At 70.2% G+C, this 111,899-nt stretch carries 107 protein-coding genes and 4 pseudogenes (2 of these 111 running past the window's edge); 71 read left to right on the plus strand and 40 right to left on the minus strand.

The window, feature by feature from the left end:
* A protein-coding gene (locus PGN25_06500; protein MEH3117251.1) for a replication initiator protein A crosses the window boundary here: on the plus strand, positions 1 to 41 show its final stretch. Its footprint begins 1,129 nt before the window's first position; 41 of the gene's 1,170 nt are visible here — the last part of the coding sequence; its start codon lies off the left edge, out of view; its stop codon occupies positions 39 to 41.
* A gap of 244 nt (positions 42 to 285) precedes the next feature.
* Here the strand turns inward: PGN25_06500 and PGN25_06505 are convergent, their stop codons facing one another.
* The gene (locus PGN25_06505) at positions 286 to 1,332 is read right to left on the minus strand and encodes an IS110 family transposase (GenBank protein ID MEH3117252.1); all 1,047 of its coding nucleotides are present in this window, start codon (positions 1,330 to 1,332) and stop codon (positions 286 to 288) included.
* Between the two features lie 197 nt (positions 1,333 to 1,529).
* Between PGN25_06505 and PGN25_06510 the strand changes: the two genes are divergently transcribed.
* The 9 genes and pseudogenes from PGN25_06510 to PGN25_06550 all read left to right on the plus strand — a co-directional run bounded on the left by PGN25_06510 (position 1,530) and on the right by PGN25_06550 (position 10,292).
* Entirely contained in the window at positions 1,530 to 2,693 is a 1,164-nt protein-coding gene (locus PGN25_06510) for a DNA cytosine methyltransferase (protein MEH3117253.1), read from the plus strand.
* Positions 2,690 to 3,208, plus strand: coding sequence for a DUF2840 domain-containing protein (locus tag PGN25_06515; GenBank protein ID MEH3117254.1), 519 nt, complete (start codon positions 2,690 to 2,692; stop codon positions 3,206 to 3,208). The genes PGN25_06510 and PGN25_06515 overlap by 4 nt, the downstream gene beginning before the upstream one ends.
* Positions 3,205 to 3,750, plus strand: coding sequence for a S26 family signal peptidase (locus PGN25_06520; GenBank protein ID MEH3117255.1), 546 nt, complete (start codon positions 3,205 to 3,207; stop codon positions 3,748 to 3,750). The genes PGN25_06515 and PGN25_06520 overlap by 4 nt, the downstream gene beginning before the upstream one ends.
* Before the next feature lie 44 nt (positions 3,751 to 3,794).
* A complete protein-coding gene (locus tag PGN25_06525; protein ID MEH3117256.1) occupies positions 3,795 to 4,130 on the plus strand; it encodes a DUF736 domain-containing protein in 336 nt (111 codons plus the stop codon).
* 4 nt (positions 4,131 to 4,134) lie between these two features.
* Entirely contained in the window at positions 4,135 to 4,830 is a 696-nt protein-coding gene (locus PGN25_06530) for a lytic transglycosylase domain-containing protein (protein MEH3117257.1), read from the plus strand.
* 280 nt (positions 4,831 to 5,110) lie between these two features.
* Entirely contained in the window at positions 5,111 to 7,162 is a 2,052-nt protein-coding gene (locus PGN25_06535; GenBank protein MEH3117258.1) for a DUF3363 domain-containing protein, read from the plus strand.
* 1,861 nt (positions 7,163 to 9,023) lie between these two features.
* Positions 9,024 to 9,341, plus strand: coding sequence for an antibiotic biosynthesis monooxygenase (locus tag PGN25_06540; GenBank protein MEH3117259.1), 318 nt, complete (start codon positions 9,024 to 9,026; stop codon positions 9,339 to 9,341).
* Positions 9,342 to 9,353: 12 nt separating this feature from the next.
* Positions 9,354 to 9,578, plus strand: a pseudogene (locus tag PGN25_06545) (LysR family transcriptional regulator).
* 18 nt (positions 9,579 to 9,596) lie between these two features.
* A complete protein-coding gene (locus tag PGN25_06550; protein MEH3117260.1) occupies positions 9,597 to 10,292 on the plus strand; it encodes a LysR family substrate-binding domain-containing protein in 696 nt (231 codons plus the stop codon).
* On the opposite strand, the gene PGN25_06555 is transcribed toward PGN25_06550, so the two are convergent.
* On the minus strand, positions 10,284 to 10,496 hold the full coding sequence (locus PGN25_06555; protein ID MEH3117261.1) for a helix-turn-helix transcriptional regulator: 213 nt from the start codon (positions 10,494 to 10,496) through the stop codon (positions 10,284 to 10,286). The two genes, PGN25_06550 and PGN25_06555, sit on opposite strands and share 9 nt — an antisense overlap.
* A gap of 107 nt (positions 10,497 to 10,603) precedes the next feature.
* On the opposite strand from PGN25_06555, the gene PGN25_06560 reads away from it, so the two are divergent.
* The 19 genes from PGN25_06560 (at position 10,604) to PGN25_06650 (ending at position 26,539) form a co-directional block, all read left to right on the plus strand.
* The gene (locus PGN25_06560) at positions 10,604 to 10,897 is read left to right on the plus strand and encodes a DUF2285 domain-containing protein (protein ID MEH3117262.1); all 294 of its coding nucleotides are present in this window, start codon (positions 10,604 to 10,606) and stop codon (positions 10,895 to 10,897) included.
* Positions 10,898 to 11,005: 108 nt separating this feature from the next.
* On the plus strand, positions 11,006 to 12,997 hold the full coding sequence (locus tag PGN25_06565; GenBank protein MEH3117263.1) for a conjugal transfer protein TraG: 1,992 nt from the start codon (positions 11,006 to 11,008) through the stop codon (positions 12,995 to 12,997).
* A 12-nt stretch (positions 12,998 to 13,009) separates the two neighbouring features.
* Positions 13,010 to 13,444 carry a ribbon-helix-helix domain-containing protein gene (locus tag PGN25_06570; GenBank protein ID MEH3117264.1) on the plus strand — a complete coding sequence of 145 codons (435 nt, stop codon included), beginning with the start codon at positions 13,010 to 13,012 and terminating at the stop codon, positions 13,442 to 13,444.
* A 168-nt stretch (positions 13,445 to 13,612) separates the two neighbouring features.
* Complete coding sequence (gene trbB, locus PGN25_06575; GenBank protein MEH3117265.1) at positions 13,613 to 14,617, plus strand: P-type conjugative transfer ATPase TrbB; 1,005 nt, start codon at positions 13,613 to 13,615, stop codon at positions 14,615 to 14,617.
* Positions 14,614 to 14,946 (plus strand): TrbC/VirB2 family protein, encoded by a 333-nt coding sequence (locus PGN25_06580; protein ID MEH3117266.1) that lies wholly within the window; start codon positions 14,614 to 14,616, stop codon positions 14,944 to 14,946. Before trbB ends, PGN25_06580 begins: the two co-directional genes overlap by 4 nt.
* Positions 14,946 to 15,221, plus strand: coding sequence for a VirB3 family type IV secretion system protein (locus PGN25_06585; GenBank protein MEH3117267.1), 276 nt, complete (start codon positions 14,946 to 14,948; stop codon positions 15,219 to 15,221). The genes PGN25_06580 and PGN25_06585 overlap by 1 nt, the downstream gene beginning before the upstream one ends.
* 12 nt (positions 15,222 to 15,233) lie before the next feature.
* Positions 15,234 to 17,672, plus strand: a complete 2,439-nt coding sequence (gene trbE, locus PGN25_06590; protein MEH3117268.1) for a conjugal transfer protein TrbE — start codon at positions 15,234 to 15,236, stop codon at positions 17,670 to 17,672.
* A complete protein-coding gene (gene trbJ, locus PGN25_06595; protein MEH3117269.1) occupies positions 17,669 to 18,430 on the plus strand; it encodes a P-type conjugative transfer protein TrbJ in 762 nt (253 codons plus the stop codon). The genes trbE and trbJ overlap by 4 nt, the downstream gene beginning before the upstream one ends.
* Positions 18,431 to 18,438: 8 nt before the next feature.
* Positions 18,439 to 18,708, plus strand: coding sequence for a putative entry exclusion protein TrbK-alt (trbK-alt, locus tag PGN25_06600; GenBank protein MEH3117270.1), 270 nt, complete (start codon positions 18,439 to 18,441; stop codon positions 18,706 to 18,708).
* Positions 18,709 to 18,710: 2 nt separating this feature from the next.
* A complete protein-coding gene (trbL, locus tag PGN25_06605) occupies positions 18,711 to 20,045 on the plus strand; it encodes a P-type conjugative transfer protein TrbL (GenBank protein MEH3117271.1) in 1,335 nt (444 codons plus the stop codon).
* Positions 20,046 to 20,047: 2 nt separating this feature from the next.
* Positions 20,048 to 20,731: a conjugal transfer protein TrbF gene (gene trbF, locus PGN25_06610; protein MEH3117272.1), complete on the plus strand. Its 684-nt coding sequence runs from the start codon at positions 20,048 to 20,050 to the stop codon at positions 20,729 to 20,731.
* The gene (gene trbG / locus PGN25_06615) at positions 20,728 to 21,687 is read left to right on the plus strand and encodes a P-type conjugative transfer protein TrbG (protein ID MEH3117273.1); all 960 of its coding nucleotides are present in this window, start codon (positions 20,728 to 20,730) and stop codon (positions 21,685 to 21,687) included. The genes trbF and trbG overlap by 4 nt, the downstream gene beginning before the upstream one ends.
* Positions 21,684 to 22,937 carry a TrbI/VirB10 family protein gene (locus tag PGN25_06620; protein ID MEH3117274.1) on the plus strand — a complete coding sequence of 418 codons (1,254 nt, stop codon included), beginning with the start codon at positions 21,684 to 21,686 and terminating at the stop codon, positions 22,935 to 22,937. The genes trbG and PGN25_06620 overlap by 4 nt, the downstream gene beginning before the upstream one ends.
* Positions 22,934 to 23,176: a DUF2274 domain-containing protein gene (locus PGN25_06625; protein MEH3117275.1), complete on the plus strand. Its 243-nt coding sequence runs from the start codon at positions 22,934 to 22,936 to the stop codon at positions 23,174 to 23,176. The genes PGN25_06620 and PGN25_06625 overlap by 4 nt, the downstream gene beginning before the upstream one ends.
* Before the next feature lie 160 nt (positions 23,177 to 23,336).
* On the plus strand, positions 23,337 to 23,534 hold the full coding sequence (locus PGN25_06630) for a hypothetical protein (GenBank protein ID MEH3117276.1): 198 nt from the start codon (positions 23,337 to 23,339) through the stop codon (positions 23,532 to 23,534).
* Between the two features lie 140 nt (positions 23,535 to 23,674).
* Positions 23,675 to 24,061 carry a MarR family transcriptional regulator gene (locus PGN25_06635; protein ID MEH3117277.1) on the plus strand — a complete coding sequence of 129 codons (387 nt, stop codon included), beginning with the start codon at positions 23,675 to 23,677 and terminating at the stop codon, positions 24,059 to 24,061.
* Positions 24,058 to 25,728: a recombinase family protein gene (locus tag PGN25_06640; GenBank protein ID MEH3117278.1), complete on the plus strand. Its 1,671-nt coding sequence runs from the start codon at positions 24,058 to 24,060 to the stop codon at positions 25,726 to 25,728. Before PGN25_06635 ends, PGN25_06640 begins: the two co-directional genes overlap by 4 nt.
* 190 nt (positions 25,729 to 25,918) lie before the next feature.
* Positions 25,919 to 26,158 carry a hypothetical protein gene (locus tag PGN25_06645; protein ID MEH3117279.1) on the plus strand — a complete coding sequence of 80 codons (240 nt, stop codon included), beginning with the start codon at positions 25,919 to 25,921 and terminating at the stop codon, positions 26,156 to 26,158.
* A 9-nt stretch (positions 26,159 to 26,167) separates the two neighbouring features.
* A complete protein-coding gene (locus PGN25_06650) occupies positions 26,168 to 26,539 on the plus strand; it encodes an MmcQ/YjbR family DNA-binding protein (protein ID MEH3117280.1) in 372 nt (123 codons plus the stop codon).
* Here the strand turns inward: PGN25_06650 and PGN25_06655 are convergent.
* Positions 26,529 to 28,151 carry an ABC-F family ATP-binding cassette domain-containing protein gene (locus PGN25_06655; protein ID MEH3117281.1) on the minus strand — a complete coding sequence of 541 codons (1,623 nt, stop codon included), beginning with the start codon at positions 28,149 to 28,151 and terminating at the stop codon, positions 26,529 to 26,531. The two genes, PGN25_06650 and PGN25_06655, sit on opposite strands and share 11 nt — an antisense overlap.
* Before the next feature lie 291 nt (positions 28,152 to 28,442).
* On the minus strand, positions 28,443 to 28,664 hold the full coding sequence (locus PGN25_06660) for a hypothetical protein (protein ID MEH3117282.1): 222 nt from the start codon (positions 28,662 to 28,664) through the stop codon (positions 28,443 to 28,445).
* Positions 28,665 to 29,242: 578 nt separating this feature from the next.
* Here PGN25_06660 and PGN25_06665 point away from each other — a divergent pair.
* On the plus strand, positions 29,243 to 29,503 hold the full coding sequence (locus tag PGN25_06665; protein ID MEH3117283.1) for a hypothetical protein: 261 nt from the start codon (positions 29,243 to 29,245) through the stop codon (positions 29,501 to 29,503).
* Positions 29,504 to 29,509: 6 nt separating this feature from the next.
* On the opposite strand, the gene PGN25_06670 is transcribed toward PGN25_06665, so the two are convergent.
* Positions 29,510 to 30,133 (minus strand): DNA-3-methyladenine glycosylase 2 family protein, encoded by a 624-nt coding sequence (locus PGN25_06670; protein MEH3117284.1) that lies wholly within the window; start codon positions 30,131 to 30,133, stop codon positions 29,510 to 29,512.
* Positions 30,134 to 30,565: 432 nt separating this feature from the next.
* On the opposite strand from PGN25_06670, the gene PGN25_06675 reads away from it, so the two are divergent.
* The 3 genes from PGN25_06675 (at position 30,566) to PGN25_06685 (ending at position 34,584) form a co-directional block, all read left to right on the plus strand.
* Positions 30,566 to 31,675, plus strand: coding sequence for a helix-turn-helix domain-containing protein (locus PGN25_06675; protein MEH3117285.1), 1,110 nt, complete (start codon positions 30,566 to 30,568; stop codon positions 31,673 to 31,675).
* Positions 31,676 to 32,339: 664 nt separating this feature from the next.
* Positions 32,340 to 33,608, plus strand: coding sequence for an arsenic transporter (locus tag PGN25_06680; protein ID MEH3117286.1), 1,269 nt, complete (start codon positions 32,340 to 32,342; stop codon positions 33,606 to 33,608).
* A gap of 34 nt (positions 33,609 to 33,642) precedes the next feature.
* Complete coding sequence (locus PGN25_06685) at positions 33,643 to 34,584, plus strand: DMT family transporter (protein MEH3117287.1); 942 nt, start codon at positions 33,643 to 33,645, stop codon at positions 34,582 to 34,584.
* Positions 34,585 to 34,715: 131 nt separating this feature from the next.
* On the opposite strand, the gene PGN25_06690 is transcribed toward PGN25_06685, so the two are convergent.
* The 4 genes from PGN25_06690 to PGN25_06705 all read right to left on the minus strand — a co-directional run bounded on the left by PGN25_06690 (position 34,716) and on the right by PGN25_06705 (position 40,088).
* Positions 34,716 to 36,212, minus strand: a complete 1,497-nt coding sequence (locus tag PGN25_06690) for a carbohydrate porin (GenBank protein MEH3117288.1) — start codon at positions 36,210 to 36,212, stop codon at positions 34,716 to 34,718.
* A gap of 308 nt (positions 36,213 to 36,520) precedes the next feature.
* Positions 36,521 to 37,459, minus strand: a complete 939-nt coding sequence (locus PGN25_06695; protein MEH3117289.1) for a Gfo/Idh/MocA family oxidoreductase — start codon at positions 37,457 to 37,459, stop codon at positions 36,521 to 36,523.
* 2 nt (positions 37,460 to 37,461) lie between these two features.
* Entirely contained in the window at positions 37,462 to 38,442 is a 981-nt protein-coding gene (gguC, locus tag PGN25_06700) for a GguC family protein (protein ID MEH3117290.1), read from the minus strand.
* Between the two features lie 59 nt (positions 38,443 to 38,501).
* Entirely contained in the window at positions 38,502 to 40,088 is a 1,587-nt protein-coding gene (locus PGN25_06705; protein MEH3117291.1) for an aldehyde dehydrogenase (NADP(+)), read from the minus strand.
* Between the two features lie 548 nt (positions 40,089 to 40,636).
* Here PGN25_06705 and PGN25_06710 point away from each other — a divergent pair.
* On the plus strand, positions 40,637 to 41,377 hold the full coding sequence (locus PGN25_06710; protein MEH3117292.1) for a FadR/GntR family transcriptional regulator: 741 nt from the start codon (positions 40,637 to 40,639) through the stop codon (positions 41,375 to 41,377).
* Between the two features lie 61 nt (positions 41,378 to 41,438).
* Here PGN25_06710 and PGN25_06715 read toward each other — a convergent pair whose 3' ends face one another.
* The gene (locus PGN25_06715; GenBank protein MEH3117293.1) at positions 41,439 to 43,238 is read right to left on the minus strand and encodes a dihydroxy-acid dehydratase family protein; all 1,800 of its coding nucleotides are present in this window, start codon (positions 43,236 to 43,238) and stop codon (positions 41,439 to 41,441) included.
* Positions 43,235 to 44,344, minus strand: coding sequence for a galactose mutarotase (locus PGN25_06720; protein ID MEH3117294.1), 1,110 nt, complete (start codon positions 44,342 to 44,344; stop codon positions 43,235 to 43,237). The genes PGN25_06715 and PGN25_06720 overlap by 4 nt, the downstream gene beginning before the upstream one ends.
* Before the next feature lie 308 nt (positions 44,345 to 44,652).
* Here PGN25_06720 and PGN25_06725 point away from each other — a divergent pair, with 308 nt between their 5' ends.
* The 4 genes from PGN25_06725 to PGN25_06740 all read left to right on the plus strand — a co-directional run bounded on the left by PGN25_06725 (position 44,653) and on the right by PGN25_06740 (position 48,380).
* Positions 44,653 to 45,885 carry a sugar MFS transporter gene (locus tag PGN25_06725; GenBank protein ID MEH3117295.1) on the plus strand — a complete coding sequence of 411 codons (1,233 nt, stop codon included), beginning with the start codon at positions 44,653 to 44,655 and terminating at the stop codon, positions 45,883 to 45,885.
* 71 nt (positions 45,886 to 45,956) lie between these two features.
* Positions 45,957 to 46,832 carry an SMP-30/gluconolactonase/LRE family protein gene (locus PGN25_06730; protein ID MEH3117296.1) on the plus strand — a complete coding sequence of 292 codons (876 nt, stop codon included), beginning with the start codon at positions 45,957 to 45,959 and terminating at the stop codon, positions 46,830 to 46,832.
* 4 nt (positions 46,833 to 46,836) lie between these two features.
* On the plus strand, positions 46,837 to 47,745 hold the full coding sequence (locus tag PGN25_06735; GenBank protein MEH3117297.1) for a 2-dehydro-3-deoxygalactonokinase: 909 nt from the start codon (positions 46,837 to 46,839) through the stop codon (positions 47,743 to 47,745).
* Positions 47,742 to 48,380 carry a 2-dehydro-3-deoxy-6-phosphogalactonate aldolase gene (locus PGN25_06740; protein MEH3117298.1) on the plus strand — a complete coding sequence of 213 codons (639 nt, stop codon included), beginning with the start codon at positions 47,742 to 47,744 and terminating at the stop codon, positions 48,378 to 48,380. The genes PGN25_06735 and PGN25_06740 overlap by 4 nt, the downstream gene beginning before the upstream one ends.
* A gap of 49 nt (positions 48,381 to 48,429) precedes the next feature.
* Here PGN25_06740 and PGN25_06745 read toward each other — a convergent pair whose 3' ends face one another.
* Complete coding sequence (locus PGN25_06745) at positions 48,430 to 50,655, minus strand: molybdopterin-dependent oxidoreductase (protein MEH3117299.1); 2,226 nt, start codon at positions 50,653 to 50,655, stop codon at positions 48,430 to 48,432.
* A 12-nt stretch (positions 50,656 to 50,667) separates the two neighbouring features.
* Positions 50,668 to 51,138 (minus strand): (2Fe-2S)-binding protein, encoded by a 471-nt coding sequence (locus PGN25_06750; GenBank protein MEH3117300.1) that lies wholly within the window; start codon positions 51,136 to 51,138, stop codon positions 50,668 to 50,670.
* A 216-nt stretch (positions 51,139 to 51,354) separates the two neighbouring features.
* Here PGN25_06750 and PGN25_06755 point away from each other — a divergent pair, with 216 nt between their 5' ends.
* Entirely contained in the window at positions 51,355 to 51,744 is a 390-nt protein-coding gene (locus PGN25_06755) for a hypothetical protein (protein ID MEH3117301.1), read from the plus strand.
* Between the two features lie 182 nt (positions 51,745 to 51,926).
* Positions 51,927 to 52,166, plus strand: coding sequence for a hypothetical protein (locus PGN25_06760; GenBank protein MEH3117302.1), 240 nt, complete (start codon positions 51,927 to 51,929; stop codon positions 52,164 to 52,166).
* A gap of 209 nt (positions 52,167 to 52,375) precedes the next feature.
* Here PGN25_06760 and PGN25_06765 read toward each other — a convergent pair.
* The 3 genes and pseudogenes from PGN25_06765 to PGN25_06775 all read right to left on the minus strand — a co-directional run bounded on the left by PGN25_06765 (position 52,376) and on the right by PGN25_06775 (position 54,990).
* Positions 52,376 to 52,483, minus strand: a pseudogene (locus PGN25_06765) (2-deoxy-D-gluconate 3-dehydrogenase).
* A gap of 68 nt (positions 52,484 to 52,551) precedes the next feature.
* Entirely contained in the window at positions 52,552 to 53,733 is a 1,182-nt protein-coding gene (locus tag PGN25_06770) for an acetyl-CoA C-acyltransferase family protein (protein ID MEH3117303.1), read from the minus strand.
* A 42-nt stretch (positions 53,734 to 53,775) separates the two neighbouring features.
* Complete coding sequence (locus PGN25_06775) at positions 53,776 to 54,990, minus strand: acyl-CoA dehydrogenase family protein (GenBank protein ID MEH3117304.1); 1,215 nt, start codon at positions 54,988 to 54,990, stop codon at positions 53,776 to 53,778.
* A gap of 134 nt (positions 54,991 to 55,124) precedes the next feature.
* Between PGN25_06775 and PGN25_06780 the strand changes: the two genes are divergently transcribed.
* Complete coding sequence (locus PGN25_06780; protein ID MEH3117305.1) at positions 55,125 to 55,814, plus strand: TetR/AcrR family transcriptional regulator; 690 nt, start codon at positions 55,125 to 55,127, stop codon at positions 55,812 to 55,814.
* A 428-nt stretch (positions 55,815 to 56,242) separates the two neighbouring features.
* On the opposite strand, the gene PGN25_06785 is transcribed toward PGN25_06780, so the two are convergent.
* Together PGN25_06785 and PGN25_06790 are read right to left on the minus strand one after the other, a co-directional pair.
* Entirely contained in the window at positions 56,243 to 57,364 is a 1,122-nt protein-coding gene (locus tag PGN25_06785) for a 2'-deoxycytidine 5'-triphosphate deaminase (GenBank protein ID MEH3117306.1), read from the minus strand.
* Complete coding sequence (locus PGN25_06790; protein ID MEH3117307.1) at positions 57,361 to 57,840, minus strand: hypothetical protein; 480 nt, start codon at positions 57,838 to 57,840, stop codon at positions 57,361 to 57,363. Before PGN25_06790 ends, PGN25_06785 begins: the two co-directional genes overlap by 4 nt.
* A gap of 124 nt (positions 57,841 to 57,964) precedes the next feature.
* Between PGN25_06790 and apaG the strand changes: the two genes are divergently transcribed.
* The 3 genes and pseudogenes from apaG (at position 57,965) to PGN25_06805 (ending at position 59,934) form a co-directional block, all read left to right on the plus strand.
* Complete coding sequence (apaG, locus tag PGN25_06795; protein MEH3117308.1) at positions 57,965 to 58,357, plus strand: Co2+/Mg2+ efflux protein ApaG; 393 nt, start codon at positions 57,965 to 57,967, stop codon at positions 58,355 to 58,357.
* Positions 58,354 to 59,529, plus strand: coding sequence for an acetylornithine deacetylase (gene argE, locus PGN25_06800; GenBank protein ID MEH3117309.1), 1,176 nt, complete (start codon positions 58,354 to 58,356; stop codon positions 59,527 to 59,529). Before apaG ends, argE begins: the two co-directional genes overlap by 4 nt.
* 3 nt (positions 59,530 to 59,532) lie before the next feature.
* Positions 59,533 to 59,934 (plus strand): annotated as a pseudogene (locus tag PGN25_06805) (bestrophin family ion channel).
* A gap of 3 nt (positions 59,935 to 59,937) precedes the next feature.
* Here PGN25_06805 and PGN25_06810 read toward each other — a convergent pair.
* Positions 59,938 to 60,789 (minus strand): formate/nitrite transporter family protein, encoded by an 852-nt coding sequence (locus tag PGN25_06810; GenBank protein ID MEH3117310.1) that lies wholly within the window; start codon positions 60,787 to 60,789, stop codon positions 59,938 to 59,940.
* A 142-nt stretch (positions 60,790 to 60,931) separates the two neighbouring features.
* Complete coding sequence (locus PGN25_06815) at positions 60,932 to 61,669, minus strand: molybdopterin-binding protein (GenBank protein ID MEH3117311.1); 738 nt, start codon at positions 61,667 to 61,669, stop codon at positions 60,932 to 60,934.
* An 89-nt stretch (positions 61,670 to 61,758) separates the two neighbouring features.
* Between PGN25_06815 and sfsA the strand changes: the two genes are divergently transcribed.
* Positions 61,759 to 62,517 (plus strand): DNA/RNA nuclease SfsA, encoded by a 759-nt coding sequence (sfsA, locus tag PGN25_06820; protein ID MEH3117312.1) that lies wholly within the window; start codon positions 61,759 to 61,761, stop codon positions 62,515 to 62,517.
* Here sfsA and PGN25_06825 read toward each other — a convergent pair.
* Positions 62,474 to 63,319 (minus strand): FkbM family methyltransferase, encoded by an 846-nt coding sequence (locus PGN25_06825; GenBank protein MEH3117313.1) that lies wholly within the window; start codon positions 63,317 to 63,319, stop codon positions 62,474 to 62,476. The two genes, sfsA and PGN25_06825, sit on opposite strands and share 44 nt — an antisense overlap.
* A 167-nt stretch (positions 63,320 to 63,486) precedes the next feature.
* On the opposite strand from PGN25_06825, the gene PGN25_06830 reads away from it, so the two are divergent.
* The gene (locus PGN25_06830; protein ID MEH3117314.1) at positions 63,487 to 64,251 is read left to right on the plus strand and encodes an alpha/beta hydrolase; all 765 of its coding nucleotides are present in this window, start codon (positions 63,487 to 63,489) and stop codon (positions 64,249 to 64,251) included.
* Positions 64,252 to 64,376: 125 nt separating this feature from the next.
* On the opposite strand, the gene PGN25_06835 is transcribed toward PGN25_06830, so the two are convergent.
* From PGN25_06835 to PGN25_06845, 3 genes are all read right to left on the minus strand, one after another.
* Positions 64,377 to 65,156, minus strand: a complete 780-nt coding sequence (locus PGN25_06835) for an ABC transporter permease (GenBank protein MEH3117315.1) — start codon at positions 65,154 to 65,156, stop codon at positions 64,377 to 64,379.
* Complete coding sequence (locus PGN25_06840; protein ID MEH3117316.1) at positions 65,153 to 66,079, minus strand: ABC transporter ATP-binding protein; 927 nt, start codon at positions 66,077 to 66,079, stop codon at positions 65,153 to 65,155. The genes PGN25_06835 and PGN25_06840 overlap by 4 nt, the downstream gene beginning before the upstream one ends.
* 287 nt (positions 66,080 to 66,366) lie before the next feature.
* Positions 66,367 to 66,999, minus strand: a complete 633-nt coding sequence (locus tag PGN25_06845; GenBank protein ID MEH3117317.1) for a YgjV family protein — start codon at positions 66,997 to 66,999, stop codon at positions 66,367 to 66,369.
* A gap of 315 nt (positions 67,000 to 67,314) precedes the next feature.
* On the opposite strand from PGN25_06845, the gene PGN25_06850 reads away from it, so the two are divergent.
* The 5 genes from PGN25_06850 to PGN25_06870 are packed head-to-tail and all read left to right on the plus strand — an operon-like array spanning position 67,315 to position 73,313.
* Complete coding sequence (locus PGN25_06850; protein MEH3117318.1) at positions 67,315 to 67,632, plus strand: hypothetical protein; 318 nt, start codon at positions 67,315 to 67,317, stop codon at positions 67,630 to 67,632.
* On the plus strand, positions 67,629 to 68,264 hold the full coding sequence (locus PGN25_06855; protein ID MEH3117319.1) for a TetR/AcrR family transcriptional regulator: 636 nt from the start codon (positions 67,629 to 67,631) through the stop codon (positions 68,262 to 68,264). The genes PGN25_06850 and PGN25_06855 overlap by 4 nt, the downstream gene beginning before the upstream one ends.
* Positions 68,261 to 69,502, plus strand: coding sequence for an efflux RND transporter periplasmic adaptor subunit (locus PGN25_06860; GenBank protein ID MEH3117320.1), 1,242 nt, complete (start codon positions 68,261 to 68,263; stop codon positions 69,500 to 69,502). The genes PGN25_06855 and PGN25_06860 overlap by 4 nt, the downstream gene beginning before the upstream one ends.
* A 60-nt stretch (positions 69,503 to 69,562) precedes the next feature.
* Complete coding sequence (locus PGN25_06865; protein MEH3117321.1) at positions 69,563 to 72,664, plus strand: efflux RND transporter permease subunit; 3,102 nt, start codon at positions 69,563 to 69,565, stop codon at positions 72,662 to 72,664.
* A gap of 52 nt (positions 72,665 to 72,716) precedes the next feature.
* The gene (locus PGN25_06870; GenBank protein MEH3117322.1) at positions 72,717 to 73,313 is read left to right on the plus strand and encodes a DUF2147 domain-containing protein; all 597 of its coding nucleotides are present in this window, start codon (positions 72,717 to 72,719) and stop codon (positions 73,311 to 73,313) included.
* Between the two features lie 149 nt (positions 73,314 to 73,462).
* Here the strand turns inward: PGN25_06870 and PGN25_06875 are convergent, their stop codons facing one another.
* Positions 73,463 to 74,398, minus strand: a complete 936-nt coding sequence (locus PGN25_06875) for a DMT family transporter (GenBank protein ID MEH3117323.1) — start codon at positions 74,396 to 74,398, stop codon at positions 73,463 to 73,465.
* Positions 74,399 to 74,646: 248 nt separating this feature from the next.
* A complete protein-coding gene (hrcA, locus tag PGN25_06880; protein ID MEH3117324.1) occupies positions 74,647 to 75,738 on the minus strand; it encodes a heat-inducible transcriptional repressor HrcA in 1,092 nt (363 codons plus the stop codon).
* Between the two features lie 244 nt (positions 75,739 to 75,982).
* Between hrcA and PGN25_06885 the strand changes: the two genes are divergently transcribed.
* From PGN25_06885 to hemW, 4 genes are all read left to right on the plus strand, one after another.
* A complete protein-coding gene (locus tag PGN25_06885; GenBank protein MEH3117325.1) occupies positions 75,983 to 76,246 on the plus strand; it encodes a hypothetical protein in 264 nt (87 codons plus the stop codon).
* A 128-nt stretch (positions 76,247 to 76,374) separates the two neighbouring features.
* The gene (gene rph / locus PGN25_06890) at positions 76,375 to 77,088 is read left to right on the plus strand and encodes a ribonuclease PH (GenBank protein ID MEH3117326.1); all 714 of its coding nucleotides are present in this window, start codon (positions 76,375 to 76,377) and stop codon (positions 77,086 to 77,088) included.
* Complete coding sequence (gene rdgB, locus PGN25_06895; GenBank protein MEH3117327.1) at positions 77,085 to 77,720, plus strand: RdgB/HAM1 family non-canonical purine NTP pyrophosphatase; 636 nt, start codon at positions 77,085 to 77,087, stop codon at positions 77,718 to 77,720. The genes rph and rdgB overlap by 4 nt, the downstream gene beginning before the upstream one ends.
* Before the next feature lie 168 nt (positions 77,721 to 77,888).
* Positions 77,889 to 79,067 carry a radical SAM family heme chaperone HemW gene (hemW, locus tag PGN25_06900; GenBank protein MEH3117328.1) on the plus strand — a complete coding sequence of 393 codons (1,179 nt, stop codon included), beginning with the start codon at positions 77,889 to 77,891 and terminating at the stop codon, positions 79,065 to 79,067.
* Positions 79,068 to 79,241: 174 nt separating this feature from the next.
* On the opposite strand, the gene PGN25_06905 is transcribed toward hemW, so the two are convergent.
* Positions 79,242 to 80,435 carry a penicillin-binding protein activator gene (locus PGN25_06905; GenBank protein MEH3117329.1) on the minus strand — a complete coding sequence of 398 codons (1,194 nt, stop codon included), beginning with the start codon at positions 80,433 to 80,435 and terminating at the stop codon, positions 79,242 to 79,244.
* A 122-nt stretch (positions 80,436 to 80,557) separates the two neighbouring features.
* Here PGN25_06905 and rsmI point away from each other — a divergent pair, with 122 nt between their 5' ends.
* A complete protein-coding gene (gene rsmI / locus PGN25_06910; GenBank protein ID MEH3117330.1) occupies positions 80,558 to 81,520 on the plus strand; it encodes a 16S rRNA (cytidine(1402)-2'-O)-methyltransferase in 963 nt (320 codons plus the stop codon).
* Entirely contained in the window at positions 81,504 to 81,890 is a 387-nt protein-coding gene (locus PGN25_06915) for a YraN family protein (GenBank protein MEH3117331.1), read from the plus strand. Before rsmI ends, PGN25_06915 begins: the two co-directional genes overlap by 17 nt.
* Positions 81,891 to 82,262: 372 nt before the next feature.
* On the opposite strand, the gene PGN25_06920 is transcribed toward PGN25_06915, so the two are convergent.
* Positions 82,263 to 82,652 carry a response regulator gene (locus PGN25_06920; GenBank protein ID MEH3117332.1) on the minus strand — a complete coding sequence of 130 codons (390 nt, stop codon included), beginning with the start codon at positions 82,650 to 82,652 and terminating at the stop codon, positions 82,263 to 82,265.
* Between the two features lie 323 nt (positions 82,653 to 82,975).
* On the opposite strand from PGN25_06920, the gene PGN25_06925 reads away from it, so the two are divergent.
* Genes PGN25_06925 through PGN25_06935 form a run of 3 tightly spaced genes read left to right on the plus strand, consistent with a single transcriptional unit; the run spans position 82,976 to position 85,706 of the window.
* Positions 82,976 to 83,854 carry an ABC transporter substrate-binding protein gene (locus PGN25_06925; protein ID MEH3117333.1) on the plus strand — a complete coding sequence of 293 codons (879 nt, stop codon included), beginning with the start codon at positions 82,976 to 82,978 and terminating at the stop codon, positions 83,852 to 83,854.
* Complete coding sequence (locus tag PGN25_06930; GenBank protein ID MEH3117334.1) at positions 83,851 to 84,993, plus strand: ABC transporter permease subunit; 1,143 nt, start codon at positions 83,851 to 83,853, stop codon at positions 84,991 to 84,993. Before PGN25_06925 ends, PGN25_06930 begins: the two co-directional genes overlap by 4 nt.
* Entirely contained in the window at positions 84,990 to 85,706 is a 717-nt protein-coding gene (locus PGN25_06935; GenBank protein ID MEH3117335.1) for an ABC transporter permease subunit, read from the plus strand. The genes PGN25_06930 and PGN25_06935 overlap by 4 nt, the downstream gene beginning before the upstream one ends.
* A gap of 8 nt (positions 85,707 to 85,714) precedes the next feature.
* On the opposite strand, the gene PGN25_06940 is transcribed toward PGN25_06935, so the two are convergent.
* Together PGN25_06940 and PGN25_06945 are read right to left on the minus strand one after the other, a co-directional pair.
* Positions 85,715 to 86,785 (minus strand): L,D-transpeptidase, encoded by a 1,071-nt coding sequence (locus PGN25_06940; GenBank protein ID MEH3117336.1) that lies wholly within the window; start codon positions 86,783 to 86,785, stop codon positions 85,715 to 85,717.
* A 99-nt stretch (positions 86,786 to 86,884) separates the two neighbouring features.
* Positions 86,885 to 87,834, minus strand: a pseudogene (locus tag PGN25_06945) (extensin family protein).
* Between the two features lie 202 nt (positions 87,835 to 88,036).
* On the opposite strand from PGN25_06945, the gene PGN25_06950 reads away from it, so the two are divergent.
* Positions 88,037 to 90,130, plus strand: coding sequence for a M3 family metallopeptidase (locus PGN25_06950; GenBank protein MEH3117337.1), 2,094 nt, complete (start codon positions 88,037 to 88,039; stop codon positions 90,128 to 90,130).
* Positions 90,131 to 90,308: 178 nt separating this feature from the next.
* Here the strand turns inward: PGN25_06950 and PGN25_06955 are convergent, their stop codons facing one another.
* Positions 90,309 to 91,982, minus strand: a complete 1,674-nt coding sequence (locus PGN25_06955) for a formate--tetrahydrofolate ligase (GenBank protein MEH3117338.1) — start codon at positions 91,980 to 91,982, stop codon at positions 90,309 to 90,311.
* Positions 91,983 to 92,184: 202 nt separating this feature from the next.
* A complete protein-coding gene (locus tag PGN25_06960) occupies positions 92,185 to 92,406 on the minus strand; it encodes a heavy-metal-associated domain-containing protein (protein MEH3117339.1) in 222 nt (73 codons plus the stop codon).
* A gap of 273 nt (positions 92,407 to 92,679) precedes the next feature.
* Here PGN25_06960 and PGN25_06965 point away from each other — a divergent pair, with 273 nt between their 5' ends.
* Positions 92,680 to 94,137, plus strand: a complete 1,458-nt coding sequence (locus tag PGN25_06965; protein ID MEH3117340.1) for an EAL domain-containing protein — start codon at positions 92,680 to 92,682, stop codon at positions 94,135 to 94,137.
* 10 nt (positions 94,138 to 94,147) lie between these two features.
* On the opposite strand, the gene PGN25_06970 is transcribed toward PGN25_06965, so the two are convergent.
* The 3 genes from PGN25_06970 to PGN25_06980 all read right to left on the minus strand — a co-directional run bounded on the left by PGN25_06970 (position 94,148) and on the right by PGN25_06980 (position 95,509).
* Positions 94,148 to 94,372, minus strand: a complete 225-nt coding sequence (locus PGN25_06970; protein ID MEH3117341.1) for a hypothetical protein — start codon at positions 94,370 to 94,372, stop codon at positions 94,148 to 94,150.
* A 129-nt stretch (positions 94,373 to 94,501) separates the two neighbouring features.
* Complete coding sequence (locus PGN25_06975; GenBank protein MEH3117342.1) at positions 94,502 to 95,038, minus strand: protein phosphatase CheZ; 537 nt, start codon at positions 95,036 to 95,038, stop codon at positions 94,502 to 94,504.
* 87 nt (positions 95,039 to 95,125) lie between these two features.
* On the minus strand, positions 95,126 to 95,509 hold the full coding sequence (locus tag PGN25_06980; protein ID MEH3117343.1) for a response regulator: 384 nt from the start codon (positions 95,507 to 95,509) through the stop codon (positions 95,126 to 95,128).
* 504 nt (positions 95,510 to 96,013) lie between these two features.
* Between PGN25_06980 and PGN25_06985 the strand changes: the two genes are divergently transcribed.
* The 3 genes from PGN25_06985 to PGN25_06995 all read left to right on the plus strand — a co-directional run bounded on the left by PGN25_06985 (position 96,014) and on the right by PGN25_06995 (position 97,910).
* Positions 96,014 to 97,024 carry a bifunctional riboflavin kinase/FAD synthetase gene (locus PGN25_06985; protein MEH3117344.1) on the plus strand — a complete coding sequence of 337 codons (1,011 nt, stop codon included), beginning with the start codon at positions 96,014 to 96,016 and terminating at the stop codon, positions 97,022 to 97,024.
* 282 nt (positions 97,025 to 97,306) lie between these two features.
* Positions 97,307 to 97,516 carry a DUF4160 domain-containing protein gene (locus PGN25_06990; GenBank protein ID MEH3117345.1) on the plus strand — a complete coding sequence of 70 codons (210 nt, stop codon included), beginning with the start codon at positions 97,307 to 97,309 and terminating at the stop codon, positions 97,514 to 97,516.
* Entirely contained in the window at positions 97,509 to 97,910 is a 402-nt protein-coding gene (locus tag PGN25_06995) for a DUF2442 domain-containing protein (GenBank protein MEH3117346.1), read from the plus strand. Before PGN25_06990 ends, PGN25_06995 begins: the two co-directional genes overlap by 8 nt.
* Before the next feature lie 329 nt (positions 97,911 to 98,239).
* Here PGN25_06995 and PGN25_07000 read toward each other — a convergent pair whose 3' ends face one another.
* Complete coding sequence (locus PGN25_07000; GenBank protein ID MEH3117347.1) at positions 98,240 to 99,244, minus strand: D-glycerate dehydrogenase; 1,005 nt, start codon at positions 99,242 to 99,244, stop codon at positions 98,240 to 98,242.
* A gap of 326 nt (positions 99,245 to 99,570) precedes the next feature.
* On the opposite strand from PGN25_07000, the gene PGN25_07005 reads away from it, so the two are divergent.
* Positions 99,571 to 100,164 (plus strand): SH3 domain-containing protein, encoded by a 594-nt coding sequence (locus PGN25_07005; GenBank protein ID MEH3117348.1) that lies wholly within the window; start codon positions 99,571 to 99,573, stop codon positions 100,162 to 100,164.
* Between the two features lie 56 nt (positions 100,165 to 100,220).
* Here the strand turns inward: PGN25_07005 and PGN25_07010 are convergent, their stop codons facing one another.
* Positions 100,221 to 100,724 (minus strand): Fur family transcriptional regulator, encoded by a 504-nt coding sequence (locus PGN25_07010; protein MEH3117349.1) that lies wholly within the window; start codon positions 100,722 to 100,724, stop codon positions 100,221 to 100,223.
* Positions 100,725 to 101,122: 398 nt separating this feature from the next.
* Between PGN25_07010 and fabA the strand changes: the two genes are divergently transcribed.
* The 5 genes from fabA (at position 101,123) to PGN25_07035 (ending at position 105,680) form a co-directional block, all read left to right on the plus strand.
* Positions 101,123 to 101,662, plus strand: a complete 540-nt coding sequence (gene fabA, locus PGN25_07015) for a 3-hydroxyacyl-[acyl-carrier-protein] dehydratase FabA (GenBank protein MEH3117350.1) — start codon at positions 101,123 to 101,125, stop codon at positions 101,660 to 101,662.
* Between the two features lie 158 nt (positions 101,663 to 101,820).
* Positions 101,821 to 103,047: a beta-ketoacyl-ACP synthase I gene (fabB, locus tag PGN25_07020; GenBank protein MEH3117351.1), complete on the plus strand. Its 1,227-nt coding sequence runs from the start codon at positions 101,821 to 101,823 to the stop codon at positions 103,045 to 103,047.
* A gap of 472 nt (positions 103,048 to 103,519) precedes the next feature.
* On the plus strand, positions 103,520 to 104,350 hold the full coding sequence (gene fabI, locus PGN25_07025; protein MEH3117352.1) for an enoyl-ACP reductase FabI: 831 nt from the start codon (positions 103,520 to 103,522) through the stop codon (positions 104,348 to 104,350).
* 116 nt (positions 104,351 to 104,466) lie between these two features.
* Positions 104,467 to 105,228: a flagellar type III secretion system pore protein FliP gene (gene fliP, locus PGN25_07030; protein ID MEH3117353.1), complete on the plus strand. Its 762-nt coding sequence runs from the start codon at positions 104,467 to 104,469 to the stop codon at positions 105,226 to 105,228.
* Between the two features lie 53 nt (positions 105,229 to 105,281).
* Entirely contained in the window at positions 105,282 to 105,680 is a 399-nt protein-coding gene (locus PGN25_07035) for a DoxX family protein (protein MEH3117354.1), read from the plus strand.
* A 307-nt stretch (positions 105,681 to 105,987) separates the two neighbouring features.
* Here the strand turns inward: PGN25_07035 and PGN25_07040 are convergent, their stop codons facing one another.
* From PGN25_07040 to PGN25_07050, 3 genes are all read right to left on the minus strand, one after another.
* Positions 105,988 to 109,305 (minus strand): hypothetical protein, encoded by a 3,318-nt coding sequence (locus PGN25_07040; protein ID MEH3117355.1) that lies wholly within the window; start codon positions 109,303 to 109,305, stop codon positions 105,988 to 105,990.
* A 113-nt stretch (positions 109,306 to 109,418) separates the two neighbouring features.
* Positions 109,419 to 109,844, minus strand: a complete 426-nt coding sequence (locus tag PGN25_07045) for a hypothetical protein (GenBank protein MEH3117356.1) — start codon at positions 109,842 to 109,844, stop codon at positions 109,419 to 109,421.
* A gap of 148 nt (positions 109,845 to 109,992) precedes the next feature.
* Positions 109,993 to 111,899: the 3' portion of a S9 family peptidase gene (locus tag PGN25_07050; GenBank protein MEH3117357.1), read on the minus strand. It continues 241 nt past the right edge of the window; 1,907 of the gene's 2,148 nt are visible here — the last part of the coding sequence; its start codon lies beyond the right edge, outside the window; its stop codon occupies positions 109,993 to 109,995.

Below are 111,899 nucleotides of genomic sequence, written 5' to 3' on the forward strand. Positions count from 1 at the left end.
GCCGCCGCTGCGGCCGTCCCCGTCCATCATCGTCACGCTGAGGTGCGGCTCATGTCTCTCCGAGGAGCACTCGCTAATATCCGTGGTCGGCATGATGTCCGCCACATTCCGGGATCTGGAGACCAGGCGGTCAGGCTAACAAGCGCCGTGCGATCAGGCCCGAAGGCCGCCGGCAACTCTAATTTCGATCTCGCCCGTGTCCCCGTCTCCTCAGGAGACGCCGCTCCGCCGTGGCGGAACCCGGTGACGCGCCGGAAGGGTCCGGCCGGATCGCCTACGCCGCCGTCACGCGCGGGCGATCCGGCCGCCCCGCAGGCCGACGCCGTATCGGAAGGTCGACCCGTCGACCCAGATCTTGTGCAGCAGCACGGCCAGGGCGCGCGCGACCGCCGTCGCGGCCTTCTTCAGCCCCTTCTTCTTCAGGAGCCGCAGCCCCCACAGCCGCAGCTTGAAGTTTTTGGGGATGCGCGTGAGGATGGCGATCGCCGCCTCGTAGAGCATAGCCCGCGTCAGGTCGTCGCCGCATTTGGAGATCCGCCCCGACCGGTCGGTCTCGCCCGACTGGTAGCGTCGCGGCGTCAGCCCGAAGTGGGCGCCGACGGTCATGGATTTCCGGAAGCGGCCGGGATCGTCGACGGTGGCCCGGAAGGTCAGCGCCACGATCGCGCCGACGCCCGGCACCGTCATCATCCGCCGCACCGCCGGATCGGCGCGCGCCGCCCCCAGCGCCAGCCGGTGCAGCCGGGCGAACTGGAGCCGCATGGCGGCGCGGGCGACCAGCAGCGGCTCGACGATCCGCTCGAGATCGTCCGCGCCGGCCAGCAGCTCGCGTACCCGCGCCTCGAAGCGCCCGGTCGAGACCGCCCCGACCTTCAGCCCGAACGGCCGGATCAGGCCGCGGATCATGTTCTCCATGTCGAGCACCTTGCCGAGCAGCGCCTTGCGCCCGCCGAGCAGCACGCGCAGCGCCTGCGCCTCGCGCGACTTGACATGCACCGCCCGGAACCAGCCCGTGCGCATGAGTTGCGCGATCCCGCGCGCATCGTTGCGGTCGGTCTTGTTGATCATCGCGGCCAGCGCCGCCTTGGTGTGGCGTGTCTCGATGCAGGTCACCGGCAGCCCCTTCTCGTCGAGCGCGGCATGCAGCCAGGCACTGAACGAGAAGGCCTCCAGGCCGACGCGCTTCAGTGCCACGCCCCACTCGGCCAGGAACAGCTCGATCGCGTCGGGATCGCTCGGCAGCTTCCCCTCCCGGACGACCTTGCCGTCGCCGTTCACCACGCACACGCTCGTCGCCTCCAGCGACACGTCCAGTCCCGCGTAGTAGTCCATTTCATGCCTCCGTCGCCGATCCCGGCGACGCACCGCGCACCGCCTCCTACGATCGCTTCCCAACGGCATCATCGCCACAGCCACCACCTTGGCGAGAGAGCACAGGTCAGTACCCCGGCTAACAAAGAAGCTAACTCGATTGCTGTCGCGCGCACGCGCGGGCGGCACGGTGCCGGTGCCGTCGAAGGGCGCGAACCATGATGCACGCGCTCGACCTGTTCAGCGCGGCGGCGGGCGGCTGGACGCTCGGCCTGCACCGCGCCGGCTTCCTCACCGTCGCCGCCTGCGAGATCGTCGAATGGCGCCGCATCCTCTACGCGGAAAACAATCCCCATGTCCGCCTCTACGAGGATATCCGCGACCTCGACGCAGCTCGACTTGTTTCCGACCTCGGATACCTGCCCGACATCGTCGTCGGCAGTCCGCCCTGCCAGGATATCTCGGTCGCCAACGTCAAGGGGCGCGGGATCGACGGCGAGCGGTCGCGGCTCTACCTCGAAGGCGTCCGGCTGGTCGGAGACTGCCGCCCTCGCTGGTTCGCTTTTGAGAACAGCGCTCATCTCAGAACTCGCGGCGCGGACCGACTGCTCGATGCGCTGGCGGCGCTCGGCTACGCCTGCGAACCATGCGTGGTGGGTGCTGGAGACCTCGGCGCCAATCACGAGCGCAAGCGATCCTGGCTCGTCGGCTTCGACCCCGACCAGCTCGTCGCCCGCGCTGCTGGCGACGCCGCGGCGTTCGGATGCGGACCGCGGTGGCCGGGGCGACGTGCTCAGCCAGATCATGGGCCATGCCAGCCGCCACGCCGGGATGCTGCCGACGCCGGTGAAGCCGAAAGGCGGTCGCCGGTTGAGCCGGCAGGAGATCGAAACCGGCAAGCGTTCGAACGGCGCGAAGGCGCAGATCGACACGCCGAACCTGCTCCGCCACGCGGCGGAGATGCTGCCGACGCCGACCAAGCGCGACCGGCGGATGGACGCATGGTCGCCGGCCTACGACCGTCGCAAGTCGCCGACGATGGACGCGGTGCTCGACGGCGCGATGACCGGCCGCGCGCCGGACCGATGGACCTACGCCCGGTCGATCGCGGCGTTGCTGAAGGACCACGGGCTGACTGGAGCCTCGCGGACCTTGCCCGTCACCTACGGCTGGATGATGGGCTATCCGCCGGGCTGGCTGACGCGCGCGTTAAGCTCGGCGATGGACGCCGGCCGGCTGCCGCCGGCCTGATCGTCGAGGCGTTCGGCGACGCCGTCCTGCCGCAGATTCCCGAAGCCATCGGCCGCGCCATCCTGCGCACCGAAGCCGCGCTCGCCGCGGTGCTGGCGCGCTACGTCCACCATCGAGCAGACCATTCATGACCGCCGCAGCGATGCGCGCGGGCACGTTCGCCGTGCCGTCCGCGCGCCCCACCGACAACCTCACCCATGTCGAGCTGACGCATATCGAGAAGCGGGTGGAGAACTGGATCAGGTTCGGCCGGCACTTCGGCGAGCGGATCGTCGACCGCCGCCGCCGTGTCCTGTCGTTCCGGCCGGGCAGCGTCTTCGCCTTCGTCCGCTGGGCCGCCAACGACTTCGGCACGGTCGCCTCGCGCATCCACATCGTGCGCGCGATCGAACCGGGCGAGCCGTACCAGACGCTGCCGTTCGTTCTCCCCGGCGGCGACATCCTGCTGCACATCGAAGGCTGGCCGAAGGTCGAGCGGGTGCTCCGGCACATCGACACGGTGGAAGCCGCCGGCATCGATCCGTGCGACGTAGCGCCCGATCACTGGCGGCACGTTCATAACCGCATCGCGACCGGCGAAGAGCCGCGCGCCTACACCGCCGAACGGCACCGGGCATGGCTCAAGCGCCGGGGGATCGAGCGATGAGCCGCCGCGGCTATGTCGTGACGGCTGCCGTCGCCAGCCTGTCGCTCGCCGTGATGGGCGCGGTCGAGGTGACGCCGCGCCTGCTGTGGAATGCCTCCGCCAGCGTGCCGGTCGGCCTCTATGCGCTGCGTCCGACCGGGCGGCTGGCGATCGGCGATCTGGTCGCGGTCACGCCGCCGACGCCGCTCGCCTGGTTCCTCGCCACGCGACACTATCTGCCGCTCGACACGCCGCTGATGAAGCGGGTGATGGGGCTTCCCGGCCAGCGCGTGTGTCGCGTCGGGAACACCGTCACCATCGACGCCGTGCCGCTCGGCGACGCGCTCGACCACGACCGGCGCGGTCGTCCGCTGCCGGTCTGGCGAAGCTGCCGGCGCATCGCCGCTGGCGAGGTCTTCCTGATGAACCCGTCCGTGCCGGACAGCCTCGACGGACGCTACTTCGGCCCGCTGCCCGTCGCCACGGTCATCGGTACGGCAACGCCGCTCTACACCGACGAGGCGGGCGACGGTCGCTTCGTCTGGCGCGCGGCGACACGCTGACCGTCGCCACTCAACCATCCCAGCAACGACCAGAGGGGTTTACCATGCCGCAGATCGGCACCTTCACGCGCACATCCACTGGCTTCGCCGGCCGCATCCGCACGCTGTCCTTCGACGCCGAGTTCGCCATCGTGCCGGCCGAGCCGACCGACGCCGAGAACGCGCCCGACTACCGCGTCCATCTCGGCGATGCGGACGGCCCGGAGGTCGGCGCCGGCTGGACCCGCACCTGCGAGCGTGCGGGCGAGTTCATCGCGATCGTGCTCGACGATCCCGTCTTCCTCGCGCCGATCCGGGCGCGGCTGTTCCGCGACGCCGATGACGATACGGCATGGTCGCTGCATTGGAACCGGCTGCCGCGCCGCGGCGAGCGGGACTGATCCGATGCGCACGATCGTCCTCAGCACCGCGGCTGCACTGCTCGCAGGCATCGCCACGGCAGCGCCGATCTTCCCGGCCGGCGCGCAGACTTCACGGCCCGTCCGCGCAACACCGGTCGATCCCTATGCTGGGCACATCGCGGAGGCGTCGCGGCGCTTCGGCATTCCGGCGGCATGGATCAGGGCGATCATGCGCGCAGAGAGCGCAGGCGATCCGCGAGCGGTATCGAACGCCGGGGCGATCGGTCTGATGCAGGTGATGCCGGCGACATGGGCAGACCTGCGCGTCCGTCACCGCCTCGGTGCCGACCCCTACGATCCGCGCGACAGCATCCTCGCCGGCACCGCCTATCTGCACGAGCTGCACGACCGCTACGGCAGCGTCGTCGCCATGCTCGCGGCCTACAATGCCGGTCCCGGTCGCTACGAGGCGTCGCTCGCCGGCCGTCCTTTGCCGAGTGAAACGCACGCCTACATCGCCGCCATCGCGCCGGACATCGACGGTGGCAAAGCGGCCGGACCTATCATTGTCGCAGCGGCCGATCCGTTGGCCTGGACGCGCGCTCCGCTGTTCGTTGCGCCATCGTCGCGCCCATCCGCTGTCGATCCGGCGACGGGCGGGAGCGATGATGCTGCCGTGCAAGCGTCGCGCGAAGAGAGCCTCTTCGTCGCATCGGCCGCGCAGGTGCCGAGGCCGTGACGGGCGGGATCGGCAGCGTCGCTGGCGCCTTGGGATTTGAGAGCCGGCAGGTGGAAACGGCAGAGAAAGGGGCAGGAAGGGGGAAGCAGGCAGAGGGCAAGATTAAACGAACCGGCACCCTATGGGTCCGGTTCTGGGGTCAAGCCCTTGTCTGCACACTGTTCGGAGCGGCACCGTCTCCGGGCCGTCATGGTGCCGCGGGGCGCGCCAAACCCAGCATCCGCGCCGTTTCTAGTGGCACCATGCGGCGAACCCGGCAGCGTCGGGCGGATCGGCGGTCATGAGCGATGACGACGATGGCCGCTTCCGCCCAAGACCCGGCCGCGTTCGCTCGGACGCGCCGAAGGTCGGTCGGGCGAAGAGCTTCCTCAGCCAGGTGCGCAAGGTCACGCGCCAGCAGCAGGCAGCATCCGGCCGAGGCCGATCGGCGAAGAGCGGCAGCTCCGGCCGCAGCCCCAACGGCAAGAACCTCGTCGCTTCCGGTCGAGGCGTCCAACGCGGGCGCGGTGCCGCCTTCGTCCGCGCCCGCAACCTGTCGAACGGCTGGAGTCATCGCCAGTCCGGCAGCCGCCGTGTCGTCGTGAAGGTGCGTCACGTCCGCCCCGCAGGGCGCAACGGCAAGGGCGCCGCGCACCTGCGCTACATCCAGCGCGACGGCACGTCCCGCGACGGCGAGCGCGGCCGGCTTTATTCGGCCGGCGACGATCGTGCCGATGGCGACGCCTTCCTTGATCGCGGCGCAGACGATCGTCACCAGTTCCGCTTCATCGTCTCGCCGGAGGACGCCGCCGACCTCGCCGACCTGACCGGCTACACCCGCGAGTTGATGGCGCAGGTCGAGGCCGATCTCGGCACGAAGCTGGACTGGGTCGCGGTGGACCATCACAACACCGGCCACCCGCATACCCATGTCATCGTCAACGGTCGCGACGAGCACGGGCAGGATCTAGTAGTCAACGGCGACTATCTATCGGCCGGCATCCGCGAACGGGCAAGTGAACTGGCGACGCTGGAACTTGGTCCTGTCACCGAGATCGAGCAGCGCCGCAAGCTGACCGCCGAGATCGACCAGGACCGGCTCACCCGCGTCGACCGCGCGATGATCGTGGAAAGCCAGGATCGCATCATCGACCTGCGCCATGAGCCACGAGACCTGCACGGCCAATCCGACCGCACCCTGCGCCTCCGGCGGCTTGGCAAGCTCGGCGACATGGGCCTCGCCACGGAGCAGGCGTCGGGCGTCTGGGAACTGAGTGAGCGGCTGGAGCCGACGCTGCGCGAGATGGGCGAGCGCGGCGATATTCTCCGCACCATGCAGAAGGCACTGCGGGCCGAGGGCGCCGAGCGCGATCCGCTGACCTTCGCAATCCACGACGCCGCACCTGCAACACCGATCGTCGGCCGCGTTCTCGACAAGCATCTCGCCGACGAGCTGGGCGAGAACCTGACGCTGGTGATCGACGGGATCGACGGGCGGGCGCACCACGTCTCCGGCATCGAACCAGCCCGCGTCGAGGACGCCCGCATCGGCAGCATCGTCGAGATCGGGCCGGTGGAGAACGCGGTCCGCCCGGCCGACCGCGCCATCGCCGGCATGGCCGAGGACGGCATCTACCGGCCGAGCCGCCATTTGGAGCAGGCGCGGTTCGATGGCCGCGTGCCGGGCGGCGACTACGAAGGCTTCGTCGACGCCCATGTTCGGCGGCTGGAGGCTTTGCGCCGTGCCGGGATCGTCGAGCGTCTCGACGTCGACCATTGGCGCATCCCCGGCGACTTCGAGGCGCGCGCCGCCGCCCACGATGCGAGCCGCAACGCCCGCGCCAACATCCGCATCTTCTCGACCTTCGACCTCGAACGGCAGATCGGCTCGGACGGCGCCACCTGGCTCGACCGGCGGCTGGTCGGCGCAGGCATGTCCGACCTGTCGCAGGCCGGGTTCGGCGATCAGGTGCGCCAGGCGATGGAGCGACGACGCGAAACCCTGATCGGGCGGGGCGACGCCACCTGCCAGCAGGACGGCGGAATGACCTACCGGCGAAACTTGATCGCCGTGCTTCAAGAACGGGAGGTAGCTGGCACGGGTGCGACGCTGGCCGCTAGGAAGGCGATGCCTTTCCGTGCCGTCGCCGATGGCGAGACGGTCAGCGGCACGTTCACCGGAACCGTCCAGCTATCGAGCGGCAAGTTCGCCATCGTGGAGAAGAGCCACGAGTTCACGCTCGTCCTGTGGCGCCCAGTCATTGATCGTCAGCTCGGGCGCGAGGTGTCTGGGATTGCGCAGGGCGGCTCGGTGTCGTGGCAGATTGGGCGGCAGCGGGGACTTGGAATTTGACGACAGCTGGTCTCGTAGCCGCCGCTGTTTCTCAACCTCGTGAATGCCCAGGATTTGCTCAGCAAGAAAGTCGATCAACAAACGGGCGCGAGCAATCTCAACCCGCTCTAGGACAATCAGCATCCTAAATTGAACGGATGGGCAGAGGCAATCCGTAAGAACAGCTTCACTCCTTCCATCGGGCGTTAGTCGTCGGTAATTCATTGCCACCAATCCGCCACCATAACGGGAGATCCTATGACAGTGCGGATCGAATATTTCGTACCGCGACTAAAGCGGCCTCTACATCCTGAGGAGCCGCTTTTTCAGAGAGTCTGCGGTTCCAGGGGATTCTCGCATCTGTCGCTTTCTTGTATACTTCAATACCTTTCAGAGTAGGTATAACGTGCGGCGCGCGTAGATGACGTGGGTTAGCCGCCATCTCCAAAAAACCAACATCTATTAGTTCATTTACAACTCGGCGTACCGATTGGCGCGATTGACCTAATGATCGTGCAATGTCTGCCATCGTAATACGGTCCTGTGTGTTCGCCACAGTGCCCAGGACTTGCCATCGTGCGCTCGTCAAGCCGAGCGGGCCTACCAACGAATCTCCTGCTGCGATGAGTCGGCCATGCAATCGCAATATCTCGAATATCAGCTCGCCTGTTTTTGATTCGTGCTCGTCCGCCATTCCATGTCGATACAGGATTGACAGCATACTGTCCATATTCATATTGGCAGCATGTTGTCAGATGGAATGGTTGGGACCGAATGCTGGGGTCGGTGCACATACGGGAATTCGAGCCGTGCCTTGGCTCATCATGGCGTAACAGGCGCAATGAAATTCTACCAAGGCTGAGCTCATTCAGCCACGCGCCTGGATGTATCTGGCAGGAAAACGGACTAACGGGCCGTGAGTTGGATGAAGCCATTCGACACTGGGTCAGGTTCGATTTTTCAGCATTTGAGCGCAGCTTGGCAGCCCTCGAACACTACACCGCTATAATATCCGAACAGAATATACACTTCGTACATGTCCGTAGTAACAAATCTAACGCCATACCCGTCCTGCTTCTCCATGGATGGCCCGGGTCGTTTCTCGATACTGCAAATATAGCAAATTCCTTGAGTGAATTGGATAGTGCAGCACTCGGCTTTGATTGCATATGCCCGTCACTCCCAGGATTTGCCTTCTCAACACCTCTACATAAGTCTCCGACGATAGGATTTATCACTGATATGCTGCTTGATCTAATGGCAGCTATTGGGCACGATCATTTTTACATTCATGGCGGGGATTGGGGCTCGGTGCTCGCACAGTCTCTAGCCGCCCGATCACCAGAACGCGTGCGAGGTATACACCTCACCTTTCTCCCTACGCCGCCCCCCGACTCGGTTACATTTAGCGGTGAAGACGAAGAAAGGGCAAAGCTTATGCGCTTTTACATGAAGCAACGCGCACCATATTGGCTCGTCCAATCGGACACTCCTGACAGCCTAGGATTAGCTCTAAACGACTCACCGGTTGGACTCCTTTCGTGGCTGGGAGACCGTTTTCTCCGTTGGAACGACGGGTACCTGCCGATACCTTTTCGGGCTCTTATTGAAACCGCCACACTTTACTGGTGCACTACCTGTGCCGGCACTTCGGCGCACATCTATCATGCAAACCGCAGGATGGATCGCTTATCGCTTCCGGCAACCCCGGTCGGCGTGGCCGTTATGCCGCGCGACCTTGTATTGCCCATCAGAGCCTTGGCTGAACGGCGCTTTAATATCCACAGGTGGACCGAATTCGAAAAAGGTGGCCACTTTCCTGGCTTCGAGGTTCCCCAGCTCACGGCCAATGACCTCAAAACCTTCATAGGGGATATAGAAAATGCTTGGTGACTACTTCATCCACCGGATCGATAAATTCAGAATTCCCGAAGAGAAACTCGAGAAGTTCGTTGCAGAGGTATCCGAAACACACCGCGCTATCGGCGCTATTGAGGGATGCGTTCGCAATGAAGTGCTGATCAAAGCGTCGGGCAATGGGCAGTACAACGTGGTAACTCATGTGGTCTGGCGAGACCAGGACTGCTTAAAATCCGCGATCCTACATATGAAAGGTTACCATGATCGCCACGGCGGAAAGCCGGCGTTGCCGATAGGCGCGGTCGAGGACCGTGCGGTCTACCGCTCAATTCCAGTATGATGCCGCAATGAAATGCGTCGAGCAAAGAAATTACAGGATAACGCTCGACATTGGCGCGGCCGAATATCGCTTACTTCCCTGATACAAACTTTGGCTGTCGCAGAGTTCCTAAATTTCCGTCACGCCGCTAACGCTCTGGGAGTTACACAGTCGAGCGTCAGTGCCCGCATTAAAGGGTTGGAAGACGTACTTGAAATCCCACTGTTCGAACGGCGCCATCGAGGTGTCCGGCTAACTGAGGCAGGGCGTAAATTCGTGGCCGAGGTGTCGGCCAGCATTGAGCAGCTAGACTATGCGGTGCGCACGGTCGGAGCGGTTTCGCACGGCGTCGAAGGAAGCATTGGTATCGGGCTTCACAGCCCTATTGTCAGCGGCTTCCTCGCTGACCTTCGACGACGCTTCCGAGCCAGCTATCCGATGATCGAGCAAGCGATCATAGAAGGCCGGTCGTCGGAAATTGTTGCGCTGGTTCGCGAGGGCAAGTTGGACGTGGCCTTCGTAGCCGGTGCGATACGGGCGCCTGATTGCCATACGCGACAGTTATGGAGCGAGCGGATGGTGATTGCTCTGCCGGCAGATCATCTTCTCTCCGGCAGGCAATCTCTTGTATGGCTTGACGTTGCGAACGAGAGGTTCCTCATCCGCCATGGTGGCATGGGACCTCAAATTTTCGACCATGTTGTGCGTCGGGTCAGCGAGTGCGATCAGCTCCCGCATATACGTCGCTGCGACGTTGGGCGAGATACGTTAATGGGTATGGTAGCGGCTGGTGACGGGATCACCCTCACAACCGAAGCGGTGACGCATATTCCGTTTCCAGGTATTGTTTTCCGTTTAATCGAAGATGAGACCGAGCCGGCACAGTTTAGCGCGGTGTGGTCCCCGCATAACCGCAGCCCTACGCTCAAACATCTGCTCGACATCGCTACGGAAATAGGCCGGTCAGCGTGACCTCGTAACAAGTTTGGCGGGCTCAACACTTAGCGCCTCTGCTATCTGCCCCAGCACTGTGACACTCGCCGACACGTCCGCGCGTTCGATCGCGCCGATGTAGCGCGCGCTCAGCCCAGCACGGTCCGCCAGCTCCTCCTGCGTCATCTCCCTGTCATGACGCATCCGACGCAGGTTGGTCGCCATGACCTCCTTGAGGTCCATGACCGGCGAGGAACCAGCGCAGGAACGATCGTTCTAGGAATGATCGTTCCGATTCGTAGCGATGTGCTATACACGGTCACTTCCGAGCGGTGGATGCGAGGTGGACTATGCGGGCGCGGCCCGAACTCGACCCGGATGTGGACGATCTGGCGCCGGCAGCGCCGGAGATCACGGATTATGACGAAGCCCATTTCGTCACCTACATGCGCCTGCTCGACGCCGAGGCGGATCGGGCCGACTGGATGGAGGTGGCGCGGGTCGTGTTGCATCGCGATCCGGCAGTCCCGACGACCCAGGCCTGTTGGGAAAGCCATCTCGCGCGGGCGCGGTGGATGACGCACACCGGCTACCGCCATCTGCTCGAACGTGCGGCCTTCGAAGCCCGATCCCGCCCGCATTGACCGTCCCTTTTCTTCGCTAAAGTATCCGGCAGCCCGATCGCCGGCGATTTCCGTTGCCCGTGCCGAAGACGTGCATTCTCTGATCGGCTCCCTTTCGACGGAGCCGGTATGCGCGGAGGCCAGATACTCTGGGGGCAGGTCGCCCTCGTTCTCGCGATCGTGGTCGCCACCACTTGGGGGGCGACGCAATGGACCGCTTGGCGCCTCGGTTTCCAGCCCCAGCTCGGAACGCCGTGGTTCGAAGTGGCAGGCTGGCAGGTCTATCATCCGCCGCTCTTCTTCTGGTGGTGGTACTTCTACGACGCCTATGCGCCCGCGATCTTCGTCGAAGGTGCGCTCATCGCCGCGTCTGGCGGCTTCGTCTCGATCGCGGTGGCGATCGGCCTGTCGATGTGGCGGGCGAAGGAGGCGAAGAACGTCGCCACCTACGGCTCCGCGCGTTGGGCATCCCCAGAGGAGGTGAAGGCGGCGGGGCTGCTCGGCTCGGACGGCGTGCTGCTGGGGCGACTCGACAGGGACTATCTTCGTCACGACGGCCCCGAGCATGTCCTGTGCTTCGCGCCGACCCGTAGCGGCAAGGGCGTCGGCCTCGTCGTGCCGACGCTGTTGACCTGGCCGGGCAGCGTCATCGTCCACGACATCAAGGGTGAGAACTGGACGCTGACCGCCGGCTTCCGCGCACAGCATGGCCGCGTGCTGCTGTTCGATCCCACCGACGCGGCGTCCTCGGCCTACAACCCGCTGCTGGAGGTGCGCCGCGGCGACATGGAGGTCCGCGACGTCCAGAACATCGCCGACATCCTCGTCGATCCCGAAGGCGCGCTCGACAAGCGTAACCATTGGGAAAAGACCAGCCACTCGCTGCTGGTCGGGGCGATCCTCCAAGTTCTCTATGCCGAGCCCGACAAGACGCTGGCCGGCGTCGCCAGCTTTCTCTCCGACCCGAAGCGCCCGGTCGAGGCGACGCTGCGCGCGATGATGTCGACACCGCACCTCGGCGAAGCCGGCGTCCATCCGGTCATCGCCTCGTCGGCACGCGAGCTGCTGAACAAGTCCGACAACGAGCGCTCGGGGGTGCTGTCGACCGCCATGTCGTTCCTCGGCCTCTACCGCGATCCGGTGGTGGCGAAGGTAACGGCGCGGTGTGACTGGCGCATCGCCGATCTAGTGGCGGGCAAGCGCCCGGTCAGCCTCTACCTCGTCGTGCCGCCGTCCGACATCGCCCGCACGAAGCCGCTGATCCGCCTGATCCTCAATCAGGTCGGCCGGCGGCTGACCGAGGAGCTGAACGGAGCGGCCAAGCGCCACCGCCTGCTGCTGATGCTCGACGAGTTTCCGGCGCTCGGCCGGCTCGACTTCTTCGAGAGCGCGCTGGCCTTCATGGCGGGTTACGGCATCAAGAGCTTCCTGATCGCGCAGAGCCTCAACCAGATCGAGAAGGCCTACGGCGCGAACAACAGCGTGCTCGACAACTGCCACGTCCGCGTCGCCTTCGCCACGAACGACGAGCGCACCGCCAAGCGCGTATCCGACGCGCTCGGCACCGCGACCGAGATGCGCGACTCCACGAACTACGCCGGCCACCGGCTGTCGCCGTGGCTGGGACATCTCATGGTGTCCCGGCAGGAGACGGCGCGACCACTGCTAACGCCCGGCGAGGTGATGCAGCTTCCGCCCGCGGACGAGCTGCTGCTGGTCGCGGGCGTGCCGCCGATCCGGGCGAAGAAGGCGCGCTACTACGAGGATGCCCGGTTTCGCGAACGGTTGCTGCCCCCGCCCAAGCCGGCGGAACCGAAGCGCCCGGCGGCGGCACCGGCAGACGACTGGTCGGCGCTGGCGATCCCGACGCCCGCAACAGGATCGGTGGAGAGCAGTGCCGATGGCAGCACCACCGATCCGGCCAATGCCGGCATCCGCCGCGAGCCGGAATTGCCGGAGCAGGAGGAGATCGCTCCGCCGGAGCGCCCGGCCGTCAACGAGTTCGACGTGCTCGACGACGACCCGGACGTGGACGCCGCCAAGGCGCGCAGTCCGCGCAGCCAGATCACGTCGGTCGCGCGGCAGGCGTCGATGGACCCGGCCGATGGCGTCGAGCTTTGAGGAGGAACGGCCATGCCGACCAAGACCCGCATGAACGTCTACTTCGACCCGGACTTGCTGAAGAAGGTCGAGGCGATGGCACTCCGCCGCAACGTATCGAAGTCAGCCGTCGTCGAAGCCGCCGTCGCCTCCTTCCTGTCGGCAGACGCATCGGAACGGCTGGAGGCGGTGTTCGCGCGCCGCATGGACCGGATCGGTCGCCAGATCGACGGCATGGACGAAGACCTCGCCATCGTCGGCGAGACGCTGTCGCTGTTCATCCGCTTCTGGCTGACCGTCACCCCGCCGCTGCCCGACAGCGCGCAGGCATCAGCGCGGGCGAAGGGCAGCGAGCGGTTCGAGGGCTTCCTGCAAACGCTCGGCCGGCGGCTGGCGACCGGCGATCGGTTCCTGAAGGAGCTGTCGCGCGACGTCGACTCGCGTCGCGACGGCACCGCTACCGAGTAGATACCGAACTGCACCGCACACCGGAGCACGATCGTTCCCGCCGATTACCGCCGTTTCTTCGCCATGCCCGCACGGCGTTCGATACCTGTTGAAACGGCCAAGTTTCAGGCTCTCTTACTCGACCCCGTTCGGGACCGCTGATGCTGCCCCGGCTGACACGGGGATCGAATGGCGGGGACGCAGCACAATCCGGAAGGTCTGGCACGCGGCGCGCGGATGCTGCGCACGGCGCTCGGCCCAGCCATCGCCCGGCTTCTGGAAGACCCCGCCGTCGTCGAGGTGATGCTGAACCCGGACGGGCGCATCTGGATCGACCGGCTGTCCGAGGGGATGGCCAACACAGGCGAGCGGTTGTCGCCGGCCGATGGCGAACGCATCGTCCGCCTCGTCGCCCACCATGTCGGCGCGGAGGTCCATGCCGGCGCGCCGCGTGTCTCGGCCGAGCTGCCCGAGACGGGGGAGCGGTTCGAGGGACTGCTGCCGCCCGTCGTCGCCGCGCCGGCCTTCGCCATCCGCAAGCCTGCGGTCGCCGTCTTCACGCTCGACGACTATGTCGCGGCCGGCATCATGTCCGCCGCGCAGGCCGAGGTGCTGCGCGAGGGCGTCGCGTTCCGTGCCAACATCCTCGTGGCGGGCGGCACTTCGACCGGCAAGACCACGCTGACCAACGCGCTGCTGGCCGAGGTCGCGAAGTCCGCCGACCGCGTCGTTATCATCGAGGACACGCGCGAGCTGCAATGCGCCGCGCCCAATCTCGTCGCCATGCGCACGAAGGACGGGGTCGCATCGCTCTCCGATCTCGTCCGCTCCAGCTTGCGCCTGCGCCCCGACCGCATCCCGATCGGCGAGGTGCGCGGCCCCGAGGCGCTCGCCCTCCTCAAGGCATGGGGCACCGGCCATCCCGGCGGCATCGGCACGATCCACGCCGGCAGCGCCATCGGCGCGCTGCGGCGGATGGAGCAGCTCATCCAGGAAGCCGTCGTCACCGTGCCCCGCGCGCTGATCGCCGAGACGATCGACCTCGTCGCCGTCCTCGCCGGACGTGGTTCGAAGCGCCGCCTCACTGAGCTCGCCCGCGTCGAAGGGCTCGGCTCCGACGGCGACTACCGCGTCGTCATCGCCGATCAACCGGCGGCCTCGCTTACCCTCACCAGCACAGGAGACCGACCATGACCTCTCGCCTTAGCCTTGCCCGCCACCGCTTCGAGACCGCGGTGGCCGTCGCCGTCATCACACTGATGACCGCGCCCGCCGCCCACGCCTCCGGCTCGTCGATGCCGTGGGAAGCGCCGCTCCAGTCGATCCTGAAGTCGATCGAAGGTCCGGTCGCCAAGATCGTCGCGGTCATCGTCATCATCTCGACGGGTCTCGCGCTGGCATTCGGCGACACGTCCGGCGGCTTCCGCCGTCTCATCCAGATCGTGTTCGGCCTGTCGATCGCGTTCGCGGCGTCGAGCTTCTTCCTGTCGTTCTTCTCGTTCGGCGGCGGAGCGCTGGTCTGATGGCCGGCGATCCTGCCGGCGAGGTGCCGGGCTTCGCCGTACCCGTCCACCGCGCGCTGACTGAGCATATCCTGCTCGGCGGCGCGCCGCGCGGTCTCGCCATCCTCAACGGCACGCTGGCGGCGGCGCTCGGCCTCGGGTTGCGGCTGTGGCTGGTCGGCCTCGCCGTTTGGGCGGTCGGGCATGTCGCCGCGATGTGGGCGGCGAAGCGCGACCCGATGTTCGTCGATGTCGTGCGCCGCCATCTGCGCATCCCCGGCCACCTGTCGGTCTGAGGGCGCACCACCATGATGCTCCTCACCGAATATCGCCGCACCGCCACGCGTCTCGCCGACTTCCTGCCGTGGGCGGCGCTGGTCGGCTTCGGTGTCGTCCTCAACAAGGACGGCAGCTTCCAGCGCACCGCGCGGTTTCGCGGTCCCGACCTCGACAGCGCCGTGCCCGCCGAGCTGGTCGCTGTCGCCGGTCGGCTCAACAACGCCTTCCGCCGGCTGGGGAGCGGCTGGGCGATCTTCGTCGAGGCGCAGCGCCATCCCGCAGCGACCTATCCGGCCAGCCTCTTCCCCGATCCCGCGTCCGCGCTGGTCGAGGCCGAGCGCAAGGCGAACTTCGAGGAGGCCGGCAGCCATTTCGAGTCCAGCTACTTCCTGACCTTCACCTTCCTGCCGCCCGCCGAGGATGCGGCGCGCGCCGAAGGCTGGCTCTACGAAGGCCGTGAACGCGCGGGCATCGACCCGCACGAGGTGGTCGCCGGGTTCGTCGACCGCACCGACCGCGTGCTGCGGCTGGTCGAGACCTTCATGCCGGCGTGCCGCTGGCTGGATGACGCGGAGACGCTCACCTACCTCCACGCCTGCGTGTCGACGCACCGGCACCGCGTCCGCGTGCCCGAGACGCCGATGTATCTCGACGCGCTGCTCGCCGACCAGCCGCTCACCGGCGGGCTGGAGCCGATGCTAGGCACTGCGCATCTGCGCGTCCTCACCATCACCGGCTTCCCGACCGCGACGACACCCGGACTGCTCGACGAACTGAACCGGCTGGCCTTCCCGTATCGCTGGTCCACCCGCGCGATCCTGCTCGACAAGACCGACGCGACCAGGCTGCTGACGAAGATCAGGCGGCAGTGGTTCGCCAAGCGCAAGTCGGTCGCCGCCATCCTCAAGGAGGTGATGACCAACGAGCAATCGGTGCTGGTCGACACCGATGCCTCGAACAAGGCGGCGGACGCTGACCTCGCCCTTCAGGAACTCGGCGCCGATTACGCCGGCATCGCCTACGTCACCGCGACCATCACAGTCTGGGACGCCGACCCGCGCGTGGCCGACGAGAAGCTGCGGCTGGTCGAGAAGGTCGTGCAGGGTCGCGACTTCACCGCGATGGCCGAGACGATCAACGCGGTGGATGCCTGGCTCGGCAGCCTGCCCGGGCACGTCTACGCCAACGTCCGGCAGCCGCCAGTCTCGACGCTCAACCTCGCGCACATGATCCCGCTGTCGGCGGTATGGGCGGGACCGGAGCGGGACGAGCATTTCGACGCGCCGCCCTTGCTCTACGGCCGGACCGAAGGCTCGACCCCGTTCCGGCTGTCGCTCCACGTCGGTGACGTCGGCCACACGCTCGTCGTCGGCCCGACCGGCGCTGGCAAGTCGGTGCTGCTCGCGCTCATGGCGTTGCAGTTCCGCCGGTATGCAGGCGCACAGGTGTTCGCCTTCGATTTCGGTGGGAGCATCCGTGCTGCCGCGCTGGCGATGGGTGGCGACTGGCACGATCTCGGCGGCGGGCTGACCGAGGGCAGCGACGCCAGCGTGTCGCTCCAGCCCCTCGCGCGCATCGAACAGACCGCAAAGCGCGCCTGGGCGGCCGACTGGCTCGTCGCGATCCTGACGCGCGAAGGCGTGCCGATCACGCCGGAGGTGAAGGAGCACATTTGGACGGCGCTGTCGTCGCTGGCATCGGCGCCGGTCGAGGAACGGACGATCACCGGCCTCGCCGTGCTGCTCCAGTCGAACGACCTCAAGCAGGCGCTGCGGCCCTATTGCGTCGGCGGCGCGTGGGGCCGGCTGCTCGACGCAGAAGCCGAGCATCTCGGCAGCGCGAGCGTCCAGGCATTCGAGACCGAGGGGCTGATCGGCGCCGACGCGGCTCCCGCCGTGCTCGCCTATCTCTTTCATCGCATCGAGGATCGGCTCGACGGATCGCCGACGCTCATCATCGTCGACGAAGGCTGGCTGGCGCTCGACGACGAAGGGTTCGCCGGGCAACTCCGCGAGTGGCTCAAGACGCTGCGCAAGAAGAACGCCAGCGTGGTGTTCGCTACGCAGTCGCTGAGCGACATCGACGGATCGGCCATCGCCCCCGCGATCATCGAGAGCTGCCAGACCCGGCTGCTCTTGCCGAACGAACGCGCGATCGAGCCGCAGATCACCGCCATCTACCGGCGGTTCGGGCTGAACGACCGTCAGATCGAAATCCTCGCACGGGCGACACCCAAGCGCGACTATTACTGCCAGTCGCGCCGCGGTAACCGGCTGTTCGAGCTGGGGCTGTCCGACGTGGCGCTGGCGCTATGCGCCGCCTCCTCGCGCACCGACCAGCAAGCCATCGCCGCGATCCTCGCCGAGCACGGCCGCGCAGGCTTCCTCGCCGAATGGCTGCGCCACCGTGGCGTCGGCTGGGCCGCCGACCTCATTCCCGACCTCACCAACCTGGAGACACCATCATGACCCTGCGCCGTCCGCGCGCGGCGCTCGTCGCCGCAACCATCCTGTCCGTGCCGCTCGCCCTCTCATCGATGCTGGCAACGCCCGCCGCGGCACAGTGGACCGTGTTCGATCCGTCCAACTACGCGCAGAACGTTCTCCAAGCGGCGCGCACGCTCCAGCAGGTCAACCAGCAGATCACCTCGCTCCAGAACGAGGCGACGATGCTGGTCAACCAGGCGCGCAACCTCGCCAGCCTGCCGTACTCCTCGCTTCAGCAGCTCCAGCAGAACGTCCGCCGGACGCAGGCGCTGCTCCAGCAGGCGCAGAACATCGCCTTCGACGTGCGGTCGATCGACCAGGCGTTCCAGCGCCAGTACGGCAACGTGTCGATGTCGGCGTCCGACCGGCAGCTCGTGACCGATGCGCGGAGCCGCTGGCAGAACACGGTCGGCGGGTTGCAGGACGCCATGCGCGTCCAGGCCGGCGTCGTCGGCAACATCGACAGCAACCGCGCGGAGATGGCGAACCTCGTCACCCGCAGCCAGGGCGCGACCGGCGCGCTTCAGGCGACGCAGGCCGGCAACCAGCTCCTCGCGCTCCAGGCGCAGCAGCTCGCCGACCTCACCGCGATGATGGCGGCGAACGGCCGCGCGCAGGCGCTGTCCGACGCCGAGCGCGCCGCGGCGGCCGAGCAGGGTCGCGAGCAGCGCCGCCGCTTCCTCGCGCCGGGCACCGGCTACCAGCCCGGCAACGCCCGCATGTTCAACCCCGGCAACTGAGGCACGTCATGGAGGGGAAGACGCTCGCCCGGATCGGTGCGGCGATGTTCGCCGGCATCGCCATCACCGCCGCCGCGATCGAGATGACGCGCGAGGAGAAGCCGGTCGTGCCGGTCACGGTCGAGGTGTCGACCGGGCCGGTTGACCCGTTGCGCGAGGCCTTGGCGCGCTGCCGGCTCATGGGTGAGGCGGCGACGCGCGACCCCGGATGCCTGAAGACGTGGGCCGATAACCGCGCCCGCTTTCTTGGCACGTCGCCCACTTCTGGAGCAGACTGACGATGGGCGGCACCGGCGTCATCGACAGCTTCCTCGGCGTCTTCACCCGCTACATCGACAGCGGTTTCGGCCTGCTGTCGGGCGAGGTCGCCTTCATCGCGACCACGCTGATCGTCATCGACGTGACGCTGGCCGCGCTGTTCTGGTCGTGGGGCGCCGACGACGACATCATCGCGCGGCTCATCAAGAAGACACTGTTCGTCGGCGTGTTCGCGTACATCATCGGCAACTGGAACAACCTAGCCCGGATCGTCTTCGACAGCTTCGCCGGCCTCGGGCTGAAGGCCTCGGGCACCGGCTTCTCCGCCGCCGACCTGATGCGTCCGGGCAAGGTCGCGCAGACCGGCCTCGACGCGGGGCGTCCGCTGCTCGACTCGATCTCCGGCCTGATGGGCTACTGGTCGTTCTTCGAGAACTTCATCCAGATCGCCTGCCTGCTCTTCGCCTGGGCGCTGATCCTGCTCGCTTTCTTCATCCTCGCCGTCCAGCTCTTCGTCACGCTGATCGAGTTCAAGCTGACGACGCTCGCCGGCTTCGTGCTCATCCCCTTCGGCCTGTTCGGCAAGACCGCCTTCATGGCCGAGCGCGTGCTCGGCAACGTCATCTCGTCCGGCATCAAGGTGCTGGTGCTCGCCGTCATCGTCGGGATCGGCTCGACCTTGTTCTCGCAGTTCACCGCCGGCTTCGGCGGCCGGACGCCGACGATCGACGACGCGATGGCGATCGTGCTCGCCGCGCTGTCGCTGCTCGGCCTCGGCATCTTCGGTCCCGGCATCGCCAACGGCCTCGTCTCCGGCGGCCCCCAGCTCGGCGCGGGCGCAGCGATCGGGACAGGCTTGGCAGCCGGCGGCATGGTCGCCGCCGGCGGTGCCGCCATTGGCGCCGTCGCCTCGGGCGGTGCTGCGCTGGCAGGCGGAGCCGCTGCCGCCGCGCGCGGTGGAGCCGCGCTCGCCGGTGGCGCGTCCACCGCCTATCAGGCCGGTGCCGCCGGACAGTCCGGCATCACCGGCGTCGCCTCCGGTCTCGGCAACATCGCCAGCGCGGGCGGAAAGGCGGCGGTCTCGCCGCTGAAGCGGGGCGCCGGTCGTGCGGCCGAAAGCCTCCGCTCCAGCTTCCAAGCCGGCAGTCGCGCCGTCAGCGGCGATGCCGCGCCGGATGGTGACGGCCCGGCTCCCGCAGCAGCGTCCGCCCCCGGCGGGCCGCCCGCATGGGCCAAGCGCATGAAGCGCTCTCAGCAGCTCACCCACGGCGTCCAGGCCGCAGCGCACGCCGTGCGATCCGGCGACGCGCATGGCGGCGGCTCTTCCATCTCCCTCGACCAAGGCGACCGCCCATGAGCATCTTCAAACGACCCGCCGCGCATTACGGCAAGACTCCGCAACCCGAGACCCCGTACCAGCGCGCGAGCCAAGTCTGGGACGACCGCATCGGCTCCGCCCGCGTGCAGGCGAGGAACTGGCGGCTGATGGCGTTCGGCTCGCTGGCACTCTCCGCCGGGCTGTCGGCTGCGCTGGTTTGGCAGTCGGCGAGCGGCTCGATCGTGCCGTGGGTGGTGCAGGTCGACCGGCTGGGACAGGCACAGGCGGTGGAGCCGGCGACCGCCGGCTATCGCCCGACCGATCCGCAGATCGCGTTCCACCTCGCGCGTTTCGTCGAGGAGGTCCGCAGCATCCCGGCCGACGCGATCGTCGTGCGGCAGAACTGGCTGCGCGCCTACGACTTCACCACCGCACAGGGCGCGCAGGCGCTCAACGACTATGCCCGCGCCAACGACCCGTTCGCCAAGGTCGGCAAGCAGCAGGTCGCCATCGACGTGTCGTCGGTCATCCGCGCCTCGCCCGACAGCTTCCGCGTCGCGTGGATCGAGCGGCGTTATCAAGACGGCAGCTTGGCCGAGACATCGCGCTGGACCGCGATCCTCACCGTCGTCGTCCAGCCGCCGCGCGACGCCGAGGCGCTGCGCAAGAACCCGCTCGGCATCTACGTCAACGCCATCAACTGGTCGAAGGAGCTGGGGCAATGAGCGCGCCTCTCCGCACGATCGCTGCTCCTGCCGTGCTGCTCGCCGCGACCATGCTCGCCGGTTGCGCCACGACGCAGAAGCCGCCCGAGATCACCTACGATGCCGAGGTGCCGCCGCTGCCGCCCGTTCCGGTGGTCGCCGCACCATCGCGGCCCAGACCGCTGCACGTCCCCCCGCCGTGGACGCCGGCGCGGGGCGGTTCGCCTGCCGGCACCTCGACCGCCCGCGTCGAGAACGCCAACGCCGCCGCCCGCATCCAGCCCCGCCGCGAAGGCTATTACAACGCCATCCAGGTCTATCCGTGGTCGGAAGGCGCGCTCTACCAGGTCTATGCCGCGGTCGGACAGATCACCGACATCGCGCTCGAACCCGGCGAGAGCCTCACCGGCGCCGGCCCGATCGCGGCCGGCGACACCGCGCGCTGGATCATCGGCGACACCGAGAGCGGATCGGGCGACACCCGCCGCGTCCACGTCCTCGTCAAGCCGACGCGGGCCGATCTAGCCACCAACCTCGTCATCACCACCGACCGCCGGCTTTACCTGATCGAGCTGCACGCGGGCGAGCGGCCCTACATGCCCTCCGTCGCGTGGAGCTATCCGGCCCCGCCGCCGTCGCAGCAGCCGGTGTCATCGGCGACGCCGGTCATCCCGGCAGCCGTCGAGCGAACCTATCGCTACGCCCTGACCGGCGACGCGCCGCCGTGGCGGCCCATGTCGGTCTACGACGACGGGCGCCGCGTCTACGTCGAGTTCCCGCGCGGTATCGTTCAGGGCGAGATGCCGCCGATCTTCGTCGTCGGCCGCGATGGCGAGCCGGAGATCGTCAACAGCCGCGTCCACGGCAACATCCTGATCGTCGACCGCCTGTTCGGCGCGGCTGAGCTGCGACTCGGCAAGGGCGACCGCCAGCAGACCGTCCGCATCCTCCGTACCGATGGAAGGCCTTCGTCATGAGCGGCATCGATCCCCAGCAGAACGCACCGAGCCAGCCGGACGCCGACGACGACGCCCGACAGCTGACCGGCGAGCCGGTCGCGCCGATGCGGCTGCGACCCGAGCCGCCGCGCGTCACCCGCCTGTCGCGCAAGGCGCTGGCGGTGCTCGGCAGCGTCGCCGGTGTCGGTCTCGGCGGTGCGCTGATCTACGCGCTCCAGGTTCAGCAGGGCGGCAAACCGGCTGAGGAGGTCTACGCCACCGATGGCCGCTCGACCCCGGACGGCCTCAACGCGCTGCCGAAGGACTACACCGGCCCGGTGCTCGGCCCGCCGCTCCCCGGCGATCTCGGCCGCCCCATCCTCGACGCGCAGAACCGCGGCCAGCCGGTTCCCACACCGGGCATAGACGCGCCTGCTGGACCCGCCGCGCCCGATCCCGAGGCCGAGCGCCGTCGCCAGGAACTGGAACGGCGTCGGCAGGAACTGGAGGCGGCACGCACCAGCCGTGTGTTCTTCCAGTCCGGTGCGGCCACTGGGACGACGAGCGACAGCGGACCGGGCGACGGGATGCCGAACCTCGCTGGCATGGGACCACCCGGCCAGACCGGCACGCCCTCGGCTCAGGACCGGCAGCTCGCCTTCCTCAACCAGCCAGTCGATCGGCGCACCGTCGCCCCCGATCGCGTCTCGCCGCCCCCATCGCCCTATGTCGTCCAGACCGGGGCGATGATCCCCGCCGCGCTCATCACCGGTATCCGCTCGGACCTGCCCGGCCAGATCGTCGCGCAGGTGACCGAGAACGTCTACGACAGCCCGACCGGACGCCTGCTGCTGATCCCGCAGGGTACGCGGCTGATCGGCCAGTACGACAGCGGTGTCGGTTTCGGCCAGCGGCGCGTTCTGCTCGCCTGGACCCGCCTTATCTTCCCCAACGGCCGCTCGATCGTGCTGGAGCGCCAGCCCGGTGCCGACGCGCAAGGCTATGCCGGGCTGGAGGACGGCGTCGACCATCACTGGTGGGATCTGGCCAAAGCCGCCGGCCTTTCGACGCTGCTGTCGGTCGGCGCACAGGCCGGCAGCTCCGGCGAGCAGGGCGATCTCGTCCGGGCGCTGCGTCAAGGCGCGTCGGACGGCATCTCACAGACCGGCCGGCAGGTGGTCGGCCGCCAGCTCGACATTGCGCCGACGCTGACCATCCGGCCGGGCTTTCCGGTCCGCGTGATCGTCGGGCGGGATTTGATCCTCGAACCCTATGGAGCCGCCCCATGACCAAGCTGAAGCTCGGCCCGATCGCCGACGACAAGCCCGTGAAGGTCACGCTGGAACTGCCGGCGGACCTGCACCGCGACCTGACCGCCTATGCCGACGTGCTCGCACGCGATACCGGCCAGCCGGCGGCCGAGCCCACGCGGCTGATCGCACCGATGCTGGAGCGGTTCATGGCGACCGATCGCGCGTTTGCGAAGGCGCGGCGGGCCGGTGGCACGTCCGGCGCTGCAATCGGCTGACGCGATCGAGGTATCGCACGATGCCCACTTCACCGCGAGGAACGAGGCGGCAGGATCGCGGGGGGGGGGACCGCGCCGCGACGAACCACAGGATACTTCATCAACCTCCGTGCCCGACCGTTACCCTCGCTCCACCCGCCGCGCAGGCGATGCCGCCGGCATCCTGCCCGACGATCTCTACGACTATTACACCGTCGAACCTGACCCGCGGGCGGGTTCGCCTCGCGCAGCCGGGAAAAAGTGGCTGGTCACCGACGATTGGCCCGAGCGCGTGCCGGTCACCGAGGCCGAGATCGAGGTGTTCGAGCGCTGGTTCGCCGACCTGTTCGACGAGCTGTTCGGACCGACCGGCCGATAACGGCGTGCGACGAGCGCCGGTTGCTCCCATCGTTTCCCTGGATGATGTTGTCTATTGGTGATAATGATCGTGGACAGCATCCGGCCTGCCTGACGTTCGCGCCCGGCCCGGCGGCTGCCAGGACAGGAGACATGCGCGCCGTGACAACGCTGACGATCGGCATCGCCGACACCGACGAAATGAAGGTCCGCGCCAGGCGCATCATGCGAGGCGAGGAGCAGCCGGCTCCCGGCGAACCGGCGGTCTGGTTCGGCTCGACCGAGTCCTTCGCCCGCATCCTCTCCGCCGCCAACCGCGACATGCTCCGCCTCATCGCCGAGCGCGAGCCGGACTCGCTCGATGCGCTGGTCGCACTGACCGGCCGTGCCAAGCCCAACCTCTCTCGCACGCTGAAAGCCATGATCGCCCACGGCATCGTCCGCATGGAGCGCAGCGGGCGCAAGCTCGCGCCCAAGGTCATCCCCGACCGGGTCGTGCTGGCGCTGGAACTGATCCCGACATCCGACAAGCAAGGAGAACGGCCGTGAACGCCGAGACGCCCGTCATCGCCCAGCGCGCCGCGCTGTACCTGCGCGTCTCTACCGTGCGGCAGGCCGAGCACGATGTCTCGATCCCCGACCAGAAGCGGCAGGGGGAGGCGTATTGCACCTCGCGCGGCTACCGGCTGGTCGACACCTTCGTCGAGGCCGGCGCCTCCGCCACCAACGACCGCCGGCCCGAGTTCCAACGAATGATCGAGGCCGGCACCTCGAAGCCCGCGCCGTTCGACGTGGTCGTGGTCCACTCGTTCAGCCGCTTCTTCCGCGATCACTTCGAACTGGAGTTCTATGTCAGGAAGCTGGCGAAGAACGGCGTCCGCCTCGTCTCGATCACGCAGGAGATGGGTGACGACCCGATGCACGTCATGATGCGGCAGATCATGGCGCTGTTCGATGAATACCAGTCGAAGGAGAACGCCAAGCACGTCCTGCGCGCGCTGAAGGAGAATGCCCGACAGGGCTTCTGGAACGGCTCGCTGCCGCCGATCGGCTACCGCACGGTCGCGGCCGAGCAGCGCGGCGCCAAAACCAAGAAGAAGCTGGAGATCGACCCGCTCCACGCCGACACGATCCGCCTGATCTACCGGCTCGCGCTCGGTGCCGAGGCCGATCACAGCCAGATGGGCGTGAAGGCGATCGTCAAGCACCTCAACGCCCGCGGCATCTTCACCCGCGACGGCGGTCGCTGGGGCATCGGCCAGGTCCACCGCATCCTGACGCGGCGCACCTATATCGGCGAGCACGAGTTCAACCGCCGCTCCAAGACCAAGGAGAAGAAGCCCGACGCCGAAGTCGTGACGGTGGCGATTCCGCCGCTGATCGAGCGCGCCACCTTCGACGCGGTGCAGGCGCTGATGAAGGCGCGCAACCAGAAGACCGCGCTGCCGCACCGCGTCGTCATCGGCCCGACGCTGCTCACCGGCATCTGCTTCTGCGGCAATTGCGGGGGTGCCATGACCATCCGCACCGGCAAGGGCGGGCGCTACCGCTACTACGCTTGCTCTATCAAGGCGCGGCAGGGCGAGACCGGCTGCAAGGGCCGCGCGATCCCGATGGAAAAGCTCGACGGCCTCGTCGCCCGCCACATCGAGGACCGCCTGCTCGACCCCGATCGGCTGGAGGAGCTGCTGGAGACCATCCTCGGCCGTCGCGAGGAACAGTCCGAGCGCCGCCGCGTCCATATCGCCGAGCTGAACCGCCGCGCTGCCGAGTCTGAGCTGCGCCTCAAGCGCCTCTACGATGCGATCGAGGCGGGCGTCGCCGACCTCGACGACCCGGCGCTGAAGGAGCGCATCGCCGGCCTCAAGGTCATCCGCGACCAGTCGCACGTCGACGTCGACCGGGCGCAGGCGATGCTGGAGAGCACCGGCGAGCGGGCGATCACCCCGGAGATGGTCGGGCGGCTGTCAGAGGCAGCGCGCGAGCGGCTGCGGATCGACGGGGGCGGCTATCGGCGGGATCACTTGCGTGCGCTCGCCCAGCGCGTCGAGGTCGGCGACGACGAGGTTCGCATCATGGGATCGAAGAGCGACCTGCTCAGGACGCTGGTCGCGGCGCAAGGAGGGAAATCGGCGGCTATCGGCGTGCCCGGTCGGGTACTGAAGTGGCGGAGCACGAGGGATTCGAACTACGCCTACGAGAGGGCTATAGCGTAGACGTAATTCTCATTATCGTCCGGCGCGGCGCGCCACCCTTCTGCACGCGTCGGCCGAGGGGATCTTCTCTCCGCTTCATCGTCTCGAAAAGCGTTCGACACGCAGCGTCATCCGTTGCCGTCGCAATGATCCGTTCCGTCGTGCGCGCGTTGACCGGATCTGTGCAGCGTGAGACGAGAGGAAGCGGTTCATGACGAAGCTGTTCATCGCGCGGGTGCGCGGCGCGGGCGGCGAGCGTCCGCTGGTGACTGTGCGGGCCGCGGCCGAGGGCGAGGCGCGGCTGTTCGTCGAGGCGGCCTACCCGGAGGACGCGGTGATCGAGATCGCCGAGCCCGGCGAGTGGGTGAGCGACAGCGATACCGGCACGAAGAACGGCGACGTGCGCGAGCATCCCGGCACCGCATGGCAGCCGCCGACGAGCCGGGCGTGAGCCGCCACGATGGCCTGCCTGCCTGAGGACGTGCGCGCCCTGGCGCTCATGCTGCCCGAGGCGGTCGAGGGCGCCCACCGGGGACACCCCGACTTCCGGGTCGGCGGGCGGGTCTTCGCCACACTCTGGGTTGACGAGGAGCGCGTCGTCGTCAGGCTGACGCCGGAGGCGCGGGCGCATTGGATGGAGACCGCGCCGGACGCGTTCGAGCCCGTGCCGGGTGCCTGGGGCACCCGCGGCTGGACCAGCCTCGATCTCCATGCGGCGGAGGACGGCATCCTGCGTCACACCCTGCTGACGGCGTGGCGTACGGTCGCGCCGCCGGGTCTGGCGGCCCGCTACGAAGGCCTCGCCACCGATCCCTCGCCGCTCAGTTCCTGAGGCCCGGCGCCTCCTGACCGGTGCTCGCGACGTATTCGGTGTAGCCGCCGCCGTACTGGCGGATGCCTTCCCCCGTCACTTCGAGCACCCGGTTCGACAGGGCCGCCAGGAAGTGCCGGTCGTGGCTCACGAACAGCATCGTCCCCTCGAACCCGGCGAGCGCATCGATCAGCATCGCCTTGGTGGCGATGTCGAGGTGGTTGGTCGGCTCGTCGAGAACGAGGAAGTTCGGCGGGTCGTACAGCATCTTGGCCATCACCAGCCGGGCCTTCTCGCCGCCCGAGAGCACCCGGCAGGGCTTCTCCACGTCGTCGCCCGAGAAGCCGAAGCAGCCGGCGAGCGCCCGGAGCGAGCCCTGCCCGGCCTGCGGGAAGCTGCTCTCCAGATCCTCGAACACCGTGAGGTCGCCGTCGAGCAGGTCCATGGCGTGCTGGGCGAAGTAGCCGAGCTTGACGCTGCCGCCGACCGTCACCGTGCCGGAATCGGGTTGCGCCGTGCCGGTGACGAGCTTGAGCAGCGTCGACTTGCCGGCGCCGTTGACGCCCATCACGCACCAGCGCTCCTTGCGCCGGATCGAGAAGTCGAGCCCCTCGTAGATGGTACGGCTGCCGTAGCGCTTGTGCACGCCCTTCAGCATCGCGACGTCGTCGCCGGAGCGCGGGGCGGGCTGGAACTCGAAGGCGACGGTCTGGCGCCGCCGCGGCGGCTCGACCCGCTCGATCTTGTCGAGCTTCTTCACCCGGCTCTGCACCTGGGCGGCGTGGCTCGCCCGCGCCTTGAAGCGCTCGATGAACTTGATCTCCTTGGCCAGCATCGCCTGCTGGCGCTCGAACTGCGCCTGCTGCTGGGCCTCGTTCAGCGCCCGCTGCTGCTCGTAGAAGGCGTAATCGCCCGAGAAGGTGGTGAGCGTGCCTCCATCGATCTCGATCACCTTCGAGACGATGCGGTTCATGAACTCGCGGTCGTGCGAGGTCATCAGCAGCGCGCCGTCGTAGCCCTTCAGGAAGGATTCGAGCCAGATCAGGCTTTCGAGGTCGAGGTGGTTGCTCGGCTCGTCGAGCAGCATCAGGTCGGGCCGCATCAGCAGGATGCGGGCGAGCGCCACGCGCATCTTCCAGCCGCCCGAGAGGCGGCCGACATCGCCGTCCATCATCTCCTGGGAGAAGCCGAGACCCGCCAGCACCTCGTAGGCGCGGCCCTCCAAGGCGTAGCCGTCGAGTTCCTCGAAGCGTGCCTGCACCTCGCCGTAGCGCTCGACCAACGCGTCCATCTCGTCGGCCCGGTCCGGGTCGGCGAGCGCCGCTTCCAGTTCCTTCAACGCGGCGGCGACGGCGCTGACCGGGCCGGCCCCGTCCATCACCTCGGCGACGACGGAGCGGCCGGCCATCTCGCCGACATCCTGGCTGAAATAGCCGATGGTGATGCCGCGCTCGGCCGAGACCTGCCCCTCGTCGGGCTGCTCCTGGCCGGTCATCATCCGGAACAACGTGGTCTTGCCGGCGCCGTTCGGGCCGACGAGGCCGGCCTTCTCGCCCTTCTGCAGGGCGGCCGAGGCCTCGATGAAGACGATCTGTCGACCGTTCTGCTTGCCGATCTTGTCGAGGCGAATCATGCGTCCGCGAGGCCTGGGCGAGGGTCGGATGGGAAAACCCCGAAGGGCTCGGCGCCGGACTTAAGCCAAGGACGTCGCGAGCGAAAGCAGAGCCGCCCCGCCGCGCCCGCCGGGCGTGCGAAGGGCCGGACGCCATGAAAAAACGAGGAGACGGGCCGCGGCCACGCCGATGCTGGCCGCGGCCTCCGAGCAGTCGCGGCAATCCGAGCACCTTCGGACGGAGGGGGTGCGCTTCCTCGTTCGGGCGAAGCCGGATGGCCTCTTGCCTGGAATCGGCAGCGCGCCGTCCGCCTATCCGGGCACCTTCTTGTGGGTCACGGCGGTGGCGACCTCGTCGGGACGTGCCTCGTCCGTGCCGGCCACGGCGCCGGAGAGTGCGGCGGCGTGCATCGCCAGCACGGGCACGAAGACGAGCGCCATCATCAGCGCCACCACGAGCACGACGCTGCCGTTGCGACCGGACTTCGCCGCGCGGGAGCGGGCACGCCGGGAAATGACGTTGGAGTCAGACATGGCTCACCTCTTGTCGGACCAGCCGCCAAAGGCCGGTCGCGAGTGAGCCGGATCGGACGATCAGGCGCGGATCACGCGGGCGGCCAGAGACGGCGTGGTCGATCGACTACTGTCGTCGGGCATGGGGGTCGGTGGTTCCTGTGGAGCCGCACATCGGTCGCACGGCGACGATGATGCAGACAACGCGCGCATGCCGGACTTGTTCGATCCCGTCAAGTCCGGTTCGCTTTCGCGCCAGGGCTGCGAACTCAGGTTGACGCGATGCGCTTCCCGGATGCGGCGTCTTTGCCACAGCATCGGACGCTCGTCATTCCGGGGCGCCGACAAGCGAACCCGAACCCGAGGGGCGCGCGCCGGAGGCGTGCCATCCACGACCGGCCGCGACGCCGGGCTTCGGCGACGCATCGCGGGTGGATTTCCGGGTTCCGCCGCGCGGCCCCGGAATGACGGCGGCGGTAAGGCACCGGAGAGGGGCTGTCGGAGCGTGAATCCGCGTTCGCAGCCCTGCTCTCGCGCGATGGGGGCGGCAGCGGACATGAGAGGCGAAACGCGAAGGCTGCGGCCCGCGTTGTCGGCCCATGTCGACGAGCACGATCACTTGGACCCGAGGCGGCCTCTCCGAGGTGCCGCTGCAGCGATTCTCCGGACGTGTCGGTGCGATCGAGGTCGGCATCGTCGAGTACGACGGGTCGAACCGTCTCTGGACATGGTGGAGCCCGCTCGCCGAGGACATCTGGGGCCACGCCCAGGACGCGGATGCCGCCAAGCAGGCCTGTGAAGTCTGGCTGCGCGGCTGGCTGGAAAACTTCCGGCCCTTCTTCGAGGCGGCCCCTCGCTGACGAGCCTCAGGCTGCCGCGGTGGCGGCGGCCGATGTGTCGCGGCTGCGCCACATGTAGCGGGCGAGGATCGAACGGTAGGGCGCGAAGCGCGCCGCGACCGTGATGGTATCCTCGATGTCCGTCAGCCGGCGCAGGACGCCGACGGCGGCGACATCGCCCGCGGGCCAGATGTCCGGGTCGAGGAAGTGGAAGATGCCGGCCATGTCCGCGGTCCAGGGGCCGACCCCGCGGATGCGGCACAGGACGGCGGAGCGTTCCGCGTGCGGCATCCGCGCCAGTTCCGGCCCGAGCAGGCCGGACGCTTCCGCGTCACGGATGGCGTGCAGCGCCCTGACCTTGTTCGCCGAGACACCGCAGCCGCGCAGCACCGCCTCGTGACCGGGCACGAACAGGTCGCGCGGCGCCACGACCCGAGCTGCGGCCGCAGCCTCGATCCGGCTCCAGATCGAGAAGGCGGCTTTGGTCGAGAGCTGCTGGTTGACGACTTCGACGAAGAGGCGCTCGGCGACGCTGGCATGGAGCGGCGGCGCGATCTCGATGAAGCCGACCGCGGCGATCGCGGCGTGAAGCGGCTTCGAGATCGTGGCGGCTGTCCGCAGCAGCCGGTCGTGGATGTCGGTGTCGAGCATGCTGTCGTTCCGTCAGAATCAGGTGACCGTCGGCGAAAGTGTGGCGCAAGACGGCATAGTTCGGCGTCGCCGCGCGCCTGTCACCCGGAATCGGCAGCGATGGTCGCCCCCGCATGTCTGCATGGCGCGCAGGGAGCCGGTGGCGGGGGGTCGAGACGCCTGGGCAAATCATTGTGCACCACTTTGGCCCACATCCGTCGCGCGATCGCCTAAATTCAACGCACGGCGATGCTTGGCGAGAGCACAGCAACGGCGATGCTCGACAAATCTAAGGGCTTCGTGTGATGAGTCAGGGCGTGTTCGCGACTGATGAGGCCGCCGGACCGACTGTCGGTTCATGGACAAAGGCAGGCCGGCCTCGTCGGCTGTGCCTCGGTCCCGCGATCCGTCGATATCGCTCTGTCGTCTTCCCGGAAGCAGGCCGATGACGGAATGGCGCCCGCAGTGAGCAACCCCGGAGTGAGAAACCCGGGCATGTCCAGGCATGGTCCGGGTGTTGCCGTCGATCAGTGCGCCTGCGAGCCGGCCCCAACGCTTCCCGTGCTGCGCTACAGCACGGCGGGCGAACCGCCCGAGCAGGCCGTCGAGACGTGGCGCCGGCTGATGAAGCTGATGTACAGCATCGACCCGGCCGAACGGAACGCCAACGGCCAAGCCCCGGGCGGCGGTATCGCCGTCTATCGGGTGGGCTCGCTGCTGGCGAACCGAACCGTCTGGCACGCGCAGTACGTCGCGCGGGACCGCCGCCTCGCCGATGCGACGCCCGACCACATCGCGTTCCAGCTCTGCCGCAGCGGCAGCTACCACGGGAACATCTCCGGCCGCACCGCCTCGCTCCTGCCCGGCACCGTCGCGGTGGCCAATCGGCGCCGGATGCTGGCCGGCAATCTCGCGGCCGACACGATGGGGCTGATCGTGCCGCGCCATCTCTTCGCCGGCGTCGATACCGACGCACTGGCCGTGCGCTTCGACGCCGCCCGCAACCGCCTCCTCGGAGCCCGCGTCGATCTTCTCTACCGGAGCCTGCCGCGCACGCGCTCCGAAGCGGTGCCGGCCCTCGAGACCGAATTGATCGGCTTCCTGCGCCGCCTGCTCGACCCGTCGCAGGCGAGCGACGTGCTGGAGGGGCCGGAACTCGATGTCGGGCAGTTTGCTCTCGCCGAACGCTTCGTCCTCAGCCGGCTCGGCGATCCGCATCTCGCGCCCGAACACATCGCGGCCGCACTCAAGATCTCCCGGGCGACCCTCTACCGGTTGTTCGCTCCGGTGGGTGGGGTCAGCGCCTACGTGCAGGACCAGCGCTTTCTCGCCTTTCGCGACGCACTGGCTGATCCGTTGGAGGCGCGAAGCCTGACGCGCCTGGCCGAGGTGCACGGCATCCGAAGCGCGGCCCATCTCAGCCGTAGCTTCCGCGCTCGCTTCGGCGCCTCGCCACGCGCTTGGCGTGAACGGCAGCGCACCGCGGCTCTGGCGGAACAGGGGGATGTGCTCGGCCCTGCACGCGCTTGGTGGAGCGGCTTCAGACCGCCGGGCCCGCGTTAGAGCCGCTCCCGAAGGACGTTTCCCTAGTAGGGTCGGCCTGGGCTCGAGGCCCCCGATCCGCCCGCCTTGACCGCCGCCGTCGAGGACGGCCGGCGACGGCGACGTCCGGGTCACCGGCCGCGAACCGCGCCATCTGGAAGCCGCGGACAAGGCGGCGGATGGCGGCGAGCGGCTGCTCCATGGCGATTTCGACGGCCGTATCCGCGAGCGACCGCTCCTCTGAACCCGCCCTCGCGCCCTCGGCGGCCGAACCGGGCCTGTTCCAGGCTGACGGAGGGGCGCGAGGGCGGGATAGTGAAGTCGATCCCTTGCGGCGCCAAGTCTTCCCGTCACGCCCGCCTGCAACCCGGACGACGTCGCGGCAGCGCCGTCCATCGGTCCGAAACGATCGCGGCTTCGTGATGAATTAGATCGGAACGTGATGATCGCAGACAACTTAAGCGGCGGCTGCCCACGAGGGGGCCGCGTCTTGCCGGGCCGCGACGGCATGCTGCGCCCGATCGCGAAGGGGATCGGCAGCGATGCGGGCGCCGTCGGGGCTGTGCCGGAGAAGGGTCTGCTCGAAACCCGGCTCAGCCCGAACCGGAACGGCCGGCAATGGCGAGCCGCGCCGCGCACCCGAACTCGTAACCCTCCCGGAGCCAGAGAAGGAAACTCGACGCCGATGGGCGCGTTCACCCTGACCCCGAACGTCGCGACCTGGAGCATCGCCGCGCTGGCGACCCTCGGCGTGATCCTGCGCCCCTTCGCCTGGCCCGAGGCGATCTGGGCGGCCCTGGGCGCCGTGCTCCTGGTCGTGCTCGGCCTGATGCCCTGGCCGGTCGCGCTGGAGGGCGCGGCCAAGGGGACCGATGTCTACCTGTTCCTCGTCGGCATGATGCTGCTCTCCGAGGTCGCCCGGAAGGAGGGTCTGTTCGACTGGCTCGCCGCCCACGCGGTGCGGGCCGCGCGGGGCTCGGCGACGCGGCTGTTTCTTCTCGTCTACCTCGTCGGCACGGTGGTGACGGTGTTCCTCTCGAACGACGCCTGCGCGGTCGTGCTGACGCCGGCCGTCTTCGCCGCCACGAGGGCCGCCGGGGTGAAGCGGCCGCTGCCCTACCTGTTCGTCTGCGCCTTCATCGCCAACGCGGCGAGCTTCGTCCTGCCGATCTCGAACCCGGCCAATCTCGTCGTCTTCGCCGAGCACATGCCGCCGCTGGGCCGATGGCTCGCGACCTTCACCCTGCCCTCCGTGCTCGCCATCGTCGCGACCTACGTCGCCCTGCGCCTGACCCAGAACGGCCGGCTGAAGGGCGAGACGGTCGCGACCGATGTCGAGACGCCCGGCCTCGGGTTCGGCGGCACGGTCGCCGGCCTCGGCATCGTCGCCACCGGCGCGGCCCTGATCGGCGCCTCGGCCGCCGGGATCGAACTCGGCCTGCCGACCTTCCTCGCCGGCCTCGCCACCACGCTCGTCGTGCTCCTGATCAACCGGGGCGGCCTCGTGGAGGTCGTCAGGGACGTGTCCTGGGGCGTGCTGCCGCTGGTCGCCGGGCTGTTCGTCCTGGTCGAGGCCCTGGAGAAGACCGGCGTGCTGGGGATGCTCGCCGACCTGCTGAAGCGCGCCGCGCAAGCCGATCCCGCCGCCACCGCCTGGGCCGGGGGCGCCCTCGTCGCGTTCGGTGCGAACCTCGTGAACAACCTGCCGGCGGGGCTGCTCGCCGGGGCGGCGGTGCAGGCCGCCCATGCCCAGGAGAAAGTCGCCGGCGCGATCCTGATCGGGGTCGATCTCGGGCCCAACCTCTCGGTCACGGGCTCGCTTGCCACGATCCTCTGGCTCACCGCGATCCGGCGCGAGGGCCAGGACGTGTCCGCCTGGAGCTTCCTCAAGCTCGGGCTGCTCGTGATGCCGCCGGCCCTCGTCCTGGCGCTCGGCGCCCTGATCCTCGTCTGATCCCCGACCTCGCCCGATCCGGAGACGCGCCCCCGTGACCGCCGCCCTGCTCTATCCCTTCATCATCGTGGCCGGCGCGCTCCAGGCGCTCGGCAATTCCATGAACGCGCAACTGCGCGGGCGCCTGGTCAACCCGTTCCTGGCGGCCGCCGTCTCGTTCCTGCCGATCGTCTTCGTCTTCGCGACGCTGTTCCTGGTGATGCCGACGCCCCTGCCGAGCCTCGACACGCTGGCGAAGATGCCCTGGTACGCGCCGCTCGGGGGCGTGGCCGGTGCGGTCGCGGTGTTCGGCGGCCTCGCCTTCGTCGACAAGGTCGGCGCCGGCCCGTTCAACGGCCTGACGCTGACCGCCAACATCCTGACCTCGCTGGCGATGGATTCCCTCGGCCTGTTCGGCCTGCCGGGCGGCGGCTTCAAGCCGATGCCCTGGCTCGGCGGCCTGCTGATGGCGGTCGGCGTGACCTTCATCGCCCGCGTCACGCCCGACAAGGGGGATGCGGGCGGCGAGACGAAGGATTCCGGCCACGGCCTCAACCCGCGCCTGCTCTACCCCTTCATCGTCGTCGCCGGCGCGCTCCAGGCGATCGGCGTGGTGTGGAACGCGCAGTTGCGCGGCGCCCTGGTCAATCCGTGGCTCGCGGCCCTGGTCTCGTTCCTGCCGGTGGTGTTCGTCTTCGTGCTGGTCTTCCTGCTGCGACCGAAGCCGCTGCCGCAGCGCACGGACATCGAAGGGGTGCGCTGGTGGATGCCGCTCGCAGGCCTCGCCGGTGCGGTGGCGGTGTTCGCGGGCCTGCTCCTCGTCGACAAGGTCGGCGCAGGCGCCTTCAACGGGCTCCTGATCACCGCCAACCTCCTGACCTCGGTGGCGCTGGACCATTTCGGCTGGGTCGGCATGAAGCAGGTGAGGGCCGGCGCATCGCGGTTGGGCGGAGCGGCCCTGATGGTGGCCGGGATCGTCCTGATCTCGCTGTTCTGACGGTAACAGGTCAAAGTGCATAACACGATCCAGGGCATCGTCCCGAAAGGGGGTCTCCGGCTTTCGGAAGAGGACGATGCAAAAGCAAGAACCGAGAGCATCGTCCTGGAGCCGATTCCCAGGACGATGCGCTAGAGGCTGCCCGGTCCCTTCGCCATGCCGGCGAGGGTGAAGAGATCGACCGAGAACTTCGCGCCGCCGACGAAGGCGTCCGGCGTGTTCTTCGTCCGGAAGGGGAAGCGGGTGTTGTCGGGGTTGATGATGTACTGAAGGTTCGGCGTCAGGCGGGCCGCCGGGGTGATCTGGATGCCGTAGTTGAGTTCCAGCATCACCTGCTGGGTCGCCACATCGCGCGGATCGAGGCCGAGCGAGGCGCGCGCCGCCCGGACGTTGGCGAGACCGTCCGAGGAGAACTTCTGGGTCGAGATCACGAAGCCCGCCGTGTCGTAGGGCCGGCCCGCGAAGGTGCCGGTCAGGATCGCGCCGCCCTCCAGGTAGTAATCGTGGGTCTGCCGGCCTTCGGTCGCCTTCATCGCCACGCCGAACAGCGTCAGCCCCTGCGGAGCCGCCGGATCGGGCCGCCAGACCATCTGGTCGAACCGGGCGTAGATCGCGGATCGCCCGAAGCGGGTCAGCGGATCGCCGCCGCTGAAGACGAGCGGACGCCCGGCGGCATTCAGCACCGGGTCGGCATAGTCCGACCGATCGACGATGGCGCCGAGGCCGTAGTTGCGCGGCAGCGGATCGTTGGCGAGCGTGGTCGAGTAGCCGAGTTCGAGCGGGATCACCACGCCGGTGGCGCCGCGGGTCGACCAGTCGATCCCGTTGTCGATCAGCCGCTGCGTGTGCGGGTTCACCTCGTAGGCGCCGACATGCAGGAAGACGCGATCGGTGAACCAAGCCTTGGCATGCGCTCCCCAGGTCGAGATCGGCCAGAAGGTGAAGTTGGTGGTCTTGAAGGCGAAGACCGGGCTGCCGCAGGTCGCGTTGTTCTGGAAGTTGCAGTAGATCGGCGAGGACAGAAAGTTGATGTTGGCGCCGAGCCGGCCGAACTCGATGTCGAGCCGGTCGTCGAACAGCTTCTGCTGGTAGCTCAGCAGCGTCAGGCGGGCGGTCTGGCCGCCGCCGTAGATTTCCTGCACGCTGGTGTCGTTGCCGATGAAATCGTTCGACAGGCTGCGGCCGTGCCGCTGCGTCACGAGGGTGTGGAGCGAGCCGCCCTCGATGCCGGCCAGGCGGCCGAGATCGGCGTCGATGCCGAACAGGATCTGCCCGGTATACGCGCTTCCCTGGCGGATGCCGCCGATCGGATTGATCGCGGATTGGCTGGTGTAGTTCAGGATGAACGTGAGGCCGTTGCCGAGATCGAACGTTCCGGGCAGCAGGGTCGGCGGCCTCGCGGTGTTGCCCCGAACTTCGGCCGCGCGCGCGGCGCCGCGCCTGAACTGGCGGTTCGGTGCCCTTGCACCCACGGATGGCCGCAGGGGGGCCGGACGCAGCCGCGCCGGCTCCGCCGATGGCCGCAAGCTGCCGGGGGCAGGCGTCTCGGCCGGTGTCTGTGCCTGTGCCGCGCTTGCGGCGAGGATGGCGAAGAAGGCGATAGCCCCACGGATCGACGATATGGTCATGGTCACTCCCCCGAGGGGGTGCGGCCGTTGTCGGCTCTTTTGCATCACCGCCTCGACAACACTGGCAAGATTGAGGTAAATATCTGTTTTTTATCGTGAAAAATCTGCTTTATCTCAGAGCCTGTTTGACCGGCCGCCGTGTCTTCGTCAGGCAACGGCAAGGCGAGAGGAAGGTCCTACTCCCATCCTGAACCCTCATCCTTCGAGGCCGCTCACGCGGCACCTCAGGATGAGGGGCGAGAGGGGATCACTGCAGTCAAACAGGCTCTCAGTCGGTCCATCGAATCGATTGATCCGTTTCATCGATCTTACGTGTCCTCGAACGCAGCGACGCTGCGGCGCCGTTCGCGCAGGAAGGCGTCGGCGACGTGGATCAGGGGGCGCAGATCGACGTCGCTCTCGCCCGTCCGCACCAGTTCGGCGAACCGGTCGTAGAGGCCGCGATACTCGCCCTCCGGCTCGAGCACCTGCGCCACGCCGTCGACGGTGAGGCGGCTGCCGCCCTCGGACAGGAGCAGGATGCCGTCCTCGGCCTCGACCCGGATGTCCCAGGTCTGGGGGCCGGTCTGGCGCCAGTCGAATTCCCCGCGGATCGGTGTTCCCTCGGCATCCGCGAAGGTCAGTTCCGCGGCGACCGGCGCCTGACGGTTCTCCGGCACGGAGAGCACCGCATCGGTGAGGAAGAAGGGCGGCAGGACGTGGGTGGCGATCGACAGGGCGTTGATGCCCGGATCGAACACGCCCATCCCGCCGGGCTCCCAGATCCAGTCCTGGCCTGGATGCCAGTGCCGCACATCCTCCTTCCAGGCGATCGTGACCGCGCGGATGCGGCGGGTCGCGAGCCAGCGCCGTGCCGGCTCGACGCCCGGCGCGCAGCGGGAGTGCCAGCTCGCGAACAGGCTGACGCCGTTCGCCCGCGCGGCGTCGCGCAGGAGTTCCACCTCGGCCAGCGTCGCGCCGGGCGGCTTCTCCAGGAAGACGTGCCGTCCGGCCTCGATCGCCGTGCGCGCCGCCGCGAAGCGGACCTGCGGCGGCTGGCACATGGCGACCGCATCGAGCAGGACCGGCGCGGCCAGCATCGCGTCGAGGGTGGGGTAGTTCGGTACCGCGTCGAGCCCGGCGTTGCGGCTCGCCACGGCCGCGAGGGTGAAGTCGGGCGAGGCGGCGATGACCGGCAGGTGCTGGTCCCGGGCGATCTTGCCGAGTCCCACCAGCCCGATGCGGATCGGCGTCGCGAGAGCCGCCATGGTCACAGGCTCCTCACGGCCACGGCGGCTTCGGGGGCGACGGAGAGGGGGTTGCGCAGCGTCAGGGCGAAGGGCGCCGCCTCGATCTCGAACACGTCGCCGGGCCGCGTCGTCACGCCCTCGCTGAAGGACAGGGTGGCCGTGCCGAAGAAGTGGACGTGCAGGTCGCCGGGCCGGCGGTGGGCGGCATACTTGAAGTGATGGTGTTCCAGGTTGGCGATGGTGTGGGACATGTTCGCCTCGCCCGAGAGGAACGACTTCTCCCATAGCACCGCGCCGTCGCGCAGGATGCGGCTGGTGCCGCGCAGGTCCGGCGGCAGCGCGCCGAGCCGGAGTTCCGGGCCCAGCGCCGCCGGGCGAAGCTTGGAGTGGGCGAGCCAGAGGTAGTTCCCGCGCTCGGTGACGTGATCGGAGAACTCGTTGGCCAGGGCGAAGCCGAGGCGGACCGGCCGGCCCGCTGCATCGATCAGGTAGATGCCTGCGATCTCCGGCTCCTCGCCGCCGTCGAGGCCGAAGGCCGGCGAGACCAGAGGCTCGCCGGAGGCGACGAGGCCGGTGCCGTCCCCCTTGTAGAACCACTCGGGCTGGACCCCGATCGTTCCGGGCGCCGGCTTGCCGCCCTCGACGCCCATCAGGAACATCCGCATGGAATCGGTCGGAGCCGGGTTCTCGGCGACCGCGCGGTGCATCTGGTTGCGCCCCTCGGCGGAGCCGAGATGGGTCAACCCGGTGCCGCTCAGGAGCAGGTGCGCCGGATCCGGATGGTCGATCGGCGGCAGCAGCGTCACCGCGTCGAGATCGACCGTGCCGCCGAACCCGGCCGCCGCGGCGGCCGCGGCGAGGTCGTGCCCGGCCGCCAGCGCGGCCTGCGCCAGGGCCAGGACGCTGGTGACGCCGATCACCGTGCGCGCCCGATCTCCGGCCAGGGCGGCGACCCCGCGCCGACCGTCCGACAGGCGATATTGTATGAGTGACGAGACCATGCCGTTCCTCCCGGCGCCGATCCTCGTGGGAGCCGGCTGCTCTGTCTGGTGGCGCCCGGTCAGTCCGAGGCCGAGTGCAGGGCGCCGTCGATGCGTCGGGCGAGGTGCCAGGGGTTGCCGCTGCGGAGAGGGGCGGGCAGCAGCGCGTCGGGCAGATCCTGATAGCAGACGGGCCGCAGGAAGCGCTCGATCGCCAGGGTGCCGACCGAGGTGGTACGCCCGTCCGAGGTCGCCGGGAACGGGCCGCCATGCACCATCGCCGGCGCGACCTCGACGCCGGTCGGCCATCCGTTGGCGAGGACGCGCCCGGCCTTGCGGGCGAGCAGCGGAACCAGCCCTGCGGCGTCGGGCCCGTCAGCCGGGTCGAGGTGCAGGGTCGCGGTGAGCTGCCCTTCGAGGGACTCGATCACCCGCACCATCTCGGCCCTGTCGGCGGCGGCGATCAGGATCGCGGCGGGGCCGAACATCTCCTCCGCAAGCGCCGGCTCGGCGAGGAAGCGGGCCGCATCGGTGCGGAACAGGGCGGTCGGCGCCCGACCCGGGCCGCCCTCGCTGCGCGCCAGCGTGACGACGCCGTCGCGGGCCGCCATCGCATCCACGGCCTCCGTGAAGCGGTCGTGGATGCCGGGCGTCAGCATCCCGTGCGGCGCGGTGGCCCGCAGGGCTTCCCCGGCGGCGCCCGCGAAGGCGTCGAGGTCCGGCCCGGCGAGCCCGATCAGCAGGCCCGGATTGGTGCAGAACTGCCCCGCCCCAAGGGTCAGGGACCGGACGAAGGCGGCCCCGAGGTCGCTCGCCCGCGCCCGCAGGGCGGCGGGCATCAGGATGACCGGGTTGACCGCGCTCATCTCGGCGTAGACCGGGATCGGCTCCGGACGCTGCGCGGCCACCCGCATCAGCGCGAGACCGCCCGAGCGCGACCCGGTGAAGCCGACGGCCCTGATGCGCGGATCGGCGACCAGGGCCGTGCCGAGCGCCTGCGACGGTCCCGGCAGGTAGGAGAACACGCCCTCGTGCAGGTCGAGGGCGGCCACCGCGGCGCGGACCGCGCGCGCCACCCTCTCGCCGGTTCCGGGATGGGCCGGATGCCCCTTGACCACGACCGGGCAGCCGGCTGCCAGGGCCGAGGCGGTGTCGCCCCCGGCCACCGAGAAGGCGAGAGGGAAGTTCGAGGCGCCGAACACGGCAACGGGGCCGAGCGCCACATGACGGCGGCGCAGGTCCGGCCGCGGCAGCGGCTGACGATCGGGCAGCGCGGCGTCGATCGTCGCGCGGACCCAATCGCCCGAACGCACGAGCCCGGCGAACTGTCGGAGTTGACCGAGGGTACGGGCACGCTCGCCCTCCAGGCGCGCTTGCGGCAGGCCGGTCTCGGCCTGTGCCCGCGCGATCAGGTCGGGGCCGAGATCGGCGATCGCCTCGGCGACGGCATCGAGGAAGCGGGCGCGCAGGGCGGGCTCCGTCTCGGAAAAGCGCGGAAAGGCTGCCTCTGCCAGGGCGCAGGCCCGCCCGACCTCGGCCGGGCCGGCCGCGGCGAAGGCGGGTTCGAGCGGCGCGCCCGTCGCGGCCTCCACGCCCCGGAACGTCTCCGCAGCCCGCATCTCTTCCGCACCGATCAGGATCGAGCCCTCGACCAACGCTTTCTCCATTTCATTTACTCAGACAATTAAATTAGATCGATTCGCCGCATTCCGCAAGCGCCGTGCACTCGCGCTCCAGGGCCATCGCTTCAAGCGATGGCCCTGGTTTTCTTGGCCAGGGTTTTCTTGGCCAGCCTCGGTCGCCGGCGCCGGCTTCCGCGGGCTCAGGCTTTCGCTCCGCTCGATGCTTCTCAGAGCCTGTTTGACCGGCCGACGTGTCTTCGCCAGGCAACGGCAAGGCGAGAAGGCCATGCTCCCATCCCCACCCTCATCCTGAGGGGAGAGATGGGATCACCGCAGTCGAACAGGCTCTCAGGACCATGGTCCTGAGAAGCCCGCTCCGCGCGGCGCGCTTGGTCGTGTCCCTTGGCGCCGCGAAGCCGCTCAGGCGGCTTCGAGCGATGGCCCTGATTCGCGCTCCCGCTCAGCCCAAGGCGGTATCCGTTTTGCGCGCCTGCAAAGGGCAGCTATTGTCTCTCGAACCTTGTCTCTCGGGCCGTGAGGGTCAGGGACGGGCTCGGATCGCAGCCGCAACAATGCCGGGGGGAGGAGAACGGGTGGCGCGCGCAGCCGGATACGAGGCCATCAAACTGCCGCTCGCCTCGGGCGGGCAGCGGATCCACGGTTCGGTCGCCCGCGACATCGGCGTCGCGATCCTGGCCGGCCGCTACGCGCCGAGCGAGGTCCTGCCGGGCGAGATCGAATTCTCGGAGCAGCTCAAGGTCTCGCGCACCGCCTACCGCGAGGCGGTGCGCATCCTCAGCGCCAAGGGGCTGGTCGAGAGCCGGCCGAAGACCGGAACCCGCGTCAGCCCGCGCAACCGCTGGAACCTGCTCGATCCGGACATCCTCGCCTGGGCCTTCGAGGCGGAGCCGAGCGAGGCCTTCATCCGCGACTTGTTCGAGCTGCGCATGGTGGTCGAGCCGGCCGCGGCGGCGCTCGCCGCCGAGCGCCGCACCGGGCTCGACATCGCCCGGATGGGCCATGCCCTGGAGGAGATGGGGCGTCACGGCCTCGCCGCCGAGGCGGGCCGCGCCGCCGACCAGGCCTTCCACCACACGATCCTGGAGGCGACCCGCAACGGCCCCCTCATCACCCTGTCGAGTTCGATCGTGGCGGCGGTGACCTGGACCACGATCTTCAAGCAGCGGCGCCAGACCCTGCCGCGCGATCCGATGCCCGATCACCGCGCCCTCTACGAGGCGATCGTGGCCGGCGATCCGGCCGCCGCGCGCGCGGCGATGACCGAACTCGTCCGCCTCGCGCTCGCCGATACCGAGATGTCGATGAAGGCGTGAGCGCGCGGCGGGTGCCGGATGCATGGGCCCGGCCCGCCGTCGGGCCGCACGCAAGTCGGCATCAATGGTTGTCGCGGGGCAGGCCCCTCGTCTGCGCGATGCGCTGGAAGGCTTCCGCTCCCTCGAGGATGGCGCCGGTCTGCATCTGCCCGACGACCTGGCGCTGGATCGCCTGCCAGGGCGTCTGCGAGGCCGGGTAGGGATAGCCGCCGCGGGCCGCGAGGTCGCGGCGGCGCTCGGCGAGTTCCGTGTCGCCGATCAGCACGTCGGCGGTGCCGCGGCGCAGGTCGATCCGCACCCGGTCGCCGGTGCGCAGCAGGGCGAGCCCGCCGCCGGCGGCGGCTTCCGGCGAGGCGTTGAGGATCGAGGGCGAGGCCGAGGTGCCCGATTGCCGCCCGTCGCCGAGGCAGGGCAGCGCGTGCACGCCGGCCCGGATCAGATACGCGGGCGGGCGCATGTTCACCACCTCCGCCGCCCCCGGATAGCCCACGGGCCCGGCCCCGCGCATCACCAGCAGGGTCTCCTCGGTGATGTCGAGGGCGGGGTCGTCGATGCGGGCGTGGTAGTCCTCGGGTCCGTCGAAGACGACGACACGGCCCTCGAAGGCGTCCGGATCGGCCGGGTTGGAGAGGTAACGGGAGCGGAACTCCGCGCCGATCACGCTGGTCTTCATGATCGCGGCGTCGAACAGGTTGCCGCGCAGCACCAGAAAGCCGGCGGCTTCCTTCAGCGGCCGGTCGATCGGCCGGATCACGTCCGCGTCCTCGATCGCCGCGCCGCGGCAGTTCTCGCCGATCGATCGCCCGTTGACGGTGATCGCCGCCTCGCGGATCAGGCCGCTGCGCATGAGCTGCGCCACCACCGCCGGAAGGCTGCCGGCGCGGTAATAGTCCTCGCCGAGATAGGTGCCCGCCGGCTGCAGGTTGACGAGGAGCGGCACGTCGAAGCCGTAGGTCTGCCAGTCGTCGATGGACAGTTCCACCCCGATATGGCGCGCGATCGCCGCGAGGTGGATCGGCGCGTTGGTCGAGCCGCCGATCGCCGAGTTGACGACGATCGCGTTGAGAAAGGCGTCGCGGGTCAGGATGTCGGAGGGTTTGAGATCCTCCGCCACCATCGCGACGATGCGCTTGCCGGTGCGGTAGGCCGCCTCCTGGCGGTCGCGGTAGGGCGCCGGAATCGCGGCGCTGCCCGGCAGCATCATGCCGAGCGCCTCGGCCAGCGTGTTCATGGTCGTGGCCGTGCCCATGGTGTTGCAGAAGCCGGTGGAGGGCGCCGACGAGGTCACGAGCTTGACGAAGCCCTCCTGGTCGATCTCGCCCGCCGCCAGCATCTCGCGCGCCCGCCAGACGATGGTGCCCGAGCCCGTGCGCTGCCCCTTGTGCCAGCCGTTCAGCATCGGCCCGACCGAGAGGGCGATGGCCGGGATGTTCACGGTGGCGGCCGCCATCAGGCAGGCCGGCGTGGTCTTGTCGCAGCCCGTGGTCAGCACCACCCCGTCGAGGGGATAGCCGTGCAGCAGCTCGACGAGGCCGAGATAGGCGAGGTTGCGGTCGAGCCCCGCGGTCGGGCGCTTTCCCGTCTCCTGGATCGGGTGGACGGGAAATTCGAGTACGATCCCGCCGGCCTCGCGGATGCCCTCGCGGATGCGCTCCGCCAGGACGAGGTGATGCCGGTTGCAGGGCGAGAGATCCGAGCCGGTCTGGGCGATGCCGATCACCGGCTTGCCCGAGCGCAGCTCTTCGAGGCTGAGGCCGAAGTTGAGGTAGCGCTCGAGATAGAGCGCCGTCATGTCGATGTTGTCGGGGTTGTCGAACCAGGCGCGCGAGCGCAGCCGGCGGGGGTGGGAGACGTCGGTCATCGGGCGGTCCGGTTCGATTCGGGGCTGGTCGAGAAGCGGTAGGTGACGACGTTGCGGTAGGTCGCGCCGGGATCGAGCCGGGCGGAGCCGAAGGCCGGCTGGTTCGGCGTATCGGGGAACAGCTCGGGTTCGAGGGCGAAGGCGTCCGATTGCCGGTAGGCGAGGCCGGATTTGCCGATCGCCGTCGCGTCGAGGAAGTTGCCGGCGTAGAACTGCACGCCCGGCTGGTTGCTCGCCATCTCCAGCACGCGGCCCGAGACCGGATCCTCGACCCGGGCGACCGGATGCGGCTCCGCCGTCGGCGCCTGGGTCAGCACGTAGTTGTGATCGTAGCCGCGCCCGCGCACGATCTGCGGGTCGCGCCCGTCGCGGATGCGCGTGCCGATCACCGTCGGCTTGCGGAAATCGAAGGGCGTGCCGGCGACGGGGGCGAGCTCCCCGGTCGGGATCAGGGTCGCGTCGATCGGCGTGTAGCGCTCGGCCGGGATCGTCAGGACGTGGTCGAGGATCGAGCGGCCGGAGCCTTCGCCCGCGAGGTTGAAGAAGCTGTGATTCGTCAGATTGACGATGGTCGGCCGGTCGGTGGTCGCCTGATAGGCGACCGTCAGCGTGCCGGCGGCGTCGAGGGCGTAGGTCACGCTCGCCGTCAGGGCGCCGGGATAGCCCTCCTCCCCGTCCGGGCTGACGTAGCGCAGGGTGACGGAGGGTGTCGCGCCGCCGGAGAGGTCGGTGATCGTCCAGAGCCGCCTGTCGAAGCCCTCGCGGCCGCCGTGCAGCGCGTTCGGCCCGTCGTTGGTGGCCAGCGTGTAGGCCTTGCCGTCGAGGCTGAAGCGGCCGGCGCGGATGCGGTTGGCGTAGCGCCCGATGCTGACGCCGAAATAGTTCGGCTTGTCCAAGTAGCCCTTCAGGTCGGCGTAGCCGAGCACGACGTCCGCCGGCTTGCCTGAGCGGTCCGGCACGTCGAGGGTACGCAGCAGGGCCCCCCAGGTGATCACGCGGGCGGTGACCGGGCCGCTCGTCAGCGTCACCTCGTCGACGCCGCGTCCGTCCGGCAGCGTCCCGAACGGTGTCCGCTTGGCCTCACCGGCCGCGGTTGCCGTCGGCAACACGCAGATTCCCACGACGGCCGCTCTCCACCCGCGCATGGTCCGCTCCTCCCGTCCCGCCTCTCCAGCGTGCAGCCCCGCGGCATCTCCGATGCGTCGCTCGGCACGTTGCGGTTGACGGCGGCTTATATACTCATACAAATAGACCTGACAATGACGAGGCCCCGGGACAGGGGCCGCGACGGGAGCGGAGACGTTCGATGGCTGGAGCAATTCCGGGCGGAGCTGCGCCCGCGGGCACAACGGGTACGAAGAGGGACGGCGCGTCCTACCGGCCCGCCCTCACACTCCTTGCAAGCCTTTTCTTCATGTGGGGCTTCATCACGGTCATCAACAACACGTTGCTCCCTCATCTGAGGAACGTGTTCGACCTCGACTACACGCAGACGACCCTGATCGAATCCGTGTGGTTCATCGCGTATTTCGTCGCTTCCCTGCCGGCCGCGAAGCTGATCGAGCGCATCGGCTACCAGCGGGCGCTCGTGGTGGGGCTCGGCATCATGGCGCTCGGCACGCTCGGGATGGTCGCGGCGGCGCGCATTCCCTCCTACAACATCACCCTGGCGTCGCTGTTCGTGATCGCCTGCGGGATCACCCAGCTTCAGGTCGCGGCCAATCCCTACGTCGCGGTGGTCGGGCCGCCGGAGAGCGCCTCCTCGCGGCTCAACCTCGTCCAGGCCTTCAACTCGTTCGGCACGACGCTGGCGCCGCTCTTCGGCGGTTACCTCATCCTCGGGCGCTCCGCCTCGGGCAACGTCGTGGGCGACGCCGCGCCCCTCGGCGCGGCCGAGCGGCTCGCCGACGCGCAGGCGGTGCAGTTGCCCTACCTGATCGTGGCCGCGACCCTGGTGGTGCTCGCCGTCGTCATCGCGCGCGCCGCGCTGCCGGCGATGGGGACGGCCACGAGCCGCCTCGCCCGGGCCGAGCGAGCCTCGCACTCGCTCTGGCGCCACCGCAACCTCGTCCTCGGGGTGCCGGCGATCTTCATCTACCTGATCGCCGAGATCGGCGTGTCGAACCTGTTCATCAACTTCGTCTCGCAGCCCACGATCGGCAACCTCACCCACGCCCAGGCCTCGCACTACCTGTTCCTGCTCTGGGGCGGCATGATGGTCGGCCGCTTCGCCGGGGCCTGGGTGATGCGCCGCATCCCTGCCGAGGCGGTGCTGGCCGGCGCCGCGACCGGCGCCTTCGCGGTGATGCTGGTGACGAGCTTCAGTACCGGCCCGCTCGCCATGTGGGCGCTGATCTCGGTCGGCCTGTTCCACGCGATCATGTTCCCGACGATCTTCACCCTCGGCATCCGCGGCCTCGGACCGCTGACCGAGGAGGGCTCGGGCCTGCTGATCATGGCGATCGCGGGCGGCGCCCTCGTCGTCGTGCAGGGCTGGATCGCCGATCGGTTCGGGCTGCAGCACTCGTTCCTGCTGACCGCCGCCTGCGAACTCTACGTCCTCTTCTATGCCCTCTGGGGCTGCCGGACGAAGGGGACGGCCGCCGACACCGCCGTCCCGCCCGCCGTTCGGCCGGCCACGCCCTGACGGACGCGGCCCGACGCGGCCCGACGCGGCCCGACGCGGCCCGACGCGGCTCGGCCGAAGAGGAGAGAGGAATGGTGCGGACGGAAACGGTGCCGGTCGAGATCGTGGCCCGCCCGGAGCGGGACCGGCTCGGCGAAGGGCCGGTCTGGGTGCCGGAGCGCGGGCATCTGTTCTGGGTCGATATCGAGGCGCCGGCGATCCGCTGGCTCGACCTGGCCGGCGGCCGGACCGGCAGCCATGGCGTCCCGGAGCCGGTCGGCTGGATCATTCCGCGCTCGAACCGGTCCGACTTCGTGGTCGGCCTGAAGAGCGGCTTCGCCTTCTTCGATCCTGAGGCCGGCAGCCTGGAACGTCTCGGCGATCCGGAGCCGGAGCATCCGGACAACCGGCTGAACGATGCCAAGGTGGATTTCGCCGGACGGATCTGGGCCGGCAGCAAGCATTGCGCCGACGCGGCGGCGTCGGGCGCCCTGCATCGGCTCGATCCCGACCTGACCTGGCACTGCCACGACCGCGATTACGGCGTCGCCAACGGCCCGACCTTCAGCCTGGACTGGCGGATCCTCTATCACGGCGACAGCGCGGCCCGGACGGTCTTCGCCTTCGACATCGGCGAGGACGGAGCGCTTTCCCGCAAGCGGGACTTCCTGCGCTTCCCCGACGAATGGGGCTATCCCGACGGGATGACGACCGATGCGGAGGGCTGCCTCTGGATCGCCCATTGGGGCGGGGGCCGGATCAGCCGCTTCGACCCGGGCGGGGCGCTTCTCCGGTCGATCGCCCTGCCGGCCACGAACGTCACGAGCTGCGCCTTCGCCGGTCCCGGTCTCGACCGGCTCTACGTCACCTCGGCCGCGCAGGGCTGCGAGCACGAGCCTGCGGCCGGGGCGTTGTTCGTCCTCGATCCCGGCATGCGCGGCCTGCCGCCGCGCGCCTTCGCAGGGTGAGGGCATGATCGGCGTCGATTGGGGCTCGTCGAACCTGCGCGCCTACCGGTTCGGGCCGGACGGGACGGTGCTGGGGCGCCGCTCCGGCGGGCCCGGGGCCGCCACGCTCGGTCCGGACGCCTTCGAGCCGGCGCTGGCCGGGATCCTCGCGGGCTGGGCCGACGGACGCGTTCCGATCGTGCTGGCCGGCATGGCGGGCCGGCGCGGCGGCTGGCGCGAGGCGCCCTACCTGCCCTGCCCGGCCGACCCTGCCCATCTCGCCGCCGCCGCGGTCGCGATCCCCTCGGAGATCGGCCCCTGCTTCCTGGTGCCGGGTCTCAGCATCCGCGGTCGCGACGGCGTCGCGGGCGTGATGCGGGGGGAGGAAACCCAGATCCTCGGAGCGGGGCTCGCCGCCGGCACCCTCGTCCTGCCCGGCACCCACAGCAAGTGGGCGCGGCTGACGGAGGGGCGGATCACGGATTTCGCGACCGCGATGACGGGCGAACTCTACGCCCTGCTGCTCGACCATTCCCTGATCGGTCAGGTCGCGACGCAGGCGGCCTGCGATCGGCCGGACGCCTTCACTGCGGGCGTCCGGCGCGCCCTGGCCGCCGACGGCATCGAGCGGCTCCTGTTCTCGGCCCGTGCCGAAGTCCTGCTCGGCGCGCTGGAGCCGGAGGCGGTCGAGAGCTACCTCTCAGGCCTGCTGATCGGCGGGGAGATCGCCGCCCTGCACGACTTCCTCGACGGCCCACCCATCCTGATCGGGGCCGCAGCCCTCTGCACGCGCTACGCCGCGGCCCTGGCGCTGGCGGGATACCCGTCGGCGGAGATCCGGGGCGGTGAGACGGCTGTCGCGCGCGGCCTCTGGCGGATCGGCCGCGACATCGCCGCGTTGCGCGGACCCGACGACGCAGGAGACCTCTCGTGACCTTCGATCAGGTTCTGGCGGCGATGCCGCTCGTCGCGATCCTGCGCGGGATCAGGCCGTCCGAGGCCGAGGAGACCGCCGAAGCCCTGGTGGCGGCCGGGATTCGTTGCATCGAGGTGCCGCTGAACTCGCCCGATCCCTTCGACAGCATCCGGCGCATGGCGGCGCGGCTCGAAGGACGCGCATTGGTCGGTGCCGGAACCGTCCTCGGCCCCGCCGACGTGGCGCGGGTCGTCGAGGCCGGCGGTCGCCTCGCGGTGTCGCCCGACTGCAATCCGGCGACGATCGCGGCGGCCAAGTCCGCCGGCCTGATCGCGCTGCCCGGCATCCTCACGCCGAGCGAAGCGTTCCGGGCCCTGGCGGCCGGCGCCGACGGGCTGAAGCTCTTTCCGGCCGAAGCGGCGAGCCCGGCCATGCTGAAGGCGATGCGCGCCGTGCTGCCGACGGGCACCCCCGTCCTGCCGGTCGGCGGCATCGGCCCGGCCGAGATCGCCTCCTATTGGGCGGCCGGTGCGGCGGGGTTCGGCCTCGGTTCGAGCCTCTACGTTCCGGGCCGGCCGGCGGCGGAGATCCGGGATCGGGCCGCGGCGATCGTCGAGGCGGTGCGGACGGCCCGTGCCCGTCGGCCGGGCTGACGCCTCAGGGGGGATCGGTCCGGACCGGACGGCACGGGCGTCCGCCTCGTCAGGTCGCCCGCAGGGCCGCCTTCACCTTGGCCGGCGTGAACGGCACGGAGCGCAGGCGGGCGCCCGTCGCGTCGAAGATCGCGTTCGAGATCGCCGCGGGCACGGTGGCCGCGGACGGCTCGCCGGCACCCCAGGGCTTCTCGGTCGGCCGGTCGATCAGGTCGATCACGATCTCCGGCACGTCCGGGAAGGTGAGGATCGGGTAGCTCGCCCAGTCGAGGCTCGTCACGGCGCCGCGGTCGAACGCGACCTCCTCCATCAGCACCCGGCTGACCGTCTGGATCACGTTGCCGTCGAGCTGGTTGCGCACCCCGTCCGGGTTGATGATCTGGCCGCAATCCTGCACCACGAAGAAGCGCGGCACCCGCACCTGCCCGGTTCGACGGTCGACCTCGACCTCGGCCACCCCGGCCACGTAGGTGCGGTTCAGCTCGTACTTCACGTAAGAGAGGCCGCGCCCGCGCAGCAGGTCGCCCGCGCCATCTTTCGTCGGTGAGGGCCGGGCCTGCCACTTGGCGATCTCGGCGACCCGCTCAAGCACCTCGATGCCGCGCGGGTCCTTGAGCGCACGCAGGCGATACGCCAGCGGGTCGGCGCCGGCGGCCGCGGCGCATTCGTCGAGGAAAGCCTCGTTGGCGTAGGTGTTCTGCATCCGCCCCGGCGTGCGGATCCAGGAGGGCCGCAACGGGGTCGAGGCCAGGCGATGGCACACCGTGCGCACGTTCGGGAAGGCGTAGGGCAGCGCCGAGTTCTGGATGATGTTGCCGGGCGACATCGCGGTCTCGTGCGGCAGCCCGGCGAGATCGGCCGCCACCAGCGGCACGTTGCCGGCCGCGCCCTCCGGCACGTGGAACTGCGAGGACCACGCGGCGACGTTGCCCTCGCCGTCGAGCCCGGCCTTCAGGTCGATCAGGGTCGGCGGCCCCTTCGGATCCCAACCGTGCTCGTCGGCGCGCGACCACTGCACCCGCACGGGCCGGCCCACCGCGCGGGCAAGGAGCGCCGCGTCGCCGGCCGCGTCCTCGTGCCCGTTGCGTCCGTAGCAGCCCGAACCCTCGACGTAGATGCAGCGCACCGCCTCCGGCGCGAGCCCGAGCATCGCCGCGAGCTGCTTGCGCAGGGCGTGCGTCATCTGCGAGGCGGTCCAGCAGGTGAGCAGCCCGTCCTTGAACGCCGCGACGGCGCAGGAGGGACCGATCGAGCCGTGGGTGTGGATGGCGAAGTCGTAGCTCGCCTCGAGCCTGCTCACCGCCCGACCCAGCGCCGCCTCGGCATCACCGATGCTGCTGGTGACGTCGTCCTTCGTCACCTTGGCAGCGCGCACGTGCTGCCAGAGCTTGTCCTGCTCCGGCAGCCCCTCCCACTTCGACCACGTCGCCTCGATCTGCCCGGCCGCCTTCACGGCCGCCCATTCCCGCTCGGCGACGACGGCGAGGAAGTTGCCCTGGCGCACCACCGCGATCAGGCCGGGAATCGCCGCGACCGAGGTCTCGTCCACGCTCTCCAGCCTGGCGCCGATGGCCGGCGGCCGGACCACGCGGGCATGCACCATCTCGGGCACGCGCAAATCCTGCATGTAGGTAAAGCGGCCCGTCATCTTGTCGGGGATGTCGATCCGCGCCACCGACTTGCCGACGAGAGCGAAATTCGCCGGGTCCTTGGTCCTGGCGGCCGGATCGACCTTCAGGTCGAGGCGGCCGTCCCGCACGAGTTCGGCGTAGGACAGCCCCTTGCCCCCCGTCTTCGGCCGCACGGTGCCCTTCTCGCTCGCCAGCGCCTCGGCCGGCACGCCGAGACGCTCGCTCGCAAGCCCCACGAGGCGGGCGCGGGCGGTCGCCGCCGCCTGCCGGATCTCGACGCCGCCCTTCTGGATCGAGAGGCTGCCGTAGGTCGGCCCCTGGTCGGGGGTGAGCGCCGTATCCCCCTGCACGACCGTGACGCGGTCGAGGGGCAGGTCGAGTTCCTCGGCGGCGATCTGCGCCAACGCGGTCTCGATCCCGGTACCGAGATCGACCTTGCCCGAGAAGATCGTGGCGCGGCCGTCGGCGCCGAGCGCCAGGAAGCTGTCGACCCGATCCGGCGCGACGGGCTTCGAGAAGCCGTTGGTCGCCACCGGCGCGAAGGTCTGCTGCGCGAGGGCGTTGCGGCCGGACAGCGAGAAGCCGACCACGAGTGCGCCGCCCTGGAGGAGCAGGCTGCGGCGGGAGAGCGGGCGCGCGTTCATCGGAAGATCCCCTCAGAGCGTGCCGGCGGCGCGCTGGACGGCGCGCACGATCCGCAGGTGGGTGCCGCATCGGCAGAGATTCTGGGCCAGCGCCTGCCGGATCGCGGCCTCGTCGGGCTTCGGCGTCCCGTTGAGGAGGGCGGCCGACTGCATGATCATGCCGTTGATGCAGTAGCCGCACTGCGCCGCCTGCTCCTCGATGAAGGCCGCCTGCACGGGGTGCGGCTTGTCCGGGCTGCCGAGGCCTTCCAGCGTGACGATCCGGGCGCCCGCCTTCAGGCTGGAGACCGGGGTGATGCAGGAGCGCACGGCCTGACCGTCGATATGCACCGTGCAGGAGCCGCACTGGCCGAGGCCGCAACCGAAGCGCGGGCCGTGCAGGCCGAGGTCGTCGCGCAGCACGTAGAGGAGCGGCGTGTCCGGATCATCGACGGTGAGCTGTGCGGTGCGTCCGTTCACGTCCAGCGACATCGAATGCGCCATGGCGTGTCTCCCTGGAACCATTCTCGTGTGCCCGGCCTATACCCGGCACGGAACCGGGGCAACGCGACCGCGTGCCGTCTCCGTTTGACGCGGCTCCGACACTGGCCGGACCCGTCGCGAAAAGCTGCGGCAGCGATCGAGGAAAAGTACGGTCCGCCGCAGGAACGGACGGCGACCCTGCTGATCTGGCATCGCAACGGCCCCTGGATTCGGACCGTGGTGCACAAGATCGGAGCGGAGCACGACTTTCCGGCCAAGCACAGCGACGTGCTGGAACAGCGCCTGCCCTACAAGGTGCCCCTCAACTTCTACGACGCGGTCGCGACCTTCAACGGCAGCGTGATCCCGGACCGAACCCGGGGCACCCTCACCGCCTACGGCGCGAGCGAGGCCGAGAACGTGCTGAGCCTCAATCTCGCCCAGGCGGTGGTGCGGGGTGAACTGACGCCGGAGCAGGCGCGGGAGAAGCTGGTGGCGGCAGCGCAGGAATTGATGGCGGGGAGAACGCCGGACTTGGCGGCCAATCTAACGCTCGACCAGCAGCAGGAAGGCGACGTGTCCGACCCCGACACCGCGATGATGCTGCCGCCCGGCCGCTCGCGCTGAGCGCTTTTCCCGGCGCCGCATCCACCCGCGGGCTCGGCCGTCGAATTTTTTGCTCTGCACCTTCACGAACACACGCTTGCGAGCCTGGGTTCATCGGATCCGTGTTTGACTGTCGAATTTCCATTCCTTGGCCGGAAACCATTTCGCTCATCAGTTGTTGACGGGCATCGTAGGAGGTTTGGATGCTGAAAGCTCTATTCGTTGCAGCGCTTGTTTCGAGTATGGCGGGTGGCGCCGCGCTGGCTCAGTCTGCGGCGACGCCCTCAGGCACGATGCCGGTTCCGGACCGTGGGATCACCGACACCCCTGCCGCGACCGGGACGGCTCAACCTGCGCGCGATCCCAACGCGGCTGGTCTGAACAAGATCGACGGCCTGGAGGTTCCGCAGATGAAGGATCCGCAGGCCGGCGGCCCGAAGTAGAGACGATCGCCTGATCCTCGCGTCAAAGAGGCGCCGGGATGGCGGCCAGACGCCTTCGACTCACCGGGCTCCCAGGGGTACGGTACGAAGCGGCATCGTAATCTCCGCACAAGCAGAAATGCGCGACCGCTCTCCACGGCCGCGCTCTCGAAACTGCCTCGCCGGACCGACCCTCAGGCGCCCACCGGCTTCTCCTCACCGGGCTTCCAGACCTCGGCGCCCGCCCGCGCCAGCGTGCCGGCGAAGTGCCGCCCGAGACCGCTCGACGCGCCGGTCACGAGGACGTGCCGGCCGGTGAGATCGAACAAACCGCTCAAGCCTCCCTCCCGTTCGTGGTTGAGCCTGGCCCGGTTGAAGCCGGGCTCCGGGCGCGCGATGCGGGCCGTCAGTGCATCCGTTCGAGGGCGAGGGCGATGCCCTGGCCGCCGCCGATGCACATGGTGGCGAGGCCGAACCGGCCCTCGATGCGGGCGAGTTCGTAGAGCGCCTTGACGGCGATGATCGCGCCCGAGGCGCCGATCGGGTGGCCGAGCGCGATCGCACCGCCGTTCGGGTTCACCCGGGACGGATCGAGGTCGAGCGCCCGCGACACGGCACAGGCCTGCGAGGCGAAGGCCTCGTTCGATTCGATCACGTCGAAATCGGCGGCGCGAAGGCCGGTGCGCGCCATCAGCCGCTGCACGGCCGGCACCGGGCCCATGCCCATCTCGTCGGGATCGACGCCGGCATGACCGTACCCGACGATGCGGGCCAGCGGCCTGCGCCCTTCCGCCTTCGCCCGCGCCTCGCTCATCAGCACGAGGGCGGCGGCGCCGTCGTTGAGGCCGGAGGCGTTGCCGGCGGTCACCGAGCCGTCCTTGCGGAAGGCCGGGCGCAGCTTGGCGAGATCGGCCGGCGTCGTCGCCTTGGGGTGCTCGTCGGTGTCGAAGGCCACCGTCCGGCGCTTCACCTGCACCTCGACCGGCAGGATCTGCTCGCGGAAGCGGCCGGCCTCGATCGCCGCCTTGGCCCGGGCCTGGCTCTCGGCGGCGAAGGCGTCCTGCTCCTCGCGGGAGACGCCGTAGCGCGCCGCGACGTTCTCGGCGGTGACGCCCATATGGCCAGCGCCGAAGGGGTCGCTCAGCACGCCGATCATGTAATCGACGGCCGTGATGTCGCCCATCTTCTGGCCGGAGCGCGCGGCCGCGAGCAGGTGCGGCGAGCGGCTCATGCTCTCGGCCCCGCCCGCCACCGCCACCTCGGCATCGCCGAGCAGGATCGACTGCGCGGCGGAGACGATGGCCTGGAGGCCGCTGCCGCACAGCCGGTTCACGGACATGGCCGGCGTCTCCTTCGGAATGCCGGCCTCCATCGCCGCGACCCGCGGCAGGTAGGCGTCGCGCGGCTCGGTCGGGATCACGTGGCCGAACACGACGTGGCCGACCCGATCGCCGGCGACGCCCGCGCGGTGCAGGGCTTCGCCGACGCAGCGCGCGGCCAGTTCGGCCGGCGGCACCGCCGCGAGCGAACCGCCGAAGGTGCCGATGGCGGTGCGCACACCGGAAACGATCACGACCGAATCAGACATCTTCTTCCCGTTTCTCTCGTCGGCGGATGTGGGTGAAAGGCGTCAGGCCGGCTGGCCGGCCACGTCCCAATGCCAGAAGTCGTCGCCCTCGGCGTCGAGGGCGCGGTTGAGCACCATCTTATGCACCTCGTCCGCGCCGTCGACGAGGCGCGCCTGCCGGGCGTAGCGGTAGATCCACTCCAGCGGCGTGTCCTTCGAGTAGCCGCGTGCGCCGTTGATCTGGATCGCGGTGTCGGCCGCCGCGTGCAGGAGGTTGGCGACGTGCACCTTCGCCATCGAGATCTCCTTGCGGGCAAAGCTGCCCCGGTCGAGCGCCCAGGCCGCCTTCATCACCAGCATCCGGCCGATCTCGATGCGCATGGCGAGGTCGCCGAGCATGAGCTGGATGCTCTCGCGGTCGGCCAGCCGCACGCCGAAGCCCTGCCGCTCGACGGCGTAGGCCCGGGCGATCTCGACGCAGCGCTTCGAAAGGCCGAGCCAGCGCATGCAGTGCGTCAGCCGCGCGGGCCCGAGCCGGATCTGGGTGAGCTTGAGGCCGTCGCCCTCCTTGAGGAGCACGTTCCCGGCCGGGATTTCAAGCCCGTCGAAAGCGAGCTCGCAGTGGCCGCCATGCTCCTCCGGGCCCATGATGCCGATGCGCCGCACGATCTCCCAGCCGGGTTGGTCGCGGTGGAACAGGAAGGCGGTCAGCCCCTTCCGCACGTCGTCCGAGGTGCGCGCGATCAGGATGAAGTGGGCGGCGCCCTCGGCGCCGGTGATGAACCACTTGCGCCCCGACACGACGTAGCGGTCGCCGCGCTTCTCGGCGAGGGTGCGGATCATCGACGGATCGGAGCCGCCGCCCGGGGCCGGCTCGGTCATCGCGAAGGCCGAGCGGACCTCGCCGCGCACGATCGGGTCGAGCCAGCGCACCTTCTGGGCCGGCGTGGCGACCGCCTCCAGCACCATCATGTTGCCGTCGTCAGGAGCGGCCGCGTTGAACACCACGGGTCCGAAGATCGAGCGGCTCATCGCCTCGTAGCAGACCGCCATCCCGGACTTGCCGAGACCCATGCCCCCGGTGTCCTGCCTGAGCTGAAGGCACCACAACCCCTGCTCGCGGGCGAGCCCCCGCAGCCGCTCCAGCGGCTCGGCCGCGATGTTGCCGTGCGCGTCGTAAGCCGCCGGATCGCTCTCCAGGGGCACGATCTCGGAATCGACGAAGGCGGCGATCCGCGCACGAAAATCCTCGATGCGGGGGCTGATCGTGAAGTCCATGGCGCGGCCTTCCCGCCGTTCGAGGATTGGAAATCGAGCGGGCGCTCAATTTTTTATCGCCTGGCTTCACGCTTGGCAACCGGCTATGTTTCGCCGATCGCTCGACACCGGCGGACATGCGCGACGATGGATCGATGAGACCGGCCGAAGCCCTCCGTTCCCCCGACGCCTATTCGACCGAGGCGATCTGCGGACGCATCCTGGAGCGCCACCGCGACCGGGTGAGCGTGCAGAAGCCGCACCTCGCCACCGCCAACCTCGCGCGGATCATCGAGGCGGTGCTCAAGCTGTCGAGCCGGCAGGGCTTCCACGAGACCAGCCTGCGCGATCTGGCCAAGGCCTCGGGCCTCAGCATGGGCGGGCTCTACTCGTACTTCGACAACAAGAACACGCTGCTGGTGATGATCCTCACGGCGGTCGCCGAGACGGTCGAGACCGTGCTGCGCGACGTGCCGGCGGAGATTGCCGAGGACCCGGCCGCGCATCTGCGCTGGCTGATCGAGACGCATATCCGCCTCACCGAATCGATGCAGCCGTGGTTCGTCTTCGCCTTCATGGAGGCGAAGGGCTTTCCCGCCCCGGCGCGCACGCTGGCCACCGAGAGCGAACTCGCGACCGAGCGGATCTTCCGCGACGTCCTCGCCCGCGGCGTCGAGCGCGGCGTCTTCGCGGTGGCGGATGTCGAACTGACCGCGGCGCTGATCAAGCCGCTGCTGCAGGACTGGTACGTGAAGCGGGCCAAGTACCGGAAGCGCGGCACGCCGATCCAGGTCTACGTGGCCGGCGTCACCGCCTTCGTGGAGCGGGCGATCGCCAAGACCTGACGGCCACCCGGACGGGGATACCCGGTCGATCCGATCACCCCCTCCGCCCTGGCGGCGAAGTCGAACGCGCTCGCGCGCCCGATCGTATTCCACCACCTGCGGTCCATGACCGCCCGCCCATGTCCTGACCACTTCGCCAGCGACGTTGAACCGCCGGTCGGACACCGACCCCTCGCGTTGCGCCGCTCCCGCCAGAGGCGCCTGATACCAGTCGGCGATGAGGATCACTCATCGTCGGCTGCCCCCGCGACCGCGGGGCGGCGGCCATCCGCCGGATGCGCTGATCCCGACCATAGGTCGGGATCAGCGCCGCTTGGTATGAACCCAGGGCTCGTGCTCCTCGACCGGGCAGCCACGGCGTTTCCACGTCGGAATGCGTGTCGGCGGCAGAAGAGCCGCCATCGAACGGGGGCCGGTGCGTTGAAAGATCAAGTGCCGGGCGAGGCTTCCGTTTCTCCGCCGAAATGCTTCGACAGCTTCAGGCCTTGCGCCTGATAGTTCGAGCCGGCCCCCGCCCCGTAAAGGGTCGCGGGCCGCTCCAGCATCCGCTCGTAGACGAGACGGCCGACGATCTGGCCGTCCTCCAGCAGGAACGGCACGTCGCGCGAGCGCACTTCCAGCACGGCGCGGGCGCCGGCGCCGCCCGCCTCGCCGAGGCCGAAGCCCGGATCGAAGAAGCCGGCGTAATGGACGCGGAATTCGCCGACGAGGGGATCGAACGGTACCATTTCCGCCGCGTGGTCGGCGGGGACCCGCACCGCCTCCTTCGACGCCAGGATGTAGAACTGGCCGGGATCGAGGATCAGCGTGCGGCTGCCGTCCGCCGGCAGCGGTTCCCAGAAGTCGGGCGTGCGGTGACCGCGCGGCCGATCCACGTCGATCAGCCCGGTATGGCGCTTGGCCCGGTAGCCGATCAATCCGTCGAAGCCGGAGAGGTCCACCGAGACCGGCACGCCACCCTGGAGCGAAACGGCGGCGGCATCGATCAGCGGCTCGCGGGCGTGGAGCGCGGCGAGGTCCGCCTCCTTCAGTCGCGGATCGCCCCGGCGGAAGCGGATCTGCGACAGCCGGGAGCCGGTCCGCACCCGCACCGGGAAGGTGCGCGGCGAGATCTCGGCGTAGAGCCGGCCCGCGTAGCCCGCCCCGATCTGATCGAAGGCGCTGGCGCGGTCGGTGATGACGCGGGTGAAGACGTCGATGCGCCCGGTCGAGCTTTTCGGGTTGGCGCTGGCGCTGAGATCCCCGGGCAGCGCCAGGGTCTCCTGGAGCTCGGCGATGTAGACGCAGCCGGTCTCGAGCACGGCCCCTTTCGTCAGATCGATCTCGTGCAGCGAGAAGGCCTCGACGCAGGCCGCGACCGACCGGCCGCTGCCGGGCAGGAAGCTCGTGCGCACCCGGTAGGCACGGGCGCCGAGCCGCAGATCGAGACTCGCCGGCTGGATCTGGTCGGAGGCGCAGGGCGTGGCCGGGCGGATCGCTCCCGCCTCCGTCAGCGCCGCGATGGCCTGCGCCGGCAGGATTCCGGATGCGGCCGGCACGTCGTCGCTCATCGTCCTGTCCCCTCGCCTCTCGTTTCGGCCTCGGCCGCCGCCCGCTCCGCCGCCTCGATCGCCACCACCATCCGCGCCAGCGCCAGCCGGGCGCAGGCCCCCATCGCGATCAGCCCGGCGAGCGCGCATGCGAGGAGCGGAAACAGGTCGGGCCGAAAGCCCGACCCCGCGGCCACCAGGGCGGCGCCGATCCAGGGTGCGCCGCCGAGCGCCGGCATCGGCGAGGGCAGGCCTCGAATCTCCGTCTCCACGCCCGTCCGCCGTCGCACCGCCCGGGCCGCGACCCGCGCCGCATTGTCGAGGGCGAGCGCCAGCACCAGGGCGAGCGCCGGCCAGCGGTTCTGCACCGGTCCCCACCACGCGAACGCGAGGGCGACCGCGAGCGTCAGGATCGTGCCGAGGACAGGGCCCGAGCCGAGCGTCAGGCGGTCAAACCGCGCAGGGCCCGGACCGCTGCGGTGCACGGCGTCCGGCACGTGGTCTCCGCCTCCGGCCAACGTAGGATACCGTGATTGACGAGGTTTCGGGCGCCACGTACCACGGCGCGGCGCAGATGTCGCGCCGCGGCCTGCGCGCCGTCCACGGAGATGCTTTCAGGCGATGTACAAGGCCGAGACCCGCGGCATCATGGTCACGGTGGAGCCCCGCTTCGTCGAGGAGGAGTCCTCGCCGGGCGAGAGCCGCTACTTCTTCGCCTATACCGTCGAGATCGTGAACAACGGCAGCGAGCAGGTCCAGCTCCGCTCGCGCCACTGGCGGATCATCGACGGGCGCGGCGCCTGCCAGGAAGTGCGCGGCGCCGGCGTCGTCGGCAAGCAGCCCGTTCTCGAACCCGGCGAGTCGTTCAGCTACACCAGCGGCTGCCCGCTCACCACGCCCGACGGCCTGATGGCCGGCAGCTACACCATGTCCACCGTCGGCGGCGAGAGCTTCGAGGCGGAGATCCCGGCCTTCTCGCTCGACTCGCCGCATATGCGCCGCGTCGTCCATTGACGGCCGGCGCGGGCGGCACCCGCCTCACGCCGCTTGAGCTTCTGGAGCGGCTCGTCGCCTTCGATACCGAGAGTTCCAAGTCGAACCTCGCGCTCATCGATTTCGTCGCCGACTACCTCGACGGCTGGGGCGTGCCGCACCTGCGCGTGCCGAACGCCGCCGGCGACAAGGCGGCCCTGTTCGCCACCCTCGGACCGATGACCGACGGCGGCGTCGTTCTCTCCGGGCACACCGACGTGGTGCCGGTGACGGGGCAGGCCTGGAGCAGCGATCCCTTCATCCTGCGCGTCACGGATGGCCGCGCCTACGGCCGGGGCGCGGTCGACATGAAGGGCTTCGACGCCCTGGCGCTCGCCCTCGTGCCCGAGGCGCTCGGAGCAGGGCTGACGCGGCCGATCCACATCCTGCTCTCCTACGACGAGGAGACCACCTGCCTCGGCGTCGCCGACGCCATCGCCCGCTTCGGTGCCGACCTGCCGCGCCCGGGCGCGGTCATCGTCGGCGAACCGACGGGGATGCAGGTCGCGGACGCGCACAAGAGCGTCGTGACCTTCAACACCACCGTGTACGGCCACGCGGCGCATTCGGCCAAGCCGATGCTCGGCGCCAACGCGGTGATGGCGGCGGCCGACCTGATCGCCGAACTGAACCGCATCGCCGACGCGATGGCCGCCCGGGGCGACGCCTCCGGCCGGTTCGACCCGCCCAACACCACCGTCCATGTCGGGGTGATCCAGGGCGGGACCGCCCGCAACATCCTGCCGAAGCTCTGCACCTTCCTCTGGGAGTTCCGCGGCCTGCCCGATCTCGACATGGCCGAGATCCCGGCGCTGTTCGCATCGGCCTGCGAGCGGGTGACGCGGGAGCGGCTCAACCGCTACGGCGATTTCGGGCGGATCGAGACGGTCGAGGAGGTCGCGGTGCCGGGCCTCGCCCCCGATCCCGGCTCCGAGGCCGAGCGGCTGGCCCTGCGGCTCGCCGGACGCAACGCCACGATCAGCGTGCCCTACGCCACCGAGGCCGGGCGCTTCCAGCGGGCGGGCCTCCCGACCGTGGTGTGCGGGCCCGGCTCCATCGATCAGGCGCATCAGCCGGACGAGTTCATCACCCTCGACGAACTGGCGCGCGGCGAAGCCTTCATGCGCCGGCTGATCGAGGCCTGCACGCGCTGACCCACGCTCGTCGGCTTCGCCCTGTCGATCTTCCTGAGCTTCCGCAACGGCGCCTGCTACGACCGCTGGTGGGAGGCGCGGAAGGCCTGGGGCAGCCTGATCGTGGAGATGCGCGGGCTCGGTCGTCTGCTGCCCTTCGCCTACACCCTGCTGCTCTACCGCACGGCGTGGCTCTACTGCCTGCTGCTGCCCTTCGGGCTGGCCGGCTCGCTCGGCTGGTCGACGTCGGTCGTCACCGCCCTGGTGTCCTACGCCTTCTTCGGTCTCGATGCGCTCGGCGACGAGTTGGAAGAGCCGTTCGGCACCGACGCCAACGATCTGCCCCTCGACGCCGACGCGGCGATCCTCGATGCGCTGGGCGAGACGGGGCGCGCGCCGAAGGCCGACCGCTTCATGCTGCGCTGAGGCTCAGGCCTCGGCGCGGGGCTCGTCCTCGATATCCGGCGCGACCTGACCGAAATTGAGCACCGAGACCAGCGTCACGCCGCCGATGACGTTGCCGAGCAGCGTCGGCACGAAGAAGCCGGTGAGGTAGGTGCCGAGGCCGATCTCGCCGACGGCCACGAGATAGAACGCGTCGACCGAGCCGGCGACGATGTGGGCGAGGCCGCACATCGACACGAGCGAGGTCATCAGAAGGATGATGAAGGGCGCGGCCGAACCCGACGCCGGCAGGATCCACACCATCAGCGCGATCAGCCAGCCCGCGAACACCGCCTTGATGACCGTGGTCCAGAACGGATCCTCGACGGTGTGGTGGCTGATCTCGGCGAAGGCCGTCCGCACCTCCGGCTTGAAGGCGTCGGTATGGGCGAGCACCCAGGCGATCAGGAGCGTCGCCAGGATGTTGGCGACGAGCACGATGCCCCACAGCCGGGCCACGCGCAGCAGCGCCGGGACGGTCCGCTCGGTCAGGAGCGGCAGGATCGGCGTCACCGTGTTCTCGGTGAAGAGTTGCTGGCGCCCGAGCACGACGATGAGGAAGCCGATCGAGTAGCCCAGGCTCATGACGAGCTCGGCCCAGGGCTCGTGCGGCAGGTGCCCCTTGAGCACGCCGGGCACGATCAGCGAGAAGCCCATGGTGAGCCCGGCGGCGAAGCCCGAGAGCGAGAGAGCCAGCGCGGTGCGCCGCATCTCCTCCTCGCCCTCGCGCCGGATGATCTCGTGCAGGATCAGCGCGTCCGGACGGTGCGCCTTCTCGACTTGGGCGTCGTCCTTCTCGCGGGTATGGGCTCCGTGGGTGCGGTGTTCCTCGGACATGCGGCCCTCGGCGGTCGTCTCGCCGCAGCCCAACGTATGGCAGCGCTTGCGCGCTCCCTGCGCGCGGAAATTTATTTCAGGGGCGCGGGACGATCGGGGCTGCGAACCGAGGCCGATGATGGACGTCCTGCCGAGGCGACCATCAGGGGCGAAGCCCGGCGAGCAGCCCCTCGACGGCCTCGCGGGCGGCCGCCACCGCCTGCCCATCCCGCCCGCGCACGACGATGCGGTTGCGAAACCCATCCGGCGTCATCGACGGGTAGGAGCCGATCGACACCGCCCCATGCGCCGACGCGATCGCGCCGAGCCCTCCGGCGAAGCTGCCCTCGGGGATGCCGCCCGCCTCGATCGTCTCGGAGATCACCGGCGCGTCGGAGGTGAGCGTCGGGCGGATCTCGTCGAGCATGGCCCGCATGATCTGCGGCACGCCCGCCATCACGTAGACGTTGCCGAGGCGGAAGCCCGGCGCCTTCGAGACGGGATTGGCGATCAGGTCGGCCCCGTCCGGGATGCGGGCCATGCGCAGACGCGCCTCGTTCAGATCCTCCGGCCGGTGCCGTTCGAGCAGCATGGCGCGGGCGCGCGGGTCGACGTCGATGCCGACGCCGAAGGCCGCGGCGATGCTGTCGGCGGTGATGTCGTCGTGGGTCGGGCCGATGCCGCCGGAGGTGAACAGGTAGGTGTAGCGCGCGCGAAGTGCGTTCACCGCCGCGACGATCGCGTCCCGGTCGTCGGGGACGATGCGGACCTCGCGCAGATCGACGCCGATCCCGGTCAGCACGTCGGCGATGGCGCCGATGTTCTTGTCCTTGGTGCGGCCCGACAGGATCTCGTCGCCGATGACGAGGATGGCGGCGGTGACGTCGGAATTCTGGGACATGCGGCCTCGGGGGCGGTGACCGGGCTGGAAGCTAGGGCGCGAATGCGCGAAAGCGAAAGCCTGCCTCGCCCCCTCCCGGTCGTGACACGATGCGCTTCCCCTCCCCCCTGATCGAAGGCCGTCTCGTTCGGCGCTACAAGCGCTTCCTCGCCGACGTGGCGCTGGCCGACGGCACCCAGGTGACGGCCCATTGCGCCAACCCGGGCGCCATGTTGGGGCTGAACGCCGAGGGTTCTCGCGTGCTGCTCTCGTCCTCGACCAACCCGTCGCGAAAACTCGGGTTTTCCTGGGAACTGGTGGAGGCGGATCTGCCCGGCGGGCCGCAATGGGTCGGCATCAACACCGCGCGCCCCAACGCCCTCGTCGCGGAGGCGTTCCGGGAGCAGAGGATCGCGCCCCTCGAAGGATACGAGACGCTGCGGCCGGAGGTGGCCTACGGTCGGGCGAGCCGCGTCGATTTCCTGGCGAGCGGGGGCGGCCTGCCGCCCTGCCATGTCCCCTGCCATGTCGAGGTGAAGAACTGCCACCTGATGCGGCGGCCGGGGCTGGCCGAGTTCCCCGACTGCAAGGCGGCCCGCTCGGCCCGCCACATGGAGGAACTGGCCGGCGTCGCCGCCGCCGGCGGCCGGGCGATGCTGATCGTGGTGATCCAGATGCGGGCGGAGGCCTTCGACGTCGCCCGCGACATCGACCCGGCCTTCGACCGCGCCCTGCGGGCCGCGCTCGCGGCAGGGGTCGAGGCCTACGCCTATGCCTGCGCGGTCGGGCCGGAGGGCGTCGCGATCGCGCAAGCCGTGCCGATCCTCACGCCGGGCGCGGCGCGGCCGTCCGCTCGAACATCAGGTTGAGGCGCGTGCGGGCGATCTGGCGGTAGCCGTGGGTGTGGAGCAGGCCGGGCAGGTCGATCTGCCACTGGTCGGTGCCGTTCTCGATGATGAACAGCGACGGGCGCAGGGATTCCGGCGCCTCGCGCAGGAACGGCTCCAGGATCAGGTCTTCCGCCCCCTCGACATCGAGCTTGATCGCGTCGATGCGCTCGATCCCCTCCGAGCGGCACAGCCCGAGCAGCGTCACCGCCGGCACGCGCACCGTCGCGTTCTTGTGGGTGCCGACGATCTTGACGCTCGACTCGCCGCGGTTGCGCGGATCGATGAACAGGGTGAGTTCCCCGGCCTTGTCGGCCACCGCGCAGGCGATGGCCTTGACCGTGCCGAACGGGTTCTGGCCGATGTTGAAGGTCAGCCGGTCGAACACGTCGGGCTGCGGCTCGACCGCGAGGATGCGGGCGCGCGCGCCGGTGAAGCCCGCCACGAACAGCGCGTAGGCGCCGATGTTGGCGCCGATATCGAGGAACACCGCGTCCTCGGGCAGCCGCTGCTTGAGGAGCGCCCGCTCCTGCGGATCGAAGAACTGCGGGGTGAAGAGCACCTTCTTCTCGCAGTTGTTGTTGTAGGGATGCAGCCGCATCCGCGCCCCGTAGCGCTCGACGTCGAGCGGCCGGCCGCGCATCATCGAGATGGCGAGGCGGCGCAGGAACATCGCCAGCCGCCGGGCGCGCCAGGAATGCTCGGGCAGCTTCTGCGTGCGCTCGGCGATCCGCGCGACGAGGCCGGTCGGGGCGTAGGTGCCGTAGGGCGAGGAATCCGTCATCGTGCCGGGGTGATGCCAGCCCGGCGGGGCGGCGGCAAGTCGCGGGCCCGCCTCGGGACGACCACCGCCGCCGCGGTGGGCCGAACCGCACGCAAAGCCGCGCGTATCGTCGCGCGAGGCCGCGGCTCGACCTTTGACATCGCCGGCCCGGCGCCCGATGACGGGTCATGCAAAGCTTCGATTCCGACGGCGTGCAGATCGCCTATATCGACGTGCCGGCCAAAGGCGGCAGCGGCGATCCGATTCTCCTGATCCACGGCTTTGCCTCGAACCACGCGGTGAACTGGGTCAACACGCTCTGGGTCCGGTACCTGTCGGAAGCCGGCTACCGTGTGATCGCGCACGACAACCGCGGGCATGGACAGAGCGAGAAGCTCTACGAGCCGACCGCCTACACCTCCGACCGGATGGCCGGCGATGCGGTGCGCCTCCTGCACCATCTCGGCCTCGAGCGGGCGGACGTGATGGGCTATTCCATGGGCGCGCGCATCGCCGCGCACATGGCGCTCGACCATCCCAACGAGGTTCGCTCGCTGCTGCTCGGCGGCATGGGCTTCCATCTCGTGGACGGGCACGGCCTGCCCCAGGGCATCGCCGAGGCGCTGGAGGCACCGCCCGGCACGCCGGCGCCGAACCCGACGGCCGCGACCTTCCGCATCTTCGCCGAGCAGACCAGGAGCGATCTGCGGGCGCTCGCCGCCTGCATCCGCTGCTCGCGCCAGACGCTGTCGCGGGCCGAACTCTCGGCCATCGACACCCCGACGCTGGTCTCGGTCGGCACGCTCGACACGGTGGCGGGGTCGGGCCCCGAACTCGCCAAGCTGATGCCGAACGCCCGCGCCCTCGATCTGCCGGGCCGCGACCACTCCACGGCGGTGGGCGACAGGCTCCATCGCAAGGGCGTGCTGGAGTTTTTGGCGCAGCGGCCGTAACGGGCCGCTTCCACACCGTCGCCCTCACTCGCAACGACGGATCGGTCCTCACCGGGGATGCCGTAGAGGCTCTCGCGCCCGGCGATGTACGGCTCCTGCGCCATCGCCCCCCCTTTGCGGCTCCGTCAGCTCTTCAGCCGATACCCCGTCCGGAAGATGTAGGTCACCAGCCCCAGGCACAGGGCCAGGAACGCCAGCGTCGCGGCGATGCTGACGCCGATCGCCACGTCGCCCTTGCCGAAGAATGCCCAGCGGAAGCCGCTGACGAGGTAGACCACCGGGTTGAACAGGCTCGCCGCCCGCCAGAACGGCGGCAGCATCTCGATCGAATAGAAGCTGCCGCCGAGGAACGTCAGCGGCGTGACGATGAGGAGCGGCACCAGTTGCAGCTTCTCGAACCCGTCCGCCCACAGCCCGATCACGAAGCCGAACAGGCTGAAGGTGAGCGCGGTCAGCAGCAGGAAGAACACCATCCAGAATGGGTGCTCGATGTGCAGCGGCACGAACAGCGAGGCCGTGGCGAGGATGATCAGCCCGATCACGATCGACTTGGTGGCCGCCGCGCCGACATAGCCGAGCACCACCTCGAACGGCGCGATCGGCGCCGACAGGATCTCGTAGATCGTGCCGGCGAAGCGCGGGAAGTAGATGCCGAAGGCGGCGTTGGAGACGCTCTGCGTCAGCAGCGACAGCATGATCAGCCCCGGCACGATGAAGGCGCCGTAGGCGACGCCGTCCACCGTCTGCATCCGCGAGCCGATCGCGGCCCCGAACACCACGAAGTAGAGCGAGGTGGAGATCACCGGCGCGACGATGCTCTGCAGCGCCGTGCGCCAGAACCGGGCCATCTCGAAGCGGTAGAGGGCGAGGATCGCCGGGACGTTCGGCATGGACACGCCCTTCATGCGCGCTCGCGGACGAGATCGACGAAGATGTCTTCGAGCGAACTCTGGCTGGTATCGAGATCGGTGCACGTGAGCCCCGCCGCCGACAGGTCGCCGAGCAGGCCGGTGATGCCGGTGCGCTCGCGCCGCGTGTCGTAGGTGTAGACGAGGGTGCGTCGATCCTCGCCGACATGCAGCGCGTGGCGCGCCAGGGTGTCGGGCAGGGCGCCGACCGGCTCGCGCAGGTGCAGAGTGAGCTGCTTCTTGCCGAGCTTGCGCATCAGCTCGACCTTGTCCTCGACGAGGATGATCCCGCCCTTCCGGATCACGCCGACCCGGTCGGCCATTTCCTCGGCCTCCTCGATGTAGTGGGTGGTGAGGATCACGGTGACGCCCTGCTCGCGCAGGCGGCGCACGAGGCGCCACATGTCCTGGCGCAGTTCCACGTCGACGCCGGCGGTCGGCTCGTCGAGGAACAGCACCTGCGGCTCGTGGGCGAGCGCCTTGGCGATCAGAACCCGCCGCTTCATGCCGCCGGAGAGCTGCATGATCCGGCTCTCGCGCTTGTCGTGGAGGGCGAGATCCTTCAGCACGCGCTCGATATGGGCCGGATCCTTCGGCAGCCCGAACAGGCCGCGGCTGAAGCTCACCGTGTCCCACACCGTCTCGAAGGCGTCGGTGGTCAGTTCCTGCGGCACCAGCCCGATCATGCGCCGGGCGGCGCGGTACCGGGACAGGATGTCGTGGCCGCCGACCCGGATGACGCCCGCGGTCGGCGTGACGATGCCGCAGACGATGTTGATGAGGGTCGACTTGCCGGCGCCGTTCGGCCCCAGCAGCGCGAAGATCTCCCCCTTGGCGATGTCGAGGCTCACGTCGCGCAGGGCGTGCAGGCCCGAGGCGTAGACCTTCGACAGGTTCGCGATCGAGACGATCGGTGGCATCAGGGTTCCGATCCGGCGGACGGGGTGTGCGCTATAGCACGGGGATCGCCGCGCCGAACCCGTCCGTTGCCGGTTACATTTCGGGGTGATTCGTTGGTCCCGCGCGCGAGGCCGGCGGAACCGGGCACGGCTTGAGGCTTTGACCGGATGTTCTCCTGCGACGAACGACCCCTGACCCGGCCTGCCCTCTCATCGACGGCGGGTCTTTTTTTGCCTGCGCTCGATGCGTGCGGCCGGCGTGGCGGTGTTCCCCTGCGATGTTCCCGTGGCGATGCCCCCGCCGCACCTCACGTCGCGCCCTGAAGCGGGCCGACATTCGGCGGCACGTCCCTCGCCTCGTCGGCCTCCGCCGCGAGGAGGGCCGGCTCGGCCACCTTGGCCGGACCGCCGCGGGCCAGGGCGATCGCCAGCGCCGAGAGCGTGAGCAGGTCGCAGGTCAGGCCGAACGCCGAGCCGACCAGCGTGTTGTGCACCATCCAGCACGACGAGGCCCCGAGGAAGAAGCGGCGCATCGCCTGCGCATTCACCTGAAGCCGGGCCGTGGTGGCCAGCAGCGACCCCAGCCCGGCACAGGCCGAGGGCCAGCCGCTCCAAGTCGCGAGTGTCAGGCAGGCCGCCACGAGGCTGCTCGCGACGAAGAGCGGTGTCACCCAGGCCGCGCGGGCTCCCGGCCCGATCCAGCGGGCCGCCACCACGCTCTGCATCACCGAGACGAGGCACATCGCCGTGCCGGTCTGCGCCCCGAGCCGCAGGAAATGCAGCGCGAAGCAGGCCGAGCAGGCCGCCGACGTCAGCAGGATCGCGCTTCGTCGCGGCATCATCCCGCCCGCGAAGCCGAGACAGAGGCCGAGGCCTCCGAACAGGTCGAGGTGTTCACGCGCGGCATTCCACGCGAGGGCGGCGAAATCTACGGGGGACATCTTGGTGGCTCTCGAACGGTGCGTCCGTGACTCGTCCCGCGACCGTTCCGTGGGTGCTCGTTGTTCGTTTTCTTTCCCGCCGGTCTTTGGAACCTTCGCGAAAGCAGTGCTCGCCGGGCGAGGATCGTCGCCCGTCCTGCGAGTGCGCTATTCCTGCTCGGTAACCGGTTCGTTAATGCGGCGACAACCGCACTTCGGCGTGGCGCCGTTGCCTCGGTCGTGGTGCCGTGGTCACGGCCCGATGCGATGAGAATGAGCGTTCATTGACATGAGAATGAACGTTCACTACCAAGCTCGTCAGCGTAGGAGTCGGCGATGAGCATGTCGGTCGGGGATCGTGCGTCCTCCCTCATATCCTTCCCGTTCGCGGCCGATCCCGGCCTCGACCGGGCTCGAGAGGGTTTCGGCGCCGCGCGCCTGCTGAAGGCGGCCTGCACCCCGATGAACCTGGCCGTCTGCGCCGTCGTCGCCCTCGGCTGGTTCGCCCTGATCGGCTGGACCGGCGCGGGCCCGGACGGCTGGCAGGCCCGCCTCTGCGCCGATCTCGATCTTCGGCCGCGTGCCTGCTCCGCCGTGCGGCTCGGCGGCGGGGCGGATCGCACCGCCATGAACAGTGTGGGAACCTCGTCATGAGTGCAGCGGCCGGCGCCGTCATCGACGCCCGGAGCGGACAGGCGGCCCGGCGCGAGCACATCCTCGACGCGGCCGAGGCGTGCTTCGTCCGCAACGGCTTCCACCGCACCACGATGCAGGATCTCGCCCGCGAGGCTTCGATGAGCCCGGGCAACATCTACCGCTACTTCGATTCGAAGGAGGCGGTCGTCCTCGGGCTGGCCGAGCGCGACCGCGAGCGCGGTGCGGTCCTCGTCGAGGCGATGGAGCGGGCCGGCGACCGGCGCGGCGCCCTGATGGGCGTGCTCGCCTGCTTCTTCAACGACATCACCCGCGAGGCGGCGATCCTGCGCCTCGACCTCTGGGCCGAGGCGACCCGCAATCCGGCCATCGGCACGCTGGTCGCGTTTGGCGACGACGAGGGCCGGACCTGGCTCATCGAGATGTTCGACGCGATCAAGTCCTCGCCGGACTGCGATTCCGCGGCGCTGTTCGACGCGGTCGCGCCCCTGATGAAGGGCATCATCCTCAGTCGGGCCTTGATTCCCGATTACGACGCCGGTCCGGCGGTGACGCAGCTCCAGGCGCTGATCGATGCGGGCCTGTCCGGCGCACCGCCCCTTCCCCGTGCCGTTCAGGAGACCGGCCGATGAGACCCGTCCGGACCCTCGCCCTCCCCGCCTTCCTGCTCGTCGCCGCGGGCCTCGCCCCGGCGCGCGCCGAGACCGCACCGGCCCCCGCGAAGGCCGCGCCGGCGCCCGCCGTCAGCGTGGTCGAGGCGCTGCGCCGCGAGATCGTGGAGAGCGTCGTCGTCACCGGCACCCTGGTGCCCCGCGACGAGATCCTGGTGACGCCGGAGATCGACGGCTACCGCCTCGTCGAGCTTCTCGCCGAGGAGGGCATGCGCGTCGAGAAGGGACAGGTGCTGGCCCGCCTCTCCCGCGACCTGATCGACCGGCAACTGGCCCAGCAGAGCGCCCTGATCGACAAGGCCACCGCCGCCGTGCCGCAGGCGCAGAGCAACATCGAGCAGGCGGAGGCCGCCGAACTCGAAGCCCGCCTCGGCTACGACCGTGCCAGGCAACTGATCCAGACCGGCAACACCACCGCCGTCGTCATGGAGAGCCGCACCGCCGCCCTGCGGCAGGCGGAGGGCAAGCTCGCCTTCGCCCGCAACGGGATCGCCATGGTCCGGGCCGAGCTCGCCCAGGCCAAGGCGGTGCGCGACGAGCTGGAACTGCGGCTCGCCCGCACCGAGATCCGTGCGCCGGAGGCCGGCATCGTCAGTCGCCGCACCGCGCGGGTCGGCATGGCGACCGCTTCCTCGTCCGAGCCGCTGTTCCGGCTGATCGCCCGCGGCGAGATCGAGCTGGAGGCCGAGGTCATCGAGACCAAGCTGCCGCTGCTGCGGGAAGGCGCCCCGGCCTTCATCGGGATCGGCGACGGCGAGCGCGTCGTCGGCAGCGTCCGCGCGGTCTATCCGGAGGTCGACAGGGCGAGCCGGCTCGGCAAGGTGCGCGTGCGCCTCGATCCCGATCCTCGCTTGCGCATCGGCACCTTCGCCCGCGGCGCCGTCGAACTCGCCCGCACCCACGGCGTCACCGTGCCCCAGGCCTCCGTCCTCTACGGCGGCGGCAAGGGCAGCTCCGTGCTGGTCGTGGCCGAGGATCGGGTCGAGGCCCGCGAGGTTCGCACCGGCCTGTCCGACGAGGACGACATCGAGATCCGCTCCGGCCTCGCCGAGGGCGAGCGGGTCGTCGCCCGCGCCGGCAGCTTCCTGCGCGACGGCGATCGCGTCCGCCCGATCCCGGTCGCGCGGCAGGGCCAGACCCCGGCGGCGGTCTCCGACACGCCCTCGCCCCAGGCCACCGCCGACGCCGGCCTGCGCTGAACCCCTCCCCGCGCGCCGGCCGCGCGGGTCTCGCACGGACTTCACCGACGGGTTGCCCCGATGCGCCTGAACATCTCCGCCTGGGCGATCCGGAATCCGATCGCGCCCCTCGTCCTGTTCCTCGTGCTGGTGGTGCTCGGCCTCGTCAGCTTCCGCGGGCTCGCGGTCACCCGCATGCCGAACGTGGACGTGCCGATCGTCTCGGTGACGATCACGCAGTCGGGCGCCGCCCCGTCCGAGTTGCAGACCCAGGTGACGAAATGGGTCGAGGATTCGATCGCGGGCGTGCGCGGCGTCAAGCACATCACCTCGGCGATCACGGAGGGATCCTCCGTCACCACGGTCGAGTTCCGCCTGGAGGTCAACACCGACCGCGCCGTCAACGACGTGAAGGACGCGGTGTCGAAGGTCCGCATCAACCTGCCCCGCACCATCGACGAGCCGGTCGTCCAGCGCGTCGAGATCACCGGCCTGCCGATCCTGATCTACGGCGTGAAGGCGCCGGCGATGACGCCGGCCGACCTGTCCTGGCTGGTCGACGACAAGATCGCCCGCACGCTTCAGGGCGTGAAGGGGGTCGGCGGCGTCGAGCGCGTCGGCGGCGTCGCCCGCGAGATCCGCATCACCCCCCTGCCCGACCGGCTCCTGGCGCTCGGCATCACCGCGGCCGACGTGAACAAGCAGGTGCGCGTCACCTCCGCCGACATGGCCGGCGGGCGCGGCGAGATCGGCGGGCGCGAGCAGTCGATCCGGACGCTGGCCGCCTCACGCACCATCCGCGACCTGAAGGCCACCTCCATCGTCCTGCCGGGCGGGCGCAAGGTGCGCCTCGACGATCTCGCCACGGTCGAGGATTCGATCGAGGAGCCGCGCACCTTCGCCCGCTTCGACGGCGAGCCGGTGGTCGCCTTCTCCGTCTCCCGCGGCTCCGGCGCCAGCGACGCCGAGGTCGCTTCCGGCGTCGAGAAGAAGATGGCCGAGATCGGCGAGAGCTATCCCGACCTTCGTTTCGAACTGATCGATTCCTCGGTCTCGGCCACGCGCGGCAGCTACGCCTCGGCGATGCACACGCTGATGGAGGGCGCGGCGCTGGCCGTCGTCGTCGTGTTCCTGTTCCTGCGCGACTGGCGCGCCACGCTGATCGCCGCCGTCGCCCTGCCGCTCTCGGTCTTCCCGACCTTCTGGGCGATGGACGCGCTGGGCTTCACCCTCAACGGCATCAGCCTGCTGGCGATCACCCTGGTCACCGGCATCCTCGTCGACGACGCCATCGTCGAGATCGAGAACGTCGTGCGCCACATGCGCCTCGGCAAGTCGCCCTACCGCGCTTCGATCGAGGGCGCCGACGAGATCGGGCTCGCCGTCATCGCCATCACCGCGACGCTGATCGCGGTCTTCGCCCCGGTCTCCTTCATGGGCGGCATCGCCGGGCGCTACTTCATCCAGTTCGGCCTGACCATCGCCGTGTCGGTGTTCATGTCGCTGCTGGTCGCGCGCCTGATCACGCCGTTGCTCGCGGCCTACTTCCTGCGCGACCACGGCCACGCGGAGGAGCGGGAGGGTCCGATCATGCGGGTCTATACCCGCTTCGTCGGCTGGTCGGTGCGCCACAGGTGGATCACCCTCGTGGTCGGCCTCGCGCTGTTCGCCGGCTCGATCGTCTCGACCAGGCTCCTCCCCTCGGGCTTCATCCCGAAGCAGGACAACGCGCGCACCCTGTTCATGGTCGAACTGGCGCCCGGGGCCCGGCTGCCCGACACGATCGCGGTGGCCGACCGCGTCGTCGCGCGCATCCGCGCCCTGCCGGAGGTGACCTCGGTCTTCGTCGACGGCGGCCGGCAGGCCGGCGGCAAGAAGGAGACGCGGCTCGCCACGCTGATCGTCAACCTGACCCCGAAGAGCGAGCGGGCCAAGCGGCAGTGGACGATCGAGTCCGAGATCGCCGCCCTGCTGGCGGAGGAGCCCGACATCCGCTCCTGGACCCTGCGCGACGGCGGCCAGCGCGACCTCGCCCTCGTCGTCAGCGGCCCCGACGTCGACGTGGTGACGGATGTCGCCGCCCGGCTCCAGCGCGACATGGCGGCGATCCCGCACCTCGTCTCGGTGATGTCCACGGCCCCGCTCAACCGCACCGAGGTGCGCATCCGGCCGAAGGAGGGCGCGGCGGCCGATCTCGGCGTCTCGACCGACGTGATCGCCGAGACGGTGCGCGTCGGCACCATCGGCGACATCGGCATCAACCTCGCCAAGTTCAACGCGGCCGACCGGCAGGTGCCGATCCGGGTGCAATTGCCCGAGACCGCCCGCGGCGCGGTCTCGCGGCTCGAGAACCTGAAGGTTCCGGCCAAGAACGGCGTCGCGGTTCCGCTCTCCGCGGTGGCCGACATCGAGCTCGACCAGGGCCCCGGCGCGATCGAGCGCTACGACCGCGCCGTGCGCGTGGCGGTGGAGGCCAACATGGAGGGCTCCGACGCCCTCGGCTCGCTGATCGAGCAGGCGCTCGCCACGCCCACCGCCAGGAGCCTGCCGCCGGGCGTCACCATCCGCCAGACCGGCGATGCCGAGATCATGCAGGAGGTCTTCTCCGGCTTCCTCATGGCCATGGGCGCCGGCATCATGATGGTCTACGCCGTGCTGGTTCTGCTGTTCGGCTCGTTCCTCCAGCCGCTCACCATCCTGTTCTCGCTGCCGCTCTCCATCGGCGGCGCCATTCTCGGCCTCCTGATCTGCAACATGTCGATCTCGATGCCGGTCGTGATCGGCATCCTGATGCTGATGGGACTGGTGACGAAGAACGCGATCATGCTCGTGGACTTCGCCGTCGAGGAGATGCGCGCGGGCGTCGATAGCGTCACCGCCATCGTCGAGGCCGGCCGCAAGCGGGCGCGGCCGATCGTGATGACCACCATCGCCATGGCCGCCGGCATGGTGCCCTCGGCGATGGCCCTCGGCATCGGCGGCGAGTTCCGCGCGCCGATGGCCGTGGCGGTGATCGCCGGCCTCATCGTCTCGACCCTGCTCTCCCTCGTCTTCGTGCCGGCGGTGTTCCTGCTGATGGACGGCCTGAGCCGCGTGCTCGGGCGGCTGCTCGGCCGCTTCGTCGGCCCGCGCGACGAGGCCGGGGAAAGCCCCGCGCCCGCCGTCGCCCGCCAGCACGGATAGCCGTTTCCGGCATCGGCACACTCGACCGGCCGATGCGTTCGAAGGAGCCTTGATGACCCCCATCGTCACCCGCTTCGCCACCGCGGCGCTCGCGACCCTGGCCGCCCTCGCCTGCATGCACTCGGACGCGGCCCGGGCCGCCGATCCGACCGGCATCTGGCTCACCGAGGATGGGCGCGCCCGCGTCCGCACCGAGCATTGCGGCACGGACGGCCGGCATCTGTGCGGCTACGTCGTCTGGCTGCAGAAGCCGGAAGGCGACGACGGCAAGCCGCGGATCGACCGCTACAACCCCGAGCCGCGCCGACAGGGCCGGCCGATCCTCGGCCACCAGATGCTGCTCGGCCTGAAGCCCGATACGGAAGGCCGCTTCGCGGGCAAGATCTACAACGGCGACAACGGCAAGTCCTACGACGTCACCGTCTGGAGCGAGACGCCGGCCGAACTGTCGGTCAAGGGCTGCATGCTCGCGGTGTTCTGCGGCTCGCAGGTGTGGACGCGGGTGAGCGACCTTCAGCCGGGCCAGTTGCAGGCGGCGACCGACGCGCCGAGCGGTCCCCGCGCGGACCCGGACTGGGCCGCCAAGCCCGCGGCGACGGGCGCGGCCCCGAAGGGCCGCACGCCGGAAGGCAAGGCCGCGCCGAAATAGGACTCGCGCATCCCTTCGACGGGATGCCCCGCCATCGCGCCGCTCTCTCGGGAGCGCGCGGTACGCCGGCCGGCCCGTGCACCGCCCCCTCGCACGAGCCGGCCGGTTGTCTTTTGGGGGGCGAACGTGCCGGAGCGCGTTCCGACCGCTCAGATATCCCGGCCCTGGTAGACATCGGGATCGACGCTGCGCCGGACCGTGATGCGTCGCGGAACGCGTCCGTCGATGGCCGCGAGACCGCCCCCGATCAGGGCCATGCCGACGTAGTTGCGCAGGTCGAGCCGTTCGCCCAGGACCAGCGCACCGAGCAGGATGGCGGAGACCGGGATCAGGAAGGTGACGAGCAGGAGGTTGGTCGCCCCGGCGGTCGCCAGGAGGTGGAAGTAGAGGAGGTAGGCGAGCGCGGTGGACAGGATCGCGATCCCGAGCACCGCGCCCCAGACCGGCGCGCCCGGCACCGCCAGAGTCCAGGGCCGATCCACCACCAGCGCGACCGGCAGGAGCAGGAGCGTGGACGCCGTGACCTGCCCCGCGGCGCTCGCGAGCGGAGGGACGCCCAGACGGCCGAAGCGTCGCCCGAAAACACCGGCGAAGGCGTAGGACAGGGCCGCACCGAGCACCGCGACTTGCGCCAGGAGGGGGCTTTCCGACCCGGCGAACGCGGACGTTCCGATCATGACGGCCACACCCGCGAAGCCGATGAGTGCTCCCGCGAGCCTGTTTCCGGTCATCCGCTCGTCGGCCGTCAGGAGATGGGCGACGACGACGGTGAAGAGCGGGGTCGTCGCATTGAGGATGGCCGCAAGGCCCGAGGCGATCTGCGTCTGGCCCCAGACGATGAGGCAGAAGGGCACGACGTTGTTGAGGAGCCCCATGCCGAGGAAGGCGATCCAGACCTTGCGGCCTCGGGGCCGGGGCATGCCGGCAAGCGGCAGGGCGAGATTGAGGATCAGCGCGGCGATCCCGACCCGCAGGACGACGAGCGTCAAAGGCGGCAGGGCGGAGAGCGCCACGCCCGTGAAGAAGAACGATCCGCCCCAGAGCACGGACAGGCCGAGCAGCATGGCCCATTCGGATGCGGACATGGGACGGTTCGCGGCAGGCGACATCACGAGACTCCGGCAGGTGTGACCATGCCCTGCCTACGGGCTCGTCCGGTTCCGGCGCATCCCGCTTCCTGCTCTCGAATCGACATGCGCAACCGACGTGCCGCGGTTCTCGCAGCGGCGAACCCGCCTGCGTTCACGTCCCGGACCGATCGGCCGAACGGGCGATCGCCGGCTGTCTCGGCGAGCCGGGTCGAAGTCGAAAAGAGACGGACCGCCCGAGGGGGCTATCGCGACCGGTCGAGCAGGCCCGAGACCACGCGGGCGGTGTAGTCGACCATCGGCACGATGCGGGCGTAGTTGAGCCGCGTCGGTCCGATCACGCCGACCACGCCGACGATCTTCTGCGCGCCGTCGCGGAAAGGGGCGGCGATCATCGAGGAGCCGGAGAGCGAGAACAGCTTGTTCTCCGAACCGATGAAGATGCGGACCCCGTCGCCCTGCTCGGCCCGGGCCAGCAGTTCGATCACGTCCTTCTGGGTCTCGAGGTCGCTGAACAGCAGGCGGATGCGTTCGAGATCCTCGGCGGCGCGCAGGTCGTCGAGCAGGTTCGCCTGCCCGCGCACGATGAGCTGGCGCGCCTCGGACGGGCCGACCGTCGTGGCGAGTCCGGCATCGACCAGCCGCTCGGTCAGCGCGTCGAGCTCGCTCTTCATCGCCTTGCGGCCGGCCTCGATGTCGGCCCGCAGCGTATCGAGCGTGCGGCCGCGCAGACGGGCGTTGAGGTAGTTCGAGGCCTCCTGCAGAGCCCCCGCCGGCAGGCCCGGCGGCAGGTCGAGCAGACGGTTCTCCACCGTGCCGTCGACCGAGACCAGCACCACCAGCGCCCGGTCGGCGTCGAGACGCACGAACTCCACGTGCTTGAGGCCGGCATCGACCTTGGTGGTCAGCACCACGCCCGCTCCGCGGGAGATGCCCGACAGCAGCGAGGATGCCTCGGCCAGCGCCGAATCGAAGGTGTGGCGCGAGGCCGCCGCCTGCATCTGCGCCTCGATCCGGGCCTTCTCGGCGAGGTCGACGTCGCCGATCTCCATCATCGCATCGACGAAGAAGCGCAGGCCCAGTTCGGTCGGCAGGCGCCCGGCCGAGGTGTGGGGCGCGAAGATCAGCCCCGAATGCTCCAGATCCGCCATCACGTTGCGGATCGAGGCCGGGGACAGACTCATCGGCAGGATGCGCGCGAGATTGCGCGACCCCAGCGGCTCGCCGGTGGTGACGTAGCTCTCGACGATCTGCCGGAAGATCTCCCGGGCGCGCTCGTTGAGGGCGGACAGCGCCTGGATTTGCGGAGGCACGGCGGAGGGGACGGTCTCGGACAAGGAAAGCGGAACTCGGGCGTCGATTGTGAGGGCTCGGGCGCCCCCGATCAATCCTCGATCGCCGCGGCGGTTCGGACCGGGGCGCGGGACGACGCAAACGGTGGAAGAGGAGCGGTGCGGGCGGATCAATCGGGGGCCTTGAGTCGTTCAATTACCAGGTCCGGCGTGTTCGAGCCCGGCCCGCACCCATGTCCACCGAGCGAAAATGGAGCCTCCGATAGTGCTGACAGGCGCACGAAAGACCATGGTCAAGGCCGCCGCCCTGGCGATCGCGGTGACCGGCTTGGGCCTCGCTTCGGCCCCCCGCGCCGCGCAGGCCGCCCCGATCCCGATCCCGACCGAGGCGACAGCCCCGGCGGGCGACGCGATCCAGCAGGCCCAGTACCGGCCGCACCACCGCCATTACCGCCGGCACTATCGCCGCCGCGGCCACTGGCACCGGCACCATCGGTTCGGCGGTCCCCGCCATCACCATCATCGCCGGCACTGGAATCACCGCCGCTGGTGACGGGCCGGAAGACGATGGGGCCGCCGTCGCGAGACGGCGGCCCCTCTCGTTTCGGCGCCGCGCGGTTGCCGCGGGCGGCGGCAGCGCCTAAGAGCCCGGACTTCGATCCCATACGGAGCTTGCCAAGGATGCGGCCCTCGAAGCGCGCGGCGGACGCGATGCGCGACGTCACGCTGGAGCGGGCGGTCGCCCGCTACGCGGAAGGCTCCTGCCTCGTCACCTTCGGCAACACCCGCGTGCTCTGCACCGCCTCGCTGGAGGACCGCGGGCCGCCGTGGCTGCGCGGCTCCGGCAAGGGCTGGGTCACCGCCGAGTACAGCATGCTGCCGCGCGCGACCCACGAGCGCACCCGCCGCGAGGTCAATTCCGGCAAGCCCTCGGGCCGCACCCAGGAGATCCAGCGGCTGATCGGCCGTTCCTTACGCGCCGTCACCAACCTGCCGGCCATGGGCGAGCGCCAGATCACCGTCGATTGCGACGTGCTCCAGGCCGACGGCGGCACCCGCACCGCTTCGATCACCGGTGCCTGGGTGGCCCTGCACGATTGCTTCGCCTGGATGCGCTCCCGCTCGATCATCTCGGTCGATCCGCTCAAGGACCATGTCGCGGCGGTGTCCTGCGGCATCTACAAGGGCCAGCCGGTGCTCGACCTCGATTACGCCGAGGATTCGGCCGCCGAGACCGACGCCAACTTCGTCGTCACCGGCAAGGGTGGCATCGTCGAGGTGCAGGGCACCGCCGAGATGGAGCCGTTTTCGGAGGCGCAGTTCATCGAACTGCTCGGGCTCGCCAAGGGCGGCATCGCCAGCCTCGTCGAGCTGCAGCGGAAGGCCATCGCGTGAGCGCGCACCGCATCCTCTCGGGCAAGGTCGTGATCGCGACCCACAATGCCGGCAAGCTCGTGGAGATGCGCGAGCTGCTGGCGCCCTTCGGCGTCGAGGCGGTCTCGGCCGGCGAACTCGGCCTGCCCGAGCCCGATGAGACCGGCACGATGTTCTCGGAGAACGCGGCGATCAAGGCGCTGGCCGCGGCCCGGGCCTCCGGCCTGCCGGCCTTCGCCGACGATTCCGGGCTCTGCGTCGATGCCCTCGACGGCGCGCCGGGCCTGTTCTCGGCCCGCTGGGCCGGTCCGACCAAGGACTTTTCCGGCGCGATGGCGCGGATCGCCGCCGAACTCGACAAGCGCGGCGCGACGGACCGGCGCGCGCACTTCGTCTCGGCGCTCGTGCTGGCCTGGCCCGACGGCCATACCGAGCTGTTCGAGGGCCGCGTCTTCGGCGATCTCGTGGAGCCCCGCGGCACCCTCGGCTTCGGCTACGACCCGATGTTCCGGCCGGACGGCACGGACCGCACCTTCGGCGAGATCGCGTCCGAGGAGAAGCACGGCGTCGACTGGCGGAACGGCAACGCCCTCTCGCACCGGGCGCGGGCCTTCGTGCTCCTGGCCGCCGCCTGCCTGCGGCGGCCGGGCTGAGCTTTCGCCCGGACCTCGGCATCCCCACATTCGTACGACGAAACCGCCGTACGGCTCGATCCGATCCACCGCCCTCATCCTTCGAGGCCCGCTCACGCGGGCACCTCAGGATGAGGGCGGCGGGTGGACAGAGCGGCCCCGCGCGGTTCGAAACGTTCAGACAAGCCGATGCTCTCCGCGACACCGCCCGATCATCCGACCCGTGACGCGGGGTTCGGGGTCTATCTGCACTGGCCGTTCTGCGCGGCGAAATGCCCGTACTGCGACTTCAACAGCCATGTCCGCCACGCCGGTGTGGACCAGCCGCGCTTCCTCGCCGCCTTCCGCCGGGAGATCGCCCACGCCGCCGCGCTCGCCCCGGGACGCACGGTCACCAGCATCTTCCTGGGCGGCGGCACGCCCTCGCTGATGGCGCCGGAGACCGTCGCGGGCCTGCTCGACGCGGTGGCCGGGGCCTGGAGCGTCGCGCCGGACGCGGAAGTCACCCTGGAGGCCAACCCGACCAGCGTCGAGGCGACCCGCTTCCGCGGCTACCGCGCGGCCGGGGTCAACCGCGTCTCGCTGGGCGTCCAGGCCCTCGACGACGGCGACCTCAAGCGACTCGGACGGCTGCACGGCGTGGCCGAGGCCCTGTCCGCTGTGCGCACGGCCGCGGGGCATTTCGAGCGCTTCTCCTTCGACCTGATCTACGCCCGGCCCGACCAGACGCCGCAGGCCTGGGCCGCCGAGCTGCGCCGGGCGATCGATTACGCGGCCGAGCACCTCTCGCTCTACCAGCTCACCATCGAGCCCGGCACGCCGTTCTTCGGCCTCGCCCAGGCCGGCCGCCTCGTGCCGCCGGACGACGACTCCGCCCGCGCCCTCTACGACGTGACGCAGGAGATCTGCGAGGCGGGGGGTCTCCCGGCCTACGAGATCTCGAACCACGCCCGGCCCGGCGCCCAGTCGCGCCACAACCTGCTCTACTGGCGCTACGGCGAGTATGCCGGCATCGGCCCCGGCGCCCATGGCCGCCTCGTCCTGCCCGGGGGCCGCGCCGGCACGCTGACCGGGAAGGCGCCGGAGGCGTGGCTCGCCCGCGTCGAGCGCGACGGCCACGGTATCGTGGAGACCGAGAGCCTCGGCGCGGAAGACCAGGGCGACGAGTTCCTGATGATGGGCCTGCGCCTGTCGGAAGGAATCGATCCGATCCGCTACGCCGCGCTGAAGGGCCGCCTGCTCGACGCCCGCCGTCTCGACGCGCTGATCGCGGACGGGCTCGTCGCCCGCCGCCCCGGGGGCCGCATCGCCGTGACCGCCCGCGGGGCGCCGGTGCTCAACGCGGTGGTGGCGGAACTGGCGGGGTGAAACCGCATCCGCTCGACGACTTCGGCATCCCCTCCGTCATTGCGAGGCTTCAGCCGAAGCAATCCAGGCCGCCGACCGATCCGGACAGGGCGCGCCACTGGATCGCTTCGCTGACGCTCGCGATGACGGTGGGCGGCGATACCCGAAGCGATCAGCCGGAAACCGGTCGATCCCTCAGATCCCCGGCCGCCCGAGCACCTTCGGCGCCGGGCTCACCACCGTCGCGGCGCCGTTGCGGATCTCGTAGACCGCGAGGGTGCGCTCGCTCAGGCCCTCGGGCTGGAAGCGGAAGGTGCCGTCGAGGCCCGAAAAGCCCGCCGGGTTGGTCAGCGTCGCGTCGGCGAAGCGCTGCGAGCCGTACTGGCGCACGAGTGCGACGGAGAGCGACACCGCGTCGTAGCCGAGCGAGGCGGTGCGCGGCGGCGCCTCGCCGAAGCGGGCCTGATAGCGCTGCGCGAAGCCGGCGAAGCCGGCCGCGTCGGGCGCCGCGAACCGGCCGCCCTGGAAGGCGGGCTGCGCGAGCACCCGCGGGTCGTTCCACAGGGCGAGCCCGAGCGGGCGTACCCGCGCCGGCGAGAAGCCGATCCTGGTCAGCGCGGAGGCGGCCGCGACGAGACCGTCGGGCGTATCGGGGACGAACAGCGCGTCGGCCTGCGCCGCCGGCCCCGCGATCAGACCGCGCAGCCGTTCGACCGCCGGTCCGGGCTGGCCGGCGGCGTAGCGCTCCATCGCGACGAGTCGGGCGCCGCGCCGGGCCACCGCCTCGCGGAACTGCGCCTCGACGGCATTGCCGTAGGGGGTCTCCGGGATCAACGCGGCGAAGGAGCGGCGCCCGCCCGCGGTCGCTTCGTCGACGATGCGATCGACCTCCGATTGCGGCAGGAAGCTGATGAGGTAGACGCCGCGGGCGGCCACCGCCGCATCGGTCGAGAAGGCGATCACCGGCTTGCCGGCCCCGCGGGCGACGCTCCCCGCCGCCTGGACGTTGGCCGCGAAGAGCGGGCCGAGCACCACCTCCGCCCCGTCGGCGAAGGCCGCCTGGGCCGCCTCGCGGGCGCCTTCCGGCGTGCCTCGGTCGTCCTTCACGAGGATGCGCAGGTCGGGCTTCTGGAAATCCTCGTAGGCGAGTTCGGCGGCGTTGCGCAGGGCCCCGCCGACCGCGGCGCCCTGCCCGCTCAGCGGCACGATCAGCGCCACCTTCACCGAACCGGCACCGATGGTCGGTCCCGAAGCCGCCCGGGGACCGCCCGCGTCCGGCGGCATCGCCTGCGGCCGCGGCGCGTCCGGTACGCCGACGCAGGCGGAGAGCGCGGCGCAGAGGAGCACGGTCCCCGCGAGACCCGTCAGCCGTCCGCCGCGTCGCGCCATCGCGAACCCTCTCATCCGAGCGCAATCCGCGATGACGATGCGGAGGGCCTTGCGAAAAGTAAATGTGAGGGCGGCCTTCTCCCCGGTCTCCAAAGGCGCGCCGGCGTGGCATTGTCGCGGCGATGACACAGCGAGTCGACAGGCGGCCCGAGGGCCGACCCCAGGGCCCATCCCGGCCCCCCGCCACCTTCACGGCCTTCGGCCTCGCCGCGGAGGCCGAGCCCCTGGCGCCGGGCCTCTACGTGGTGGCGACCCCCATCGGCAACCTGCGCGACGTCTCGTTCCGCGCGCTCGCCACCCTCGCCGCCGCCGACGCGGTGCTGGCCGAGGACACCCGCGTCACCCGCACGCTGCTGATGCATTACGGGATCACGACGCCGCTGCTCTCCTATCACGAGCACTCGAACGAGGCGGTGCGCGAGCGGATGGTGATGCGGCTGAAGGCCGGCGAGACCCTGGCGCTGGTCTCGGATGCGGGCACGCCGCTTGTCTCGGATCCCGGTTTCAAGCTCGTCCAGGCGGCGATCGCCGCCGGCATCCCGGTGACGCCGATCCCCGGCCCCTCGGCGGTGATGACCGCCATCGTCGCCGCCGGCCTGCCGACCGACCGCTTCTTCTTCGAAGGCTTCCTGCCGCAGAAATCCGGCGCCCGGCGGAACCGGATGGAGGCCCTGGCCTCCATCCCCGGCACGCTGGTGGTGTTCGAATCCCCCCACCGCCTGCCCGAGATGCTGGCGGATGCCGCCGAGGTGCTCGGGCCCGAGCGGCCGGCCGCGGTGGCGCGCGAACTGACCAAGCTCTACGAGACGATCCGACGCGACAGCCTCGGGGCGCTGGCCGAGATCTTCGCGCAGGAGGGACCGCCGAAGGGCGAGGTCGTGGTGGTGATCGGCGCGATGCCCGAGGATGCGGTGGCGCGGGAGGCCGATGCCGGGCTCGACGCCCGCATCGAGGCGGCACTCGCCCGCCACTCGATCAAGGACGCCGCGGCTCTGGTCGCCGCCGAGACCGGCCAGCCCAGGCGCGCCGTCTACGCCCGTGCCCTGGTTCTGGCCCGCCGTGGCGACGATGAGACCACCGCCTGATCCGGGCACGCGCCGCCGCGCCACCTATGCGCGGGGACTCTCGGCCGAAACCTCGGCGCTGCTGGCGCTGATGCTGAAGGGCTACCGGCCGCTCGCCCGGCGCTACGCGGCCTCGGGCGGCGAGATCGACCTGATCGTGCGGCGCGGGCGTACCGTCGCCTTCGTCGAGGTCAAGGCCCGCGCGAGCCTGGATTCGGCCGCGACGGCGATCGATGCCCGCAAGCGCGCGCGAATGTCCCGGGCGGTGCGGGCGTGGCTCGCACGCCATCCGCTGCCGGACGATGCGACCCTGCGGGCGGATGCGGTCTTCGTGGCGCCGCGCCGCTGGCCGCGCCACCTGCCGAACGCCTTCGAAATCGAAGGCGTCTGAAATACCAACCGGCGATGATCCCGACTCATCGCCGGTTGTCCGCGCGGAGGCGCGCGTCCGCCGGACGCAGGGAAGCCGACCATCGTTCGGCTTCCCTGCGGCTCGGTATGACGGGTCGTACGCCATCCGGTCGATGAGTTCGGCCTGTCCTGCGTCCTTGCGAGGCGAAGCCGTGGCAAACCAGGGCGCGCCCTTTCCGGACCTGTCGCGCCCTGGATCGCTTCGCGGCCGCTCGCGATGACGGAGGATGGCCAAACCCGAAGCGAACAAGCGGAAACGGTATCAGTTGCCACCGGCTGCGCGGACCCTGGCGAATGAAACCACGGCGGGCATATGCGTGACGCTGTGCTCGCTCAGATAGCGAATTTCTATTTAGTCCCGGGCGCTCTCGATGGCGGCGATCAGCGTGCGCTTGAGATCCGTTTGGCTGAAGGGCTTCTGCACCACTGGCCGGTCGCGAAACGGCTCGCGAATGCCCGCGCCGCCGTAGCCGGTCGAGAACACGATCGGCAGGTTCCGCTCGGTGATGACCTCGGCCACCGGGTAGATCGGCTCGCCCGCGACGTTCACGTCGAGGATGGCGACGGTGAAGTCCTCGCTGCGCGCCATCTCCAGGGCGGTGGCGAGACGTGCCGCGGGCCCGACGATCTCGCAGCCGAAATCGAGCAGCATGTCCTCAAGCAACATCGAGATCGCCGCCTCGTCCTCGACCACCAGCACGCGGGCGCCGGACAGACGATCCTCGTTCGAATCCACATTCACGCCCGGTCGTCTTCCCTATCGATCCGTTCCCGAACCGGAACGCTGTCTCTGGCGGACGGTCGCGTCCTGAATGTCCCGAACGGGGCCCCTCCGATACGCTTCGGAGACCGACACCCTACCCGGAAAATGTCGCCCGGCACCGGAGCCGTCGCCCGTAAAGCTGGGCGTGTCAAGCACCGGCAAGCCTCGCTCGTGCTATGCTGAGCCGGACCATGTTATTCCACGAAACATTTCGATCGCATTGTCGCGAACGGGCGACCCTCAAGGGGCGGTCCGGCCTTCGCTCCGGCCCGAGCCGACGCGCCTTCCTGGCTTCGACCGCCTTGGCGGCGCTGCCGTCCGTTGGTCGCGCCGAGCCCGCTCGCCCGATCGTGATCGGTTCGAAGAGCGACACGGAAGGTTCGCTTCTGGGAAACCTGATCGCCCTCGCTCTCGAAGGTCTCGGCTTGCCGGTGGAGCGCCGCCTCGGCCTCGGGCCGACGCTGATCGTCCGCTCGGCCCTGCTGGCAGGAGAGATCGATCTGTACCCCGAATATAGCGGCAACGTCGCCTTCTTCTCCGGCACCGAGACCGAACCGGACTGGAAGACCAGCGAGGGGGCCTACGATCAGGCCTCGCGGCGCGATGCCGCACGCGGGCTGGTCTGGCTGGCCCGGGCACCGGCCAACAACACGTGGCTCATCGCGGTTCGCGGCGCGCTCGCGCGGGCGCGAAATCTCTCCACCATGGCCGACTTCGCCGACGCCGTGCGAGAGGATCTGATCCGGCTCGCCGCCTCGACCGAGTTCGTGGAAAGCCCGGCCGCCCTGCCCTCGTTCGAGGCGGCCTACGGCTTCCGCCTGCCGCTCTCCCGCATCGTCAGCCTGCCGGGGGGCGACACCGCGGTGACGGCGCGGGCCGCGGCGGAGGGGATCGGCGGGATCAATGCCGGGATGGTCTACGGCACGGACGGGGCGCTGGCCGCGCTCGACCTCGCGGTGATGAGCGATCCCAAGGGGGCGCAGATCGTCTACGAACCGGCCCCGGTGATCCGCGCCGGCACGATCGAACGCCATCCGCAGATCCGCGGCGCCCTCGATCCCCTCTTCGCGCGCCTCGACGCCGACACCCTGCGGCATCTCAACGGAGCGATCGCGGTGGAGGGACGCACCGCCGCCGCCGTGGCGGCGGAATGGCTCGGGCGACAGGCGGACCGCCCGTGAGCGCGCGCTTCGTCTTCGGTCTCGCCGCGGCGGCCCTGCTTCCGGCGGTGTTCGCGCTGCTGCCGCTGCTGCATCTGGCCCCCAACCGCCTGGTCACCGGCGCACCGGTCATGGCACCCGCCGCGCTCGGCCCCTGGCTCTGGCCGACCGCCGGTCTCGCGGCCCTCGGGCTCGGCCTCTCGGCGGGCGGTCGCGGGCGGGCCGGCGCCGGGCTCGCGGGGCTCGCCTGTCTCGGGGCCCTCGCGCTGCTGCTGGTCGGGCTCGGATGGGGGGCCGCCGATCTGATCGCCGGCAAGCCGTCCGCGACCCGGGCACGGCTGGCTTCCGGCGCCTGGGTCGGCCTGAGCGTCCTCCTCGCCGCCCTCCCCTTCGCCACCCGGCGCGCCCGCCTGCCCGGCGGCGGCCTGATCGCGGGCGCGGCCGTCACGGTCCTGCTCGCCGGCCTCTGGCTCGCCGGCCGGATCGAGGCCCTCTCCCTCGCCGTGGAGTTCCGGGCCCGCCGCGGGGAGGTGGGCGTCGCGATCCGCGATCATCTCGCCCTCGCCCTCGGTGCCCTGACCCTCGCCGCCTGTCTCACCGCCGGCCTCGGCCTCTGGCGGCGCGGGCGCGGCGCCGTCGATCTCGCGGTGGGCGGGGTGCAGGTGGTGCCCGCCGTCGCCCTGTTCGGCGGGCTCGTCGCGGCGGTCTCGGGCCTTCTCGCGGCGGTGCCGCCGCTGCGCGGTTACGGTGTCTCCGCCCTCGGCACCGGCCCGGCGCTGGTCGGCATCGCCGCCTACCTGCTGCTGCCGCTGTGGCGCGGCCTCCATGCGGCGCTGCGCGCCCCGGACCCCGCCAGCCTCGACGCGGCCCGGGCCCTCGGGCTGACGCCCCGCCAGATCCTGACGGATCTGCGCCTGCCGCTGGGCGCGCCCGTCCTCGTCGGCGGCCTGCGCGTCGCCGCCGTGCAGGCGCTCGGGCTCGCGACCCTCGGCGCCCTCGTCGGCGCGGGCGGGCTCGGCACCCTGGTCTTCGACGGCATGGCGCAATTCGCGCCGGACCTGATCCTGCTCGGCGCGCTGCCGGTCATCGTCCTCTCACTCGCCGCCGAATGGACCCTGAGCGGCGTCGAGGCGGCGGCGCGCCGCCGGTGGCCGCGATGAGACGCCTCGTGCCGGCGCTCTCGCCGCTTCTCCTCGGCCTCGGCCTCGCGGCGGCGAGCCATCCGGCCGTCGCGGTCCTGATCCTCGGCGGGGGCGCGTACCGCCCGCTCGGCGTCGACCGCCTGACGGAACTGACGCTCAACCACCTCGCCCTCGCCGGCGGCGGGCTCTGCATCGTCGCCGTGCTCGGCATCGGGCTCGGCCTGATCGCGACGCGGCGGCGCTTCGCGGCGTCGCGGGGCGGCATCGACACGCTCGCGGCCTTCGCCCAGGCGGTGCCGCCGGTGGTGGTGGTGGCGCTCGCCCTGCCGGTCCTCGGCTTCGGCGGCCCGCCGACCCTGCTGGCGCTCGCGGCCTACGGGATCATGCCGACCCTGCGCGGCACCGTCGGCGCGTTCGAATCCGTCCCGGCGGAGGTGCGCGACGCGGCACAAGCCATCGGCCTGACCCCGGGCCAGATCCTCGCCCGGGTCGAGTTGCCGCTCGCCGCGGGCGGCCTGATCGAGGCCCTGCGCACCGCCCTGGTCCTCTCGGTCGCCGTCACCGCGGTCGGGGCGCTGGCAGGCGCCTCGACCCTGGGCACCCCGATCGTCGCGGGGCTGCAGAACCAGAACTTCGCGGCCATGCTTCAGGGGGCTCTGGCGACGGCGGCCCTGGCCTTCCTCGGCGACGCGGGGCTGCTCGCGATGCAGGGATTGGCAAAGGGAGACTGACGGGCCGCCTACTTGTCCAGGAACTCGACCGCCGCGCCCTTCTCCGTGCGGCTCGCGAGGTCGCGCGCGTCCCAGTTCGTCAGGCGGATGCAGCCGTGGGACTCCGTCTTGCCGACCTTCTCCGGCTCCGGCGTGCCGTGGATGCCGTAGGAGGGAATCGAGAGATCGATCCAGACGACGCCGACCGGGTTGTTCGGCCCCGGGTGGATCGAGAACTTCTTGCGCGCCTTGACGCCCGCGAAGCGGTACTTCGGATCGTAGGTGTACCACGGATCGAAGGCGACGGCCTTCACCTTCGCCGAACCGTCCGGCGCCGGCTTCTCCTCGCTGCCGATCGAGGCGGGATAGTCGGCCGTCAACCCACCGTCGTCGCCGTAGGCCCGGACCCTTTTCGTGCGCTTGTCGACCTCGATGCGGGCAACCTTGGGCGCCACCGGCGCCCCCTCGACCTTGCCGTCGCCGAGGGGAGGCACCGCCGCCACGACGAGGCTGCCGCCGGCCTTGTCGAGCGGCACGTCCGGGTTGAGGGCGGAGAGCAGGTCGCGCTGCATGTGGAAGCGCTCGGCCAGCATCTCCCGCGTGTTGATGTAGCGCATCGGCCCGACCTCGGCCTGCTCCTCCATCCTGCGCGGCATCTTGTCGACGAAGGGGCCTTTCACATCCTCCTCCGTGATCGTGTACCGGGTCACGACCGGATCGCGGCTCGTCGCCTGGAGCCGGTCGAACACCTCGCGGGTAAGCCGGTCGCCCGCGGGCAGCCCCTGCGCCGCGGCGAAGGCCGCGATCGCCCCGCGCAGGTTGTCGCCGTCGCGCCCGTCGATGGCGCCGGGAGAGAACCGGGCCCGGTCGAGCAGCACCTGCACCTTGACCAGCAACGGATCGGGCTTCTTCGCCGCGTCTTGCCCCGGTTTCTTCGCCGACGGCTCGGAAACCTTGTCGGTCTTCGCGTCCGGCTCGCGGAACGCCGCGTTCTCGATCGCCTCGCGGGTCAGCTTCGGAGCCTCGGATTCGGCGGCCTGCGCGGTTGCCGACAGAAGACCGAGCGCCGCCAGCGCTCCCCGCATCCACGCCCGTCCCATCGTCCGTCTACGCTCCCTGGCCCACGATCAGGGACAAGCGATGGCCAAGCCCTGCCGTTCCCGCGGCGAAAGGCGCCCGTCGGGCCCGGAGTCGGCCGCCTACTGGCAGAGGCGGTGTCCGGCGTTGCGCTCGCGCAGGTCGAGATGCAGGTGGTTGCCGTGCGCCGCGTCGCTGCCCGGCCCCAGCACCGTGCGGAAGAAGCCGCAGGCGCTCGCGCGCACCGAGGCGAGGAAGGCCGCCTCCGGCGTACCCTCGGACACGGCCGTCACCTTGAGGCCCGCCCGCTCGGCGAAGCCGTAGCCCATCACGTCGATGGCGTTGGCGAAGCTGTGCTCGCTGAGCTTGGCGTCGCTGTCGTGATTCTGGCCGCGGCAGACATAGGTGCCGCCGAGCGCCAAGCTCCTCAGGCTCTCACCCAGATCTTTTTGCGCGGCGACCTGAACCTCGGTGGCCCAGCGGGCCAGCGCTTCCGCAGCCCGGCAGGTCAGGGTCGCGGCCGGCTCCAGCGCCACGCCGTCGGCGAGCGCCGTGACATCAGGGGTCGAGGCGCGCTGCACTGGCCGTTGCCGAGCGGCGCCAGCGCCTCGAAGCGCGCGCCGAGCCGTTCCAGCCGGCGCAGGCAGGCGGTGTCGTCCGGCGCTGAGACCTTGAGCGCGAGGGCCGCCTCCCCCGACAGCTCCGGCGGACGCTCCGGCGGCAGGGGCGCCTCCGGCAGGGCGGCCGGCGAGTCCTTCGCATCCTTCGGTGCCTCCTCGGGTGCCTCCTTGGACTGGAGCGCCTCCGGCTTCTTCTCCGAACCGCTGTCCGAACCGGTCTTCGAACCCTTGGTGAGTTCCGGCGGGCGCCCCGGCGGCAGCGGCGTCACCTGCGGCGGGGGCGGGACGAGATCGTTCGGGCGCTCCGGCGGCTGGGGCGGCGGCAGCGGCACCGTCGCCGCGGGAGGTGAGCCGGACGATCTGGCCGGCTCGGCCCGGGGCGGTTCGACCCAGGCCGGGGCGGCCCACAGGCCGAGCCCGACGGCGAGGCTGGCGACGGTGGGAGACTTCATGCCGCGATCGTCCTCGCTCGCCTGGGCGCGCCCTTGCCCATCCCCTCATCCGCCGCCCGGCCCCGGCTGGCAAGGACGCGACGGCCACGCGCCGCGCGAAATCGTAAGACGATGTGGCGGGTGAGCCCTGTCACTTTGCGCAGCCCGAACCACAAACCTATGTTCAGCCCACGATCGCACGACGCTCCGCGAAGGCCCGTTCATGACAGCCGACACCGCACGCGACTTCCCCGAGGGCTCCGACGCCCGCCCGGCGACGGCGAACCCCTTCGACGCGGACGCATGGTCGACGCCCTTCGGCCTGCCGCCGTTCGAAGCGATCCGGCCGGAGCATTACGTGCCGGCCTTCGCCAGCGCCCTGAAGGCGCACGAGGCCGAGATTACGGCCGTCGCCGACGACGCCGAGGCGCCGAGCTTCGCCAACACCGTCGCGGCGATGGAGCGGGCGGGCGCGGCGCTCGACCGGGTGGCGAACGTGTTCTTCAACCTCACCGGCAGCGACACCGGCCCCGAACTGCAGGCGATCGAGCGGGCGGTCGCGCCCCAACTCGCCCGGCATTCGAGCGCGATCACTCTCGACCCGCGGCTCTGGAACCGGCTCTCGGCGATCGATGCGGAGGCGGAAGGGTTGGACGCCGAGGAACGGCGCGTGCTCGACCGCTACCGCAGCCGCTTCCGCCGCGCGGGCGCCGATCTCGCGCCGGGGGCCAAGGCGCGCATCGCCGAGATCGCGACCCGGCTCGCCGAACTCGGTACGCAATTCGCCCAGAACGTGCTCGCCGACGAGCGCGGCTTCGTTCTGCCGCTCGACGGCGAGGCCGATCTCGCCGGCCTGCCGCGTTTCCTGCGCGACACCGCCGCCGCGGCCGCCGCCGAGAGGGGCGGCGGGCACAGCCACGTCATCACCCTGTCGCGCTCGCTGATCGAGCCGTTCCTCGTCTTCTCCACCCGCCGCGACCTGCGCGAACGCGCCTACGCCGCCTGGATCCGCCGCGGCGAGAACGGCGGTGACAGCGACAACCGCAGCCTCATCTCCGAGATCGTGCGCTTGCGGGCCGAGCGGGCGCGGCTGCTCGGCTTCGACAGCTTCGCCCATCTCAAGCTCGACGACACCATGGCCGGCTCGCCCGACGCGGCGATGGACCTGCTGCGCAACGTCTGGAAGCCGGCGCTCCAGCGGGCGACCGCCGAGCGCGAGCAGCTTCAGGCCCTGGTGCGGGCGGAAGGGCACGACTTCGCCCTCGAAGCCCATGACTGGCGCCACTACTCCGAAAAGCTGAGGCGGGCCGAGCACGATCTCGACGAGGCCGCGATCAAGCCGTACCTGCCGCTGGAGGGCATGATCCGGGCGGCCTTCGACACCGCCTCGCGGCTGTTCGGCCTCGGCTTCGAGGAAATCCACGACGTGCCGCGCTACCATCCGGACGTGCGCACCTGGATCGTGCGCAACGCCGACGGCTCGGAAGTCGGCCTGTTCCTCGGCGACTACTTCGCCCGGGCCTCGAAGCGTTCGGGCGCCTGGATGAGCGCCTTCCGCTCGCAGGAGCGGCTGAACGGCGACATCAAGCCGATCATCGTCAACGTGATGAACTTCGCCCGCGCCCCTCGGACCGAGCCGACGCTCCTCTCCTTCGACGACGCGCGCACGCTGTTCCACGAGTTCGGTCACGCCCTGCACGGGCTCCTCTCCGACGTGACCTACCCGCTCCTGTCCGGCACCGCCGTCTCGCGGGACTTCGTGGAACTGCCCTCGCAGCTCTACGAGCACTGGCTGCAGCAGCCGGAGGTGCTCCGCGCCCATGCCCGCCACGTCGAGACCGGCGAGCCGATGCCGGACGCCCTGCTCGAACGGCTGCTCGCGGCGGCCACCTTCAACCAGGGCTTCGCCACGGTGGAGTATGCGGCCTCGGCCATCGTCGACATGACGCTGCACCTCTCCGCGGCCGGCGAGGACGGGCTCGACGTCACCGCCTTCGAGACGGATGCGCTGCGCCGCATCGCCATGCCGGCGGAGATCGCGGCGCGGCACCGGGCGCCGCACTTCGCGCACATCTTCTCCGGCGACGGCTATGCCGCCGGCTACTACAGCTATCTCTGGTCGGAGGTGCTGGACGCCGACGCCTTCGACGCGTTCCGCGAGGCCGGCGACATCTTCCACCCGGAGACGGCGCAGCGCCTGCGCCGCACGATCTACGGCGCGGGCAACCTGCGCGACGCGCGCGAGGCCTACACGGCGTTCCGCGGCCGGCTGCCGAACATCGAGCCGCTGCTGAAGAAGCGCGGGCTGGCGGCGTGATGCCGATGTAGCTGGCAGCGCCCGGCCTCACACCGTCATCGCGAGCGTCAGCGAAGCGATCCAGCGGCGCGACCGATCCGGAAAGGTCGGCGCGCTGGATCGCTTGCGCCGAGCCTCGCGATGACGGCGGAGCCGGGTCGTTCGATCCCTTCCCCACGATGGAGAGGGGCGCGTGGCGCTAGAACAGCCCGTCGATCTGCCCGTTGGCATCGAGCCGGATGGTGTCCGCCGCCGGCACCTTGGGCAGGCCGGGCATGGTCATGATCTCACCGCAGATCACCACGACGAAGCCGGCGCCCGCCGAGAGTCGCACGTCCCGCACCGAGACGAGGTGGCCCGAGGGCGCGCCCATCAGGGTCGGGTCGGTCGAGAACGAGTACTGCGTCTTGGCCATGCAGATCGGCAGGTGGCCGTAGCCGTCCTTCTCGAAACCCGCGAGCTTGGTCGCCGCCTTCGATTCGATCCGGATGTCGGCCGCGCCGTAGAGCTTGGTCGCGATCGCCTTGATCTTGTCGGTGAGCTTGGTCCCGGTCTCGTAGGCGAAGCTCAGCGGCTTCTGCTCGCCCTCGGCGAGCTTCACCACCGCCTGCGCCAGCGCCTCGGCGCCGGCGCCGCCCTCCGCCCAGTGCTTGCAGGTGATCGCCTCGACCTGGAGCCGGTCGCGGCACAATTCCTTCAGCCGGGCGTGCTCGGCATCGGTGTCCTGAAAGAAATGGTTCACACCGACGACGACGGGCAGGCCGAAGCTGCGGACGTTCTTCACGTGGCGCTCGAGATTCGCAAAACCCTTCTCCAGCGCGTCGAGGTTCTCGCCCGCGAGATCCTTCTTGTCGACGCCGCCGTGCATCTTGAGGGCGCGCACGGTGGCGACGATCACCACCGCCGAGGGCTTGAGGCCGGTCTGGCGGCACTTGATGTCGATGAACTTCTCCGCACCGAGGTCCGCGCCGAAGCCGGCCTCCGTCACCGTGTAGTCGGCCAGCCGCAGGCCGGTGCGGGTGGCGATCACCGAATTGCAGCCGTGGGCGATGTTGGCGAAGGGGCCGCCGTGGATCAGGGCCGGGTTGCCCTCCAGCGTCTGCACGAGGTTCGGCTGCAGCGCGTCCTTGAGCAGCACCGTCATGGCGCCGGTGGCCTTCACCTCGGCCAGCGTCACCGGCTTGCGGTCGCGGGTCTCGGCGATGACGATGCGGCCGAGCCGCTCCTCCAGATCCGCGAGGTCCTTCGCGAGGCAGAACACCGCCATCACCTCGGAGGCGACCGTGATGTCGAACCCGTCCTCGCGCGGAAAGCCGTTGGCGACGCCGCCGAGCGACTGGTTGATGACGCGCAGCGCCCGGTCGTTCATGTCGACCACGCGGCGCCAGTGGATGCGGCGCACGTCGATGTCGAGCTCGTTCGCCCAGTAGATGTGGTTGTCGATCAGCGCCGCGGCGAGGGCGTGGGCCGAGGTGATGGCGTGGAAGTCGCCGGTGAAGTGCAGGTTGATCTGCTCCATCGGCACGACCTGCGCCTTGCCGCCGCCGGCCGCGCCGCCCTTCATGCCGAAGCAGGGGCCGAGCGAGGGCTCGCGCAGGCACATCACCGCCCGCTTGCCGATGCGGTTGAGCGCGTCGCCGAGGCCGACCGTCGTCGTGGTCTTGCCCTCGCCCGCGGGCGTCGGCGAGATCGCGGTGACGAGCACCAGCTTGCCCTCGGGCCTGCCGTCCAGCGACGTGATGAAGCCGTGGTCGATCTTGGCGATGTGCCGGCCGTAGTTGTGGAGCGCCTCGTCGGGGATGCCGAGCTTTTCGGCGACCTGGGCGATGGGCTTCAGGGTCGCCGCGCGGGCGATCTCGATGTCTGAGGGCATTTCTCTCACCGTCGTTTCTTGTCGGCCGGGCTGGCGGCGCGCCTGAGCGGACGACCCGGCCACGATTACCCGATCGTCGCAGTTTGAGCGAAACGGCGAGGAAAAGCGTCTCGGATTTTTTTGATTCCGACCGTTAAGTTTCTTCAGGGGACGGAGCGCGATCCGCGGCGCCCGATCGTCGGCGATGCCGGGCGAACCCGGATCAGCCGGTCATCGCGGTCGCGGTGTAGCCGGCCCCGGTCAGCGCCTGCGCCACGTCGAGGCTCTGGGCGCGGGTGGTCGCGGCGACGCTGCCCGATCCGACATCGACGGCGACCCGCGCCTCCGGATCGAGGCGGCGGATCGCGCGGCGCACCGCCTCGGCGCAGCCCTCGCAGGTCATCCCCTCCACGCGCATCCTCAGCTCGATCGGGCCCCGATCCATGATGGCGGTCTCCTGCCTTCTTCGTCGCCCGCCCATGTGGCCCCGGGATCGCGCGCGGCAAGCCGGGCACGGCTTCGCACCGAATGCACGGGGAGAAGCCGGCACGCCGCCTTGCAGCGGAGGTCGGGCTCGGCGACATTGGGGTTACGACGAGCCGGGCGCGTACCCTCACGCCAGCCGGTGCGTTTCAGCCACACGCTTCGCGGGCGCCCGCCCCGCATCGTGCACGAGAAGCCCGGCCGCGGCCGCCAGACAGAAACGCGTCGATCGACGGTGAAGACACCGAAAGCCCGTACGATCCGCCCCCGCGGCACCCCGTGGATCCTCGGCCTCATCGGCGTCCTGATCCTCGTCCCGCTGGCCCTGATCGCGCCGCTCGCAGCGATCGCTACGGTGTCGGGACTCGCCGTCGTCGGCGGATCGCTGCTGTGGCGGCGCCTCGCCAACGTCGCTGCCGCGCAGGAGGTCGTGTCGAAGGAGATCGGCGTGCTGTCCCAGCGCCTGGTGAAGCTGGAATCGGTCGCCGCCGCCCTGGTCCAGACGCGCATGACGGCTGCTGCGGGGGCGCAGCCGTCCGCGTCCTCCTCCGACGAGGCGGTCCGCGCGCTCGACGCGCGGCTCGCCTCCGGCATCGAGGAGGTGACCGCCGAGATCGGCATCCTCAGCGGCATCGTGCGCGAACTCGCCTCGGTGGTGGCCACGCAGGACGGCGACATCGCCCAGTTGAAGACGCAGGCGCAGGCCGCGGCGGTGGCGCCGGTTCCGGCCCGCAAGGCGCCCGCGGCGCCTCCGCCCGCTCCCGTCCCGTCCGAGCCCGAGGCACCGCCGATGCGGCTCGTTCCGCGCACCACGCCGCCCGCCCTCCGCGTGCCCGATCCCTTCGCGACGGTCGCGGACGAGATCCCGCTGATCGAGGCCTTCGACGGCGAGGGGCTCGAAGTCTATCTCCAGCCGGTCGTCACCCTGCCGCAGCGCAAGGTCGTGGCCTACGAGGCGCTGGCGCGGCTCAAGGTCGGCGAGGCGGTGCTGGCGCCGGAGACCTTCCTGCCGGTGCTGGAGCGGCACGGCCGCACCACGGCGCTCGACCGGCGCATGCTCCAGCGCGTCGCCACGATCGCGCGGCATCTCCAGGGGCGCGGCAGTTCGGCCTCGGTCAGCTACAGCCTCTCGCCGCAATCCCTGTTCGAGCCGGGCTTCCTGCGCTCGCTCGGGCGCCTCGTCAGCGAGGGGCCGGAACTGGCCGGGCGTGTCGTGATCGCGCTGCCGCAGGCGAGCTGGCGCAGCCTCGACGCCGAGCAGGCGGCGCTGCTGGCGGGCCTGCGGGGCCGGATCGGCTTCGTGATGGATCGCCCGATCGACCTGCGCTTCGACCCGACCGCGCTCGCCGAGCGCGGCATCACCCAGGTGAAGCTCGCCGCCGCCATGCTGCTGCGCCCGCTCGCCCGCGAGACGATGCCGGACATCGCGCTGGAGGATCTGGTCGCCTCGCTCGCCCGCGCCGGCATCCGCCTCGTGGCGACCGGGGTCGAGGCCGAGACCGAGGTGCCCGACCTGATCGATCTCGACGTGCCGCTGGCGCAGGGCGGCGTGTTCGCCGTGCCCCGCGCGGTGCGGGCCGAGGTGCTGTCCGCCGCGCCCGACGCGGCGCCGCCTCCGCCGTCCCCCGATCCGCCGCCGAGCCCGCCGCCGCAGCGCCGCCCCTTCCGGGATTTCTTGCGCAGGACCGGGTGACGATCGGACGTCAGCCCCGGGCGGCGTCGCGCTCCAGGCGCTTGCGCAGGCGGGAGGCGCCGTAGGCTTCCGCCAGACGCCGGCGCGCCGCGTGCACGGGCGGCGCCTCGCGCTCGGCGCGGGCCGCGGCGATCACCAGCAGCGTCGCCGCGATGGAATGGTGCAGTCGCCCCTGTGCCCGGGCGCGGTCGAGGGCCTCCCCGGATGCGCGATCCGGCCGATCGGTCTTCGCCATGGTCCAGCCCCTGCGGATTCCCTGATCGGATCCCCGCGTCCTTCTTCCGGGACGACCTGGACCGTTTTTCGCAAGGCCGATGACCGGATCAAGGCAGCTTGGCTGTGACGATGGGGAGATAGCCCCGGTTCAGGCGAACAGCGCGTCGATGGCGTCCTGGGCCGTGGCCGGCCCTCCCATCTGCGGGCCGTTGAGCAGCAGCGACTCGCTGCGGCTGCGGCGGTCGGCCTCCATCTCGTCGATGCCGGCGGCATCGCGGGCCTTCACCGCCGTGCTGAAGCGCGCGAGCCGGCCTTCGAGCTGGCTCATCGCCTCCGCCACCTTGGCGATGCGCTGGCCGGTGATGTCCTGAAAGGCGCAGGCCTCGAAGATGTCGTAGATCTTGGCCTCGACCGCCTCGCGGTAGTCCGGCCCCGCCGGCAGCCCGAGGATCGACTCGGCGGTGCCCATGATGGAGTTGGTGGCGCCCGCCGTGGCCGCCACCACCTCGCTCAGCTCCTCGTGCACCATCGGCAGGCGGTCGCGGGTCAGCTCGTTGGCCCGCAACAGGGCGATCGCGTCCCGCAGGTTGGCGATGTAGTCGGCGATGTCGAGGAGTTCCCTCACCATCGCCGAAGGGGTGGAGGTCTGCGGCCGGCCGTCGCGTGCCACTGCCATCGGTCTCATGGGCGATCTCTCGCGAGGCTTGGTCGTTCATCCGCTCGGCGGGCGGCCGGGTTCAGCGGCCGCCGCGCCGGTGGCGGTCCGTGGGGATCAGGCTCCGCAGACCGCCTCGATCTTCGACTTGAGGGTCGCGGCGTTGAAGGGCTTGACGATGTAGTTGTTCACGCCGGCCTTCTTGGCGGCGATGACGTTCTCGGTCTTCGACTCGGCGGTGACCATGATGAACGGCGTGGTGCGCAGGCCCTCGTCGGCGCGGACGTGCCGCAGCAGCTCGTAGCCGGTCATCGGCTCCATGTTCCAGTCGGAGATGACGAGGCCGTACTTGCGGCCCTTCAGGCGGGCGAGCGCCGCCGTGCCGTCGGAGGCGTCGTCCACGTCCTCGAAGCCGAGCTGCTTGAGGAGGTTGCGGATGATGCGCACCATGGTCTGGTAGTCGTCGACCACCAGGATGGGCATGCTGAGGTCGAGGGCCATGTGACGTGTGCTCCGATTGTCCCTGGTCGCTGCTGGCGGCGCGCGGCCCCTCCCCTTGCGATCGATGCCGCATCGACGGGCGAGGACGGAGCTGCCTTCCGTACCCGGGACAATAGGCGAGGCCCATTGCGAAGCCGTTAATCGGCATCCGCCGCACGATCCTGGCCGTATCGGCCGTTTCAGGGCCATCGCTTCAAGCGATGGCCCTGGTTTCTTGGCCAGCCTCAGTCGCCGGCGCCCGCCTCCGCGGGCTCAGGCTTTCGCTCCGCTCGATGCTTCTCAGGACCATGGTCCTGAGAAGCCCGCTCCGCGCGGCGCTCTTCGCGCCGCGAAGCCGCTCAAGCGGCTTCGAGCGATGGGCTTGTCGGCCGTTTCCGGTTCGCTTGACCGGACGGGCCGATTTCGCCAAGTCTCCGGCCCGCGCGGCGGGGTCGAGGCGAACGCGGACGGCCGTTCCCGCCGACGCTGCCAGCCAGACCCGCGGCCATCCGATCGCAGGAGCCGATGCCCTCAGGCGATGACAACGCCGTGCCGCCCGTCGCGACCGGCCTCCCCTCCCCGCGACCCTTCGCGGTCTGTCGCGAGGACGATCCGGTGCCCCGGGCGCTCGCCGGCGCCGTGGTCGCGCTCGGCAACTTCGACGGCGTGCATCGCGGGCACCGGGCGCTGATCGAGACCGTCCGCTCCGAGGCCGGGACGCGCCCCGCCGCCGTGCTGACCTTCGAGCCGCATCCGCGCGCCTTCTTCGCCCCCGACCAGCCGATGTTCCGCCTCACCGGCCCCCGCGCCAAGGAGATCGTGTTCGCCCGCCTCGGCCTCGACGGGTTGATCGTGCGCCGCTTCGACGCGCGGCTCGCCGGCACCCGTGCCGGGGACTTCGTCGTGGGATGGCTGCGCGACGGGCTCGGCCTGTCCGGCGTGGTGATCGGCCACGACTTCCATTTCGGCCGCGGGCGCGAGGGCTCGCCGGGGATGCTGGCGGAACTCTGCAGCCGGGCCGGCCTGTCCTGCCGCGTCGTCGCCGCGGTCTCGGCGCTGCCCGGCGACGCACCGATCTCGTCGAGCGCGATCCGGACCGCCCTCGCCGCAGGTGACGTGGCGCGGGCCAACGACCTCCTCGGCTATCGCTGGTTCGTGCTGGCGCAGGTGCGCCACGGCGACAAGCGCGGGCGCACGCTGGGCTACCCCACCGCCAACCTCGCGCTCGATGCCTGCGGCCTCGCCCACGGCATCTACGCCGTGCGGGTCCGGCTGGCCGATGGCAGCCTGCGCGACGGCGTGGCGAGCTACGGCCGCCGCCCGACCTTCGACGACGGGGCGCCGTTGCTCGAAGTCCACCTGTTCGACTTCGCGGGCGACCTCTACGGCCAGGAGGTCGCCGTCGAGATTCTTTCGTATCTGCGCGGCGAGGAGCGCTTCGCCAGCGCCGAGGCACTGGTCGCCCGGATGGACGTCGATTCGGCGCGGGCGCGGGCGGCGATCCGGACGGACCGCGTGCCGTCGATGCTGGGCTGAGCGGGCTCTCTCGGCGTTCGGGCCGGCTCTTGCGCGCGCGGATGCCGCGCGCGAATGCCGCGCAAGAGCCGGCAGCGCCGCGGTCTCGCACCGCGTCGCCTGACGGAATACCGCCGGCGAACGGAGTTTCGACGACGCGACAACCTCATCCGGCTCCCGTCGCGCCCTCGTTTGGGGTCTTGACGCCGTGCCACGGATCGGCGCCTGCATCTCGTAGATTTCCGAACCGCTTGGGTTTATGAGACCTGTATGCCGACTGTGCTCAGGATCGGAGCCTTCCGCGTGGTGATCTACCCGAACGACCATCGGCCCGCGCACGTCCATGCGATCGGCCCCAACGGAGAGGCCGTCTTTCTGTTGAACTGCCCCAACGGACCGACCGCGATACGTGAGGCCCGCGGGTTGGGCCTCCGGGAGGCGCAGACCATCGTGCGTGAGCTTGATGCGTGGGCGCAGGCCCTGTGCGCCTCGTGGGAGACGATCCATGGATGAAGCTGAATTCCACCTCGCAGAGGCCCGCGGACGCGAGACCGCGAGCGGTCCCATCGCCGTATCGGCCCACTATCTCCCAACCCGCCGGATGCTCGTGGTCACTCTCTCCACCGGTGTGGAGTTGCGGGTGCCGGTGGAGTTGGTTGAGGGGCTGGCGAAGGCACCGTCAGCAGCATTGAGCGTGATCGAGATCACGCCGGCCGGCACCGGCCTTCATTTCCCCCGGCTCGACGCCGACGTGTTCGTACCCGCGCTCGTGACCGGCATCACCGGTTCGCGCGCCTGGATGGCCCAGCAGCTTGGGCGCATTGGCGGGAAGGCGCGCACGGGATCGAAGATCGACGCCGCGCGTGCGAACGGTCGCCTTGGAGGGCGACCGCGCAAGGCCGGCTGACCAACTTCCATAGCGGGTCAGAACGCTCCCGCCCGCTCCAGAAGGCGCGGATCGACATCGGTCAGATCGTCGGCTTCCTCTTGCTCCCGGTAGGCCCTCACGTCGATGCCACGATGGAGGTTGGTCCCTTTGACCTTGATGCGCGGAAACTTACCGCCGGATCGCTTCGGCTCCGTCTCGCAATGACAGAGTAGAGAGTTCCAGATCGTCCTTGCGAGCCGTCAGGCGAAGCAGTCCGGCACCGCGACGGCACCGGAAGGAGCATCCGAGCGGGCCCGACGCCATCCCGCCTCACGACGACGGTGTTGAGGATCCGGAAGGCCCGCCGCTCAGAGCATGCTCGGCAGGATGCGATCCGGCGGGCGGTGGCCGTCCATGAAGGTCTTGATGTTGATGATGACCTTCTCGCCCATGTCGGTGCGGCTCTCCTGCGTCGCCGAGCCCATATGCGGCAGCAGCACCACCTTGCCCGTGCGGGCGAGCCGCACGAGGCGCGGGCTCACCGCAGGCTCCTGCTCGAACACGTCGAGGCCCGCGGCCGAGATCTCGCCGCCCTCGATCAGGCGCGCCAGGGCGTTCTCGTCGATCACCTCGCCGCGGGCGGTGTTGACGACGATCGCCTCGGGCTTGAGCAGCTTGAGGCGGCGGGCCGAGAGCAGGTGGTAGGTCGCGGGCGTGTGCGGGCAGTTGACCGAGACGATGTCCACCCGCGCCAGCATCTGATCGAGGGATTCCCAGTAGGTCGCATCGAGTGATTCCTCGATATGCGTCGGCACCCGGCGGCGGTTGTGATAGTGGATCGACAGGCCGAACGCCTTGGCCCGGCGGGCGAGCGCCTGGCCGATGCGGCCCATGCCGACGATGCCGAGGCGTTTCCCGGTGATGCGCCGGCCGAGCATCCAGGTCGGCGACCAGCCCGTGCTCCAGTCGTCGTCGGGGATGATGCGCGCGCCTTCCGCGATCCGGCGGGCCACCGCCAGGATCAGCGCCATGGTCATGTCGGCGGTGTCCTCGGTCAGCACGCCCGGCGTGTTGGTGACCGTGATGCCCCGCTCCAGCGCCGCGGCGACGTCGATATGGTCGACGCCGTTTCCGAAATTGGCGATCAGCCGCAGGTTCGGTCCGGCCTGGGCGAGGAGGCCGGAGCCGATCTCGTCGGTCACGGTCGGCACCAGCACGTCGGCCTCCCGGACCGCGGCGGCCAGAGCCTCCTGCGACAGCGGCGCGTCGTCGTGGTTGAGGCGGGTATCGAACAGTTCGCGCATGCGCGTCTCGACCGCGTCCGGCAGGCGCCGCGTCACGACCACCAGCGGCTTGCGCTTCAACGACGACATGTTCCCTCCCAGCGACGCCGTCCCGCGTTCCCGGCCTGCGCCGCCCGCCTCGCCGCGGTGCCGCGACGAGGCCGGCTTACGCTCCCTTAACCATGGCGCGGCCAGATGGAGCGCAGGCGGACCGGGCTTGCCGGAGCGCCGCAGGACGTTCGGCCTCTCTAGCAGAGAGGTCGGCGAACACAATGCGGCCCTGACCCGGATGGATCAGTGCCGGAGGGCCGACCGTTCGAGCGCCGGCCCGCGGACGGTTCCGGCACGCGCCGAAACGTCTCTCGCGGGAACGACCTGAGAACGATTCTGGAGCCACGGATCGGAGACGAGGCACGATGCGCCCGCCTGAGCTTCCCCCGACGAACCCCGCCCGCCTCGCCCTGCTCGCGGCCCTGCTCGCCCTGTCGGTGCCGCTCACCGCCGAGGCCGCGCCGCCGCCGGCGCCGGAGGTCGGCAAGGGACCGGTGACCAAGCTGCCCCTGCCGCGCTACGCCAGCCTGAAGACCAACCGCGTCAACCTGCGTGAGGGGCCCTCGAAGGACCACCGCACCCTCTGGGTGTTCCAGCGCGAAGGCCTGCCGGTCGAGATCGTCGCCGAGTTCGAAACGTGGCGTCGCATCCGCGATTCGGAGGGGACCGAGGGCTGGGTGCTGCACTCGCTGCTGTCGGGCCGCCGCACCGCGGTGGTGATCCCGCCCTCCGGCGAGCGGGCCGACGCGGCCAAGGCCACCGTGCCTCTGGTCGCTCGCGCCGACGACCAGTCGGCCGAGCAGGCGCGGCTGCAGCCCGGGGTGATCGGCAGCGTGAAGGGGTGCACCGGCACGTGGTGCCGTCTCGTGGTGCCGCTGCCGGACAAGCGCGGCGACGTCGACGGCTACATCCGCCAGAACCGCCTCTGGGGCGTCTACCCCGACGAGCGGGTGGAGTGACGAAAAAGGGCCCGGAGATCCGGGCCCTTTTCGGTTCTGGACGGCGCGACGCCGAATCAGGCGCGGCCGGACATCGTGCGGCGGCGCAGACGGACGATCACCTCGACGCCGGCGATCTCCATGCCCTCGGGCGCATCGGGGAGCGAATCGACCGAGATGCCGCATTCCGGCATGTCGATCACCTCGCCCTCCTCCTCCAGGAAGAAGTGGTGGTGCTCGCTCGGGTTGGTATCGAAATAGGCCTTCGACCCGTCGAGCGCGAGCTGGCGCAGCAGCCCCGCCTCGGTGAACTGGTGCAGCGTGTTGTACACGGTCGCCAGGGAGACCGGCACCTTGGCGCGCATCGCCTCGTCGTAGAGCATTTCCGCCGTCAGGTGGCGGTCGCCACGGCCGAACAGGAGCCAGCCGAGGGAGAGGCGCTGCCGCGTCGGACGCAGACCGGCACGGCGCAGGCGGTCGCGCAGGTCGGAGAGCGGGCAGCCCCGACGAGCCGCGGCACCATCGACCGGGGAGAGGGACCGCGCGTTCAGCACGGCCTGGAGAGGCGTCAGATCGGACATCGCTGGGAACGCTTCCCACTTTTTAGAACGAATATAGCAAGCAAATTATACGGATGACCGGTGCCTGCGGCAACCCGTCCGGGCGCGAAGTCTGGTTTGATGCGTGGACGATGCATGGCCTCTTCGGCGCCGTCCGCTGGCCGGCGAGCGACGACGATGCGTGATCCTCATCGCCGACTGGTATTGTACGAACCCGGAATGGCGGGCGACGGCAGCAGGAACGTGGGGGGCAACAGGAGCGCGGGTCGAAAACCGTGAACCCGATTTCGGGATTTCGGAGCCCTCGGCCCGCTTTGTGGGCGCGGGAAGCCTGTGCTAACGAAGCGCCCATCCCGTCACGCCCCGTCCGCTCCGGCAAGCGTCGGACCCGTCCGTCACCGAGAACCCGTACGTCATCCATGGCCTCTCTCGACCTGCAATCCGACGGTGCTTCTCCGCAGCGCGCCTCGAGCTTCTCCTACGAGGATCTCCTGGCCTGCGGGCGCGGTGAGCTGTTCGGAGCGGGCAACGCCCAGCTTCCGCTGCCGCCGATGCTGATGTTCGACCGGATCACCTCGATCGGCGCCGAGGGCGGCGCGCACGGAAAGGGCCACGTGCTCGCCGAGTTCGACATCCGGCCCGACCTCTGGTTCTTCCCCTGCCACTTCAAGGGCGATCCGGTGATGCCGGGCTGCCTCGGCCTCGACGCCCTGTGGCAGCTCGTCGGCTTCCATCTCGGCTGGCTCGGCGCGCCGGGCCGTGGCCGGGCGCTCGGCGTCGGCGAGGTCAAGTTCACCGATCAGGTGCTGCCGACCGTCCGCCAAGTCGTCTACGGCATCGACATCAAGCGCGTGCGCCAGGGCAAGCTCGTGCTCGGTATCGCCGACGGCTGGCTCGAAGCCGACGGCCGGCGCATCTACGAGGCGAGCGACCTGCGCGTGGCCCTGTTCCGGGCCTGAGATCGTCCGAAGTCCCTTTCGGCGGCCGCTCCCGTGCCGACACGGCTTTCGCATCGGCGCGGAACCGGCCGCGCGCGGTTGAGATTGGCCGCGCATCATCCTAACTGACCCCCGAGGAAACGCCGCGACTTGCAGCGGCGCAAGCAGCACGAGCCATCATGCGGCGAGTCGTCATCACCGGGATGGGCATCGTCTCGTCCATCGGCAGCAACACCCAGGAGGTTCTGGCCTCCCTGCGCGAGGCCCGCTCGGGCATCGCGCATTCCGAGGCGCAGGCCGCGCACGGCTTCCGCAGCCAGGTGGCGGGGGCCCCGTCGATCGACCCGGAGGGCGTCGTCGACCGCCGCGCCATGCGCTTCCACGGCGGCGGCACCGCCTGGAACCACATCGCCATGGATCAGGCGATCCGCGATGCCGGCCTGGAAGAGTGCGAGATCTCCAACGACCGCACCGGCATCATCATGGGCTCGGGCGGACCGTCCACCCGCACCATCGTCGAATCGGCCGCCATCGCCCGCGACAAGGGACCGAAGCGCGTCGGCCCGTTCGCGGTGCCGAAGGCGATGTCCTCGACCGCCTCGGCCACGCTCGCGACCTGGTTCAGGATCCGCGGCGTGAACTATTCGATCTCCTCGGCCTGCGCGACCTCGAACCACTGCATCGGCAACGCCGCCGAGATCATCCGCGGCGGCCGCCAGGACATCATCTTCGCGGGCGGCTGCGAGGAACTCGACTGGACGCTCTCCGTCCTGTTCGACGCCATGGGCGCCATGTCCTCGCGCTACAACGAGACCCCGGCCCGCGCCTCTCGCGCCTACGACGTGAACCGCGACGGCTTCGTCATCGCGGGCGGCGCCGGCGTGCTGGTGCTGGAGGAACGCGAGCACGCCAAGGCCCGCGGCGCGCGGATCTACGGCGAGGTCGCCGGTTACGGCGCCACCTCCGACGGTCACGACATGGTCGCCCCCTCCGGCGAGGGCGCCGTGCGCTGCATGCGCCAGGCGATGGAAGACCTGAAGGGTGCGCGGATCGACTACATCAACCCGCACGCCACCTCGACGCCGGTCGGCGACGACAAGGAGATCGAGGCGATCCGCGCGGTGTTCGGCGCGGGCGAGGCCTGCCCGCCGATCTCGGCGACCAAGTCGCTGACCGGCCACTCCCTCGGCGCGACCGGCGTGCAGGAGGCGATCTACGCGCTCCTGATGATGAACGACGGCTTCATCTGCGAGAGCGCGCATATCGACGCGCTCGATCCGGCCTTCGCCGACATGCCGATCCTGCGCCAGCGCCGGGACGGGGTGCGGCTCGGCCACGTCATGTCGAACTCGTTCGGCTTCGGCGGCACCAACGCGACCCTCGTGCTCAAGCACCCGGATGCGTAGAGGCGGCGAGGGTGCGCATCGCAGTGCAGCCTCGACATCTTCGCATCTGCGAGAACAACGGCGAAGCATAAGCGTCAGCCTAGTCTGGTGAATCTGCGGAACCTGACGTTTGCGTTCGCGTTCCTGCTTCGATAGGCAGGTTCGCATCATGATCTTGATTTTCGCTCTGCTCAGCCTTGTCGGCGTGGCCGTCGCCGCCAGCGTCGCGGTGCGTGCGAAGCAGACGCTGATCGACGATGCGCAATCCGGGACCCGCGGCTACTTCTGATCCGTCCCGATCGCGCACCCGGTCATCTGCCCGATCGCTCCGAGCCCCGCCGCGTCGCGCCGGGGCATTTTCATGCCCGGCGCCTGGCACCCCGTGCGCAACGAGACCTCACGCGTGGACAGGCCGTCGCCCGGCGGGCTAAGCCTCCCGAAGGGGCGCCGCGCTGTCGGAGCGGCGCCGGGCCGAACGCGTACGGATTTGAGAATGACGGGTTTGATGGCGGGCAAGCGCGGCCTCATCATGGGGGTCGCCAACGATCACTCGATCGCATGGGGCATCGCCAAGACCCTGCACCGGCACGGGGCCGAACTCGCCTTCACCTACCAGGGCGAGGCGCTCGGCCGCCGGGTCGCGCCGCTGGCCGCCTCCGTCGGCTCCGAGACCGTGCTGCCCTGCGACGTGGAGGATCTCGCCACGGTCGACGCCGCTTTCGCCGCTCTCGACGCGCGCTTTCCCGACGGGATCGACTTCATCGTCCACGCCATCGGCTTCTCCGACAAGGCGCAGCTCAAGGGCCGCTACGTCGACGTCACCACCCGCGCGAACTTTTCGCGCACCATGACGATCTCCTGCTTCTCCTTCACCGAGATCGCCCAGCGCGCCGCCGCCCGGATGCCGCGGGGCGGCTCGCTCCTGACGCTGACCTATGCCGGCTCCACCCGCGTGATGCCGAACTACAACGTGATGGGCGTGGCCAAGGCGGCGCTCGAGGCTTCGGTCCGTTATCTCGCCAGCGACCTCGGCCCCGACGGAATCCGCGTCAACGCGCTCTCGGCCGGCCCGATGCGCACGCTCGCCGGCTCCGGCATCGCCGATGCCCGCCTGATGTACAATCACCAGAAGGCGCACGCGCCGCTGCGGCGCACCGTGACCCTGGACGATGTCGGCAATTCCGCGCTCTACCTCCTCTCCGACCTGTCCGGCGGCGTGACCGGCGAGATCCACTTCGTGGATTCGGGCTACAACATCATCTCGATGCCCCGCCCGGCCGTGCTTCAGGCGCAGGACGAGGCCGGGGTCGTCGGCGACGACTGAACCCGAGCTCGATCGGCGGGGGCGTCTCGCAGGGCCATCGCTTCGAGCGATTGCCCTGAGGCGTGTCGTCGCGTCGCTTGTGCGCGATCACGGAGCGCCGCAGGGTGCGGCCCGCGATGATCCCCTCCCCGTCTCGACCCCTCACGCGATCCGCGCTTCGCGCCGCCCTCCCCGCCGCGCTGCTGCTCGTCGCCGGTTCCGGTGCGGCGCTGGCGCAGAGCGTCACCCTCGATCTCGGCGCGGGGGGCACCACCGAGCGGGCGCTCCAGCTCGTCGCGCTGATCACCGTCCTGGCGCTGGCGCCCTCGGTGCTGGTGATGGCGACCGCCTTCACCCGGATCGTCGTGGTGCTCTCGATCCTGCGCTCGGCCCTCGGCACGCAGACCGCGCCGCCGAACGCGGTGGTGGTCAGCCTCGCCCTGTTCCTGACCGCCTTCGTCATGGCGCCGACCGCCCGCGAGGCCTACCGCGCCGGGATCGAGCCGCTGACGGCCGGGCAGATCAGCCAGTCCCAGGCGTTCGAGCGGGCCTCGGCCCCGTTCAAGACCTTCATGCTGCGCAACGTGCGCGAGAAGGATCTCAAGCTCTTCCTCGACATGGCCCGCCAGTCCGCGCCCGCCGGCCCCGAGGCGATCGGCCTGGAGATCGTCACGCCGGCCTTCATGATCTCGGAGTTGCGACGCGCCTTCGAGATCGGCTTTCTCCTGTTCATCCCCTTCCTGATCATCGACCTCGTCGTCGCCTCGGTGCTGATGGCGATGGGCATGATGATGCTGCCGCCCGCGACCGTGGCGCTGCCGTTCAAGCTGATCTTCTTCGTGCTGGTGGACGGCTGGACGCTGGTGGCGGGCTCCCTCGTTCAGAGCTACGGAGGGTGAGCTTGGCCGCGATGCGATTCGACGTCGCGGCAGCACGAAGAGGAATTCGACGCATGGATCCGAGGACCGTCACCGCCCAGTGGACGCCGCGGATGCTGAGCATCCTGCGGATCGTCGCGTCGCTGATTTTCATGGCGCACGGCACGCAGAAGGTCCTGGGGTTCCCGGCGAGCGCGATGAACCCGCCGCTGATGTCCCTGCCGGGCGTGGCGGGCCTGATCGAACTGGTCGGCGGCTTCCTGCTGCTGATCGGCCTGTTCAGCCGTCCGGTCGCCTTCATCCTCTCGGGCGAGATGGCCTTCGCCTACTTCATCGGGCACGCACCCAAGAGCTTCTTCCCGGCGCTCAACGGCGGCGACGCGGCGATCCTCTACTGCTTCGTGTTCCTCTACATCGCCTTCGCCGGCCCCGGCCCGTGGAGCGTCGATGCGCAGCGCAATCGCGCGGCCTGATACCGTTTCCGATCGATCGCTTCGGGTTTCGCCCCCCTCCGTCATCGCGAGCGGCAGCGAAGCGATCCAGGGCGCGGGCATGTCCGGAAAGGCGCGCCCTGGTTTGCCACGGCTTCGCCTCGCAAGGACGTGAGGACAGCCCGAAGTCATCAACTGGATGTCGTATGATACCAGCCGGCGATGAGGATCACGCATCGTCGGCTGCCCCCGCGCCAAGGGATGCGGCTTGGGGGCGGCGGCCATCCGCCGGATGCGCCGATCCCGACCGATGGTCGGGATCGGCGCTGCTTGGTATAATGAGGCTCGCTCACCCCGGCGGCGGCGAGGGAACGTCGGCGCGGCTGCCGGGCGCCTCGCTGCCGCGCTCGGGCACGGCGCTGTCGGGATAGCGCTTGCGGTATTCCGTGAGGAAGGCGGCGAGCGTTTCCGCCTTGGTGGCGCGTAACGCCGCGTCGCGGAAGGCGGCGGTGCGGGGCGCGTCCGGGCGGGTCAGCATGGCGAAGGTGCGGGCATCCGCGCTCTCGGCCATCAGGCCGGCGAACTTCGCCTTCAGGCGCTCCAGCCCCAGGGTCTCGCCGGCGAGCCCGTAGGCGAGGCCCGCACGGATCACGTCGGCCCGCGCCACGTCGTCGAGGGGTTTTCCGGAGCGCCAGGCCGGGCCGAGAATCGTCTCGTGGGCCTCGCCCGCCTCGCGCCAGCGCCGGGCCGCCCACAGGATGTCGGCCCGCAGCCGCTCGGCATCCGCTCCGGTCTCGCCCTCGACGGTTTCCAGGGCGAGGTCCGTGCGGGAAAGGTCGGAGAGGGCGCGGGCGCGCAGCAGCGCGCGGGCGCGGCGCACGTCCTCTGACAGCTCGGGCAGATGGGTGGCGTCGAGCGTCTGCAGCGCCTGGAGCGGCTTGCCCTCCATCAGCCGGATCGTGGCGAGCCGGGCCGAGACGGAGGAGCGGGCGGCACCCTCCAGGCGGTGGTCGATCTGGTATTGCAGCAGCTCGTCGGCGGAATCGAGCAGGTCGAGGGCCACGAGGCGGTCGGCCAAGCGCCGGACGATCTCGTCGGCGCGCCGGCCGGCCGGGGCGAAGTCCTTGAAATCGAAGTAGAGCGCCAGCGCCTCGACGCCGCCGAGCTTCTCTCCGCGCGAGCCGAGGAACAGATCCTCGAACACCGCCTGCGCCCGCTCGTGCAGCGCCCGCGTCGTCGGCGCCTCGGGGCTGAGCGCGTTGGCGCGGCGCGCGGTGGTGAAGATCTTGCGCCAGCGTCCGGCCTCCTCGTAGAGGCCGCCGAGCGCACCGAGCGTGCCGATCTCGGTCGCGCCCCCGTGCCAGGTCATCGCCAGGATCTCGAGCCGGTCGATCGCGTCGGGCAGGGGCGTCCTGCCGAGCGCGCGGCCGAGCGCGGCGGCACGCAGGGTCGCCTCCGCCGCCAGCGGCCACGCCGCCTGATCCCGCAACGTCTCGTAGGCGGCGAGCGCCGCGGTGCCGCGCCCGGTCGCCTCGTCCATCCTGGCGCGCAGGAGCGCCAGCCGGTCCCGGGTGTCTTCGGTGGCGGCGCGGCTGGCGGCGACCGATTCGCGCACCACCGCCTCCCAATCGCCGGTCTCGACCGCCGCTTCGGCGGCGGCGGCATGGAACAGCGAGGCGAGCGGCTCCGGATAGCGATCGAGAACGGATTCGCCCACGCGCAGGGCGGAGGCCGCCTCGCTCCAGCGGCCGGCGGCGGCATCGGCGAAGCCGCGCCAGAGCCGGGCCTCGGGATTGGTGGCGAGACGCTCGTCGCCGAGCACCTTGCGCGCTTCCTCGGCACGGCCGATCCGGGCGAGCAGGATGCCCCGCATCAGCGCGGTCTGCCGGTCGCCGTCGATCACCACGTCCTCGGCCGCGGCCGCCGTGAGCGCGCCGAGCGCCTCCACGTCGAGATCGTTGGCCATCAGCGCCTTGGCGAGGCCGAGGCGGGCGGCGCCGCGGTCGCGGCGATGCGCCTCGACGGCGGCGACGAATCCCTCGCGCAGCACCGTGCGCACGTCCCCGCGCTGCGCCCGTTCCCAGGCGTCGCGATCGATCAGGAGTTCGCCGACCGCGCCGACCGGCAAGTCGGCGGGGCGGGAGACGCCCGATACGGCCAAGCCCCCCTCTCGGCCGTCCCGGCCGCCCTCCCGGCCGATCGCGACGCCGTCGAGGTCCGGCCGCACGATCAGGTCGTCGGCCTGGGCGAGCACGGCGAGTCCGAGCCGGCTCGGGATCAGCTCGAACTCGACGAAGCGCTGCGCCTTGACCACGCCGGCCGGACGGGTGCCGTCGCTGGTGACCACGGCGATGCGCTCGCCGTCGAGATCGAGCCAGCCGGCGGGACCGGCCTCGGGCAGCCGCAGGGTGATGCCGAGCCGGCCCTGCGCCGCCGGGGCGCGCTGGGCGATCAGGCTCTCGCTCGGCGCCAGCCCGTCGCCCGCCACCAGTTCCCAACCCGCCGGCTCGGTGACCGGCAGGAGATCCACGAGCCGCCCCGCGGGCGCGCTGAAGCGCAGGACCGTCAAGCCGCCGCTGCGCAGGGGCGGCCCGACCGGGACGAGCCCCGTCGCGCCGGGCGGCGGAACGGTCACGGGTTCGGCCGTGACGAAAACGAGATTGACGATCCCGCCGCGCTCGAACAGCGCCGCCGGCACGCGCTTGTCGAAGGGGAAGACGAGGCCGGAGCCGGCCTTGCGCGGCGTCGGCGCGGCCCGGCGCGGCAGGTCCGCCTTCGGTGTCGGTGCGGGTGCCGATGCCGGGGCCTCCTTCGGTTCCTCCTTCGCTGCGGCGGTCGGCGCGGGCGCCTCGGCGGGCTTCGATGCCTTGGCGAGGAAGTCGATGGTGACGACATCCTCGTCGCGCTCGGTCGCCAGCGTCAGGCCTTCGGCGGGCGTCGCGACGATCCGAGCCTCGCCGGCCTCGGTCTCGACCGCGATCCGTCCCACGGACGGATCGAGGCGACCGCGCAGGGATTGGTCGTCGATCCGCCACGCGCCGGGCAGCGTCAGGCGCGTTCCGGTGCCGTTCGGGGCGAAGGCGGCTTCCGTGCCCGCCGGCAGGCGCAGGCTGAGCCGGGTGCGGGCGGCGTCGCGCGCGAGTTCCAGCGCCAGCGGACGCGGCGGCGGAGCCGGGTTGCGCGCCTTCAGGCTCGCCTCGGCGGCGGTCGCCCGGCGGGCGAGTTCGGCCACCACCTCGGTGGGCAGCGGCGGCGGAAAGCCGCTCCACGTCTCCGGCAGGAGATCGACGAAGACCTGCTCGCCGGCATCCTGAACGTTGATGCGGTAGGGCCGCTGCAGGGCGAGCCGCAGGGCCGAGCCGTCGGGATCGCGGCGCACCACGGTGACGTAGTCCGGCATGCCGGCGGCGATCCGCTCGGGGCCGGCACTCACCGCCTCGCCGAAGCCGAGGACGAGGATCGCCCCCGACAGCCGCGCCTTGACCGCCACCGGCCCGTCGAAGGTGAGGACGATGCGGCCGAAGCCGTCCGATTGCGCGCCCTTGGCCGAGACGAGCCGGGCGGCGTCCGCGGCGGAGGCCGCGGCGCAGAAGCCGAGCGCGAGGCCGGCGCGCAGGAAAACCCTGCCCGGACGCAGCCGCTTGCCCTGACCGGCCCGTCCCCCCATCGCGCGAAACGCCCGCCTCCGCGGCACCCGGCCTCGGAATCGGAGGCCGGGCGCCGAACGCCACTCGTGCGGGCACTCTGGCCCAACGCGGTGAACGGGCGCTTAAAGGGAGACTACGACGCCTTGCGCAGGACGAGGCCGGGAATCGCGGTGCCCTTCTCGCCGAACAGCTCGACCGCCTTGCGGCAGCTCCCCTCGACATCCTTCCGGTAGGCTTCCGTGTAGCTCATGCTGCGCATCAGCAACTCGCCCTTGGAGATCGCGTCGAGATCGACGCCCATGGCGGCGACGACCGCCTTGAACCGCTCGTAGTCCGGCCGCGCCTCCTTGCAGGATTCGCCGACGAAGCGGACGAGCCCGGCCAGCTTGGCCGCCTGCTGATCCTGAGGCGTCCGCGGTACCGCCTCCGCGCTCCCCGGCGCCGGCGCCGGCGGCGCGGCCTCGGTCGCCGGCTTCGCGGCGCCGGCCGGTGTCTCTTCGGCCTGCACGGCGAGCGGCGACAAGGCGAGGAGCGCGGCTGCGATGGCAAGGTTCTTCACGGTGCTTCTCCCTGACCTCTTCATTTGATTATTATTTCGTATTTATTTTTCGATGGTGCAGATTAGCAAGATCGTGCCCGCGTTGCTGCCCCCATCCGGAATTTTCTCGGGGCGCCGATCGCTCCGCTGCGACCGGCGCCTCCGATCCTCAGATCGGGATCCCGGCCCTCTGCGCCGCCATCAGCGCGAAGGCATAGATCAGTCCGACCTCCTCCAGGCGGTCGAAGCGGCCGGCGGCGCCGCCATGGCCGGCCTCCATGTTGATCTTGAGCAGGACCGGGCCGCCGCCGGTCATGGTGGCGCGCAGCCGCGCGATCCACTTGGCGGGCTCCCAGTAAGTCACCCGCGGATCGGTGAGGCCGCCAAGCGCGAGGATCGCCGGATAGGCCTTGGCCGCGACGTTGTCGTAGGGCGAGTAGGCGAGGATGGTCCGGAACGCCGCCTCGCTCTCGGCCGGGTTGCCCCATTCGGGCCATTCCGGCGGGGTGAGCGGAAGGTCCGCGTCGAGCATGGTGTTGAGCACGTCGACGAAGGGCACGTCGGCGACGATGCCGGCGAACAGCTCCGGGGCGAGGTTGGCGGCGGCGCCCATCAGCATGCCGCCCGCGCTGCCGCCATGGGCGACGATGCGGCCTTCCGCCGTGTAGCCGGCCTCGATCAGCGCCCGTCCGCAGGCGACGAAGTCGGTGAAGGTGTTGGGCTTCTTCTCGCGTTTTCCGTCGAGATACCAGTTCCAGCCCTTCTCGGTGCCGCCGCGGACATGGGCGATGGCGTAGACGAAGCCGCGGTCGACGAGGCTGAGCAGGTTGGTGCGAAACGCCGCCGGCATCAGCGTGCCGTAGGAGCCGTAGCCGTAGAGCAGCAGCGGCGCCGAGCCGTCGAGGGCGAGGCCACGGCGGTGCAGCAGCGAGATCGGCACGCTCTCGCCATCGGGCGCGGTCGCGAACAGGCGGCGGGTGACGTAGTCGGCGGGCTCGTGGCCGCTCGGCACGGTCTGGCGCTTGCGCAGGATGCGGGCGCGGGTGACGCAATCGTAGTCGTAGGTCTCGGCCGGTGTCGTCATCGACGCGTAGGTGAAGCGGATGCGTGCCGTCTCGAACTCGTAGCCCGACAGGAGACCGAGCGCGTAGGCCTCCTCGGCGAACGAGACCGTGTGCTCCTCGCCCTTCATGTCGCGCACGACGATGCGCGGCAGGGCGTTCTCCAGTTCGAGCCGCACCAAGTGATGGCCGAGCACGTGCAGGCGGCGGATCATCACGCCGGGGCGGTAGGGCACGGCGTCGCGCCAGTTCCGGCGTGCGGTGGCGTCGAGGGGGCAGGTGACGACCTTGAAGTCCACCGCGCCGTCGGCATTCGTCAGGATGACGAGATACGAGCCCCAGTGCTCGACCGAGTAGATCAGTCGCGCTTCGCGGGGCGCGACGCAGGCGAGCCGGCCCTCGTCGTCGGCGCGGTCGAGGAGATGGACCTCCGCCGTCTCGTGGTCGCTCGCGGTGACGGTGAGGTAGGTGCCCGACTGGGTGCGGCCGATATTCACGAAGAAGCCCGGATCGGCCTCCTCGTAGACGAGGGTGTCGTCCGCCTGCTCCGTGCCGAGGCGGTGGCGCATGACGCGGGCCGGGCGGTGGTTCTCGTCGAGCGCGACGTAGAAGAAGGCGGTGCCGGCGGCGTTCCACACCGCCTCGCCCGCGGTCGATTCGACCCGCTCCGGGCGGTCCTCGCCGCTGTCGAGGTCGCGCACCCGGATGGTGTGGAGTTCCGCTCCGCTGGTGTCGACGCCCCAGGCGAGCAGGCGGTGGTCGTCGGAATGGGCGGCTCCGGCGATCTCGAAGAAGGCGAGCCCCTCCCCTTCCCGGTCGCCGTCGAGCAGGATCCGCTCGCCGGTCTCGCCATCCTCCGGCTCCTCCGCGATGCGGTGGACGGTCCGGGGGCGGCGGCAGATCAACGGGTGCTGCCCGCCTTCGCGGTGGCGGGAATAGTAGGCGAAGGGGCCGTCGGGCTCGGGCACCGAGGCGTCGTCCTCGCGGATGCGCCCGCGCATCTCGGCGACCAGGG

It is taken from the genome of Methylorubrum populi, assembly GCA_036946625.1.
In the GTDB taxonomy this organism is placed as follows: Bacteria; Pseudomonadota; Alphaproteobacteria; order Rhizobiales; family Beijerinckiaceae; genus Methylobacterium; species Methylobacterium populi_C.

Bases quoted from the DNA above. Each gene is read 5' to 3' on its own strand.
- PGN25_06625 (MEH3117275.1), top strand. From the start codon at position 22,934: ATGACCAAGCTGAAGCTCGGCCCGATCGCCGACGACAAGCCCGTGAAG.
- PGN25_06760 (MEH3117302.1), top strand. From the start codon at position 51,927: ATGCTGAAAGCTCTATTCGTTGCAGCGCTTGTTTCGAGTATGGCGGGT.
- apaG (MEH3117308.1), top strand. From the start codon at position 57,965: ATGTACAAGGCCGAGACCCGCGGCATCATGGTCACGGTGGAGCCCCGC.
- PGN25_06975 (MEH3117342.1), bottom strand. From the start codon at position 95,038: ATGAGACCGATGGCAGTGGCACGCGACGGCCGGCCGCAGACCTCCACC.
- PGN25_06675 (MEH3117285.1), top strand. From the start codon at position 30,566: ATGGCGCCCGCAGTGAGCAACCCCGGAGTGAGAAACCCGGGCATGTCC.
- PGN25_06620 (MEH3117274.1), top strand. From the start codon at position 21,684: ATGAGCGGCATCGATCCCCAGCAGAACGCACCGAGCCAGCCGGACGCC.
- PGN25_07010 (MEH3117349.1), bottom strand. From the start codon at position 100,724: ATGTCCGATCTGACGCCTCTCCAGGCCGTGCTGAACGCGCGGTCCCTC.
- PGN25_06815 (MEH3117311.1), bottom strand. From the start codon at position 61,669: ATGTCCCAGAATTCCGACGTCACCGCCGCCATCCTCGTCATCGGCGAC.
- PGN25_06505 (MEH3117252.1), bottom strand. From the start codon at position 1,332: ATGGACTACTACGCGGGACTGGACGTGTCGCTGGAGGCGACGAGCGTG.
- PGN25_06810 (MEH3117310.1), bottom strand. From the start codon at position 60,789: ATGTCCGAGGAACACCGCACCCACGGAGCCCATACCCGCGAGAAGGAC.
- PGN25_06845 (MEH3117317.1), bottom strand. From the start codon at position 66,999: ATGTCCCCCGTAGATTTCGCCGCCCTCGCGTGGAATGCCGCGCGTGAA.
- PGN25_06560 (MEH3117262.1), top strand. From the start codon at position 10,604: ATGCGGGCGCGGCCCGAACTCGACCCGGATGTGGACGATCTGGCGCCG.
- PGN25_06680 (MEH3117286.1), top strand. From the start codon at position 32,340: ATGGGCGCGTTCACCCTGACCCCGAACGTCGCGACCTGGAGCATCGCC.
- trbB (MEH3117265.1), top strand. From the start codon at position 13,613: ATGGCGGGGACGCAGCACAATCCGGAAGGTCTGGCACGCGGCGCGCGG.
- trbL (MEH3117271.1), top strand. From the start codon at position 18,711: ATGGGCGGCACCGGCGTCATCGACAGCTTCCTCGGCGTCTTCACCCGC.
- PGN25_07040 (MEH3117355.1), bottom strand. From the start codon at position 109,305: ATGGGGGGACGGGCCGGTCAGGGCAAGCGGCTGCGTCCGGGCAGGGTT.
- PGN25_06870 (MEH3117322.1), top strand. From the start codon at position 72,717: ATGACCCCCATCGTCACCCGCTTCGCCACCGCGGCGCTCGCGACCCTG.
- PGN25_06645 (MEH3117279.1), top strand. From the start codon at position 25,919: ATGACGAAGCTGTTCATCGCGCGGGTGCGCGGCGCGGGCGGCGAGCGT.
- hemW (MEH3117328.1), top strand. From the start codon at position 77,889: ATGCTCTCCGCGACACCGCCCGATCATCCGACCCGTGACGCGGGGTTC.
- PGN25_06995 (MEH3117346.1), top strand. From the start codon at position 97,509: ATGGATGAAGCTGAATTCCACCTCGCAGAGGCCCGCGGACGCGAGACC.
- trbG (MEH3117273.1), top strand. From the start codon at position 20,728: ATGAGCGCGCCTCTCCGCACGATCGCTGCTCCTGCCGTGCTGCTCGCC.
- PGN25_06835 (MEH3117315.1), bottom strand. From the start codon at position 65,156: ATGAAGGGCGTGTCCATGCCGAACGTCCCGGCGATCCTCGCCCTCTAC.
- PGN25_06825 (MEH3117313.1), bottom strand. From the start codon at position 63,319: ATGACGGATTCCTCGCCCTACGGCACCTACGCCCCGACCGGCCTCGTC.
- PGN25_06510 (MEH3117253.1), top strand. From the start codon at position 1,530: ATGATGCACGCGCTCGACCTGTTCAGCGCGGCGGCGGGCGGCTGGACG.
- PGN25_06860 (MEH3117320.1), top strand. From the start codon at position 68,261: ATGAGACCCGTCCGGACCCTCGCCCTCCCCGCCTTCCTGCTCGTCGCC.
- fabB (MEH3117351.1), top strand. From the start codon at position 101,821: ATGCGGCGAGTCGTCATCACCGGGATGGGCATCGTCTCGTCCATCGGC.
- PGN25_06715 (MEH3117293.1), bottom strand. From the start codon at position 43,238: ATGACCGACGTCTCCCACCCCCGCCGGCTGCGCTCGCGCGCCTGGTTC.
- PGN25_06830 (MEH3117314.1), top strand. From the start codon at position 63,487: ATGCAAAGCTTCGATTCCGACGGCGTGCAGATCGCCTATATCGACGTG.
- trbK-alt (MEH3117270.1), top strand. From the start codon at position 18,439: ATGGAGGGGAAGACGCTCGCCCGGATCGGTGCGGCGATGTTCGCCGGC.
- PGN25_06905 (MEH3117329.1), bottom strand. From the start codon at position 80,435: ATGGCGCGACGCGGCGGACGGCTGACGGGTCTCGCGGGGACCGTGCTC.
- PGN25_06705 (MEH3117291.1), bottom strand. From the start codon at position 40,088: ATGGAGAAAGCGTTGGTCGAGGGCTCGATCCTGATCGGTGCGGAAGAG.
- PGN25_06750 (MEH3117300.1), bottom strand. From the start codon at position 51,138: ATGGCGCATTCGATGTCGCTGGACGTGAACGGACGCACCGCACAGCTC.
- PGN25_06730 (MEH3117296.1), top strand. From the start codon at position 45,957: ATGGTGCGGACGGAAACGGTGCCGGTCGAGATCGTGGCCCGCCCGGAG.
- fabI (MEH3117352.1), top strand. From the start codon at position 103,520: ATGACGGGTTTGATGGCGGGCAAGCGCGGCCTCATCATGGGGGTCGCC.
- fabA (MEH3117350.1), top strand. From the start codon at position 101,123: ATGGCCTCTCTCGACCTGCAATCCGACGGTGCTTCTCCGCAGCGCGCC.
- PGN25_06565 (MEH3117263.1), top strand. From the start codon at position 11,006: ATGCGCGGAGGCCAGATACTCTGGGGGCAGGTCGCCCTCGTTCTCGCG.
- trbE (MEH3117268.1), top strand. From the start codon at position 15,234: ATGATGCTCCTCACCGAATATCGCCGCACCGCCACGCGTCTCGCCGAC.
- PGN25_06580 (MEH3117266.1), top strand. From the start codon at position 14,614: ATGACCTCTCGCCTTAGCCTTGCCCGCCACCGCTTCGAGACCGCGGTG.
- PGN25_06915 (MEH3117331.1), top strand. From the start codon at position 81,504: ATGAGACCACCGCCTGATCCGGGCACGCGCCGCCGCGCCACCTATGCG.
- PGN25_06670 (MEH3117284.1), bottom strand. From the start codon at position 30,133: ATGCTCGACACCGACATCCACGACCGGCTGCTGCGGACAGCCGCCACG.
- PGN25_06770 (MEH3117303.1), bottom strand. From the start codon at position 53,733: ATGTCTGATTCGGTCGTGATCGTTTCCGGTGTGCGCACCGCCATCGGC.
- PGN25_06840 (MEH3117316.1), bottom strand. From the start codon at position 66,079: ATGCCACCGATCGTCTCGATCGCGAACCTGTCGAAGGTCTACGCCTCG.
- trbJ (MEH3117269.1), top strand. From the start codon at position 17,669: ATGACCCTGCGCCGTCCGCGCGCGGCGCTCGTCGCCGCAACCATCCTG.
- PGN25_06865 (MEH3117321.1), top strand. From the start codon at position 69,563: ATGCGCCTGAACATCTCCGCCTGGGCGATCCGGAATCCGATCGCGCCC.
- PGN25_06655 (MEH3117281.1), bottom strand. From the start codon at position 28,151: ATGATTCGCCTCGACAAGATCGGCAAGCAGAACGGTCGACAGATCGTC.
- PGN25_06985 (MEH3117344.1), top strand. From the start codon at position 96,014: ATGCCCTCAGGCGATGACAACGCCGTGCCGCCCGTCGCGACCGGCCTC.
- PGN25_06875 (MEH3117323.1), bottom strand. From the start codon at position 74,398: ATGTCCGCATCCGAATGGGCCATGCTGCTCGGCCTGTCCGTGCTCTGG.
- PGN25_06515 (MEH3117254.1), top strand. From the start codon at position 2,690: ATGACCGCCGCAGCGATGCGCGCGGGCACGTTCGCCGTGCCGTCCGCG.
- PGN25_06855 (MEH3117319.1), top strand. From the start codon at position 67,629: ATGAGTGCAGCGGCCGGCGCCGTCATCGACGCCCGGAGCGGACAGGCG.
- PGN25_06530 (MEH3117257.1), top strand. From the start codon at position 4,135: ATGCGCACGATCGTCCTCAGCACCGCGGCTGCACTGCTCGCAGGCATC.
- PGN25_07000 (MEH3117347.1), bottom strand. From the start codon at position 99,244: ATGTCGTCGTTGAAGCGCAAGCCGCTGGTGGTCGTGACGCGGCGCCTG.
- PGN25_06970 (MEH3117341.1), bottom strand. From the start codon at position 94,372: ATGGCGAAGACCGATCGGCCGGATCGCGCATCCGGGGAGGCCCTCGAC.
- PGN25_06735 (MEH3117297.1), top strand. From the start codon at position 46,837: ATGATCGGCGTCGATTGGGGCTCGTCGAACCTGCGCGCCTACCGGTTC.
- PGN25_06665 (MEH3117283.1), top strand. From the start codon at position 29,243: ATGTCGACGAGCACGATCACTTGGACCCGAGGCGGCCTCTCCGAGGTG.
- PGN25_06950 (MEH3117337.1), top strand. From the start codon at position 88,037: ATGACAGCCGACACCGCACGCGACTTCCCCGAGGGCTCCGACGCCCGC.
- PGN25_06535 (MEH3117258.1), top strand. From the start codon at position 5,111: ATGAGCGATGACGACGATGGCCGCTTCCGCCCAAGACCCGGCCGCGTT.
- PGN25_06785 (MEH3117306.1), bottom strand. From the start codon at position 57,364: ATGAGCGACGACGTGCCGGCCGCATCCGGAATCCTGCCGGCGCAGGCC.
- rph (MEH3117326.1), top strand. From the start codon at position 76,375: ATGCGGCCCTCGAAGCGCGCGGCGGACGCGATGCGCGACGTCACGCTG.
- fliP (MEH3117353.1), top strand. From the start codon at position 104,467: ATGATCCCCTCCCCGTCTCGACCCCTCACGCGATCCGCGCTTCGCGCC.
- rsmI (MEH3117330.1), top strand. From the start codon at position 80,558: ATGACACAGCGAGTCGACAGGCGGCCCGAGGGCCGACCCCAGGGCCCA.
- PGN25_06555 (MEH3117261.1), bottom strand. From the start codon at position 10,496: ATGGACCTCAAGGAGGTCATGGCGACCAACCTGCGTCGGATGCGTCAT.
- PGN25_06745 (MEH3117299.1), bottom strand. From the start codon at position 50,655: ATGAACGCGCGCCCGCTCTCCCGCCGCAGCCTGCTCCTCCAGGGCGGC.
- PGN25_07005 (MEH3117348.1), top strand. From the start codon at position 99,571: ATGCGCCCGCCTGAGCTTCCCCCGACGAACCCCGCCCGCCTCGCCCTG.
- PGN25_06525 (MEH3117256.1), top strand. From the start codon at position 3,795: ATGCCGCAGATCGGCACCTTCACGCGCACATCCACTGGCTTCGCCGGC.
- PGN25_06955 (MEH3117338.1), bottom strand. From the start codon at position 91,982: ATGCCCTCAGACATCGAGATCGCCCGCGCGGCGACCCTGAAGCCCATC.
- PGN25_06725 (MEH3117295.1), top strand. From the start codon at position 44,653: ATGTGGGGCTTCATCACGGTCATCAACAACACGTTGCTCCCTCATCTG.
- PGN25_06960 (MEH3117339.1), bottom strand. From the start codon at position 92,406: ATGGATCGGGGCCCGATCGAGCTGAGGATGCGCGTGGAGGGGATGACC.
- sfsA (MEH3117312.1), top strand. From the start codon at position 61,759: ATGCGCTTCCCCTCCCCCCTGATCGAAGGCCGTCTCGTTCGGCGCTAC.
- PGN25_06980 (MEH3117343.1), bottom strand. From the start codon at position 95,509: ATGGCCCTCGACCTCAGCATGCCCATCCTGGTGGTCGACGACTACCAG.
- PGN25_06660 (MEH3117282.1), bottom strand. From the start codon at position 28,664: ATGTCTGACTCCAACGTCATTTCCCGGCGTGCCCGCTCCCGCGCGGCG.
- PGN25_06885 (MEH3117325.1), top strand. From the start codon at position 75,983: ATGGTCAAGGCCGCCGCCCTGGCGATCGCGGTGACCGGCTTGGGCCTC.
- PGN25_06695 (MEH3117289.1), bottom strand. From the start codon at position 37,459: ATGGCGGCTCTCGCGACGCCGATCCGCATCGGGCTGGTGGGACTCGGC.
- PGN25_06780 (MEH3117305.1), top strand. From the start codon at position 55,125: ATGAGACCGGCCGAAGCCCTCCGTTCCCCCGACGCCTATTCGACCGAG.
- PGN25_06520 (MEH3117255.1), top strand. From the start codon at position 3,205: ATGAGCCGCCGCGGCTATGTCGTGACGGCTGCCGTCGCCAGCCTGTCG.
- PGN25_06940 (MEH3117336.1), bottom strand. From the start codon at position 86,785: ATGGGACGGGCGTGGATGCGGGGAGCGCTGGCGGCGCTCGGTCTTCTG.
- PGN25_06935 (MEH3117335.1), top strand. From the start codon at position 84,990: ATGAGACGCCTCGTGCCGGCGCTCTCGCCGCTTCTCCTCGGCCTCGGC.
- gguC (MEH3117290.1), bottom strand. From the start codon at position 38,442: ATGGTCTCGTCACTCATACAATATCGCCTGTCGGACGGTCGGCGCGGG.
- PGN25_06775 (MEH3117304.1), bottom strand. From the start codon at position 54,990: ATGGACTTCACGATCAGCCCCCGCATCGAGGATTTTCGTGCGCGGATC.
- PGN25_06540 (MEH3117259.1), top strand. From the start codon at position 9,024: ATGCTTGGTGACTACTTCATCCACCGGATCGATAAATTCAGAATTCCC.
- PGN25_06570 (MEH3117264.1), top strand. From the start codon at position 13,010: ATGCCGACCAAGACCCGCATGAACGTCTACTTCGACCCGGACTTGCTG.
- PGN25_06850 (MEH3117318.1), top strand. From the start codon at position 67,315: ATGAGCATGTCGGTCGGGGATCGTGCGTCCTCCCTCATATCCTTCCCG.
- PGN25_07035 (MEH3117354.1), top strand. From the start codon at position 105,282: ATGGATCCGAGGACCGTCACCGCCCAGTGGACGCCGCGGATGCTGAGC.
- PGN25_06650 (MEH3117280.1), top strand. From the start codon at position 26,168: ATGGCCTGCCTGCCTGAGGACGTGCGCGCCCTGGCGCTCATGCTGCCC.
- PGN25_06690 (MEH3117288.1), bottom strand. From the start codon at position 36,212: ATGACCATATCGTCGATCCGTGGGGCTATCGCCTTCTTCGCCATCCTC.
- PGN25_06585 (MEH3117267.1), top strand. From the start codon at position 14,946: ATGGCCGGCGATCCTGCCGGCGAGGTGCCGGGCTTCGCCGTACCCGTC.